General features: G+C 61.9%; 101 protein-coding genes (2 of these 101 cut by a window edge). 43 read left to right on the top strand and 58 right to left on the bottom strand.

Annotation, left to right across the window (positions count from 1 at the left end):
* From AC3IR3_RS00730 to AC3IR3_RS00710, 5 genes are all read right to left on the bottom strand, one after another.
* Positions 1-349: the 5' end (the start) of a class I SAM-dependent methyltransferase gene (locus tag AC3IR3_RS00730; RefSeq protein ID WP_489195159.1), read on the bottom strand. It extends 524 nt beyond the left edge of the window; 349 of the gene's 873 nt are visible here — the first part of the coding sequence; the start codon lies at positions 347-349; its stop codon lies off the left edge, out of view.
* Between the two features lie 2 nt (positions 350-351).
* Positions 352-1,515 (bottom strand): M23 family metallopeptidase, encoded by a 1,164-nt coding sequence (locus AC3IR3_RS00725; RefSeq protein ID WP_489195158.1) that lies wholly within the window; start codon positions 1,513-1,515, stop codon positions 352-354.
* On the bottom strand, positions 1,515-1,925 hold the full coding sequence (locus AC3IR3_RS00720) for an SRPBCC family protein (RefSeq protein WP_489195157.1): 411 nt from the start codon (positions 1,923-1,925) through the stop codon (positions 1,515-1,517). The genes AC3IR3_RS00725 and AC3IR3_RS00720 overlap by 1 nt, the downstream gene beginning before the upstream one ends.
* 24 nt (positions 1,926-1,949) lie before the next feature.
* Positions 1,950-2,963, bottom strand: a complete 1,014-nt coding sequence (locus AC3IR3_RS00715) for a hypothetical protein (protein ID WP_489195156.1) — start codon at positions 2,961-2,963, stop codon at positions 1,950-1,952.
* 64 nt (positions 2,964-3,027) lie between these two features.
* Positions 3,028-3,489 carry a GNAT family N-acetyltransferase gene (locus AC3IR3_RS00710; RefSeq protein WP_489195155.1) on the bottom strand — a complete coding sequence of 154 codons (462 nt, stop codon included), beginning with the start codon at positions 3,487-3,489 and terminating at the stop codon, positions 3,028-3,030.
* Positions 3,490-3,714: 225 nt separating this feature from the next.
* Between AC3IR3_RS00710 and AC3IR3_RS00705 the strand changes: the two genes are divergently transcribed.
* From AC3IR3_RS00705 to AC3IR3_RS00695, 3 genes are all read left to right on the top strand, one after another.
* Positions 3,715-6,147 carry a TonB-dependent receptor plug domain-containing protein gene (locus tag AC3IR3_RS00705; RefSeq protein ID WP_489195154.1) on the top strand — a complete coding sequence of 811 codons (2,433 nt, stop codon included), beginning with the start codon at positions 3,715-3,717 and terminating at the stop codon, positions 6,145-6,147.
* A gap of 120 nt (positions 6,148-6,267) precedes the next feature.
* Positions 6,268-7,848 carry a flavin monoamine oxidase family protein gene (locus tag AC3IR3_RS00700; protein WP_489195153.1) on the top strand — a complete coding sequence of 527 codons (1,581 nt, stop codon included), beginning with the start codon at positions 6,268-6,270 and terminating at the stop codon, positions 7,846-7,848.
* A 5-nt stretch (positions 7,849-7,853) separates the two neighbouring features.
* Positions 7,854-8,297, top strand: a complete 444-nt coding sequence (locus tag AC3IR3_RS00695) for a c-type cytochrome (protein ID WP_489195152.1) — start codon at positions 7,854-7,856, stop codon at positions 8,295-8,297.
* Positions 8,298-8,337: 40 nt separating this feature from the next.
* Here the strand turns inward: AC3IR3_RS00695 and AC3IR3_RS00690 are convergent, their stop codons facing one another.
* Positions 8,338-9,183 carry a MipA/OmpV family protein gene (locus tag AC3IR3_RS00690; RefSeq protein ID WP_489195151.1) on the bottom strand — a complete coding sequence of 282 codons (846 nt, stop codon included), beginning with the start codon at positions 9,181-9,183 and terminating at the stop codon, positions 8,338-8,340.
* 36 nt (positions 9,184-9,219) lie between these two features.
* On the bottom strand, positions 9,220-9,876 hold the full coding sequence (locus AC3IR3_RS00685; RefSeq protein ID WP_489195150.1) for a DUF3313 domain-containing protein: 657 nt from the start codon (positions 9,874-9,876) through the stop codon (positions 9,220-9,222).
* A gap of 145 nt (positions 9,877-10,021) precedes the next feature.
* Between AC3IR3_RS00685 and AC3IR3_RS00680 the strand changes: the two genes are divergently transcribed.
* Both AC3IR3_RS00680 and AC3IR3_RS00675 read left to right on the top strand, forming a co-directional pair.
* On the top strand, positions 10,022-10,639 hold the full coding sequence (locus tag AC3IR3_RS00680) for a TetR/AcrR family transcriptional regulator (protein ID WP_489195149.1): 618 nt from the start codon (positions 10,022-10,024) through the stop codon (positions 10,637-10,639).
* Positions 10,640-10,652: 13 nt separating this feature from the next.
* Positions 10,653-11,216: a hypothetical protein gene (locus tag AC3IR3_RS00675; protein WP_489195148.1), complete on the top strand. Its 564-nt coding sequence runs from the start codon at positions 10,653-10,655 to the stop codon at positions 11,214-11,216.
* Positions 11,217-11,303: 87 nt separating this feature from the next.
* Here the strand turns inward: AC3IR3_RS00675 and AC3IR3_RS00670 are convergent, their stop codons facing one another.
* The 3 genes from AC3IR3_RS00670 to AC3IR3_RS00660 all read right to left on the bottom strand — a co-directional run bounded on the left by AC3IR3_RS00670 (position 11,304) and on the right by AC3IR3_RS00660 (position 13,761).
* Positions 11,304-11,444, bottom strand: coding sequence for a hypothetical protein (locus AC3IR3_RS00670; RefSeq protein ID WP_489195147.1), 141 nt, complete (start codon positions 11,442-11,444; stop codon positions 11,304-11,306).
* A 183-nt stretch (positions 11,445-11,627) separates the two neighbouring features.
* Positions 11,628-12,929: an MBL fold metallo-hydrolase gene (locus tag AC3IR3_RS00665; RefSeq protein ID WP_489195146.1), complete on the bottom strand. Its 1,302-nt coding sequence runs from the start codon at positions 12,927-12,929 to the stop codon at positions 11,628-11,630.
* A 190-nt stretch (positions 12,930-13,119) separates the two neighbouring features.
* Entirely contained in the window at positions 13,120-13,761 is a 642-nt protein-coding gene (locus AC3IR3_RS00660; RefSeq protein ID WP_489195145.1) for a YceI family protein, read from the bottom strand.
* Positions 13,762-14,020: 259 nt separating this feature from the next.
* Between AC3IR3_RS00660 and AC3IR3_RS00655 the strand changes: the two genes are divergently transcribed.
* Positions 14,021-14,899 (top strand): winged helix-turn-helix domain-containing protein, encoded by an 879-nt coding sequence (locus AC3IR3_RS00655; protein WP_489195144.1) that lies wholly within the window; start codon positions 14,021-14,023, stop codon positions 14,897-14,899.
* Between the two features lie 149 nt (positions 14,900-15,048).
* Here AC3IR3_RS00655 and AC3IR3_RS00650 read toward each other — a convergent pair whose 3' ends face one another.
* A complete protein-coding gene (locus AC3IR3_RS00650) occupies positions 15,049-15,930 on the bottom strand; it encodes a LysR family transcriptional regulator (protein ID WP_489195143.1) in 882 nt (293 codons plus the stop codon).
* Between the two features lie 182 nt (positions 15,931-16,112).
* Here AC3IR3_RS00650 and AC3IR3_RS00645 point away from each other — a divergent pair, with 182 nt between their 5' ends.
* The 3 genes from AC3IR3_RS00645 (at position 16,113) to AC3IR3_RS00635 (ending at position 20,759) form a co-directional block, all read left to right on the top strand.
* Complete coding sequence (locus AC3IR3_RS00645) at positions 16,113-18,404, top strand: S9 family peptidase (RefSeq protein ID WP_489195142.1); 2,292 nt, start codon at positions 16,113-16,115, stop codon at positions 18,402-18,404.
* Between the two features lie 344 nt (positions 18,405-18,748).
* Complete coding sequence (locus AC3IR3_RS00640) at positions 18,749-19,333, top strand: TetR/AcrR family transcriptional regulator (RefSeq protein WP_489195141.1); 585 nt, start codon at positions 18,749-18,751, stop codon at positions 19,331-19,333.
* Positions 19,317-20,759, top strand: a complete 1,443-nt coding sequence (locus tag AC3IR3_RS00635; RefSeq protein ID WP_489195140.1) for a nitrilase-related carbon-nitrogen hydrolase — start codon at positions 19,317-19,319, stop codon at positions 20,757-20,759. The genes AC3IR3_RS00640 and AC3IR3_RS00635 overlap by 17 nt, the downstream gene beginning before the upstream one ends.
* On the opposite strand, the gene AC3IR3_RS00630 is transcribed toward AC3IR3_RS00635, so the two are convergent.
* Complete coding sequence (locus AC3IR3_RS00630) at positions 20,743-21,720, bottom strand: AraC family transcriptional regulator (RefSeq protein WP_489195139.1); 978 nt, start codon at positions 21,718-21,720, stop codon at positions 20,743-20,745. The genes AC3IR3_RS00635 and AC3IR3_RS00630 overlap by 17 nt on opposite strands.
* A 111-nt stretch (positions 21,721-21,831) precedes the next feature.
* Here AC3IR3_RS00630 and AC3IR3_RS00625 point away from each other — a divergent pair, with 111 nt between their 5' ends.
* Positions 21,832-23,031 (top strand): MFS transporter, encoded by a 1,200-nt coding sequence (locus AC3IR3_RS00625; protein WP_489195138.1) that lies wholly within the window; start codon positions 21,832-21,834, stop codon positions 23,029-23,031.
* Positions 23,032-23,562: 531 nt separating this feature from the next.
* Here AC3IR3_RS00625 and AC3IR3_RS00620 read toward each other — a convergent pair.
* Positions 23,563-23,973 carry a hypothetical protein gene (locus tag AC3IR3_RS00620; RefSeq protein ID WP_489195137.1) on the bottom strand — a complete coding sequence of 137 codons (411 nt, stop codon included), beginning with the start codon at positions 23,971-23,973 and terminating at the stop codon, positions 23,563-23,565.
* Between the two features lie 10 nt (positions 23,974-23,983).
* Positions 23,984-28,717 carry an RHS repeat-associated core domain-containing protein gene (locus AC3IR3_RS00615; RefSeq protein ID WP_489195136.1) on the bottom strand — a complete coding sequence of 1,578 codons (4,734 nt, stop codon included), beginning with the start codon at positions 28,715-28,717 and terminating at the stop codon, positions 23,984-23,986.
* Positions 28,718-29,274: 557 nt separating this feature from the next.
* Between AC3IR3_RS00615 and AC3IR3_RS00610 the strand changes: the two genes are divergently transcribed.
* Complete coding sequence (locus AC3IR3_RS00610) at positions 29,275-29,655, top strand: UDP-N-acetylglucosamine-peptide N-acetylglucosaminyltransferase (RefSeq protein WP_489195135.1); 381 nt, start codon at positions 29,275-29,277, stop codon at positions 29,653-29,655.
* Between the two features lie 75 nt (positions 29,656-29,730).
* The gene (locus tag AC3IR3_RS00605; RefSeq protein ID WP_489195134.1) at positions 29,731-30,369 is read left to right on the top strand and encodes a class I SAM-dependent methyltransferase; all 639 of its coding nucleotides are present in this window, start codon (positions 29,731-29,733) and stop codon (positions 30,367-30,369) included.
* A 390-nt stretch (positions 30,370-30,759) separates the two neighbouring features.
* On the opposite strand, the gene AC3IR3_RS00600 is transcribed toward AC3IR3_RS00605, so the two are convergent.
* Positions 30,760-31,635 carry a LysR family transcriptional regulator gene (locus AC3IR3_RS00600; protein WP_489196990.1) on the bottom strand — a complete coding sequence of 292 codons (876 nt, stop codon included), beginning with the start codon at positions 31,633-31,635 and terminating at the stop codon, positions 30,760-30,762.
* Positions 31,636-31,767: 132 nt separating this feature from the next.
* Here AC3IR3_RS00600 and AC3IR3_RS00595 point away from each other — a divergent pair, with 132 nt between their 5' ends.
* Positions 31,768-32,643, top strand: coding sequence for an aldo/keto reductase family oxidoreductase (locus tag AC3IR3_RS00595; protein ID WP_489195133.1), 876 nt, complete (start codon positions 31,768-31,770; stop codon positions 32,641-32,643).
* A 63-nt stretch (positions 32,644-32,706) separates the two neighbouring features.
* Here AC3IR3_RS00595 and AC3IR3_RS00590 read toward each other — a convergent pair whose 3' ends face one another.
* Positions 32,707-33,159: a nuclear transport factor 2 family protein gene (locus AC3IR3_RS00590; protein WP_489195132.1), complete on the bottom strand. Its 453-nt coding sequence runs from the start codon at positions 33,157-33,159 to the stop codon at positions 32,707-32,709.
* Positions 33,160-33,499: 340 nt separating this feature from the next.
* Entirely contained in the window at positions 33,500-34,552 is a 1,053-nt protein-coding gene (locus AC3IR3_RS00585) for an NAD(P)-dependent alcohol dehydrogenase (protein ID WP_489195131.1), read from the bottom strand.
* A 163-nt stretch (positions 34,553-34,715) separates the two neighbouring features.
* Between AC3IR3_RS00585 and AC3IR3_RS00580 the strand changes: the two genes are divergently transcribed.
* Positions 34,716-35,639, top strand: a complete 924-nt coding sequence (locus AC3IR3_RS00580; RefSeq protein ID WP_489195130.1) for an AraC family transcriptional regulator — start codon at positions 34,716-34,718, stop codon at positions 35,637-35,639.
* A 131-nt stretch (positions 35,640-35,770) separates the two neighbouring features.
* Positions 35,771-36,259: an ankyrin repeat domain-containing protein gene (locus tag AC3IR3_RS00575; protein WP_489195129.1), complete on the top strand. Its 489-nt coding sequence runs from the start codon at positions 35,771-35,773 to the stop codon at positions 36,257-36,259.
* 37 nt (positions 36,260-36,296) lie between these two features.
* On the opposite strand, the gene AC3IR3_RS00570 is transcribed toward AC3IR3_RS00575, so the two are convergent.
* Both AC3IR3_RS00570 and AC3IR3_RS00565 read right to left on the bottom strand, forming a co-directional pair.
* Positions 36,297-36,827, bottom strand: coding sequence for an anthrone oxygenase family protein (locus AC3IR3_RS00570; protein WP_489195128.1), 531 nt, complete (start codon positions 36,825-36,827; stop codon positions 36,297-36,299).
* A gap of 43 nt (positions 36,828-36,870) precedes the next feature.
* Complete coding sequence (locus tag AC3IR3_RS00565; protein WP_489195127.1) at positions 36,871-37,626, bottom strand: DeoR/GlpR family DNA-binding transcription regulator; 756 nt, start codon at positions 37,624-37,626, stop codon at positions 36,871-36,873.
* Positions 37,627-37,706: 80 nt separating this feature from the next.
* Between AC3IR3_RS00565 and AC3IR3_RS00560 the strand changes: the two genes are divergently transcribed.
* Both AC3IR3_RS00560 and fabV read left to right on the top strand, forming a co-directional pair.
* Positions 37,707-38,339, top strand: coding sequence for an NUDIX domain-containing protein (locus AC3IR3_RS00560; protein ID WP_489195126.1), 633 nt, complete (start codon positions 37,707-37,709; stop codon positions 38,337-38,339).
* Positions 38,340-38,370: 31 nt separating this feature from the next.
* Complete coding sequence (gene fabV, locus AC3IR3_RS00555) at positions 38,371-39,576, top strand: enoyl-ACP reductase FabV (RefSeq protein WP_489195125.1); 1,206 nt, start codon at positions 38,371-38,373, stop codon at positions 39,574-39,576.
* A gap of 228 nt (positions 39,577-39,804) precedes the next feature.
* On the opposite strand, the gene AC3IR3_RS00550 is transcribed toward fabV, so the two are convergent.
* Positions 39,805-40,074, bottom strand: a complete 270-nt coding sequence (locus tag AC3IR3_RS00550) for a metal/formaldehyde-sensitive transcriptional repressor (RefSeq protein ID WP_489195124.1) — start codon at positions 40,072-40,074, stop codon at positions 39,805-39,807.
* A 56-nt stretch (positions 40,075-40,130) separates the two neighbouring features.
* Here AC3IR3_RS00550 and dmeF point away from each other — a divergent pair, with 56 nt between their 5' ends.
* The gene (gene dmeF, locus AC3IR3_RS00545) at positions 40,131-41,069 is read left to right on the top strand and encodes a CDF family Co(II)/Ni(II) efflux transporter DmeF (RefSeq protein WP_489195123.1); all 939 of its coding nucleotides are present in this window, start codon (positions 40,131-40,133) and stop codon (positions 41,067-41,069) included.
* 3 nt (positions 41,070-41,072) lie between these two features.
* On the opposite strand, the gene pbpC is transcribed toward dmeF, so the two are convergent.
* The 3 genes from pbpC to AC3IR3_RS00530 form a co-directional block, all read right to left on the bottom strand.
* Entirely contained in the window at positions 41,073-43,454 is a 2,382-nt protein-coding gene (gene pbpC, locus AC3IR3_RS00540; RefSeq protein WP_489195122.1) for a penicillin-binding protein 1C, read from the bottom strand.
* Between the two features lie 48 nt (positions 43,455-43,502).
* Complete coding sequence (locus AC3IR3_RS00535) at positions 43,503-49,565, bottom strand: alpha-2-macroglobulin (RefSeq protein ID WP_489195121.1); 6,063 nt, start codon at positions 49,563-49,565, stop codon at positions 43,503-43,505.
* A gap of 150 nt (positions 49,566-49,715) precedes the next feature.
* Positions 49,716-50,900 (bottom strand): GAF domain-containing sensor histidine kinase, encoded by a 1,185-nt coding sequence (locus tag AC3IR3_RS00530; RefSeq protein WP_489195120.1) that lies wholly within the window; start codon positions 50,898-50,900, stop codon positions 49,716-49,718.
* 168 nt (positions 50,901-51,068) lie between these two features.
* Between AC3IR3_RS00530 and AC3IR3_RS00525 the strand changes: the two genes are divergently transcribed.
* The 5 genes from AC3IR3_RS00525 (at position 51,069) to AC3IR3_RS00505 (ending at position 55,375) form a co-directional block, all read left to right on the top strand.
* Positions 51,069-52,097, top strand: a complete 1,029-nt coding sequence (locus AC3IR3_RS00525; RefSeq protein ID WP_489195119.1) for a sensor histidine kinase — start codon at positions 51,069-51,071, stop codon at positions 52,095-52,097.
* 221 nt (positions 52,098-52,318) lie between these two features.
* Entirely contained in the window at positions 52,319-52,735 is a 417-nt protein-coding gene (locus tag AC3IR3_RS00520; protein WP_489195118.1) for a YciI family protein, read from the top strand.
* A gap of 27 nt (positions 52,736-52,762) precedes the next feature.
* The gene (locus tag AC3IR3_RS00515; protein WP_489195117.1) at positions 52,763-53,203 is read left to right on the top strand and encodes a VOC family protein; all 441 of its coding nucleotides are present in this window, start codon (positions 52,763-52,765) and stop codon (positions 53,201-53,203) included.
* 10 nt (positions 53,204-53,213) lie between these two features.
* Complete coding sequence (locus AC3IR3_RS00510) at positions 53,214-53,984, top strand: YciI family protein (RefSeq protein ID WP_489195116.1); 771 nt, start codon at positions 53,214-53,216, stop codon at positions 53,982-53,984.
* A gap of 119 nt (positions 53,985-54,103) precedes the next feature.
* A complete protein-coding gene (locus tag AC3IR3_RS00505; RefSeq protein ID WP_489195115.1) occupies positions 54,104-55,375 on the top strand; it encodes an RNA polymerase sigma factor in 1,272 nt (423 codons plus the stop codon).
* A gap of 78 nt (positions 55,376-55,453) precedes the next feature.
* Here the strand turns inward: AC3IR3_RS00505 and AC3IR3_RS00500 are convergent, their stop codons facing one another.
* Genes AC3IR3_RS00500 through modA form a run of 6 tightly spaced genes read right to left on the bottom strand, consistent with a single transcriptional unit; the run spans position 55,454 to position 60,256 of the window.
* Positions 55,454-55,933, bottom strand: a complete 480-nt coding sequence (locus tag AC3IR3_RS00500) for a T6SS immunity protein Tdi1 domain-containing protein (RefSeq protein WP_489195114.1) — start codon at positions 55,931-55,933, stop codon at positions 55,454-55,456.
* 26 nt (positions 55,934-55,959) lie between these two features.
* Positions 55,960-57,120 (bottom strand): serine hydrolase domain-containing protein, encoded by a 1,161-nt coding sequence (locus tag AC3IR3_RS00495; protein WP_489195113.1) that lies wholly within the window; start codon positions 57,118-57,120, stop codon positions 55,960-55,962.
* A 17-nt stretch (positions 57,121-57,137) separates the two neighbouring features.
* The gene (locus AC3IR3_RS00490; RefSeq protein ID WP_489195112.1) at positions 57,138-58,118 is read right to left on the bottom strand and encodes a lysylphosphatidylglycerol synthase transmembrane domain-containing protein; all 981 of its coding nucleotides are present in this window, start codon (positions 58,116-58,118) and stop codon (positions 57,138-57,140) included.
* Positions 58,115-58,837, bottom strand: a complete 723-nt coding sequence (locus AC3IR3_RS00485) for a sulfate/molybdate ABC transporter ATP-binding protein (RefSeq protein WP_489195111.1) — start codon at positions 58,835-58,837, stop codon at positions 58,115-58,117. Before AC3IR3_RS00485 ends, AC3IR3_RS00490 begins: the two co-directional genes overlap by 4 nt.
* Positions 58,834-59,514 (bottom strand): molybdate ABC transporter permease subunit, encoded by a 681-nt coding sequence (gene modB, locus AC3IR3_RS00480; RefSeq protein ID WP_489195110.1) that lies wholly within the window; start codon positions 59,512-59,514, stop codon positions 58,834-58,836. Before modB ends, AC3IR3_RS00485 begins: the two co-directional genes overlap by 4 nt.
* Positions 59,515-59,521: 7 nt before the next feature.
* The gene (modA, locus tag AC3IR3_RS00475; protein ID WP_489196989.1) at positions 59,522-60,256 is read right to left on the bottom strand and encodes a molybdate ABC transporter substrate-binding protein; all 735 of its coding nucleotides are present in this window, start codon (positions 60,254-60,256) and stop codon (positions 59,522-59,524) included.
* A gap of 235 nt (positions 60,257-60,491) precedes the next feature.
* On the opposite strand from modA, the gene AC3IR3_RS00470 reads away from it, so the two are divergent.
* Together AC3IR3_RS00470 and AC3IR3_RS00465 are read left to right on the top strand one after the other, a co-directional pair.
* Complete coding sequence (locus tag AC3IR3_RS00470) at positions 60,492-60,920, top strand: DUF2946 domain-containing protein (protein ID WP_489195109.1); 429 nt, start codon at positions 60,492-60,494, stop codon at positions 60,918-60,920.
* A 41-nt stretch (positions 60,921-60,961) separates the two neighbouring features.
* Positions 60,962-63,241 carry a TonB-dependent receptor gene (locus tag AC3IR3_RS00465; protein WP_489195108.1) on the top strand — a complete coding sequence of 760 codons (2,280 nt, stop codon included), beginning with the start codon at positions 60,962-60,964 and terminating at the stop codon, positions 63,239-63,241.
* A 54-nt stretch (positions 63,242-63,295) separates the two neighbouring features.
* Here the strand turns inward: AC3IR3_RS00465 and AC3IR3_RS00460 are convergent, their stop codons facing one another.
* Positions 63,296-64,126 carry a PhzF family phenazine biosynthesis protein gene (locus AC3IR3_RS00460; protein ID WP_489195107.1) on the bottom strand — a complete coding sequence of 277 codons (831 nt, stop codon included), beginning with the start codon at positions 64,124-64,126 and terminating at the stop codon, positions 63,296-63,298.
* Between the two features lie 292 nt (positions 64,127-64,418).
* Between AC3IR3_RS00460 and AC3IR3_RS00455 the strand changes: the two genes are divergently transcribed.
* The 6 genes from AC3IR3_RS00455 (at position 64,419) to AC3IR3_RS00430 (ending at position 74,517) form a co-directional block, all read left to right on the top strand.
* The gene (locus AC3IR3_RS00455) at positions 64,419-66,581 is read left to right on the top strand and encodes a glycoside hydrolase family 3 N-terminal domain-containing protein (RefSeq protein WP_489196988.1); all 2,163 of its coding nucleotides are present in this window, start codon (positions 64,419-64,421) and stop codon (positions 66,579-66,581) included.
* A gap of 132 nt (positions 66,582-66,713) precedes the next feature.
* Positions 66,714-67,499 (top strand): 3-hydroxybutyrate dehydrogenase, encoded by a 786-nt coding sequence (locus tag AC3IR3_RS00450; RefSeq protein ID WP_489195106.1) that lies wholly within the window; start codon positions 66,714-66,716, stop codon positions 67,497-67,499.
* Between the two features lie 92 nt (positions 67,500-67,591).
* Positions 67,592-69,253 (top strand): alpha/beta fold hydrolase, encoded by a 1,662-nt coding sequence (locus AC3IR3_RS00445; protein WP_489195105.1) that lies wholly within the window; start codon positions 67,592-67,594, stop codon positions 69,251-69,253.
* Between the two features lie 30 nt (positions 69,254-69,283).
* Positions 69,284-70,993, top strand: a complete 1,710-nt coding sequence (locus tag AC3IR3_RS00440; RefSeq protein ID WP_489195104.1) for an alpha/beta hydrolase — start codon at positions 69,284-69,286, stop codon at positions 70,991-70,993.
* A 269-nt stretch (positions 70,994-71,262) separates the two neighbouring features.
* A complete protein-coding gene (locus AC3IR3_RS00435) occupies positions 71,263-72,741 on the top strand; it encodes an alpha/beta fold hydrolase (RefSeq protein ID WP_489195103.1) in 1,479 nt (492 codons plus the stop codon).
* Positions 72,742-72,852: 111 nt separating this feature from the next.
* A complete protein-coding gene (locus AC3IR3_RS00430) occupies positions 72,853-74,517 on the top strand; it encodes an alpha/beta hydrolase (protein ID WP_489195102.1) in 1,665 nt (554 codons plus the stop codon).
* Positions 74,518-74,560: 43 nt separating this feature from the next.
* Here the strand turns inward: AC3IR3_RS00430 and AC3IR3_RS00425 are convergent, their stop codons facing one another.
* The 3 genes from AC3IR3_RS00425 to AC3IR3_RS00415 form a co-directional block, all read right to left on the bottom strand.
* On the bottom strand, positions 74,561-75,754 hold the full coding sequence (locus AC3IR3_RS00425) for an OprO/OprP family phosphate-selective porin (protein WP_489195101.1): 1,194 nt from the start codon (positions 75,752-75,754) through the stop codon (positions 74,561-74,563).
* A gap of 98 nt (positions 75,755-75,852) precedes the next feature.
* The gene (locus AC3IR3_RS00420) at positions 75,853-77,001 is read right to left on the bottom strand and encodes an MFS transporter (protein WP_489195100.1); all 1,149 of its coding nucleotides are present in this window, start codon (positions 76,999-77,001) and stop codon (positions 75,853-75,855) included.
* An 80-nt stretch (positions 77,002-77,081) separates the two neighbouring features.
* Complete coding sequence (locus tag AC3IR3_RS00415; protein WP_489195099.1) at positions 77,082-78,266, bottom strand: serine hydrolase domain-containing protein; 1,185 nt, start codon at positions 78,264-78,266, stop codon at positions 77,082-77,084.
* A 111-nt stretch (positions 78,267-78,377) separates the two neighbouring features.
* Between AC3IR3_RS00415 and AC3IR3_RS00410 the strand changes: the two genes are divergently transcribed.
* The gene (locus AC3IR3_RS00410; protein ID WP_489195098.1) at positions 78,378-79,283 is read left to right on the top strand and encodes a LysR family transcriptional regulator; all 906 of its coding nucleotides are present in this window, start codon (positions 78,378-78,380) and stop codon (positions 79,281-79,283) included.
* A 77-nt stretch (positions 79,284-79,360) separates the two neighbouring features.
* Here AC3IR3_RS00410 and glnA read toward each other — a convergent pair whose 3' ends face one another.
* The 9 genes from glnA to cyoA form a co-directional block, all read right to left on the bottom strand.
* Positions 79,361-80,773 carry a type I glutamate--ammonia ligase gene (glnA, locus tag AC3IR3_RS00405; RefSeq protein ID WP_489195097.1) on the bottom strand — a complete coding sequence of 471 codons (1,413 nt, stop codon included), beginning with the start codon at positions 80,771-80,773 and terminating at the stop codon, positions 79,361-79,363.
* A 307-nt stretch (positions 80,774-81,080) separates the two neighbouring features.
* Complete coding sequence (locus tag AC3IR3_RS00400) at positions 81,081-81,374, bottom strand: SURF1 family cytochrome oxidase biogenesis protein (RefSeq protein ID WP_489195096.1); 294 nt, start codon at positions 81,372-81,374, stop codon at positions 81,081-81,083.
* Between the two features lie 153 nt (positions 81,375-81,527).
* Positions 81,528-81,920, bottom strand: coding sequence for a hypothetical protein (locus AC3IR3_RS00395; protein WP_489195095.1), 393 nt, complete (start codon positions 81,918-81,920; stop codon positions 81,528-81,530).
* Between the two features lie 3 nt (positions 81,921-81,923).
* Positions 81,924-82,856, bottom strand: coding sequence for an RHS repeat-associated core domain-containing protein (locus tag AC3IR3_RS00390; RefSeq protein ID WP_489195094.1), 933 nt, complete (start codon positions 82,854-82,856; stop codon positions 81,924-81,926).
* 150 nt (positions 82,857-83,006) lie between these two features.
* Positions 83,007-83,798 carry an SURF1 family protein gene (locus AC3IR3_RS00385; RefSeq protein WP_489195093.1) on the bottom strand — a complete coding sequence of 264 codons (792 nt, stop codon included), beginning with the start codon at positions 83,796-83,798 and terminating at the stop codon, positions 83,007-83,009.
* The gene (gene cyoD, locus AC3IR3_RS00380; RefSeq protein ID WP_489195092.1) at positions 83,795-84,202 is read right to left on the bottom strand and encodes a cytochrome o ubiquinol oxidase subunit IV; all 408 of its coding nucleotides are present in this window, start codon (positions 84,200-84,202) and stop codon (positions 83,795-83,797) included. Before cyoD ends, AC3IR3_RS00385 begins: the two co-directional genes overlap by 4 nt.
* The gene (gene cyoC / locus AC3IR3_RS00375; protein ID WP_489195090.1) at positions 84,199-84,837 is read right to left on the bottom strand and encodes a cytochrome o ubiquinol oxidase subunit III; all 639 of its coding nucleotides are present in this window, start codon (positions 84,835-84,837) and stop codon (positions 84,199-84,201) included. Before cyoC ends, cyoD begins: the two co-directional genes overlap by 4 nt.
* Complete coding sequence (gene cyoB, locus AC3IR3_RS00370) at positions 84,830-86,824, bottom strand: cytochrome o ubiquinol oxidase subunit I (RefSeq protein ID WP_489195088.1); 1,995 nt, start codon at positions 86,822-86,824, stop codon at positions 84,830-84,832. Before cyoB ends, cyoC begins: the two co-directional genes overlap by 8 nt.
* Positions 86,825-86,866: 42 nt before the next feature.
* Positions 86,867-87,934 carry a ubiquinol oxidase subunit II gene (gene cyoA, locus AC3IR3_RS00365; RefSeq protein ID WP_489195086.1) on the bottom strand — a complete coding sequence of 356 codons (1,068 nt, stop codon included), beginning with the start codon at positions 87,932-87,934 and terminating at the stop codon, positions 86,867-86,869.
* A 145-nt stretch (positions 87,935-88,079) separates the two neighbouring features.
* Between cyoA and AC3IR3_RS00360 the strand changes: the two genes are divergently transcribed.
* From AC3IR3_RS00360 to AC3IR3_RS00350, 3 genes are all read left to right on the top strand, one after another.
* On the top strand, positions 88,080-89,417 hold the full coding sequence (locus AC3IR3_RS00360; protein ID WP_489195085.1) for an MFS transporter: 1,338 nt from the start codon (positions 88,080-88,082) through the stop codon (positions 89,415-89,417).
* A 257-nt stretch (positions 89,418-89,674) separates the two neighbouring features.
* Entirely contained in the window at positions 89,675-90,469 is a 795-nt protein-coding gene (locus AC3IR3_RS00355) for an undecaprenyl-diphosphate phosphatase (protein WP_489195083.1), read from the top strand.
* A gap of 6 nt (positions 90,470-90,475) precedes the next feature.
* A complete protein-coding gene (locus AC3IR3_RS00350; RefSeq protein ID WP_489195081.1) occupies positions 90,476-92,032 on the top strand; it encodes a winged helix-turn-helix domain-containing protein in 1,557 nt (518 codons plus the stop codon).
* Here AC3IR3_RS00350 and AC3IR3_RS00345 read toward each other — a convergent pair.
* Complete coding sequence (locus AC3IR3_RS00345) at positions 92,016-93,122, bottom strand: serine hydrolase domain-containing protein (protein WP_489195079.1); 1,107 nt, start codon at positions 93,120-93,122, stop codon at positions 92,016-92,018. The genes AC3IR3_RS00350 and AC3IR3_RS00345 overlap by 17 nt on opposite strands.
* A gap of 227 nt (positions 93,123-93,349) precedes the next feature.
* Positions 93,350-94,324, bottom strand: coding sequence for a LysR family transcriptional regulator (locus AC3IR3_RS00340; protein WP_489195077.1), 975 nt, complete (start codon positions 94,322-94,324; stop codon positions 93,350-93,352).
* A 149-nt stretch (positions 94,325-94,473) separates the two neighbouring features.
* Here AC3IR3_RS00340 and AC3IR3_RS00335 point away from each other — a divergent pair, with 149 nt between their 5' ends.
* The 6 genes from AC3IR3_RS00335 to AC3IR3_RS00310 all read left to right on the top strand — a co-directional run bounded on the left by AC3IR3_RS00335 (position 94,474) and on the right by AC3IR3_RS00310 (position 103,176).
* Complete coding sequence (locus tag AC3IR3_RS00335) at positions 94,474-95,682, top strand: efflux RND transporter periplasmic adaptor subunit (protein WP_489195075.1); 1,209 nt, start codon at positions 94,474-94,476, stop codon at positions 95,680-95,682.
* A gap of 3 nt (positions 95,683-95,685) precedes the next feature.
* Entirely contained in the window at positions 95,686-98,880 is a 3,195-nt protein-coding gene (locus AC3IR3_RS00330; protein ID WP_489195073.1) for an efflux RND transporter permease subunit, read from the top strand.
* A 1-nt stretch (position 98,881) separates the two neighbouring features.
* Positions 98,882-100,315 (top strand): efflux transporter outer membrane subunit, encoded by a 1,434-nt coding sequence (locus AC3IR3_RS00325; protein ID WP_489195071.1) that lies wholly within the window; start codon positions 98,882-98,884, stop codon positions 100,313-100,315.
* A complete protein-coding gene (locus AC3IR3_RS00320; RefSeq protein WP_489195070.1) occupies positions 100,312-101,091 on the top strand; it encodes an SDR family NAD(P)-dependent oxidoreductase in 780 nt (259 codons plus the stop codon). The genes AC3IR3_RS00325 and AC3IR3_RS00320 overlap by 4 nt, the downstream gene beginning before the upstream one ends.
* 106 nt (positions 101,092-101,197) lie before the next feature.
* Complete coding sequence (locus AC3IR3_RS00315) at positions 101,198-102,148, top strand: fimbrial protein (RefSeq protein ID WP_489195068.1); 951 nt, start codon at positions 101,198-101,200, stop codon at positions 102,146-102,148.
* Between the two features lie 86 nt (positions 102,149-102,234).
* Positions 102,235-103,176 carry a fimbrial protein gene (locus AC3IR3_RS00310; protein WP_489195066.1) on the top strand — a complete coding sequence of 314 codons (942 nt, stop codon included), beginning with the start codon at positions 102,235-102,237 and terminating at the stop codon, positions 103,174-103,176.
* 17 nt (positions 103,177-103,193) lie between these two features.
* Here AC3IR3_RS00310 and AC3IR3_RS00305 read toward each other — a convergent pair whose 3' ends face one another.
* From AC3IR3_RS00305 to AC3IR3_RS00260, 10 genes are all read right to left on the bottom strand, one after another.
* The gene (locus AC3IR3_RS00305) at positions 103,194-104,357 is read right to left on the bottom strand and encodes an AI-2E family transporter (RefSeq protein ID WP_489195064.1); all 1,164 of its coding nucleotides are present in this window, start codon (positions 104,355-104,357) and stop codon (positions 103,194-103,196) included.
* A complete protein-coding gene (locus AC3IR3_RS00300; RefSeq protein WP_489195062.1) occupies positions 104,354-104,602 on the bottom strand; it encodes a hypothetical protein in 249 nt (82 codons plus the stop codon). Before AC3IR3_RS00300 ends, AC3IR3_RS00305 begins: the two co-directional genes overlap by 4 nt.
* A 52-nt stretch (positions 104,603-104,654) precedes the next feature.
* A complete protein-coding gene (locus tag AC3IR3_RS00295; protein ID WP_489195060.1) occupies positions 104,655-105,137 on the bottom strand; it encodes an ABC transporter ATP-binding protein in 483 nt (160 codons plus the stop codon).
* Between the two features lie 35 nt (positions 105,138-105,172).
* A complete protein-coding gene (locus AC3IR3_RS00290) occupies positions 105,173-105,562 on the bottom strand; it encodes an ElaB/YgaM/YqjD family protein (RefSeq protein ID WP_243649194.1) in 390 nt (129 codons plus the stop codon).
* Between the two features lie 157 nt (positions 105,563-105,719).
* A complete protein-coding gene (locus AC3IR3_RS00285) occupies positions 105,720-105,878 on the bottom strand; it encodes a DUF1328 domain-containing protein (protein WP_183422027.1) in 159 nt (52 codons plus the stop codon).
* 158 nt (positions 105,879-106,036) lie between these two features.
* Entirely contained in the window at positions 106,037-106,660 is a 624-nt protein-coding gene (locus tag AC3IR3_RS00280; protein WP_489195057.1) for a YbhB/YbcL family Raf kinase inhibitor-like protein, read from the bottom strand.
* An 11-nt stretch (positions 106,661-106,671) separates the two neighbouring features.
* Positions 106,672-107,760 (bottom strand): PQQ-dependent sugar dehydrogenase, encoded by a 1,089-nt coding sequence (locus AC3IR3_RS00275; protein WP_489195055.1) that lies wholly within the window; start codon positions 107,758-107,760, stop codon positions 106,672-106,674.
* A 108-nt stretch (positions 107,761-107,868) separates the two neighbouring features.
* Complete coding sequence (locus AC3IR3_RS00270) at positions 107,869-108,879, bottom strand: YheT family hydrolase (protein WP_132142752.1); 1,011 nt, start codon at positions 108,877-108,879, stop codon at positions 107,869-107,871.
* Positions 108,876-109,676: a lysophospholipid acyltransferase family protein gene (locus tag AC3IR3_RS00265; protein ID WP_489195054.1), complete on the bottom strand. Its 801-nt coding sequence runs from the start codon at positions 109,674-109,676 to the stop codon at positions 108,876-108,878. The genes AC3IR3_RS00270 and AC3IR3_RS00265 overlap by 4 nt, the downstream gene beginning before the upstream one ends.
* Positions 109,677-109,782: 106 nt before the next feature.
* Positions 109,783-110,244, bottom strand: a complete 462-nt coding sequence (locus tag AC3IR3_RS00260) for an Lrp/AsnC family transcriptional regulator (RefSeq protein WP_489195052.1) — start codon at positions 110,242-110,244, stop codon at positions 109,783-109,785.
* 152 nt (positions 110,245-110,396) lie between these two features.
* Here AC3IR3_RS00260 and phhA point away from each other — a divergent pair, with 152 nt between their 5' ends.
* Together phhA and AC3IR3_RS00250 are read left to right on the top strand one after the other, a co-directional pair.
* On the top strand, positions 110,397-111,284 hold the full coding sequence (gene phhA, locus AC3IR3_RS00255; protein WP_489195050.1) for a phenylalanine 4-monooxygenase: 888 nt from the start codon (positions 110,397-110,399) through the stop codon (positions 111,282-111,284).
* Between the two features lie 73 nt (positions 111,285-111,357).
* Positions 111,358-111,603 (top strand): hypothetical protein, encoded by a 246-nt coding sequence (locus AC3IR3_RS00250; RefSeq protein WP_132142760.1) that lies wholly within the window; start codon positions 111,358-111,360, stop codon positions 111,601-111,603.
* Between the two features lie 944 nt (positions 111,604-112,547).
* On the opposite strand, the gene AC3IR3_RS00245 is transcribed toward AC3IR3_RS00250, so the two are convergent.
* The 4 genes from AC3IR3_RS00245 to AC3IR3_RS00230 all read right to left on the bottom strand — a co-directional run.
* Positions 112,548-113,255 carry an SGNH/GDSL hydrolase family protein gene (locus tag AC3IR3_RS00245; protein ID WP_489195048.1) on the bottom strand — a complete coding sequence of 236 codons (708 nt, stop codon included), beginning with the start codon at positions 113,253-113,255 and terminating at the stop codon, positions 112,548-112,550.
* A 30-nt stretch (positions 113,256-113,285) separates the two neighbouring features.
* The gene (locus tag AC3IR3_RS00240; RefSeq protein WP_489195046.1) at positions 113,286-113,972 is read right to left on the bottom strand and encodes an RES family NAD+ phosphorylase; all 687 of its coding nucleotides are present in this window, start codon (positions 113,970-113,972) and stop codon (positions 113,286-113,288) included.
* Complete coding sequence (locus tag AC3IR3_RS00235; protein ID WP_489195044.1) at positions 113,969-114,373, bottom strand: MbcA/ParS/Xre antitoxin family protein; 405 nt, start codon at positions 114,371-114,373, stop codon at positions 113,969-113,971. The genes AC3IR3_RS00240 and AC3IR3_RS00235 overlap by 4 nt, the downstream gene beginning before the upstream one ends.
* 108 nt (positions 114,374-114,481) lie before the next feature.
* On the bottom strand, positions 114,482-115,343 hold the final stretch of the coding sequence (locus AC3IR3_RS00230) for a DUF885 domain-containing protein (RefSeq protein WP_489195042.1). Its footprint extends 878 nt past the window's final position; only the last 862 of its 1,740 coding nucleotides appear in the window; its start codon lies beyond the right edge, outside the window; the stop codon is at positions 114,482-114,484.

The raw sequence follows: 115,343 nt of genomic DNA, 5'->3' as shown, positions 1-115,343 counted from the left end.
GCTCGTCGATCTGCAGGATGCCGCTGATCAACGCGTCGAGATAGTCGTAACTGTCGCCACTATGCCGGTCGTCCGTACCTGCCGCGATGGCCCATTCGCGCCATCGCGACGCACCCTGCCCGCGCTGGATATCCTGACGGATGCTCTCGTAAAGCCTGCGATCGGCCGCTTCGAGACGGGCGCACAAAACCCCGATCCGGCCACGGAGTTCCGTATCCTCCGGCAGTTCGCCGGCGAGATAGGTTTCAAGACGATCGAGTACATCGCCGCGCTCGCGTAGCCGACCGGGTTCCAACAGCGAATCGTCCCGCTCCAGCGCGTCGATAAACGCATGCGCGGCACTCGTCATCCCTAGTTCTTCGGAAACCGGATCACGACGTCATTCAACGGAAGCTGATCATGACGTAGCTGCGGCTTACCGCTTTTCCATGCATCGCCCATTCCGAATAGCTGCGCTTCGGTTTCCGGCCCATAGAAGTCGAAACTTTCGAAGACATACGGAACACCTTCCGAGCCTTCGAACGTCGCCGCGTTCGCCAGCTGGAAATGCAGATGGGGTGCCGCAGAATTTCCCGATTGCCCCAGATGCGCGAGGACTTGCCCCTTGCTCACGCGATCGCCTGCTTTGACCTTCACGCTTCCGCGCTGGAGATGGGCGTAGTCCGCAAAGGTATCCGGACCGATTTTCAGGACGACATAATTACCGAACAATCCGTTGGCCGTCAGGGATGCGGGTTCGGGCTGCGCGGTGAGCGGCGCATGTTCTTCTTCACCGTCACGCGCGCCGACGACGGTGCCGTCGGCAACGGCGACGACATCGGCCCCGTAGCCGATCCAGTCGGCATATACGGTCTTCTGCACATCGGTAACGCCCTTGCGGAACGCGCGCCCAGATCCGTCCACGCCCACCAGATCCAGCGCGTACCGCTGCGGAATGGTCAGGCTGCCGTTCACCGCCACGAGACTGCCCCAGTGATGCGATCCGGATGCGCCGGGTCCTTCATGCGCAAGCCATTGTCCGCCGCGAAGCGGGGCGCCAATCGTCAGCACCTTGTTTTCACTGACCGGTACCCGGACCCCATCGAGAATGGCAACACCGTTCTTGTCGGTTCCGAATTCGACGCGATGACGCAAGACTTTCGGTACGGCCGCACCTTGCGGCAACGTAATCCATAGATAAATCACGCCACGCTTACCGGGAGGAATGGATGCCGACGCACCCTCGGCCGGCGCGGGCCGGATTAAACCGGATACCGCAGCCTGATCCAGCTTGAGCAACGGTTGCGTTGCGTCGTCGCCGAAGACCAGCACCGTCGAAGGCTTCAACGGACCTGTATCGCCATAGAAGTTGGTTATGTGCAGCTCGTAGGCAAGATGTGTTGCGCCGTCGCTACCCACGAACGGGCTGGGTGCAAAAGGCACCCTTGCTTCGACGGGAGCCAATGCTTCCTGGGCGAAAGCCAGGCCGGGCAACGACGACATGCATACGACGAGTGCGGCAATCAATCGGATCACTAGCGAGCATCCTCTGCGAGAACTTTCAGGGAACGGAGTACATCGGGGAAATCCGTGGTAACCATCGGGCCGAACTCGCTGGCTGCATGACCGGTCACCTCCGTGGCATACGTGATCCGGGTATGTCCGGATGGAAGGCTTTCGATCCTGTGATACACGACGACACGCGTGCCATCGATGGACGTTTCGTCCGTAAAGCCCTTGTTCTCGGTCACTTCCAGCAACGTACTCTGGAAGGCATCTTCACCGGGCGGTTTCATCGTGAAGCGTGTGCCTTTCGCAAACGGACCATGGATATCGATGCTTTCGATGCCCGCATTCCATATCTTCCATCCGGGCACATCGGAAAACAGCGCCCATATCCGTGCTGGCGATACCGTCGTCTCGATGCTTTCTTCGTGAGTCCACATAAGTTTCCCCGATGAGTAGTCGCGCTAGTTCTGCGATGGATTGCAGGATTTTTCACATGCGAACCAGGCCGTACCGCTCGAATAGTCGAGTGTCATTGCGAAATGCATGAAAACATTGGCGCCCACCGCCCCTTGTACGGGCTCGTCCGTGTACGAAGACATGTGGCCATCGGCTGTCGAAAATGCTGCATCGGGACGCTCGGTGAACCAGACAGGCCCGATGGTCCAGCCGGCAATCTGCACTTTGGGAACTTCGATCAGCCTTGCGCTGAACTTGCCGATCAGCTCATCGCCATCGGTTACAACCCGCCAATCGGGATGAAGGCGCCGCCAGCTGTCGATCACGCCGGTGGTGACGTAACTGGTTACACCCGTGCCACGGATCGTCTTCGTACCACTCGCCTCAGCGCCGGCCTTGGTCGGCCTGGCCGTCGCCCCCGTATCCAGAAGCATCTGCAGCGGACGACCGTCGACCAGCAACGTGATGCGGGCCATGCCGGTCGCGATTCGCCCCTGTGCATTACGAAGTAAGCCGAGGTCCGCTTTATGACTATTCCGGGTCGCCGCAGGTCGCCAGTCCGTCGGCTCCAGCCAGAGTTGTTGTCGCGGGTAATCGAACGTCCAGGTGTATCTGGGAAGATAGCCCGCTCCAAGCTGTCCGTCTTCGCCATCAATACTTCCGCCGCCCTTCGTTACCAACGCCACGGCTCCGCACGGCGTGCCCGGAACGACCGGCAAGCCTTTTCCCGATACGAAGGGGATGGGCCCGAGGACGTCCGCGCGTTCATCGCCGATAGCGCAGGACGTCACCGGCAGCTTCAACCTCTGCGCGGCCTTTCCCTCAATGACGTAGAAGCCGCTTCCGCCGCCACCGCCCGTATCGACAATGAGCCTCAGATCTTTGCCGTCCGGCATTTTCGGCACGGCGTAGAAATGTCCCGCCTCATACACCGTCGGCATCAGTACGCGTTGTTGCGCGTGAACACCGCCGATGGACATTGCCATGACGAGCAGGGTCACGGGGACGAATCGGACCATTCCCTTTCCTTAGATGGGCTATCGCTAACGATATTCTGGCATCGCCCCCGTACGGCGAACAGGGTCATCCGTCGTGGCTGTAGACGATGAAACCCAAATGCTTTGCGACCGAATCGTACAGGCGGCGACCGGCCAGGTTCGTCTCGTGCGTCTGCCAGTAGACGCGCGAGATACCCGCTGCTTTCGCTTCGCCGTATACGCCCTCGATCAGCGATCGTCCGATGCCCCGACCGCGTTCCGATTCCACGGTGAAGAGGTCCTGCAGGTAGCACGTCAGTTCCAGCCGCGTGGTGCTGCGGTGGAACAGGTAATGCGTGATGCCCAGCAACTTGCCGTCCGCTTCCGCGACGAGCGCAAAGACCGGTTCGGCCGGATCGAAAAATCTTTGCCACGTGGCCTGCGTGATGTCGGACGGCAACGCGGTTGCGTCGTGCCGGCCATAAAACGCGTTGTAGCCATCCCATAGCGGCTTCCAGGCCGGGTAGTCGTCTTGCTGGATCGCACGTACGAGAACGGCTGGCGGCATGGCGGCGGGGCTCTGGGTTTGGGATGCCGAGTCTAGCTGGCGTCGTCATTTTTACGGTTTGACCACCTTTTTATGACAAGCTGTTGACGCAGTGCAGCATGTGACATAGCCTGAGTTTGTCTCAGACATTTACCGCAAAATGCTGCGACGCAGGATCACAAAGGGGAGGGAGCAACACTCATGAGAGGAATCGACTTGGCGTAACTGTCCGATTGGGGAGACACAATGAAAGACCGACTTTTGCGATGTCCGCTGGCAGCCGCACTACTGCCCTTGCTAGGCACTAGCCTCGCCCTTGCCGCTACCGTGGCCTGGGCCGACGACACCGTCGATCCCGCAACGCCCCAAAATGCCAGACAGCTCCAGCAAGTTGTCGTTACCGGCACCCGGTCCACCAACCGCACCGAAGCCGAATCACTTGCACCCATCGACGTACTGACCCCCGCGGATCTCACCGCCAGCGGCAGCACCGACCTCGCCAGCGCGCTAAGTACCCTGTTGCCCTCGCTGGATTTCCCACGCCCCGCCATCAACGATGGCAATGACGCCATCCGTCCCGCCACGCTGCGCGGCCTGTCGCCCGACCAGGTGCTGGTGCTGGTGGATGGCAAGCGATATCACACCACCAGTCTGGTCAACTACAACTCGTCCGTCGGGCGCGGTTCGGCGCCTGTCGACCTCAACTCCATCCCGATCGCCGCAATCGACCACATCGAAGTACTTCGCGATGGCGCCGCCGCGCAGTACGGTTCCGACGCTATCGCCGGCGTCATCAATGTGGTGCTCAAACACGGTGGCGGCCCCGGAACCAACAGCATCACCGCCACGGGCGGCGTCATGGACAAGGGCGACGGTGCGCAGAACGGCATACAGGGCTCGGTCGGCATTCCGCTGAGCGGTCCCGAGGGCAGCGCACCCGGCTGGGTGCGGCTGGCATGGAACTACCAGAACGCGATGAACACCAATCGCGCCGAAAACAAAGATGTTTCCACCACCATTGCGGGGGCGCCCAATCCCAGCGGCATTCCCTACGAACGCTACGGCGATCCGGCGGTGAAGACATATCAGATGCTGCTTAACTTCGGCTACAACCTGACGCCGAATATCGAGCTGTACGGTTATCTCAACGCAAGCAAACGCGACGTAACGTCCAACGGTTACTACCGCGCTTACAACTCGGCACGCAACGTCCCGCAGATCTATCCCAACGGCTTCCTGCCGCAGATCATCAACCATAGCAACGACATTGCCGCCGTGGTTGGCGTAAAGGGCAAGACCGATGGCGGCTGGCGCTGGGATCTATCGGCCGATTACGGCGAGAACAACCTGGGGTTCGATATCCAGAACAGCGTCAACACCAATCTGTACAACACGCTGGGTTACTCGCCGACGTATTTCAATGCCGGTACGTTCCGTAACAAGCAGGGTGTGGTCAACCTCGACTTGAGCAAGGATTTCAACTGGGGCTTCCTACCCAATCCGGTCACGGTGGCTTTCGGCGGGGAATATCGCAAAGAGAAATACGTGATCGATTCGGGCGATCCGGATTCGTATTTCTTCGATCCCAATACGCTCATCCCAGGGACCACCACACCGTATGCCGGTGGCTCGCAGGTATATCCGGGCCTCACGCCCAGCGTTGCCGGAAATTTCGGCCGGCATAGCGAAGCGGCTTACGTGGATCTGGAAACCGATCTCACCAGCAAGCTTTCCGCCGGTGTGGCCGCCCGTTACGAAAACTACAGCGATGCCGGCTCGACCCGTTCGGGCAAGATCTCCGCGCGCTATCAGTTCACCGATACGTTCGCCTTGCGCGGCACTGTATCCAATGGCTTCCGTGCACCTTCCCTGGCCCAGCAGAACTACGAATCGGTAGTGACCCTGATCCAGAACGGCCAGCTCGCACAGATCGGCACGTTCCGCACGTCCGATCCGGCCGCCATCGCACTGGGCGCGAAACCGCTGAAACCGGAGAAATCGACCAACTACGGTCTGGGCGCGGTGTGGCAGCCGCTCGACAATTTCAGCGCGACGCTGGACCTGTACCAGATTCGTATCTGGAATCAGATCCTCTATTCCGATCAGATTGCCGTCGATCCGACGCCCACCAGTCAGGTCACCGGCGCGCAGTTCTTCGTCAACGGCGCAACTTCGCGTACCCGGGGCGCAGACCTGCTCACCAGCTACCGGCTGGACTTCAATGACTACGGCAAGCTCAATCTGACCTTCGGCGGCAACTACAACAAGACGAAGGTTCTCGCCGTTTCGACGCCTGCATTCGGTCGCGCCAGCCAGGGTCTGCTCACCGACGCGACGCCGCACACGAAGTACGTGTTCGGCGCCGACTGGTTGTTCCACGACGTCAATCTGCACGGCAACCTGACGCGTTACGGCTCGGTCACCCGCCGTGGCGATTTGCAGGACGGCAGTCAGGATCAGACGTTCTCGGCCCGATGGCTGCTGGATCTTGCCGCGAGCTACAACCTCAAGGACTGGACGTTCACCGTGGGTGCCGACAACGTCACCAACCAGTACCCGACCAAGGCTGCGCTCAACAACGTTTACGAAGACCGTGCGGACGGTCTGCAGTATTCCGCGTTGTCGCCGTTCGGTTTCAACGGCCGTTATATGTACGGCAGGGTTACGTTCCGCTTCTGATCGCTTCGCTCGCAGCGTCGCCGTTCCTGCCTGGGCCGGAGCGGTGGCGTTGCCATCGAGAACGGGCGCTCTTCGACTTTCCAGAGGTGATCGATGCAAGACGGTGGTAGCAATTATTCAATGAAGCGCCGTGATCTGCTGCGCATGATCGGCCTCACCGCCGGCAGCGCGGCCATGTATCAGGCGATGAGCAGCCTGGGATTCGCCGCGGAATCCAAATTTAAACACACGCCGGGATTACAGGGCGCACCGAAAGGTGCGTCGGTACTGATTCTTGGGGCGGGGATCGCCGGCATGGTGGCGGCGTACGAATTGCGGCAGGCCGGCTATAAGGTGCAGGTGCTGGAATACAACCATCGGCCGGGCGGCCGTAACTGGTCGCTGCGCGGTGGCGATTCGTTTACCGAGATGGGCGGCCTCACCCAGCATTGCCGTTTCGACGACGGACTTTACGTCAATCCGGGCCCCTGGCGCCTCCCTTATCATCACCATGGCATCCTGAGTTATTGCAAGAAACTCGGCGTGCCACTCGAGTCCTACGTGCAGGTCAACTACAACGCGTATCTGCACAGCGCGAATGCGTTCGGCGGAAAGCCGCAACGCTACCGCACGATCAACGCCGACTATCGCGGACACGTCGCGGAGTTGCTGGCCAAGACCACGCAAGGCGGCAAGCTCGATGCGCCGGTAAGCAAGGAAGACCAGGAACTGTTGCTGGAATCGCTACGCGAATGGGGCGCGCTGGATAAGAACTTCGCCTATGAGCGCGGCACGACCAGCAGCAATCGTCGCGGCTTCGATAAAGACCCTGGCGGCGGCCTGTCCGCACGCCCTGTTCCGTCCACACCGCTAGGTCTGAAGGATGTGCTCGGCTCGCGTCTGTGGTCGAACCTTTCCGCAGGTGAAATCTACGAGTTCCAGACCGCTTTGTTTCAGCCAGTGGGCGGTATGGGTCGTATCGGCGAGGCCTTCGGCCGCGAATTGAAAGAATTGATTCGATACAACGCCAGGGTTACCGCGATCCAGCAGGACGAACACGGTGTCAGCGTCGCTTACGAGGACACGAACTCGCCGGGTCAGACGCTCAACGCGCGGGCCGACTGGTGCCTGTGCACGATCCCGCTTTCCGTTCTGGCCCAGCTTCCGATGAACGTGAGCCAGCCCATGACGGATGCCATCAATGCCGTGCCATACGCGGCATCGGTCAAAGTCGGCCTGCAGTTCAAACGGCGTTTCTGGGAAGAAGACGAGCATATCTTCGGCGGCATCACCTATACCGATCTGCCGATCAGCAATATCAGCTATCCGAGCACGGGCTTTCACAGCAGCGGCAAGGGCGTACTGCTTGGCGCTTATATCTGGGGACTCAATGCGTATGAGTTCACCGCGATGACACCCGAACAGCGCGTGCGCAAGGCAGTGGAATACGGCAGCCAGATCCATCCGCAGTACAAGGAAGAATTCGAACATGGCGTCGCCGTGGGATGGCATCGCTCGCCGTTCACCATGGGCTGCTTCGGCGTGTGGTCGGAAGAAGCCCGTGCCCAGCACTACGACAACCTGTGCAAGGTCGACGGCCGGATCGCTCTGGCCGGCGAGCACGCGTCCTATCTGCCTGCCTGGCAGGAAGGGGCCGTGACCTCCGCACTCGATGCCATCGGCCGCATTCACCAGCGCGCCATGTCGGGAGCCACGGGATGAACAACATGACGACGAAACGCCCGTGGGCACGCATGCTGTGCGGCACGGTCCTGCTGGGTTGCGCGACATCGCTGTATGCGCAGTCATCAGACAATAAGTACTACACGCCCGGAAACCTGGGCTCGGCCAATGGCGAAGCGATCTTCCAAAGTATCTGCCAGGGTTGCCACATGCACGACGCCAAAGGTGCGCAGGGCGCGGGAACCTATCCGGCATTGACCGGAAATCCCCGTCTGATTTCGCCGCAGTACATGGCCGCGGTCATTCTCAACGGACGCCGCGACATGCCGTCGTTCGCGATGGGTGGCGGCGACGGGGATCGCTTCCTCGACGACACCAAACTCACCGATGCGCAGATTGCCGAAGTGATCAATTACGTGCGAACGCATTTCGGCAATCCGTATACCGACCGCATAAGCACGGCCGACGTCGCATCCATGCATCGTTGAGGAACGAGCAGCCCGGAATGTGCGGTTCCGTGCTCTGGCCTCAGAAAATGTGAATGTACCCCAGCACGAGGCGTGACTGGGTCGACGTGTCGACGAGTGGGCTTCGGGTTATCGCGCTGCCGAGACGTTCGGCGGCCGCATCGACGAATACCGAATCGCGCGGCGCAAAATGCCACGCTGCTCGCATGCCGGCTTCGACATTGACGGTCGCGCCGGGACGATAGGCCGGGCGACCCGGACGCGCTTCCTCCGGCCGGACGCCGAAGTAGTAGTTCGTATATTTGCCGTCGAGGCTGATGGCCGCGAGCCTTGGCGTCATCTGGAAGCGGCCGTAGTTGAACGTTCGCTCCATGGTCAGGCTGACCGTCGTTGCCTTGCTATAACCAGACACGTCGCCTGTCCATTCGGCGATGACGTTCACCCATGGCGATCGCCATGTGGCGGACCCACCCATCCAGAGTTTGTCGCGCCGCGGCGCCATGCCGGCGAGAACGGGCGAGTCCGATGCGCGATATCCATCCCGGGACAGCCGCGCCGTGAAGGCAAAAGCGATGGGACCCTTGGGCGGAAGCATGAAACTGGCGGCCGGACCGTACACGCTGACCCATTTGCTGTTGTAGATAAGCAACGGAATAACCCAACGCTGCGGACTGAATTGACGGTACGGCTTCTGGATGGCGATGGCGCTCACGCCCCATCCCCAACGCACGGCTTGCGTCCCGGTGGCATCGTCGGCCCTGGCCACGCGAGCGGGGATCATTGCCAACGCCAGCAACATCGCCAGCGTCGGCAGCGGCTGTTGGATTCTCGTTGTCAGTGGCAGTTCCGACAACGGTGTCCCGTCCCGTTGCATGGCGACGGGTGGCATTCGGGGGGCGATGTCCATGGGACCGGATCGATGCGCGAGCACGGTGTTCACGTATCAGTCGAGCCTTGCCACCAGATCTTCCGCCCCTTTCCGGATGCCGGTTTTCGAAGCGGTCAACGCGCCGATACTGGATTTGACGTTCATGGCATTCGGATACTGCTTCGCGACATAAGCGGCCAGCAGCTGGTTCGTCGTCGAATCGTAGATTTCGACGGCATAGCTGACCGAGCCGCCCATCAAGCCCTCCTTGCCGCGTATGGACTGAACCACGTTGTACGGGCCGCCACCGAGATCGAACTTCGTAAAGGTACCCAGGAACTGCTTGGTCGGCTTTGCGCCGGTGAGCGTGAGCTCGATGCGGAGGCTAGCTGGGCCCGCACGGTGCGTCATGCCGAACCTACCCTGCAATGCCTCGCTGAACTGTGCGCGCATATATTCGGCGAGGACGCGTTTGTCGTCCTCGGACATATTTTCGAACTGGTTGTCCTGGCCGTGGTAGATGGCCACCGGGTCGACGACGGCGCTGCCGTACCTGCTCCAGTCCGTCGTGGAGGTGTATTCGTACGGAATGCGTCCCGACGGGTTACTGCTTGGCTGCAGCCTTGTCGAGGATGCAAGTTCCGAATAAGGGATCGGCCGTGTGGTGGCGCAGCCCCCAAGCCATAGCGACGTGGCGGCCAGCACCACGGTGTACATAATTGAGCGGTTCATTGTGCTGTCCTTGGGACCGGAAACGTTGGGCGGGGCTGGTACAATGACGGCTTAACAAAACCGTACAGTACGGTACATTATTGATATCGCGCTTTTGGCTTGTCAAGCAAAAGCGTACAACCCGGTTCATTTACGAGAGGTAGGGATGAAAGTTCGGACAGACACCAAGCGGGCGTCTATCGTGGAAACGGCCGCGGAACTCTTTCTGGAGCTCGGTTACGAGCGGACATCCATGAACGAACTGGCCAAGCGGCTTGGCGGGTCGAAAACGACTCTGTATGGCTACTTCGAATCCAAGGAGCAGCTTTTCGAGGCCGTCGTCCGGACATTCGCTACCGGTCACCTGGCCGATGCGGCGCACGGCATGCAGGTGAACCATGCCGATGTGACCGAGCTTCAGGCGACGTTGCTTCGTTTTGCCGAACGCATGCTCCGGGTGGTGACCGACGACGCACGCGCCATGGCCTGCTATCGCATGGTGCTTGCGGAGGCGGGTCGTTCCAACGTCGGGCAGATGTTCTACGAAGCCGGTCCGAGCGAGGCGGTGTCGACGGTGGCCGAAGTGTTGGGCGCCGCGATGAAGCAAGGCATCCTTGCCAAGCACGATGCACTCGTCCGCGCGCATCAGTTGCTGGCACTGATTACCGCCGAGGTTCAGCAACGACTTTACGAACGGGAGCCCTCGCCCCTGGAACGTCCGGCTATTCGACGCATGGTCAAACGCGCGATCGATATGTTTCTTGGCGGCGCACTGCCGCGGTAAGGTGCGCCGACTTATGACGGGAAGCAACCAGCATATGATCGTCGACGGACAGCTCGATAGCGTCGAAGGCAATCTCGTCCGCGGACGATTGGGCGAGTCCGCCCGACTGTATCGCTTACGTATCGACGGCCGTTGGTATTTCTGTACGGCCAGCCGTTTCGCCAGCAGCAAAGAGGCCGGGACGGTATTGCGCCATGCCCGGTTGCCGGCGCGAGTAACGGTGGCTACCCATGTCTCGCGCGGTCGCGGCGGCCTGTACTGGCTCTATATCCACGACACGGGCGACGCGCTGGAACCGGCCACGTTCAAGCGCGCGGGGATATCCCTGCTGTTTATTCTGCTTGCAGCGTTGCTGGGGCTTGCATTGTTTTTCGGCTGGCCCTGGATCAACCGGTTGCCAACATTTGTTTTCGCCGTTCTGTTGCCGGTAACGCTCGTGCTGATGATTGCGACACTTGCCAGCATGGTGTTCGCGGCGTTCGGAATGGCGGATATCGTCAGCCTTCTTCGACCGCGTCGTGTGCGCGCCTATCGCGCCTACCTGAATTTGCGGAAGGCGCTAACCCATGCCAATTGAGCCGGTCAGCATCAGCGTAACGATTGCCAGAGTGCGGGATCGCACCGTGGGCGTCGAGGGTGGGACAAGCACGGGAGATGCTCCGTCCTACGTTACCACCCGGTACTTCAACGAAATCGAGATCGACGTAAGCGAGTCCGCGACACCTCTGGCCCGCTGGCCCGCTGGCCCGACCACCTGTTTCTCCAGAACGGCGATCGCATCGTAGCCGCCGGTCACCATGAGCAAGGAAAATTCCAGGTACTGGCCCTGTGCAACTTGACGGACGGCTCGAACTACCTGTTCAGCGGCTCGCTGTCGCGGCGACGAAAACTCAGGCGCATGTTGGCTCCGCTCTTGCGCAACGGCACGGCGGAGCATTGGTTGTCTGCTTGAAAAGAGGTGGCTTCGGAAAACGGACACATAGAGGCCTCACAAGGCGCCGCTTCTCTTGTCCGGGTAGTGCAGCCTGATCGATTCGGACAGGTCGCCGGCATCGCCGCTTCGGCCATGCACGCCGACGATACGATCGACCGCGAGCTTCTGTTGTGCGATCAATCCGGCCAGTTCTTTGCCGCCCTCGAAGGCAGGAGGAATCGGACCCACTTCAGGCAGATAGAAAAGATCGCCCTGAAAAAGAGTTCGCGCCTGCAGTGCATAGCCCACCAGCATGGTGGATGCGTGTGTGCTGGCGAGTGGGTAAACCATGACCTTGACATAACCCAGATCCAGTTCGCGGGCGCGGGTGATTTCCTGTAGATGCAGATCTACCTTGTCGCCGAACTGACGACGGAGCGCCATCCCGGCCCGAGCACCGGCAAGCACCTGCGCGCCGTCACCGGCATAGACCGGCAACCCCGCCACATGATCCCCGTGGACGTGCGACACGACGACATAGGCTATCGGCTTGCCGGGTGCGGTTCGCTGGATCAGCGCCTTGACCTGTCTGGCTTCTTCGATACCGACCGGAGCATCGAACACGGCAATGGATTGCTCGCCCACGACGAAGCCGGTGTGGTATCCCGACGGTGTGCCGTCGACCCGCCAGGCGCCGTGGCCAAGATCGGTGGCACGCAATGCGCCGCGGGACTGCTTTTCCACGTAGCCATCGGGCAACTGAAAAGCAGCGGGCGGGATCGTGGCCAACGGTCGGGCTGAAACGGCCGTCCAGTCCGCAATACGCTGTCCATTACGGAAGCGTTGCACGTGAGACGGCTGGCTCAGCTTCTCTTGAACCCGATAATCGGCATAGGTGTAGCGGTCCTTGTCCACTTCCGCGGCAACGACTTGTGCGTGCAGAAGTTCGATCGTGAGTTTGACGGCGCGTTTGGCATCGTCTTCATATGTCACTGTCACGCCGTCCGCGCCGCTGCTGGCTACCGCTTCGCGAGCTATGGCGTCGTTGAGTAACAGGGCGGGCGACAGGAGCAACAGATCCGCGCCGTCGATCCTGGCCCGATCCGCCGGGTCGCGGAGAATCTCAATGCCTTCGCGCCAGTGCATCGGATCCACGGTGGCTTCGCCATCGCGCGAACCAATGGTGAGAAAACGAAATTCAATGTTGCCGGGGTAGTGCGTGTCGGTCTTTAGCCGGTAGTGCCCGTCGTTGGACCAAAGCACAGATTGCTGCGCACCGATCTGCGCTACCGCCGTGCCGGGATCGCGTGCTTGCTCGGGCGAATAGCGCGTACCGCGCATCTCTAGTTCAACAGCGACCGTGCGGGGTGGAAGCACCAGCTGGTCCGTCGCGCGCTTCAGAATCGATGGCGCGGAGAGAGTCTCCGAAGCAGGGGCCAGTCCCGGCATATACGCGCCGATGAGACAACTCGTTAACACAAACGCCATAACGCGCATAGGTAATTTCTCTATAAGAGGGTGTCACGGATTCCGATCGCTGCACGCGTGGAAACGACAATGGCCGTGGCTATTTCTTTGTCGCCGTCCTGGCGTCCGCAGCCGCTTCCTCGGCTTCTGCTTTCAGATACGCCGCATAACCCTTTGCTTCGTTGGCCTGGCAGGTAATGTGGATCGTGACCTCGTCGCTGACCTGAGGGACGAACTTGCCCAGGCCGAAATCCGAGCGCTTCAGCGTGGTCGTCGCTTCAAAACCGACGGCGGGCAAGTTGAGCCTCGGATTCGTTCCAATCTTGTTGATGGTGACGTCGAGCGTCACTGGCCTGGTTACGCCACGCACGCTGAAGTTGCCCGTGACCTTGAGTCGATCCGGCATCGAGGTTTTCTCTACCCTGGTGCTTTCGAAGGTCGCGGTCGGATACCTCGCCAGATCGAAGAACGCGGCCGAGCGAAGATTCTCGTCCAGATCGGGCACGCCGCTGCTCACGTTGGCCAGCTGGACCGTGGCCTTCACGAACGCCCTGGCCGGATCGGCCGGGTCGAATTCCAGCGTGCCCTCGACCCGGCTGAACTGCGCGGTCGGATACGAGAAGCCCAGATGGCCCCACCGAATGGTCCCCTCCGCATGGTTGGATTCCAACGTGTAGGTCGTGGCGCAGAGCGAGAAGGATGCAAGGGCGAACACGGCGGCGAAAGCAGAGCGGCGGATCATGCGGCGAACTCCGGTGATGGATAAGGACGTCCGGAAGCACTGTGCTCATTTGCCCACGGGAAGTCCTGAAATCGCTCTGAATCGGCCTGAAGACTTCTGAATCGCTCATCGCGGATCGTGGTTGTTGTCGTCCGGGAACGTTGATGCGAAGATCGGCGAGCCATGCGTTTATGGCGATAACTTATTGAGTTATATGCCGTCTGAAAGGGAACGCCCAGCCAGGGCAACGCTACGCATCGGCGATTGGACCGTCCATCCGATGGCCGACAAGATGTCGCGCGGGGAAGAAACCATTCGGCTGGAAACCCGCACCATGCGGCTCCTGCTATGCCTGGCCGACAAGGCCGGCGAAGTGGTCAGCATCGACGACTTGCTGAGCGAGGTCTGGACGGGCGTTATCGTCACACCCGACTCGGTCTATCAGGCGGTGACTTCGCTGCGCCGCCTTCTGGGAGACGATTCCAGGAAACCGACCTATATCGCAACGGTACCGCGACGCGGATATCGCCTGATCGCGCCCGTCGACGCGCAAGCGGATGAATCCGTTACGCACGCCGACGCACCGGCCGTCCTCGTCGGAACATCCATGCCGCCGCGTGATGGCGTATCGGGAATGGGTATGCGCCCTCCGATGCGTATCGCACTGATCGCCGGAGCCGTTCTGCTTCTGGGCGCCCTTGCCACTTCGTATCTGTTCCTCCGCGACCGCTCCTCCGCCCAGGCCGTTGCCTCGACCGAGGTGGCGCGGAGTTCAAAGTCGATTGCCGTACTGCCCTTTCTCGATCTGACCGATGCCATGAACGAAGAGCCCTTTGCCGATGGCATGACGGAGGAGCTGATCGACAAGCTGAGCAAATATCCAGGCCTGCACGTATCGGCGCCGACTTCTTCGTTCTATTACAAGGACAAGCAGGTGCCGGTGGCCGACATCGCCAGATCGCTCGGCGTGATCTATGTGCTCGATGGAAGCGTGCGTAAATCCGGCAGCACCATGCGCGTCTCGGCGCGACTGGTTCGTGCCGGCGACGGTTTCGTGGTTTGGTCTGAAACCTATGATCGCCCCTTGGGCGATAAGCTGAAGGTGCAGGACGAGATTGCCAATGAAGCCGCCAAAGCGCTGAAGCCGTCCATCGAATGACGATCCCCGGCATACGGCAATGTTCCCTACCCTGAAGCAATGACTTTGCCTGCTTGAAAGGCACCGTAGTCATTCGAATCCGCACCCGGCACTCAGGGATCGCGATTGAAAGCACTCCTATAAAAGAATCGTCCGCGTTGTCGACCGTTTTATCGGTTACGCATTCTGGCGGCCGCGCAAAAATGTGCCGCTACGGGTGAAAGGGCTTGTCGTGGGTACGCCAGAAGCAACTCGGCACGCTCCGGGATGTCCGGCAGCGCCTTGAAGACAACGCCGCCCGGCAGCACGGCCCTGGCCGAATCGGGTGCGATCGTAATACCCAGACCCGCTTTGACCAGACTGATGACGGATGGCCAGGAACTCGCCTCATGAACGATATGAGGTGAGAAGCCAGCTTCGATGCACAGGCTCGTGATGGTGTCGTGCAGACTGGGCGCCACGTGCCGCGGAAACAGAATGAAGGGCTCAGCCGCCAGCGAGGTAAGCGTTACGCGCTTTTTCTTCGCTAGTGCATGCCCCGCTGGCACCGCCAGCACAAAGCGCTCCCGCGACAACAATTCGACATCGACACCAACGTGTTGAAACGGCGCGCGAACGATCGCGATGTCCAGGTCGCCATTGACCAGTGCCGCACCGATGTCGAGTGCATCGCGATCATCCAGCCGCAGTACGACATGAGGATGTCTGGCGCGAAAACGTTGGACGATTCCCGGAAGTACGCCGAATGCGGATGACGCACCGAATCCGACGCGCAGCAGACCGGCCTCCCCTTCGGCCACGCGCTGCACGAAGGCTACGACTTCGGCTCGCTTGGCGAGCAACGCCCGTGCCTGTTCCAACAGATGCGTGCCGGCTGGCGTCAGCGTGACGCGACGACTCGAGCGCACCAGCAGCTGGGTTCCCAGCTCCATTTCCAGTTTGCGGATCTGCTGACTGAAAGGCGGCTGAGCCATGCGGACGCGCTCCGCCGCCCGGCTGAAGTGCAGCTCCTCGGCTACCGCAACGAATAACTGCAATTGGCGGAACTCCACGATCCATACTCCCTGAGTATCGATAGATACTCGAGGATATATTGGTACTACATGATGGGTCCACCTAGAATGATTCGCATATCGGACGATATCAGGCTGCGTATCGGTGACGTGTGCGATGCCCACGCCGGTCGACGTGCACCGGTGCGTCGACCGTCACACTTATGCCGTCGGGATTCCTTATGAAGCCTCTACTGTTCGCCAGTTTTTGGATGGCGTTTCTTGGCGCGGTGTCGCCGCCTGCACTCGCCGACACCGGTCCGGTCTCAAGCGCTTCCGCCATCGGCAATAGCGCCGACAAAGACAAAGCACTACAGGCACGCCTCGACTTCGCCGAACAGCACTATCGCTACCCCGAGCGGATCAAGGACACGTTGGTCAGTCCCCAGTGGCTTCGCGACAGCGACCGCTTCGTGTACTGGTCGGCAACAGGGTCGCATCCCGATACCTGGGTGATGGTGGATGCGCGCACTGGTACGGACGAACCGTTGATCGATGGTGCCGATCTGCACGCGCAGTTGAATCGCATCGCCGGAAAGCAGATGGCGGCGCCGAGCAATCCCCCTTATGCAATATCGCCTGACCAGCAACAGATCGTCTTCCGGCATCTGAATCGCGCTTATGCGCTGACTCTCTCCAGCCGACGCGTCACGGCGCTCGCACCGACCGATCCGCTTGCCCTGGCGCTGTCGCCCGATAGCGTCGCTTCCTCTGACCGGAAGGCCTTCGCGATACAACGAGAGACAGGATTCGCTGTAGTGAACGCCGATGGCCATGCGCTTGTCGAGCGCACCGGCCAGGAAAACCATGAATGGCAGATTCCCCCAAAAGCCTGGTCGCCGGATAGCCGAGTGTTGATGGCCTGGCGCAACGACAGTCGCGCCGTGCACAAAATACCGATCGTCGACTACTCCAGCGCCATCGAGAAGGTAGCGATGGTGCCGTACGCCAAATCAGGAACACCTCTTGTTCGTCAGGAGCTCTATGCCGTCGATCCGGCAACCGGGCGAGTCGCACGAATGTCGATGCCCGATGGTGAAACCTACAACTGGTTAGCCGGATGGCGTCCAGACGGCAGCGAAGCCTTGCTGCTCCAACTATCGCGCGACGGCAAACGGCTGGACCTGTCGGCGGTCGATCCTCGTAGTGGCAAGACTCGCCTTGTGTTGCACGAAGAACGGCCGCAAAGTTTTGTGGGCGCGCTCGACTTCGCCACGGAAGGCTGGGCGATGCAGGTGACCCCGCTGGATGACAATCGGCATTTCCTGTGGATATCGGAACGCGACGGCTGGCGCCACGTTTATTTATACGACTACAACGGCAAGCTCATACGTCAGGTCACCCGCGGAAACTTTCCGGTGCATCGGGTGATCGGGCTGACACCGGACAAGCAGGCCGTTCTGGTGGTTGCTTCCGCCGACAAGAGCGCTCCCTATGATCGCCTGCTGTATCGGGCGGCCCTGGATGGAAGCGCCATGGAACGGTTGACGCCAGACCCAGGCATCCATCGCATTATTCCATCGCCATCGATGCGCTATTACATCGATGGCCATGCCACGCGTACGCAGCCGCGGGTATGGGATGTGAACGCCGTCGACGGCAAGATGTCATTTCGCTATGCGAAGGCGGATGCCAGTGCTTTGGCGAAAATCCACTATGCGCCGCCCGAAGGCATCACCGTACTTGCCGCCGACGGCGTGACACCGTTGTATGGCGTGCTGTACAAACCGTGGAACTTCGATCCGCGCAAACGCTATCCGGTCATCGATTGCATCTATGCCGGTCCGTTCATCACGGTAGTGCCCTGGTCTTACGCGGGATCGGGCGAAGCCAGCCCTAATGCCGCCGCCGCACTGGCTCAGCTGGGTTACATCACATTGGTGCTCGATGCGCGCGGCACACCGGGGCGCGGCAAAGCCTTTCAGGACGTGAATTACGGCCGGGTGGGTCAAACGGAAATCCCCGATCACGTCGCAGCATTGCGACAGGCGGCGGCAACCCGGCCTTATATGGATATGGACAAGGTCGGCATCTATGGCTATTCCTGGGGTGGCTATTTCGCGCTGCGCGGCATGCTTACCGCACCGGATTTTTTCAAAGCTGGTTACGCGGGGGCACCCGGCGCGCTGGACGAAGATGCGTTGGTCAACGAACCCAATCTCGGGCTCCCGGGCGTAAATCCGGAAGCTTATAAAGCCGGCTCCAACGAACTGATCGCCCACCGCCTTCATGGCGCGCTTCGCATCATGCACGGCACCAGCGATATCGACGCGTCGCTATCGTCCACGATGCGAATGGCCGATGCCCTTATCCGTGCGGACAAACGATTCGAGTTGTTGATCATGCCAGGCCAACCGCACAACGCTGTCGACCCCGCACGCCGGTATGCCAACGACGACGCGAGGATGTTCTTCCTCAGAACGCTACCGCCGCCCCCTCAAGACGGCCCCGATATACCTTCAGCGAGCGAGTAGAGAAGCTCGCGGTGACAGTTCTTGAATGCGAGAGCGGGGTGCTAACCCGATAGCGATCCCCTTGTAGGAGCGCTCTTTGAGCGCGAAAACCGACGCAGCGTAGAAACGGACGCTCACATTCGCCAGCCCCGATCCATGGGCTAGCGTTGCAACGCGTGGCATCGTCGCTCCGTCGGCTATCGCGCTCAAGAGCGCTCTCACAGGGAATCCGGGACGCCGGGGCGGAGGTGGCAAGCGAATCATTCACCGATGTCCTCACCCGCAAACAACGCGCGCTACTGGCGATTCAGCAATCGAAGCCCGGGGGATTGCATCGCCTCGGCCTTCAAGTATACGCTGTATACATGACTCGTCTGTCCACAGCCGAAAAGATCCTCCGGGTAGCGCACAGGCTATTCGACCGCAAGGGCGCGGAAGCCGTGACCATGCGCCGCGTAGCCGATGCGGTAGGCATTACGCCGATGGCGATCTATCGTCATTTTCCTACCCGCGAAGCGCTACTGAAGAGGCTTTCCGACGATAGCTTCAACGCGGTCGCACACGAGTGGGAAGCGCGCCGCGACCATAGCCCCGATGTGCTTACGCGGCTGACGGCGCTGGTGGAACCGTATCTCGATTACGCGCTGGCGCATCCGCATCTTTTCGACCACGCTTTTTCTGTGCGTCGCGACGATGCGCGGCGCTATCCCGAGGATTTTCGAGCTGGCCTTTCACCCACCTTCAACGTCGCGCTCGACGCGGTCATCGAAGGCATGGCCCAGGGCGTGCTGAAACAAGACGACCCCTACGACGTCACGATGGCTTTATGGGCGCAACAACATGGCCTGATCGCACTCTATCGCGCCGAACGCTTCAGTTTCGACGAAGCGCAGTTTCGCGCCTTCTACGCACAATCGCTGGGGAGGTTGATCGATGGCATCAAAGCATGATGGTTTCGCACGGCCTGCCTGGTGTATAGCGACGGCATTGGCGGCGCTGGGCTGGTGGTTCGGCAGTGGGCTGCAACCGATATGGTGGCTGACCTGGCTCGCGCCGCTACCGGTGTTGTGGCTTGCCCCTCGGGTTCGTGCACCCTGGGCGGCGCTGGCAGCTCTTGTGGCGTTTGCGGTCGGCGGTCTCAATCAGTGGGCTTATCTGCACACGTATATCGGGTTGCCTCTGCCGATCATCGTGTACGCCATCGGCATGCCCAGTCTCGCACTGACGTTATGCGTTCTGCTATTCCGGCGATTGCTGCTGCGTAGCCACATCGTGGCGGCGACACTGGCTATGCCGACGGCATGGGTTGCCGTCGAATACGTCAACAGCCTGCTTTCGCCGCATGGCACGTTCGGCAGCGTCGGCTACACGCAGATGGATGCCCTTCCCATGCTTCAGGTTGCCGCCGTCACGGGCATCTGGGGCATCGGCTTCCTGGTGCTTTTGTTGCCAACCGCCATCGCCGTGCAAGCGGCGCCGCAAGCCACGAAACGCGGCCGCATTGCGGTCGCTGCGATAGCCGTAATGTCGATCGTCGTTACCGTCGCCTGCGGCAGCTGGCGATTGCACACGCCGCCTTTGACGACGCTGCGCATCGGATTGGTATCGCTGGAAAAACCGATCCGACCCTCCTTGAACGATACGGATGGCCAGACGCTGGCGACGCGCTACGTCGACGCCATCGACCGCCTCGCGAACGCGGGTGCCCGGATAGCGGTGATTCCGGAAACATCCTTCGCCACGACCGATGCGACCATCCCGACGTTCGCGGCACTGGCGACGAAGCACGATATGACCGTGGGCGTTGGCATCGATTTCAAGGGCGATCCGCGCGCCGAACGGAACATGCTGACGGTATTCCAGCCCAGCGCCATCTCGCCAGTCACATACGACAAGCATCATCTGATACCCGGGTTCGAACACCAGTACACGCCGGGTGACAGCTATACCTTGCTTGCCGGCACGCCACGCATCGGATTGGCAATTTGCAAGGATATGGATTTCCACGATATCGGCCGCGCCTATGCGTTACGCGATGCGCAATTGCTGCTCGTACCCGCGTGGGATTTCAGCATTGACGGCTGGCTTCATAGCCGTATGGCGATCATGCGTGGCGTGGAAAGCGGTTTCGCCATCGCACGTGTGGCCCGGTCCGGCCGCCTTACGCTGAGCGACGATCGCGGTCGCGTGGTGGCGGAGGCTTCCAGCGAAAAGCACGACGCCTTACTGGTGGGCGATCTGCCCCTGCGCGAAACGCACACGCTGTATGCGCGATGGGGCGACTGGTTCGTCTGGCTCGACCTGATCGCCCTGGTGGCATGGCTGGTACTGGCCTTAAAGCGCCAGAGTCCGCCAAGGACTAGTCCGCCGCGTTAGCCTGAGTACGCAATGCGCCGGGCGGCTGACCCACGATGCGCTTGAAGGCGCGGCTGAAAGCGGCCAGCGAGCCATAGCCCAACCGGAACGCAACGGTTTCGATCGATTGCCGGTCGTGACCGATCCACTGCGTTGCCAGACGCATGCGCAACTCCGTCAGATAGCGAACGGGAGTCATGCCGGTCACGGCAAGGAAGCGCTCCGCGAACACGGAGCGGGAACTATCCATTTCCGCTGCAAGCTCCGCGACGGTCCAGTTTCTCCCCGGATCGCGATGCAACGCGAGGATGACTTTGCCCAGTCGGGGATCGCGCAACGCTTGCACCCAGCCGGTGGCATCGCCGCAGCCGCACTCCACCCATCCGCGCACGATGAAAGCGGACACCACGTCGGCGAGCCGGGCAAGGATGCCGGCGAAGCCCGCGCGCCTGACCTGCGATTCGCGTTCCATCGCATCGAGCATCGCGCGGAGCTCGGGATAGCGATCCAGAAGCGTGCCGACCAGCATCACTTCGGGCATGGAGGCCACGAGCAGTTGCATGCCGCCCAGATCGAATTCCATGCAGCCGCTGAAGATCAGCGCTCCGCTGCTGCATGAGGCCGCGTTGTCCGTGTTTGACCTGACGGCGCGAACGGTGGCGCAGAGATCGGTCGTCTCGAACACCGCGATGTCCTGGCAGGAAACCTCCGGGGACGAGAGAAGCGCGTGCGCTCCGCTATGCGGCAACAACGCGGCGTCGCCCGTTTCCAGGCGATGAAGCGCACCGCTGGCACTCCGCAGAAACACCGGGCCGCGGCCGATGAAGTGAAATTGCGCGCGCCCCGGCACGGTGCCGAAACCAAGGCCGAACGGTGGCGCCATCTCGATCCGCTTGTACTGCACGCCAACCAGTCGCATCCCCAGGAGCAGCTCGCTGGCCAGGTCGTAGGTGTCGGAAGGCTGGGACAGGGGCGTGGCCATGGGCTCGGACGAATAATCAATTATTGCGGAGTCCACATCATAGACCGTCCGGCAGCCGCCTTCTACTCTGCCGTTCCCCGACGCAAACGCTTTAGATATGGAAGCCCACAAATGAATGCATGTGTGCAAGACGCCGTGAATCCAGCAGAGGAAAAGCCCGCCTGGGGCGCCGTTTTCTCCTTGTCGCTTGGCGTCTTCGGGCTGGTTACGGCGGAGTTCTTGCCGGCCAGCCTGCTGACGCCGATGGCGTCGAGCCTGGGCGTCACCGAAGGTATGGCGGGCCAGACGGTAACCGCGACGGCCGTCGTCGCCATGGTGACCAGTCTGTTGATCGCCACGGCGACGCGAAAGATCGACCGGCGATGGGTGTTGCTGGCTTTCTCCGTGCTGCTGATCGCCTCGAATCTGCTGGTCGCTTTCGCCCCGAACCTGTGGGCCATTCTGGCTGGCCGCGTGCTGCTTGGCGTTGCGATCGGCGGGTTCTGGACGATGTCCGCGGCAACGGCCATGCGTCTCGTGCCGGAGGCATTGGTGCCCCGGGCGCTGTCGATCATGTTCAGCGGCGTGTCGCTAGCCACCATTGCCGCCGCGCCGCTTGGCAGCTACCTCGACGGCATCGTCGGCTGGCGCAACGTCTTCCTGCTGGCGGTCATTCTTGGTGTGCTGGCCCTGGTGTTGCAGCTTCTGACTCTTCCCAGGATGGCGCCCAATGGCGCGACACGCCTGGGCACGTTGATCGAAGTGCTGCGGCGTCCCGGCATGGGCCGGGGCATGATCGCCTGCACCCTGGTGTTCACGGGTCACTTTGCCTTCTTCACCTATCTGCGTCCCTTTCTCGAAGGCGTGACGGGTGTCGGCGTGACCGGTGTTTCGGCCATCCTGCTCGGGTTCGGCGTGGCGAACTTCCTCGGCACCTCGCTAGCCGGTCTGCTGCTGGAACGAAGCTTGCGCCTGACATTGATGGTCATGCCGTTGGCGATGGCCCTCATCGGGTTCTGCCTGGTCGCGATGGGGCGGATTCCCGTTGCGCACGCGGTGCTGGTGTCGCTGTGGGGCATGGCGTTCGGCGCGGTGCCCGTGGCCTGGTCCACCTGGATTACACGGACTATTCCCGATGAGGCGGAAAGCGGTGGCGGCTTGTTTGTCGCAGCGGTGCAATTCGCCATCTCCATGGGTGCGGCTGCCGGTGGCGTCCTGTTCGACATGAGTGGCGCGAAGGGCGTATTCGGAGGCAGCGCGCTGGTTCTTTTCGCCGCGGCCCTGATCATCTCGCTGAAATTCAGCACCCGGCCGGCGCTTGCTACGTCATGAATGAGGCAAACGCGATCTATTGGGTCAAGGACTTCGCTATCGGCGCGTACTTTAGCGATCCCGTGGGTGAAGGGTAATATAGTAACGCTTGCCAACTTTACTGCTTGAAAATCCACCTCGCTGTCCGGCCGATAGGCGATATCGAGGTGTTGCGGATTGATCCAGGTCATTGCCACGGCTTCAAGCACAGGAAACGCAGCCTTTGTATGGGAAAAACTGGCGATCAGCTGATAATCGTCGCGTCCCTTCTGCACGGGCGTAACTTGGGTGGAGACCCAAGCGTTACCCGGGCCGCCTTGCTGGATGGTTTCGGCGTGCGACGTCCATCCTGCGATGTCGAATCCGCTTTCCAGATAACTGCCTGATCGGAGTAGCACCCCGTTAAAAGGGACAACAGCATGATCGCTGCCGCTGCGCAGAGAATTAGGCGGCCAACTGTCGCGCAACCCTTATTCGTACGATTCGCATTACCGCCCTGAGTCGCGACAGAGTACCCATTCCGTTGGAATCGTAGCCATGGGTGATATCTCTCTATTTGTCCCGTGGGTGAACGGTAATGGTGACGCCTGTCGATTTGACCGCCTGAAAATTCACCTCGCTATCCGGCCGATAGGCGATATCGATGTGTTCCGAGTTGATCCAAATCATCGTCACAGGGTCAGGCGTGACTTCCGGGTACGTTTTAGGGGTAAAAGCAGCGATAAGTTGCTGGTGATCGTTTCCGTTCTGCGCGAGCGTAACGCGGATAAAGACCGCCGCATTACCCGGTCCGCCTTGCTGAATGGTTTCGGCGTGCGCCGTCCATGTTCCATCCTGTGACTTCGCGTCCGCTTTCCAGACAACCGCCTGATCGGGGCCGCAACCCGTTAATAGGGACGACAGCGTGATCGCTGCCGCTGCACAGAGAAGTAGCCGGCCAACTGTCGCGCAACCCTTCTTCATACGATTTACATTACCGCCCTGGGACGCGACAGAGCGTCCCGTTCTGTTGGTCATTGTAGCCATGGGTGATGTTCCTGACATTGACTGCTGGAATGTTCGAATACTTAAGGTCCATCTTGTAGCGACCGTCATAGCTCGACCTGTGCTTACCGTAGTCATCTGCACCTTCGAGCGCTTGCTTGAGCGTCCACCCGGCAGCACTCAAGTACACCCCGAATACGTAGTTGGCGTATTCGGTGGAGCCGTTGTAGAGAACCTGAGCGTCCAACCGTGCGCCACGTCGGAAGTCAATTAGGATGCTGGCATTCAAAACCGCACCACCAGCGTTCCCGTATCCATACGGATTGTGTGCCTCGCTGACACTAGAAACCAGCTTACCTTTCCGTTCGTATTCCTGTGGAGTCGGGGCCGTGCCAGCGGGGTCACAATCCCTGCAAAGGCCGAACGGATCGGTGTAGCCCATCGGATTGCCATTCACGTAGGCATACGTGGACGGCCCTGCCGTCGGGCCAAGGGGATCGCTCTGTTGGTAGCGTCCGGTCGCCGCGTCGTAGTACCGATGCAGGTTGTAGCTCTGTCCCGTCTCCACGTCGTAGTACTGCCCAGGGAAACGCAGATTCATGGTCAACCCCGTCGGTGAACTCGGTAAAACCTCACCGAACGGATTTCCCGAGAAGGCCCAGGCCCATTCCGGCGAACCCGAAGCGTTGGTAACCGCGCGCGGCGTACCCAGGTGATCCGCCCCGATGTAATGGATGGCAGCCGATGTACCGCTGCCATCGACTATCGCAAGCGGCACATCGTCCATCCACACGTAGGTTCGGTTTGATGTGCCGTACTCGCCAAGCAGATCGCGCGCCTCGTTGTACACAAAACGCTGGGTACCCATCGCTTCTTTGGCTACGCGCTCGCCATTGGCGTTGTAGGTATAACGTCCGACCGTATCGCTATTGCGCTGGGCGACCGTGAGATCGGCGCGACCGCTGTATCCAAAACCGAAGGTTTCGCCCGCCTGAGCAATGCCAGATACACCGCCTTCCGCGTCATACGTGCGAGAAGCGCTACCGATGCTCGTCAGGCGATGGGATCCAGCCTCATAACCATAAGCGCCAACAGCTTGGCCTGTACCTGTTTTGCTCAGTCGGTCGCCAGTCCTGTTGTACGAATAGGCTTCGATCGAGGCGCCAGCCGGATCAGTGACCGAAACGAGCCTGTCGAGGGAATCATAGACGTAGCGTTCCAAGTCGCTTCCATTGGCCGCATCCTTCATGCTGACGATGTTACCCATCGCATCGCGCGAAAAGTGCAGGTTGATGGAGGCGCCCTGAACGTCGTTGGGGCGGTAGTTGAGGTCGTAGGTCCGTGTCACGGTCTGACCGTTTCCAAGACGATAGCTCGTGACTGGCCCCATCGGCAGGTACGTAACGCTATCCACGATAGTCGTGGTCCGTCCGCCGACGCTGACGACAACGGAGTTAACACGCCCCTGAGCGTTCCTCGAATAGGTCAGTATCGAACCGTCGGGCGTAGTGATTGAGGCGACCCGGTCGCCCTTCGTATAGCCGTACGCAACCGTGTCCGTCGACGTTCCCTGTACCTGCGTCTTCCGGGTGATGTTGCCGTGCGCGTCGTAGCAGTAGGTCGTGGTGACTGCTGCTTCAACCCGTCGGGTCAGGCGGCCGACTGGGAACGAGCCGACGCATCCGGTGGTGGCACCTGCCTCATCGTAGTGCCACGCGATGTTGTCGCTCGCATTCGGAAAAGTGGCCGCTATCGGCCTACCCAGGGCGTCATACGCATAGGATGCCTGGATGCCTCGAGCATCCGTACGTAGTATGGTCTGTCCGTTTTCATCCACTGTCATCGTGGATGTGCCGGCATCGGGCGTGCTGACCGCGGTGGGATCGCCGAAACCGTTGCGTTCGTAGTTGGTGACGAGCCCCTCCGGATCGCTGCTGGCAACGATCACATCGGCAACGTCGTATTGCGTCACCGTCTGAGCATCCTTCGTACCGGCAGCGGTGCCGCCGGCGTCGTCGACCGTACTAATTAGCCTGCTCAACGCATCGTAACCGAACCTCCGTTCGACGGATCGACCGTTGCTGCTGTGGAACAGCTGCCCCATGGGGTCGTAGCTGTCCGCGAACGTGGCGTTGAACACCGTGTGGTTGAGACCATCCACGACCGAGGTCAATTGACCGCGTGCATCGAACGTTCGCCCAAGGCTGCGCTTCAAGATCAAACTTCCGTCGGAAGTATCTTCCTTGAGACGGTTGCCTGCGACATCGAGGGTGTAGTGCACGGCTGTCACGGCGTCACCAGCGTCGGTCATGCGATGCGCCGCGTCATAGGCGAATGCCACATAGACCTGATCGGCATCCTGTACTGCTGTCGGCATGCCGGTACCGTCTTTGTAAAAATTCGTAGTTGCATCCGCTGACGAATTGCTCCCGTCCGCGTTCGCGCGAATCGTGCGCGTCAGCAACCATCCACGCGAGTAATACGTGAAGTCGGTGACCACACCATTCGGGTCGATACTACGCAACAACCAACCGTTCTTGTCGTAAGAAGCAAAGAGGGTTGTCTGGGCCGCCGCATTAGTTACCGATTTCAGGTCGCCACGGGACCAGGATGCCCCGTCCGCCATGTAATAAGCGTAGGTTGTGGTCTGCGCGATGTCCTTTCGCGGTCCGGTTTCTGTAAGCAGCAGGCCAATCAGAGGGCATGCCGTCGTGTCCACAATGTCGCAATAGGTGTAGGACCAACGGCGAACGCCCGTCGGGACGGTGCCCTGAGGCTGGCAAATATAGCCCGCAGCGGCTTGCGCCTGCGGGTCGATCTCACAACGAGCAAGCATTTGCCCCCGCGAGTTATATGCCCAGCCTGTAGACCGAGCCAGCGCGCCATTCTTGTCCTGAACTTTGCTCGTCAGGGGTTGGCGCAAAGCCGAATCCCAGGTCACGACGGTGCGACGCTCGTCGGAAGTACCAACGGCTTCGACCCACTGATGGATCAAGCCGTAGGCATCGTAGGACGTCTGCGATTGCACGCCGTTGAAGTCGGTCATGGTGCCCGGAAAGCCATTAGCGTCGTAGGTGCGCGCTTTCCATGGCTGCCCACAGTCCGAACCACAGGGTTTATCGAGGGAGGCGACGCGCTTCACACCGCCTTGCTCGCTGAACCCGATCGTCACCGTGGTCCCTAGCGGATAGGTAACGGATGAGGTGCCGTCTGTGTTGTAGGCCACGCGCGTGGTACCCACGTTACCGGCGAACGTGGAGGCTATGGCTCGCCCAAGGTTATCGTAGGAGATGCTTTCGTAGCGGTTGCCACGCTCGTCGAGAATGCCGGTGATCGACTGTTGCATGCTCGAGTCCGCATACGGGGGCTCACCCGTGCCATAGGCTCTGATCCGTGAGCCATCGTATCGGACCGACGACAGAACGTTGTGCTTCGTGTCCCAGACGTAGGACAGGAATTTCCCGTCTGGCAACCGAATCTGGTCGACATTCCCGTAGCGATCATAAGTGAACTTCAGCTGCCGCCCATGCAGGTCCGTCACCGTGTAGACCAGGCCGGTGAAGCTCGACGTGGCGGCATCGGTATAAGTCAGGTCGATGCCTTGCCCATCTTGACCCCGTACGGAGAGAAGCTTTCCTTGCTTGTTGTAGGTCTCCGTCTGACGTGTGCCGCCAATGAAGACCGAATAACCGGTCAGCGCGCCTTGTGCATCTCGCGTCTCAGTGAGCACGTCGACAGGCAGCGCCGCAACCCACGTACCGTTGGCCGCAGTGAACGGCTCCTGTTTCCCATCAGGGCGCAGCAGGACAATGCTGGTGACTGGATTGCCAACGAACTGAAGCGACCGGTCGAACGAATGCCGCCAGCGGAAGCCCATGTTCGCGGGTGCCACGGCACCGCTGCTATTGTAGAAACGCCGGAAGGTCAGATACGGACCGGCGGAATAGTCTTCTTCCTGCAGGAAGTAATTGCCCGTCGATACATCGATCGGCTCACCGACAATGCCCGTGCCGAACTGTTCGGCACACGAGCTGCCATCGGCATTGCCCTTGGCGCCGCCTCCGCTGCCGTTGCCGCTCTTGGAAGTACCCAGACCACCGTCGCAGATAAGTCCACTTCCGAGGTTCTTGGTCGCCGGACCGCCATACCGGTCGGCGTGGATCGTACCGCCCGAACAACCGGATGCCGGCGCGGTCCACGGTCCGTCGAAGCTGGCGGCATCGGCGGAAACGTTGAGGGTCGCAGTGATCTGGCAAGGTGAACCACCAGCGCTACTACCTTTTCCCTGGAGTGTGCCGTCGACCAAGGTGAGCGTGTTTCCGGAAAGCGTGCCCGTGACGCTCCATAGATACCACGCGTTCTCATCGGTTTGCGGAATGGTCTTGCGTGTTCCGCTCACGTTACCGCTCGCATCCTGCTGGAGCTCGAAAACCTCCGCCCATGCGCCTGCTGTCGAATCGCTGGGCGCGGTCAGGTTTCCGCGCCACGTTCCGGAAACGACGACAGTAACGTCGTTTATCGTCGTCGTAGACTGGTGTTGAGGCGTGTTAATCAACTTATGTGTCGTCGCGGCACCGAGAGGTATGACCTGCGCCGCTGCAAGTGGGATCATCGACCAATATAAAAAGAACGCCAGCACCGTCGAGATGATCGCGCGTCGGGTATGAGTGAAATAGCGCCGAACCGCGCGGCTGTCCGGACGAAACACCCGAAGACTATCCATCGTCTATCCCCTAAGATCATGTGATGACTGCCGACAATCTAAAACCGGGAATCTGGAAGCTAGGGGACCATCCAGGATAGTGATGTCAGATACCACCTACTCGTCGTGTAGGCACTCACCTACAAATGACCGAACTGTGAACTGACGCACATTCACTACCTGGATGCAGCTAATGCAAGAATCGAACTACGCAAATGCGTGCCCAAATCGCTGACGAAGACGTATGAAAACACATCCCTATTCAGTGGCTCGACAAGCCCACGAAGCACGACTATGCAGTGGTCGATTCCTATCTCATCCTGAATATTCGATGCGGCCACAGTCATCATATTTATGAAAGTATTTCGGTGCGCACACTTGTGCGAATTCGCAGTCAAGCACCTACTGCGCACACCAATCCTGTCCCTGTTCGGCGTTAGCAATTCCCACGTCGATCGCGAGAAGATCATCCAGGGCGGGAGGCTATTTCCGGCCTTGTTGGTACGTGACAGCAAGAGCAGAAAGCTCATCCTCGCTGATGGCTGCCATTACCACCTTCGCCCCCTTTGGGAAAGGCTATGGAAGAAGAAACAACCAGCGTGACGGCGGCAGCCAGGGCGCTTGTGAATCAGGCATGGTCCAGCCCGACGAGCTACGAACCTTTGCAGACAGCTCGTACCTTGCTTGAGGACTCACTAAAGGTCGATAAAGACAATGTGGTTGTTCTGACGTGTCTTGGTGCCGTGCTCTGCGATCTCCACCTGCACCCGGAAGCACGGGTAGTTCTGGAGCGAGCCGTGCGGTTAAGGTCAACCGATCGAAATACATTTTTCAATCTTTTCGTTGCGCCGATCGATTCCACGACCCGGAAAAATGCGCGCGCCGTACTCGATCGAGGTACGCATCTCGATCGCGACGACGCCACCTGGGAGGCGTATTTCGATGCACAAGCGCGGTAGTTCATCGCGGTCGAGTGTCTCTATCCGATACCGGTGTAGTGTCAAATCCCTGGAAAGCTGGCGTCCGCCATCTCAATGCTCGACGAAATCGGGAACCATGATCGCCGGATACGGATACGCGGGGAGTACCTCAGCCTCATGAAAGTGCCTGAAAGCGGAATGCCCGAGGAAGAGTACTGGGCACGGTTCTTCGATGTCGAAGGCGCGATGGATGCCTTCCTCGCCGGCGAGCGTGCCGTCAATCAAGCCGTGGAATTCGGCTGCGGCTACGGCACCTTCACCGTAGCGCTCGCGCGCCGGGCGAATGGCCACGTGACCGCGCTGGATATCGAGCCGGAGATGGTCGCGGCCACCCAGGGCAAGGCTGTACTGAACGGCGTGTCCAATATCCATGCGCGGCAGCGCGACTTCATCGCAGGTGGCACCGGACTGGCAGCGGCGAGTCAGACCGATGCGCTGGTTTTCAACATTCTGCACCTCGAGCGGCCTCTCGCGCTTTTGCAGGAGGTGCATCGCGTCCTTCAGCCAGGCGGACAGATTTCGCTTATGCACTGGCGAACCGACGTGCCGACACCCCGAGGCCCGCCCCTGTCGATTCGACCGACACCCAGCCAGTGTGAGCGGTGGCTTGTCGAGACCGGCTTTTTACACGTTCATTCCGTCGACCTGGCGAAGAGCTGTCCCTACCACTACGGGCTAATCGCCACCCGGTAGGCGAGACGGCACGCTCATACGGTACGGGGCGCGAACAGGAATGGCGACCCCGTTACACTGCGGGCAGCCAACGGGATGCTACGGGGTGGAAGCCTCTACGCAGGACGGGAGAAGCCGGCAACTCCTGTCTATATTCACCCGCGAAGCGCAGTACTTATCTATGCGCCAACTCGAAGGGTCTCCTATGCGCGTCACTCGTACCGCCTTGTTGATAGCGACGGTCGTCGCAGCCTGGGTCGCGCAACCCGCTCGAGCTCAGGTCGCCGATGCGTGACCCGCCGATCGGTACAAGCAAGTCGACATGACCTTTTCGCAGTGGCCCGGTAAGACCACGCCCGGCTGCACGGTGGGTAAGGCGATTGTCACCCCGGGTGTCACGTTGGGCCGCGATCAGCGCGACCGGATGAACTCGACAAATGCCCGTAACGGGGCAGGCACATGGCGGCGTCCGGGGTAGTAGAGAAACGGACCGGTAAACGTCTGCCACCACGGCTCCAGCACGGGCTCGAGCGCGCCACTGTCGAGGTGCGGGCGCAACCAGTCCTCGAACAAATGGATCACGCCCAGACCACCCACGGCGGCTTCGACGGCAAGATCCACTGCGGCACCCAGGCGGACCAACAGCGGACCGGTGGGATCGACGCGCACGATTTCGCCGTCGCGCTCGAACTCCCACGTGGGAATCGCGCCGCTGGCAAACTGCCCGCGCAGGCAGGCGTGACCCAGCAGGTCGCGCGGGTGGTCCGGTCGACCTCTTGCATTGAGATAGTCGGGTGACGCGGCGGTCGCGAAACGCTGAAAGCGCGGGCCGATAGGCAACGCAATCATGTCCAGTTCAAGCCGCTCGTCATAGCGGATACCGGCATCGCACCCCGCCGCCAGCATGTCGACAAAGCTGTCCTCGACGATCACGTCCAGCCTGATCTCCGGATAAGCCTTGAGGAAGGGCGTGACGATCGAAGGAAGAACGAGACGGGCGACGGTGGCGGGCACGTTGAGGCGGAGCGTTCCCGTCGGCCGGTCCCGGAAACTATTGACGACGTCCAGTGCCGCTTCCACTTCGCTGAGCGCCGGTACGAGTCGTTCGGCCAGGCGAGCTCCGGCCTCTGTCGGCAGGACACTGCGAGTCGTACGGTTGAGTAGCCGGACGCCCAGACGGGTTTCCAGGCGCCGCACGGCTTCACTCAGACTCGAGGCGGACGTGCCACTTGCGCGGGCTCCTTCACGGAAGCCCTTCGCCTGCACCACCGCCAGGAACGCGAAGATGTCCTGTAGATCCGTTGCCATTGTTCGGTATTCCGCACAACCCGTACCGATTTCACCAGATTATCGTCCAGCCGGTTAGTGCCTATATTCCTGTCGTATCCACATTCGATCAGCACTTTTCCTGGAGGCAACATGACCAACATGACGAAATCGGGGACTTTTTCCCTGGGCGACCACAAGGTGACCCGGCTGGGCTACGGCGCCATGCAGTTGGCGGGCCCCGGCGTGTTCGGACCGCCGAAGGATCGCGATGCCGCGATTGCGGTACTTCGCGAGGCGGTGGCCTCCGGCGTGGATCACATCGACACCAGCGACTTTTACGGGCCTCACATCACCAACCAGTTGATCCGCGAAGCACTGCATCCCTATGCGAAGAACCTGACGATCGTGACCAAGGTAGGCGCTACGCGCGGAGCCGACGCGTCATGGAATGCGGCACAGAGTCCCACGGAGCTGACACGTGGGGTGCATGACAATCTCCGCAATCTTGGCCTCGATGTGCTGGACGTCGTGAACCTGCGTGTCATGGGGGATGTCCACGCGCCCAGCGAAGGATCGATCGAAGAGCAGTTCACGGCGTTGGCGGAGCTGCAGCGGCAGGGGCTGATACGGCACCTGGGCCTGAGCAACGCGACCTCGGCGCAGGTGGCGGAAGCACAGCGCATCGCCAACGTGGTTTGTGTGCAGAACCACTACAACCTCGTACATCGCGAGGACGACGCGCTCATCGACGAGCTTGCCCGGAAGGCTATCGCCTATGTTCCCTTCTTTCCGCTCGGTGGCTTTACGCCGCTCCAGTCCGAGACCTTGTCCTCTGTCGCGCAACGACTCGGCGCGACGCCGATGCAGGTCGCCCTTGCATGGCTGCTCGCACGCGCACCCAACATGCTTCTTATCCCGGGCACGTCGTCGCTCAAGCATCTGAAGGAAAATCTGGCGGCAGCCGATCTCGTGCTTGCGGAAGATGTTCTCGCCGAACTGGAAGAGATCGGACGGAAACGCGGCTGAGACGCGAACTCCTGAAGGCCTCCGCGATCGCGGCGCCATGTCCGCGCGCCTCGATCGCAGCCGTTACTTTTTAGCGGGCAATCGCGAGGCATGACTGGCCACCAGGACCCAGCCGCCCGGTTTGCGCACGTAAGTGTCGGTGAACTGGAAATCCAGCGCATAAGGCTGGCCTTCGCTTTTGCCCTCCACCCGCGTGATGCCGGTGACCACGGCGGCATCGCCATACAGCCGCACTTTCGAATCGCGGTTGCGGAACACGTCGTATTTCGTGCCGCCGCGCAGGTCGGCGACCTCGTCTGCTCGCGTGGTGACCTTGCCGGTGGAGCTGGTCAGCGTGAACGTCGGGTCCAGATGCCGCTCCAGCCAGTCCGCGTCTTCATGCTCGAAAGCCACGCAGATATCGCGTTCGGCCTGCAAGATTTTCTGCACGTCCTCTTTCTCCGAGGACATGGCCGGCGCACTGACGAGCAGTAGCATCGGCAACAACAGCGAAAACAGAGCATCGGCGGTGCGCATGAGCTTCTCCTGCATGAGGCGTCAATTTACCGTATGCGATGCGTGGAAGGCCGGGTCAGAACGCAATTTTTCCTTTCAACGAAGGGTTGCCCGATACATCGCATCTACGCACTTGAGCACCGCGCTGCGACGTGAAACGATCATGCGGGTGAACGGCAGATCCGCCGCGGAGCAGCAGATGACACGGCGCATCGAGCGCGCGATGGCGCTGCTTCGTCGTGGCGACCTCAGCGTCACCGACGTCTGTTTCACCGTCGGCTGCGCGTCGCTGGGCACCTTCACGACAGGGTTCACCGAAGCGGCAGGCGACCGTCGGGTCGCCTGCCGCTTCGCCGTTCCGTCAGGCTGCGATCGTCGCCATATCGATGACGAAGCGGTACTTCACGTCGTTCTTGATCAGGCGGTCGTAAGCTTCATTGACCTGATCGATCCGCACCATTTCGATGTCCGAAACGATGTTGTGCTCGGCGCAGAAATCGATCATTTCCTGGGTTTCGGCCATGCCGCCGATCGCCGAGCCGGAGAGCTTCTTGCGGCCGAAGATGAAGGCCACACCCGTGAGCGGCGGGTCCAGTTCGGTAAGCACGCCGACCAGCACCATGCTCGCCTCACGCTTAAGCAGCGACATGTAGGGATTGAGGTCGTGCGAGACCGGTACGGTGTTGAGCAGGAAGTCGAAGCTGCCGGCATGACTGGCCATAGCGGCCGGATCGGTGGACAGCAGAACCTCGTCGGCGCCGAGGCGCTGCGCGTCCGCGGCCTTGCTCATCGACGTGGTGATCATCACGACGCGCGCGCCGAGTGCCTTGGCGAACTTCACGCCCATATGGCCAAGGCCACCGAGGCCGATCACACCGACCTTCTGGCCGGGGCCTACTTTCCAGTGGCGCAGCGGCGAATACGTGGTGATACCCGCGCAGAGCAGCGGCGCCACGGCCTTGAGATCCATGCTCGCGGGAATGCTGACCACGAAGCGCTCGGCGGCAACGATGGTTTCGGAATAACCGCCGAAGGTGAGCTGATCGCTGCCGCGCTCTTTGCTGTTGTATGTCCAGGTCGCGCCCTGCTCGCAATACTGCTCGAGCGATTCCTTACAGGAAGAACATTCGCGGCAGGAATCGACCATGCAGCCGACGCCGGCGAAATCGCCGACCTTGAGCTTGGTCACTTTGGAGCCCACCCGCGTCACCCGGCCCACGATCTCGTGACCCGGCACCATCGGGAACAGTGCACCGCCCCAATCGTCGCGGCTCTGGTGAAGGTCGGAGTGGCAGATACCGCTGTAAAGAATCTGGATCTCGACGTCGTCATCGCCCGGCTCGCGGCGCTCGAACGTAAACGGGACCAGTGGGGAAGTGGGGTTATGGGCTGCGTAACCGCGAACAGTGGTCATGGGACATATCTCTGGGGGTGGACTGACCCGAAAAGTCTGGGACCTGGGGGCTGGCATATGTATCCAGATCCTGCCGATTTATTGCCCGATCCTGCAAATCTCAGCGCAAGGGACACCGGAAGACAGGCATACTGCCCGGCAGGCCCTACTTCGATGCATCGCTATGGATTCTCACCACTCCGACATGCCCATGGTCGCTATGTCGGCCGAACTCAGCAGCATCATCGCTCGCTTTGCGCCGGCCGATGGCGATCACGCGACGGCCATGCCACTGTTGACCCTGCACAGGTATTCGCAGATCGGCGATCTGTCCTGTGGCATGAGCCGGCCGTCCCTGATCATCGCCGCGCAGGGTGCCAAACGCATTATTGCCGCTGGCGAAGACTACGATTACGACGTCCGGCACTGCCTTATCTCCTCGATCGACCTGCCGGTGATGTCCCGGATTACCGATGCCAGCGTCACGCAGCCGTATCTGTGCATGGCCATGTCGCTCGATCTGAAGCAGGTCGCCGCGCTGATGGCGGACATGGGTCGGCCACGCTCCGAGTCGTCCCCCATCGGCCGAACGATCGCTGTTGGCAAGCTATCCCATCGTTTGCTCGATTCTGCACTCCGGCTGGCGCGCCTTCTCGATCATCCCGACGAGATCCACGTACTGGCGCCGCTGCTCGAGCGGGAAATCCTGTTTCTGCTGCTGAGCGGGGAGCACGGCAGGCGCCTGGGACAAATGGCCGCCGGCGAGAGCGGAGGCAGCAAGGTCGCGCGCGCGATCGACTGGCTGAAAAACCATTACGACAAGCCGTTGAGCATCGACGCGCTGTCGCAGCAACTCAACATGAGCGTCTCGTCGCTGCATCACCATTTCAAGGACGTCACCTCGATGAGTCCGCTTCAGTACCAGAAACAGCTACGACTGCACGAAGCGCGTCGCATGCTGCTCGGTAGCGATGGCGATGTCGGTACGGTGGCTTCGCGCGTGGGTTATGACAGCGCCTCGCAGTTCAGCCGCGAATACAGCCGTCTGTTCGGGGCGCCGCCGTTGCGGGATATCTCGCGGATTCGCGCGACCACTTCCGCCCGCTAGTCGATCGCACTCATCGCCGTCGCGTTTAACCGCTGGCCATTCGACTCGCTCCGGCCGTCTCAAAGCGTTTTAGCCAGTCGTTGTACGATTCGCCGAATCGATCCGGACGATCGTCGTTGGAAACGTTGTTTATGAAGAACCCGAACGTATGCAGGCTGGTCGTTGCACTGATGCTCGCCGTGGCTTCTGTCCCGGTATGGGCAAGTGGCCTGGGGGCGCTGGACAAGAAACTTTACACGGCCGCGCTCAATCAGGATGTCGCGGCCGTGAACACGTTGCTGAGCCAGGGTGCCAAACCCACGCCCAAGGATGCCGGCCGTGAAATGACGCCTTTCCAGGGCGCTATTTATGTCAAGAATGCCACTATCGTCCAGGCGATGATCAAGGCTGGCGCCGACGTCAATGACCCCGATCCGTTCGGTAACGGCGGGCAGACTTTCCTGATGTTCGCCATTCAGTGGGGCGACGAAAATCTTGAGGTGGTCAAGGCCCTGATCGCCGCCAAGGCCGACGTCAATGCCGTACGCAAGAGCACGGCCCAGACGCCACTTTCCGATGCGATACAACAGAACGCCCCGGCGGTCGTCGCTGTCCTGAAGGCAGCGGGCGCGACAAAGTAAAGCCTGACGATAGGCGCGGTCGAACGCTTCACTCGTATCAGACGTTACTTCGATGCTTAGTTGCCGCGTTGAAGGTGGCGGAAAAAACCAGTGCGCGCACGGAAGCGACAAAGCCCACCAGGATCAAAGTCACACGGAACCAGTCCCAGACGATCCAACGCCGCGCCAGTTGAATCGACTCGGCATCGGTGGCGGCAATCTTGCCTGTCGCCGTCCCGTACAGCTGATTGATCATGGGCCAGAACACCGTAGGCGTAATGGCCCAGACAACGACAAAACTGATCACGCCCAGCCACAGCCAGAAACGTGGCTGGGCCGGCGCCCTCCAACCGCTGATCAGAGCACCGATCATGCCGAACACAATCAGGGCCGAGAGGGGCTGGAAGAAATCGCCGGGATTCACAGGGTAACGCGAGCCGTAAGGCAGGAGCACGAACGATGCCGGAGGCGTCGCACCCCACGCACCCGCCAGCACGAGCAGGTCGAATAGCTTGGCACCCAACCCGATTGCCTCGCCGAACACCCATACCCAAAGAAAGAACTGCATCACGCGTAGTCGTGTGAACATTGGCTCCCCCCCACGAAGTCGGTTGTCGTGCGCAAGCCGCAGCTCAGGCCCGAAGGACGGCTATCCCCATGTCCGTAAAGTGAGCGATCGAGGCTTCGGACGTCCCGGACTCTACTACCAGCGTACTGGCTGCGGAGACTTCCCCAATGACGAAAGCCGAGGCGACGTTGATCTTTTCCGCCGAGGCAGGCACGACGACCTCGGCGGCTCGCGCCGCCAGTGCGCGTTTGACATAGGCTTCTTCGAGATCGCTGGTACTCAATCCGGCCGTCGGATGCACTCCCGTGACGCCCATGAAATACACATCGGCCCGGATGCTGCCGATGGCCTCGATGGTGGCCGCGCCAACGGCCACCATCGAATGTCTGAAGAGCCGGCCGCCGATCAGGATGACCTCGATGCCCGGGTGATCTATCAGCTCGACGGCGATGCTCGGACTGTGGGTCACGATGGTGGCCTGGAGTGTCCTGGGTAAGTGCCGGACCAGTTGCACACAAGTCGTACCGCCGTCCACGATCACTACCTGGCCGGGAAGAACGAGGCCAGCGGCCTTACGGGCAATGGCCGATTTGCCGTCCGTGCTGATCCCTTGCCTTTGCGAGAAGTCCACGGCCGCCGGGGACGATGGCAGCGCGCCTCCATGCACACGCTGCAATTTGCCTTCCGCTGCCAGCTCCCTCAGGTCGCGACGAACGGTGTCCTCGGACACGCCGAACTCTTCGCTCAGGGCCTTGGCCAGTACCTGGCCATCCCTTTGCAGGGTGGCGAGGATGGCCTGTTTGCGATGGGTGGTCAGCATGGGTTTGCACGAAATCCATTGACATTGCACGAAATTGCACGATACGGTTCCGACCCGTGTTTGTCTATAGCGAGCGAGCCATGAGTGAAGTCGACGGGCGTGTCCGGGTCATCGAAAGCAAGGTGCTATCGGACGACTGGTCCCTGCTGAAAAAGACGGTGTTCGACCTGCGAAGGGCCGATGGCACCTGGCAGCGCCAGCAGCGGGAAACCTACGATCGCGGCAATGGCGCCACCCTGCTGCTGTATCAGTCTTCGCGGCGCCGGGTCGTTCTTACGCGCCAGTTTCGCCTCCCCGCCTATGTCACCGGCCACCACGGCATGCTGATAGAAGCGCCCGCGGGACTGCTCGACATGGCCACTCCCGAAGAGCGGATCCGAGCGGAAGTGGAGGAGGAAACGGGCTATCGGGTGGGAACGGTCAGGCGTGTCTTCGAGGCGTTCATGAGTCCGGGATCGGTCACCGAAAAATTGTTCTTCTTCGTCGCCGAATACGATGCCGCCTCGAAGATCGGCGAAGGCGGTGGCCTTGAGGCCGAAGGCGAGGACATCGAGGTGCTCGAACTTCCGTTCGACGAGGCCATGGCAATGATCGGAACGGGTGAAATCGAGGACGGTAAAACCATCATGTTGCTGCAGTACGCCGCGCTTCATTTGTTCGCACCCGCCGACAAAACGTCCCTGGAGGCAGCATTTGATGCCCACGCCGATTAGAATTCGGGGTCTTGTCGCGTAGGAGCGTTTCGTGATCATCCATCCCAAGGTTCGTGGCTTCATCTGCATCACCGCGCATCCCACCGGCTGCGAGAAAAACGTGCTGGAGCAAATCGGCATCACCAAGGCCAGCGGCGACGCGGCTTCGGGCCCCAAGCGCGTACTGGTGATCGGTGCCTCCACGGGCTATGGGCTGGCATCGCGGATCACGGCAGCCTTCGGGTATGGCGCGGCGACGCTGGGCGTGTTCTTCGAGAAACCCTCCAGCGAGACCAAGACCGGCACGGCCGGTTGGTATAACTCCGCCGCTTTCGACAAGTTCGCCAAGAAGGCCGGCCTGTACAGCAAGTCGATCAACGGCGACGCGTTCTCGCACGAGACCCGCGCCCGTGCGATCGAGCTGATCCAGCAGGAGATGGATGGCCCCATCGACCTCGTCGTCTACTCGTTGGCATCGCCGGTGCGCAAACTGCCGGATTCCGGTGAAGTCGTTCGTTCCTCGCTGAAGACGATCGGCGAAACATTCACCGCGTCCTCGGTCGATACCAATCGCGACACGGTCGTCCAGGTGTCGGTCGAGCCAGCGACGGAGCAGGAGATCAAGGACACCGTCACCGTGATGGGCGGCGAGGACTGGGCCCTGTGGATCGAAGCGCTGAGCAAGGCCGGCGTGCTGGCCGAACATGCCAGGACCGTTGCTTACAGCTACGTGGGTACGGAAATCACCTGGCCGATCTACTGGCACGGCACGCTGGGCAAAGCCAAACAGCACCTGGACAACACCGCGCAGGCATTGCGCACGCGTTACGCCGCGCAGGGACTGGACGCCTATGTCGGCGTGATGAAGTCGGTGGTGACCCAGGCCAGCGCGGCTATTCCGGTCATTCCGCTTTACGTATCCATGGTGTTCCGCATCATGAAAGAGAAAGGCATCCACGAAGGCACCATCGAGCAGATCAACCGCCTGTTCCATGACGCTCTGTATCGTCAGGACGGCGCGGCGCCGAAGACCGACGACGAAGGCCGCCTGCGCCTGGACGACTGGGAGCTGCGCGACGACGTGCAGGAAGCCTGCAAGGCCATGTGGCCGACGGTGAACACAGAAAATCTGTCGCAGCTGACCGACTACGCCGGTTACAAGTCCGACTTCCTGCGCCTGTTCGGTTTCGCTCGCAGCGATGTGGATTACGACGTGGAAGTCGAACCGAATGCGCACTTCGACGTTGTCGAGCTCTGAGGCACGGCGGAATTAACTAGCATCCGGCCCCATCACCGTCGTCCCTGCGCAGGCAGGGACCCAGGGCGGCAACGCGCGCCCTGGCCATGACGTGCAGGATCACGCTCTCGAAGCGCGAACAGTCGCTGACGCAAAATCCCGTCGCACCGCCCTGGACCCCTGCCTGCGCAGGGACGACGGTGAGGGGGTGTCGAACGTTATCGCCCCCTTCGGGATACGAGCGATCGATTACTTCAGATAGCTCTTCAGCACAGCCAGAACAGGCTCCAGCTCGCTGAGCTGCTGCGGATTGCCGCTATCGGCGACATGCGACACCAGATGTCCCTCCATGATCTGCAGGATCAGGCCGTTGACGGCTCCCCGCACGGCGGCGAGTTGCTGCAACACGGCGCCACACTCTCCATCGCCCTCGATGGCCCGTTCGACGGAGGCCATCTGACCGGCGATCCGGCGGACTCTCGAGATGAGCTTTTTGCGGTCTCCGTGAATATGCGACATGGCAGCCCCACCTTCGGTCATATACTATGGGGGAGTATATAACGGAGTGACCAGCCATGCCCGCCCTCGACGTGTCGCCCTACACCCACAGCCATCACTTCAACGAGGTGAACGCGCACGCCGAACGCAACACCAGGCGCGTCGTGCTGATCACCGCGGTCATGATGGTGGTGGAGATCGTCGGCGGTTATCTTCTGAACTCCATGGCGTTGCTGGCCGACGGCTGGCACATGAGTTCCCATGCGCTGGCGATGGGGTTATCGCTGATGGCGTACGTGCTGGCGCGACGCTACGCAACCGATCGTCGTTTTGCTTTTGGCACCTGGAAAATAGAAATTCTCGGCGGCTTCAGCAGTGCCATGCTGCTCGCCGTCGTCGCGGCGCTGATGATGTATCAGTCCATCGAGCGCCTGTTCGTACCCAGCGCCATCTACTACAACGAAGCCATCGTCATCGCCACCATCGGCCTTGGCGTGAATCTTCTGTGCGCATGGCTGTTGAAGGACGACCATCACCACGATCATGGACATGGACATGACCACGGCCACGCTGATCATGGCGGTCACCACCACCATGACGTAAACCTCCGGTCGGCCTATATCCACGTCATCGCCGACGCGGCGACGTCGGTGCTTGCGATCGTCGCGCTTATCGGCGGTAAGTTCTACGGCGCCTCGTGGCTGGACCCCGCGATGGGCATCGTGGGTTCGATCCTGGTCGCCCGCTGGGCATTCTCGCTACTGCGCGAGTCGGGAAAAATACTTCTCGATGCCGAAATGGATCATCCGGTCGTGCAGGAGGTGCGCGATGTCATCGACGAACAGTTCCCGGAAGCGGCTATCAGCGACCTGCACGTATGGCGGGTGGGACGAGGTAGTTACGCGTGCATCCTCGGACTGGTATCGAGCACGCCGGTATCCGCGGAAGATGTCCGCCGACAGCTGGCCATTCATGAGGAACTGGCGCACGTGACGGTCGAAGTGGCCAAGCCCTAAACGCTACAAATCCGCAGCAATCGACAGCGGTCGCGAATCGCTGCGGCCCTGATCGTCGACAACGCGAACCACGAACTTGCCGGTGCGCTCCGGCTGCCACATCAGCGACTGGCCGGTCGGCGCGCTGCCCAGGTAGGCATTGTCGACGAACCAGTAAAGCTGGCGGCTACTTGCGTCCGTGGTCGCGGTGAACGCGATGCGTTCCTCGCCGATACGCGACGCGCGCATGGTGTATGTGGTGCCGCGCACCGGTGACGTGATGCGTGGAGGATCGCCGGCGGTTTGCGCACCGCCCTGACAGTCCGGCAATGGCGGCGGCGTACGGCGCGCCATGCCCGCCTGCGCGAAGACGCGTTGCAGATCCGATGGCCAGTATTCGTAGACTTCGGTGCGGGTATGCGCCGGGTCGAAAGGCGGACACGCGGGCTTGCCTGTCGCCGTGTCGATAACCACCGGCCTGTGCACGGTGCTTACCTTGATCGGCGATTTTCCTGGTATGAACCAGGTCGTGCCCAGCTGCGGACACCATGCGTTGGGCAGGTCGCCGCTGGCGAGGCAGATGGAAATGCGACGCAGATTGGCGGGATTTCGCCGTATGGGCTCGGCGAGTCCGGGGCGTTCCGCGCGCAAGGCGTCGGCGATGCGAAAGAAAAGCGGGGCCGCCGCCTCGACGCCGACGAAGGCGGGATTGCCGCTGCCGTCGAAGTTGCCGATCCAGATCACGAGTACGTAAGGTCCGAAGCTGCCTGCGGTCCACGCGTCGCGGAAACTCCACGATGTGCCGGTTTTCCAGTAGATGGGCAGGCGCGACGACTGTGCGGCGATGGCATCGTCGGGCCGTGGATTCTGCCGGAGCATGTCCATGGTCATGAAGGTCGCTTCGTCGCTAAGCACCCGGGTACCCGAGGTCTGCGGCTCGTTCGCGAGCATGCGCAACGGCTTCAGACTGCCGCGATTGGCCAGCATGGCGTAAAGGCCGCCCAGCTCCTGCATCGTCACTTCGCCGCCGCCAAGGACCAGCGCGAGACCGTAGTGCGATTCGCTCGCCATGCGGCTGACGCCGGCATCGCGAAGGAACTGGTACAGATTCGGACTGGCCAGACGCGACGCGACATAGACCGCGGGAATATTGCGGCTGCGGATCAGTGCCTGCGTCGCCGTTACCGGCCCCAGGAAATGACCGTCGAAGTTTTCCGGCGTGTAGGGACCGAACGCGGTCGGCACATCGCGCAGCACGGTCTGCGGATGCAGAACGCCCTGATCGAAACCCAACGCATAGATGAAAGGTTTCAGCGTCGATCCCGGCGAACGTTTGGCCAGCGTACCGTTGACCTGCCCTGCGATGGAAGAATCGAAATAGTCGGCCGATCCCACCATGGCCTTTACACCCATATCCCGCGTATCGATCAGCAGTGCGGCGGCGTTGCGGATGCCCCGGTCGCCGGCGTGTTCCACATACTGGCGCACCTGACGTTCGAGGCTGTGTTGCAGACGCAGGTCCAGCGTCGTCGTGACACGCATGTCGCCGCCGCCCTCCAGGCGCCGCGCGGCAAGTATCTGCTCGACGAAGTGAGGTGCTTCGAAGGGCAGGCGCGAAAGGGAACGCAGACGCAGCGGCAAATCGAAAAGTGGCTGCGCGGATTTGTCTTCCGGATGGCGTGAAACCCAGCGAGCGAACAGGCGATTGCGCGATGCCGCCAGCCATTGGTCGATCACGGCGTCGCCGGATGTCGCGTCGGCCTGCAGCCGGCGCGATGGGTCCTGCGGAATGACCGCAAGAGTCAGTGCTTCGGGAAGGCTGAGCCGATCCGGCGATTTGCCGAAGTACGCGAGGCTCGCCGCACCGACGCCTTCCACATTGCGGCCGTACGGCGCGTCGTTGAGATACGCCTCCAGGATGTCGCGTTTGGAGTAATAAAGCTCCAGCTGTACCGCGCGCGCGATCTGCACGATCTTGCCGCGCGGACTCCGCGTGTCCAGCTTCCACAACAAGCGGGCGAGCTGCATCGTGATCGTCGAGCCGCCCTGCGGATGACCGCCCCGCACATAGGTCACCCACGCGCCGCGCAGCAGCCCAAAGGCATTGAAACCGGGGTGCCAGTAGAACCAGCGATCCTCGTGCAGCAAAACGCCATCGGTGACGGCGGGCGAAATGTCCCGGAGCGGCACCCACAACCGATACCGCTGATCGCTCGCCAGCGTCAGACGCAGCAGCCGGCCATCGGCATCATAGACGGCCGTGGACGACGGCAACCACGATCTCAGCGGATCGTGCGGCCACACGCGGAAACCGACGGGAATGGCGACGATGAGGAGCACCGCCACCAGCGCGTTATGCCATCGGACCCGGCGCAGGCGTTGAATGAACTGTCGAAGCGAGATCATGACGAGGACGACCGGCGGCGCGTCGCACGATGCGACGCGTCGCTCGCGTTACTGCTTGCGCTCCACGTTGAGGTACGTGCCGCCGATCGACCGTGCCTGGATGCTCCGGTCGTACAGCGACTCGCCGAACGCCGGCGGCACGATGAATCGACCGGCGTTGGTCGCCTTGATCCGGTAGATGAATTCCTGGACATCGTGTGTCGCGTACCCGTAGATCACCACGCGATCCTCGCGTACGTCGGCGTAATTGGGCGTCCAGGTGGAACCCGGCTGACCGATAGGCGAACGCCAGGCGGGTGTTTCGTCGGCTTCCGACGAATCGGCATTTTCGCTATCCGACGCGTCCGCGGACGAATCGCTGGCGACCGGTGTTTCGTCGGCAACGGGAGGCGGCGTGATAACCGGTTCGAAGCCACCCGGCAGGAGGTCGGTAATCGCGACGTTCAGCACCTCGCTATCGCCCGTGGCGCGGATGCGCAAATGGACGTCGATTTCCTGACCGACGGTGACCTTGTCCAGCGGCTTGCCGTTCGTGTCGGTGTAATCGCGCACGACTTCGATGCCCTGCTTGATCGGCTTCGTCGGCGAGGCGCGGTCGTAACCGGTCTGTGCCACGCCATACCACGCAGTGGTGTCGGCATCGTTGACCAGGCGCAGACGCGCCGCGGAACCGGACCAGTGACCCTGCTGCGTGACGCCGACAGGTGCGGCAATGGGCTTCAGCGTTCCGTTGGCCGCCACTTCGTTGATCGCAAGCTTCGACACATCGCCGCCCGTCTCGGTCGCCCATGCGTCGAGCGCAAGGATGATCATGCCGGACGACAAGGTGTTGTAGCGACCCTTGCCGAGCGGAGCGAGGAGGTTCTTCATGGCCTGCGGCGGCAGCGTCTTCGCCCGGTCGGGGAAGTGTTTAGCCAGCAGGTAAAGCGTTGTGGCGTCGCGAATGACCGGATCGTAGTACTCGTCGTAGCTGTAATCTTCATCCGTTGCAGAGCGCACCAACCGCTTCTGCAAACCAGCGATCAACGTCGTCGCCTGCGGATCCTGATGCAGCAGCTTGTACGACGACGCCAGCCAGCCGGCCGCGAGATCGTCGCGCCATTCTTTCGGAGCCACCTCGTCGAGACGACGCTGTACGGATGCCAGATCGTTGGTGGTGACGTTGCCCTGGCGCGTCAGCAGATAGATCGCATAGGCACGTTCGCGCAATGCGTCCAGGTTGTCGCCGGTATCGTCCGCCGCAATCTGGTGCAACGCGCCGTTCGCCGCCTCGAGCATGTCCTGCGGTACGGCCACGCCGCGGTCGCGGGCTTCGATGAGGTAATGCGTCGCATAGTCGGTAACGAATACGTCGGTGTCGGGTGTCGCCGTCCACAGACCGAAACCGCCCTGCCCGTTCTGGCGCGCATGCAGCGTGTCGAACAGGTTCGCGATCGGGTCGCCTGCCGGACCGGCTCCATCGACGGCCAGCGCCGGCTTCACGTGACCGAACTCGGGCCGCTTACCCAGCACCAGCGCAGGCAGTGCGCTGGAAATGACCTGCTCCGTGCAGTAGTGCTGGAAGTCGACAAGGTAGGCCGCCAGGCCGCGCGCCAGCACCACGGGAACCGTGGAGAACGAGACATCGCGGCGCGCATAGGCGTCGTACATCGAACGCAGATCGCTCACGTCGGTTTTGCCGTGGGCGTCGACGCTGCCGAAAGCCAGCTCTGAGCGCAGCGGCGAGGCCGGTCGCACCGAAAGATCGATGCTCTGTTTCGCACTCTTGTCGCCATAGCTGGCGGTGAAAGTGAAGTTGCCGGATCCCAGCGTGTCGGTGGCGCGAACGCGGAATATCGCAACGCCCTCGCGCATTTCGCCAAGGCTCAGTTTCTGTGACGCATCGCCGACGATCTGCAACTGCGGACCGGTTTTCAGCTGGATGTTGACCGGAACTTCCTTACCGCCAAGCCCCGTCAGGTTGTTGGCCACGCCGACACTTACTTCGACCTCGTCGCCCGGCGCGACCGTGGTCGGCACGTTCGGCGACAGGACGAAGTCGCCGCGTACCGTGGTCGATCCTTCGAACGTTCCGATCTTATCGGGCGACACACTGATGGCCATGACCCGCAGCTTGCCGTTGAAATAGTCGGGCACGCGGTAGGTCAGGTCCTTGCTGCCGTCGACATCGACGATGCCGGACCAGTAAGCCACCGGCTTGTCGCGCTTGCGCTTGAACGGATTGAGCTGGCGACCGATACCGCCGTCGGCATCGCCACCGGGCGCGGCCATCGACATCACCTTCTCGATATCGGGAATGATGAGGTCGAGGATCTGCGAGGTGCCCACTTCGAGCATGCGCTTGCGGAAGAAGTAGTCGAGCGGATCGCCGAGCTTGTAGCGCGCGACCTGCAGGATGCCTTCATCCACCGCGAACACCACCATGCGGGTCGGCGTCGGCGCGGTGAGATGGAAGGTCACTTCGTCGCCGGGTTTCACCAGCGCGGGCGACTCGACCGAGATACCGTTCCGACGCGCGTCGCGATCCACCGAGAACGGCACGACGCCGAAGCTCAACGGGCTCATGAAGATTTCGTCGGACGACGGATCGCGGATGTACTGAACGTTGATGTAGCCATTGCCTTCGAAGTCGGCAGGCACGGCGATATGCTGGACCGAGCTGGTCGAGTCGGCATGGAACCAGGCGTGCGCGTAGACCTTGTCGCGTTCGATGGTGATCAGACCGCTGCCCGCATACGGCGCCCGGACCGCGATATCCACCGTTTCACCCGGAGCGTAGTCCTTCTTCGAAAGCGTTAGCTGCAGCTCGGCGTTACGTTCCAGCGAGCGCGAGACGTTGCCTTCGCCGGCGACCGAGTACGCAACACGATTGACCTCCTTGCCCGCGGCGTTCTTCACGACCAGCGCGAAGTTGCCGGGCTTGTCGGTCGGCAGCGTGACATCGAGTCCCGCGGCGGGAATCGTCAGGTCCGTTTCGTTGACCGTGGTTTCGCGTGCTTTGGATTCGTATTTGAAGACGCCCGAGTCCTGCTTCGTCAGCACCGACACGTAGCGCGTCTCGACGATGGCCTGTTTCAGGCCCTTGAGGTCGATCTTCTTCGCTTTCGGATCGATGGCGATCAGGTTGACGATGCGCTTCGCATCGCGCGTCACGTAGTCGAGATTGTCGACGGCGCGATAACCCACGAGCCAATCGTTCGACGACACCATGCCCTGCGTGGCCGCGGCAACGCCACGCCCACCCTCGGCCTCGTAGGCCTTGGCGAGGAAGTAGAGCTGATAGGTGGCGTCGGCATACTTCGTCAGGTCGAGCTTGAATTCCGCATGGCCCTTATCGTCGGTCTTCGCGTCTTCCAGCGATTCCTCGAAGCCTTCCTTCGCGCGACGGATGTCGTAGAAATGATAGTCGCGATAAGTGCGGAACGCAGGGAATGCCGGGCGCAGCGTCAACGAACCTTCGACGCGCCTGTCGGCGGCCGGGGTGCCGAACAGGTTCTGCACATCGACCACGGCTTTCAGATCGGCGGGATGGACCCAACCTTCGGTTACCTGATCGGAGAGCCGTGCCACGACCTTCATGCGGTCGGGCTGGAACTCCTTCACCTGCACGGTGGTGCTGCCGATCTGTGCACCGGCTTTACCGTCCTTGGCGATGTACAGATTCACCGTCCAGTTGCCGGTGGGCGCGGTTTCGGCCGGGGTATAGCTGAGTTCGGCGAAACCCGACGCATCCATGGCCACCGGCTGCTGACGCACTTCGGTACCGCGCGGATCGACGATACCGGCCACCAGCGGCATACCGGCGACGCTGCGCGTCCAGGTGGATGCACGCACGATCATGCCGATATGGAACAGGTCGCCCGGACGATAGATGCCGCGGTCGGAGAACAGGTACGCGGAAAGCTGACCCTGGCTGCGCGCGTTGGGTTCGCCGCCAATATCGAAGCGGGAGTAATCCAGCACACGGTCGTACGCGCCGATGGGCAGGAAGGACAAATCCTCGCCCTGGCGAACCACGTACATCTCAGGCGTCTTTTCCTGATCGAAACCCTTCAGGCTGGCGAAGTGCACCATGCCATCGGCCCCCGTGGTCTGCGTGAACAGCGTGCTGCCGTTCTTCGCGATGACCGTTACCGTGGCACCCGCTACCGGCGAACCGGTACGAATGGACTGAACGAAGACATCCTGGCTTCCGTCGATCGACCGCTTGGCGAGCACGCCCAGATCGGTAATGACGACAAGCCGGTCGTCCGTCGGCCACCCGGATGCCGAAGAATCGCTTTCTCCGCCTTCGTTTTCGCTTTCGCTATCGCCTTCCGCATTGCTGTCGGCCTGCGAATTGTCGTCGATCGAGGCAGCCGCCTCCTCCGGCGTCCCGCCTGCCTGCTGCGCAGCCAGTGCACGCGCTGCCTTTTCTTTCTCGGCGGCGGCTTTCTTCTCCGCCTTTTCGTCGTAGCCCGTCAGGCGCAGCAGGAACACACCGCGCTTGCCCGACGCCAGATACTTGCCGAGATCGACGCCCTCGTAATGAGCCTTGCCCGGATCGTCCGCCGGGAACGGAATCTTCTGCACGAAACGGTCGACGATATGGTCCGACGTCAGGCCATACATATGCGGCCGGGTCGTGCTGCCGCCATTCAACGAAACGAGATGCTGCAACTGATCGGGCTGGACGCGGCCAATCTCGAGCGTCATGCCCGGCATGTTGCGGGACACGACGGAGATACGCTTCGAACCGCTCATCGACAGCAGCGAGCCGTCGGCCATGAAGCGAAGCAGCTTGGGATAGTCGGGCACGGTAAGCGTTTCGGCGCGCGGCTTGGCCATGATGTAGCCGCCGAACGATGCCAGGCCCTTGTCGACGCGAACGTAGATCCGCTGCCCCGGCTTGGCCTGGTAGCGGAAGCTCTGCATCTGCGCGTACGCGTTCTCGGTCGGAACGACGTCGAGCTTCAGCGGCGTGGCCTTGCGCAGCAGGTCTTCGCCGATCTCGCTCGTCGACCAGGCATAGGGCGTGTCGCGATTCTCGCCCGATCCCTTGGGACCGTCCTGCGGAAGAATCCAGCCGTGGATACGTTTGGCCAGCTCGTTGTCGCTGACCGCTCCGGTCACGTTGAGTACCAGCACCTGTTCGGGCTCGAATCGTGCGTTGTCGACCAGCGTGGCGGAGATCTCGTCGATACCGAGGCTATACAGACCCGGCACGTGGACCGACGTTTCGATGTCCTTGCCGGTACCGTCGCCGCCGCGCGCACTGCGCGCGCCCGAATCGACCAGCAGGCCCACGGAGCCGTCGTCGCGCGGCAGCTCCAGTGGCTGGGAGTGGACGAAGGCGTTGAGCCGGCGCTCGTCATAGGTGACGCTGAACTTCAGGTCGCCCGCCGGCTTCTTGTCTTTGTCGAGCATCCGGACATGCACGCGCTTTTCGAACTGCGCCGCGTCGACCGGGTAATTGAAAGCGACCTGGACGATGGTTTTCTTCATCGTCGGGTTTTCGGGGTCCTGGTAAAACTCGCCGTGCCGGATGCTTGCCACGAACGGGGCGGTGTCGAAGGTGAAGTGATCGTCGGCCAGCAGCAGCGCCGGTGCGAAGACCTTCGCCTTATCGAACGAGACTTCGACATGACGGCCTACCGGCCAGTCTTCGGCGGGCACGAACTTCAGCGTCCGGTCGTTCTCCCAGGTCCACTGACCGGCGAGCTTCGGATTCATCACGATGCCGTCGGTGACGGGCTTCTGCAGGCTCTCGATGCGCGCAGCCGAACCGGAGAACCGGACGAACAACGGATGGATGACGACAGGCGTCTGGTCGTAGGCGCTGGGCGCGGGCGCCGGCGCACTGAACGTGATCCGGTTCGGCTCGGGTGCCTTCGGCCGGTTCTGATACCAGTGCCAGCCGAACCAGCCGCCGACGATCAGCACGAAGGCCGCGGCGACGATGCCGGAAACGCGTAGCGGATGACGCCGTACCTCGTTCCCCGCAGCGGGTACCCAGGCCGGAGCGTTCCACGACATCTGGCCGAAAACCGGGCGAAGCACTCGCGCCAGCAACCAGAGGAGACCGCGCATGAAGCGCACGGGAAGCAGGGCGATAAAGCGCAGCAGATCCATAATCCGTTTCGATCCTTGCCAGTTGTTTTGATGCTCCTACGTCGCCCGACGGACTGACCGCGAGCGAGACATAAGAAACACATTCCCCATGAAAGCCTGCCAGTACACCATGGCCGGGTAACGGCGGGATTCTGACATAGCCAGGGCAGTTCAGTTCATCGGGCTGCCCGGCAACCGGAAGGTAAAGGAGGTCTGCTTCATATCGGACGAGCCGACGAGCGTGCCACCGTGCGCTCGGGCAATCTCGGAAGCAATGTACAGACCCAGGCCCAGACCCGGCTTGGGTTGGCCGGAACCCACACGAGAGAACGGCTGGAAAATCCGCGCCATCGTGTGGGACGGAATCGGCTGGCCACCATTGGATACGGTCAGGTGAAACCCTCCCTGCATCGATCCGGCTTCGACGACCACGGGCAGTTCGCGATCGCCATGCGTCATCGCGTTGTTGAGCAGATTGGCAAGCAACTGCGCTACGCGTCGCGGATCGCAGGTAACCGGACGATCGATGGCGATGCGAACGTCGAGCGCACGTGCCGGGTGGGTGGTACGAACCTCTTCGATTACCTGCCGCATATCGTCCGCGAGGCTGTCGCAAGCCCGCAGCGCAAGCGGAATGCCCCCGCCCAGACGGCCACGGGCAAAATCCAGAACGTTGTCGATGAGGTCCGACATGCGATCGCAACTGCGGCGCATGAGGCCAACCGTACGACGCATGCGCGCATCCAGGGGCATCGCTTCCAGCGACTCCGCACCCAGCCGGATCGCATGCAACGGACTGCGCAGGTCGTGTCCCACCACGGCGATGAACTGCTCGCGCAAGGTCGCCACGGCATGGGCATCGGCAAGTGCACTGTCGCTGGCCTCCAGACGGTCTTCCAGGTCCAGTTGGGAACCGACCAGTTGGGCCAGCAAGGTAAGGGTCTTCAGGATATTCGGATCGTCGAGCGGAGTCGGCCGCGGATCGAGCGCGCACAGCGTGCCGAAGAAACGGCCGTCCGCGCGAATGATGGGAATTGAGACGTAGCTCTCGAATCCGTACATCTTCGGTGTCGGGTGACCGGCGAACTGGGGCGTCGCGCTCGCGTGACCGAAGATGACCGGTTGGTGGTGCTGGCGTATCTCGTTGCAGATCGTGGACTCGAGCCCGAGCTCGCCGCCCGGCTTCAGCCCGAAATCGACGTCATCCCGAACGGCGCAGGCCACCCAGGAGCGATCGGTGACGCGAGCCACGGCGGCAAAACGCATACCTGTCGTATGTGTAACGACTTCGAGAATCGTCGGCACAGCGGCTATGCGCGCAATCGCTTCGATGTCCCGCGCTATTCCCGGCTCCATGACCCTGGATTCACCCCGTTTCGATGGGCGCCAGCATACCGGTTTAGTGGACCGTGTCACGGTCCCGCAACGATCGCGTTATTCGTCGTGCACGGGCCACGTAGGGGCGCTAGGATAGTGCTCCGGCGCTCGCTACGGATGCGGGGGCGGCCCTGGAAGGGTGAATCGATGACCGAAGATGCCGCCAGTCCCGTACTGCGTGCCGCTGAAATGGGCGATCGCGAATTCCGCGAACTGGCCGATTTCGCGCCGGTAATGATCTGGCGGTCCGGGCTGGACAAACTGTGCGACTGGTTCAACCGTTCCTGGCTGGAATTCACCGGACGGTCCATGGAATCCGAACTCGGTTTCGGCTGGGCGGAAGGAGTCCATCCCGACGACCTGGAACGCTGCATCGAAATCTATACCAACGCGTTCGACGCACGTCAGCCGTTCTCGATGGAGTATCGCCTGCACCGTGCCGATGGGGAATTCGTCTGGCTGCTGGACAACGGCGCGCCTTTTTATCGCGACGGCGAGTTCGCCGGCTACATGGGTAGTTGCGTGGACGTGACGGGTCACCGCGAGGCGCAACGTGCGCAACGCATCCTGATCAACGAACTGAACCACCGGGTGAAGAACACCCTGGCCATCGTCCAGGCGATGGCAAACCAGACGTTCCATGGCGAACGCACGACGGCGGAATCGCTGGCCATTTTCGATGCGCGCGTCCGCGCGCTGGCCAGCGCACACGACCTGTTGGTATCGAAAGCGTGGAACGACGTGCCGTTGCGCCGGATTATCGAGTCGGCCGTCGCGCCCCACGACCCTGGCAACGATCGTATTTTCGCCGACGGACCGAACCTGATGCTCCGTCCCGAAACCGCCGTCTCCGTCGCTATGGCGGTCCATGAGCTGTTCACCAACGCGGCGAAATACGGTGCGCTTTCCAACAACGCGGGAACGGTCACGATGCTCTGGACCATCGACGACGCCCAGAATCCTCCCCGCCTGACCGTGAACTGGAAAGAGCATGGCGGCCCCGTCGTCGTCACGCCGGCCCAACGCGGCTTCGGTACGCGATTCATCGAGCGTGTCCTGGCCGGTCAGGTCGGCGGCACCGCTGTCGTCACCTTCGCGATCGACGGCCTCGAATGCACGTTCGAGGCCCCCATCCGTACCGGGCGCCAGGATCGAAGCGAACGCCGTCGCGCCTGAGTGCGCGCCATTCACCCACGTTGGCGCATCATCTCGTCCGGCGAGGGAAGCCGCACGCCGCTCTATCGATGCAATCCATTGATATAGATGACAAAGACAAGCCAGGCTATCAGGGCGAAAAATATTTCGATGCGATATGTCGATTCCGGTCGCCGTTGTTCGACGTCATCACAAGAGCGCGGGATTCCCCCGCTCGCGCAGCCCTATAAGGAGATACAAACATGCGTTTCATGGTGATAGTCAAAGCCAATGCGGACTCGGAAGCCGGCGTGATGCCGAGCCAGGATTTGCTGACCCGGATGGGTCACTACAACGAAGAACTGGTCAAGGCGGGTGTCCTGCTGGCCGCCGACGGCCTGCACCCCACGTCTCGCGGCGCCCGGGTGCGCTTTACCGGCAACCGTCGCGACGTCATCGATGGGCCCTTCACCGAAACCAAGGAACTGATCGCTGGCTTCTGGATGATCCAGGTCAGGTCGCTCGCCGAGGCCATTGAGTGGGTGAAGCGCGTACCGATGGAGGATTCGGAAATCGAAATCCGCCAGGTCTTCGAAGCGGAAGACTTCGGCGTCGAATTCACGCCCGAGGCCCGCGAGCAGGAAGAACGTATCCGCGCCCATCTCACCGCCAAGCACTAATCCCCCCACGTCAAGGATTCCCCGATCATGAAACTTCAGCCCTATCTGATCTTCAACGGTAATTGCGAAGAAGCATTCAAGTTCTATGAAAAGGCGTTGGGCGGGAAGATCGCGATGATCTCGCGATTCAAGGAGATGCCGGCTTCGGAGCCCAAAAGCGACGACGGCTGCGCCCCCGGAGAGATTCCGGCGAACTGGGGCGACAAGCTGATGCACGTCCGGCTGGAAATCGGCGATCAGGTGCTGATGGGTTCGGACAGCCATCCCGCCTTTCCGTACACCGGCATCCATGGATGCAATCTCGCTATCGGCTACGACGACGTGACCGAAGCCGAACGCGCGTTCAAGATCCTGAGCGAAGGCGGCCAGGTCACGATGCCTTTCCAGCCAACATTCTGGGCCAAGGGTTTCGGCATGTGTACCGACAAGTTCGGCGCGCCGTGGATGGTCAACGGCCCGATGGCCTGAAGGAGGCGTCATGCGATTCCTGATCGTCCGTAAAGCGGACAACGACACCGAAGCAGGCATGCCGCCCAGCCAGGAATTGCTGGACGAGATGGCGCAATACATCGATACGCTCGCCGCGGAAGGCCGTCTGCACACAGGCGAAGGACTGAAGCCCAGTTCCCAGGGCGTCCGGGTCACCTTCGCGAACGGCCAGGCGACGGTCGTCGACGGGCCGTTCGCGGAAACCAAGGAACTGGTGGCGGGCCTCAGCATCATCGAAGCGGACTCCATGGACGATGCCGTGGATTGGGTGCGCGACTGGCCCGTTATCGACGGCCATGGCGAGGTCTGCCTCGATATCCGTTCGATGGGTTGCCCTGGCGGTCTTCCGGGGTTCTCGAATCCCGATAATGACGACGAGGCGACGAAACCCCGCTTCGCCGTGCTGCTGAAGTCCGATGACGATGCCGAACGCGACGTCGATCCGGGCCCGGCGGTGCTCGGCGCGATGGCCGCTGGCATCCAGGCGGGTATCGAAGCCGGGTTTCTGCTTGCCGGCGAAGGCCTGCGTTCGAGCGCCAGCGCGAAGCGCGTACGGTTCAGCGGCGGCAAACCCGAGGTCATCGACGGACCGTTCGCCGAGGTGAAGGAGCTGGTCGCCGGCTACTGGATTCTGCGCATGGCCTCCATCGACGATGTCATCGAATGGGTGAAGGGTTATCCGTTCCCGAACCGGCATTCGGCGCGGGTGGAAATCCGTCAGCTTTACGAGGTCTCCGAGCTGGTATCGGCGGCGACCTGACTGGCTTGTTGTATCGGTTTGTGCAGGAACGCTCTTGAGCGCTCCTGCAACGTAAACGCATGGATATTGCCGCACCGTGCCTTGCGCAACCGGTGGAGGCGGTGGTGTGATCGGTGGCTATGACCGCTACCGACACCCACCGTGCCATCGATGCGATCTGGAAGATCGAATCGCCGCGTCTTATCGCCGGCATTGCCCGCCTCGTACGCGATGTCGGGTTAGCCGAGGAGCTGGCGCAGGATGCGCTGGTCGCCGCGCTGGAAAACTGGCCCAAAGCCGGCGTGCCGGACAATCCCGGCGCGTGGCTGATGGCCACCGCGAAGCATCGCGCGATCGACCGCATCCGCCGCGAGCGCATGGCCGGCCGCAAGGTCGAAGCCTTCGCGTACGACGTGGAAACGCTGGCCGAATCCGAGAACGACGCGCTGATCGACTCGATCGACGACGACATAGGCGACGACCTGCTGCGCCTGATCTTCGTTGCCTGCCATCCCGTGCTTTCGCTCGACGCGCAACTGGCGCTGACACTGCGTCTGCTGGGCGGCCTGACGACGGACGAGATTGCCCGGGCGTTCCTCGTGCCCGAATCGACGATCGCCCAGCGGATCGTGCGCGCCAAGCGGACCCTGGCCGATGCGGGCGTGCCGTTCGAAGTGCCTCGTGGCGACGAATTGCAGGCGCGGCTCGCCTCCGTACTCAAGGTCGTCTATCTCATCTTCAACGAAGGCTATACCGCGACCGCGGGCAGCGACTGGATGCGCCCCACCCTGTGCGAGGACGCACTGCGCCTTGGCCGTGTGCTGGTCGGGCTGATGCCGCACGAGCCTGAAGTACACGGCCTGGTCGCCCTGCTGGAAATTCAGGCATCGCGCGCCGGTGCGCGACTGGGACCCACCGGCGAACCGATCCTGCTCCTCGACCAGGATCGCGCACGCTGGGACCGGCTGCTGATCCATCGCGGCCTGGCGGCGCTGGAGCTGGCCGAACGGCTGCGCGATGCGCGCGGCCCGTATACGTTGCAGGCCGCCATCGCGGCATGTCACGCGCGTGCGCTGGCCGCCGAACAGACGGACTGGACGCGTATCGCGTCCCTCTATGCCGAACTGATGGCGTTGAACCCGTCGCCCATCGTGGAACTGAATCGCGCCGTGGCCGTGTCGATGGCCGCCGGTCCGGACGCGGGACTCGCCATCGTCGACACGTTGCTGGACGAGCCTTCGCTCAAGAACTACCACCTGCTGCCCAGCGTACGCGGCGACTTCCTGTTCCGGCTGGGTCGCCTGGACGAAGCCCGGCAGGAATTCGAAAGGGCCGGCAGCCTCGCGCGCAATGCACGCGAACAGACATTGCTGGCGGCGCGGGCGGAAGCGTGTTCGCCCGGCGCGACGTAAATATCGCGTCGGTCTATGTCCGCGACCCGGACGAAAACCCGATCGAGATATCGAACTACCGGACGGTCTGACGATGCCTCAGTGGCGGACTTCGAACTCGACGTCCGTTCCGTCCGACAGACCCTGAATCGCTTCGATCAGTTCGCCGGTTTCGCTGAAGTGCTCGATGGCGGGTACGGGCCGCATGTTGTGGGGCTCGTAGACGCCATCGGCGAACACCGGCAGCGTGACATAGGTGTAACACTCGCCGGGACTCAGAACCTTGCCCTCGTCGCGCAGTGCTTCGATCAGCAGCGGCAGCAGCCAGTCGTCCTGTACGTCCTTGCCGCGCAGCAGTTCGTTGAATTCCGGCACGGTCTCCGCGACCTTGTCGTTCTCGCCGGTGCCCGTATTGAGCCAGTACACGCCGCCCTCGTCCGCCTCGTAGAACATATCGCCCAGGGCCGTGAACAGCAGCGGTGTAAACGCGACGCCAACGCGCCATTCCCAGGCCTTCGCAAGGGCTTCGATAGCCTCGGCGTCGGGCTTGCAGATGAGATCGTCCCAGGTGAGGGCCATGGCGGGTTCCTGCGTTCGTCGGGCGTCTATTTTACTCCGCCGTCCACGGCGGCGGTAACCGCGTCGATGAAGGCCTGGCGGGCGCGCGTCTGCGCGCTGTCCGTGGCCACCGGCCATGCGGCCAGCTGCACGATCGCCAGGTGTCGCGAAGGATCGAGATAAAGAACCTGTCCGAAAATACCCAGGCCCGCGTAACGCCCGCCGTCGAAGGTCCACCACTGATAACCGTAGCCCCGGCCCGGCGCACCGATGTCGGCATGCTTGCGCGTGGCATCGGCCAGCCAGCCATCCGCCAGCACCGGCTTGCCGTTCGCGATACCGCCATCGAGAAGGAACTGCCCCATGCGGGCATAGTCGGACAGCGTGGCCGAGACACCCGAACCGCCTGCCTCGGTGCCGTCGACAGGGTCTTTCAGCCAGATGGCATCCTGCGCCATGCCGTACGGTTTCCAGATTTTTTCCGACAGGTACGCGGCCAGCGTGCGTCCGGTGGCCCGCGTTACCAGGATGCCGATCAGGTCCGTCTCGCCCGTTTTGTAAACCCAATGGGTGCCCGGTTTCGATTCCGACGGCAGCTTCGCCATATAGGAAACGAGGAGGGGCGTGCCAGGAACGCGCGCGCCTTCGTACATCTGCGCGACGTCCGAATTCGGGTCCACATAGTCCTCGTTCCAACGGACGCCCGACGTCATCGTCAGAAGCTGGCGCACGGTCACGTCGCGGTATCCGCTGTCCGACAGCGCGGGGATGTATCGGGTCACCGGATCGTCGAGGTTGTGGATGCTGCCGTCGCGCAGCGCCGCACCCACCAGCGTGGATGTGAACGACTTCGCGACCGAAAAGGAGGTCCAGCGCTGGGTCGGGCCGAAACCGAGACCGTAGCGCTCGAGCCGGACCTTGCCGTCCTGGAGCACCATGATCCCCGCCACGTGGTGGTCGGACATATAGGTATCTAGCGTGGTTCCGTCGTTCCAGCGCGGCAGCAATGGCGTGCCCGCCGGCAGCGCGTGCACGTTCGTGCCATGCGCGATCCGATTGCTGGCGTACTGCGTTTCCATGGCGCGGAAGTGGATTTCGCGCTGGCCCTGGTTCCAGAACAGGACGTCGGTGCGACGAGCCGATGGCGTCGTCGCGCAGGCAACGCATAGACCGAGCGCCGCGATGCGGAAAAGTCGATAGAGGCGCATGGTTTTTCCTGGATAGTTCAGCGACTGGGAACAGCCGCGGCGTCCCTGCGCAACAGGGCGCGACGCCGGATCTCGAACGCCACCAGCGCCAGCGACGAAAGAAAGAACGGAACCAGGCCGTAGATCACCCGATAGGCCAGCAGCGCCGCGAGTACCTGGGGCCGCGCCTGCTCGGGAAATGCCACGAGCGTCAACGCTTCGAATGCGCCGATGCCGCCCGGTGCGTTGCTGACGATGCCAGCGATGACCGCACCCATGTAGATCGGAATGAAGTCGACGAAATCGCCGGCGATTTCCGGCGGCAACAAAAGATACATGGCGGCAATCGCGCCGCTCATCTCCACGACGCCGATCGCGATCTGCGCACCGGCGGATCGGGCGGAGGGTACGGGCGTCGAGAATTTTCCGATGCGCAGGTCGGTATGTTTGCCCGATAGCCACATCAGCAACGCACCGAAGGCCGCGATCAGGGCAACGCCCGGCCAGCGTCCCCAGCCGTTGGTGATCGACGGTTCGAGCATCAATGCAATGCACGTTATCGCGGCGAAACCCATGGCGACGCTGAAGCCGACCAGGCCGACGATGCGCGCTACGTCGGGAGCGGTGACGCCACGCGTGGCCAGAAGACGATAACGCAGCGCCGTACCCGTGATCGCGTGGAATCCGAGCGCGTTGCAGACCGCGTGCGACGTGGCGCCGGAGAACAACGCCATTCGCGTGGAAATCTGTCCCGGTACGACGGTGCGAACGGCGAACAGGTCGTAGGCGGCGAGCGCGGCCCAGCTGACCAGCGTCGCCGCGACGGAGCCGACGACGTGCCAGCGCGGCGTACGTTCCAGCGCCGCCAGCACGTCGTGCCAGGCCATCTTCGAAATGTACTTGTTCAGCACCCACGCGGCGCCGGCCACCACGAGGATCGCGAGTACGTAGTGCACCGATTTGCCCAGCCAGGCCTTGTGGGGTTGGGCGTTGTCCGGAGGACGGGTGGTGCGGTTCACTGGGATTCGATGTCCGTGCGCAGGGGACCCGCGTCGCGTGCCGGGGGTCGCGCATCTTCCCACAACCGGCCATCCCTGATTTCGATGGTGTGACCGTCGAGCGCCTCCACGTCGTCCGGATCGTGGGTGATGACCAGCAACTGGAGGTCCAGCCGCGCCTGTAGTTCGCGCAGTTCGCGGCGCATACGGCCGCGCAGGGCCGGATCGAGCGCGGCGAAAGGCTCGTCGAGCAGGACGATACCCGGCTCGCTGGCCAGCGCGCGTGCCAGCGCGACGCGCTGGCGCTGGCCACCGGAAATGCGCGCGGGATAACTGTCGGCGATGCCGCGCAGTTCGAAGGTATCGAGCCAGTGCGCGACGGCCCGGCTGCGCTCGCGACGCGACGGATTCAGGAGACCGCTCGTCAACCCGAAGCCGATGTTCTGTGCCACGGTCAGGTGCGGAAACAACGCATAGTCCTGAAACAGGTAGGCGACCTGACGATGTCGTGGCGCGAGGTCGACCCCTGTCGAGGCATCGAACAGCACGCAATTCCGCACTCGGATATGGCCCGCGTCGGGCGTGAGCAAGCCGGCGATAGCGCGCAGCGTGAGGCTCTTGCCCGCGCCGGACGGACCGAAAAGCACGATGCGCCTGCTGTCCGACGCGAACGCGACATCGAGCGTGAAGCGCCGATCGTCCGCCGAGAGTTCTTTCACGATCGCGACATCGACCGTCATGAGCGATGCCTCCGGATATTCGCCCGATCGGGCGACAGCCAACCGGCAAGCAACAACGCAATCACGCAGGTGACCGACGTCACGAGGACCATCGTACCGGCGGTCGCGTCGTCGCCGGCCTGTACCGCCGCGTAGATCGCCACGGAAAGCGTCTGCGTACGGCCCGGAAGATTGCCGGCGATCATCAGGGTCGCGCCGAACTCGCCGAGCGCACGCGCGAAGGCGAGCAGCGCACCGGCGGTGATACCGCGCGCAGCCAGCGGCAGCGACACGCGAAAGAACACCGCCAGTTCGCGCAGGCCGAGTACGCGCGCGGCATCCTCTAATTGCGGGTCGACGTTCTCGAACGCGGCGCGTGCCGCCTTCTGCACCAGCGGGAACGCCACCAGCGTCGATGCGATCACCGCACCCTGCCAGGTAAAAACCAGCTGAATGCCGACGCGATCCAGCCATTCGCCGAACACCCCGCGACGACCCAGCAGCACGAGCAGGTAATAGCCGAGAACGGTCGGCGGAAGCACCAGCGGAAGGGTGAGGATCGAGTCGACCACTTCGCGAACGGGCGAACGCCAGCGAGACAGGCCGAACGCAACCGCCACACCCAGGACGAGATTGATCGCCGTCGCCCATAGCGCCACCTTCAACGAGAGCGCGAGCGGTATCCAGATCGCGCTCACGGGGATCTCAAGGCGCGAGGAAACCGAAGGTTCTCAGGATCGACTGACCGTCGGGCGACAGTACGAAATCCTCGAACGCTTTCGCTTCGCCGGCCTGTTTCGAACCGGCGACCATGGCAACGGGATAGCTGATGGGTTTAGGTGTCGGCACGATGGCGGCCACGGTCACCTTGTCCTTCATGATCGCGGCGTCGGTGGCGAAGACGAAGCCGGCTTCGACCTCGCCGCGCGCGACATAGTCGAGGCTCTGGCGTACGTTCTGCGCCAGCACGCCCTTCGCCGAGACGGCGTCCCAAAGGCCGGATGCCTCGAGCGCCGCGCGGGTATAGCGGCCCACGGGTACCGACGCGGGATCGCCATAGGCCACGCGATGCACATCCGCGCGCTTCAGGTCGGTGGGCGACGAGATCGCCGTCTTGCTGCCGGCCGGCACGATCAGTACGAGACGGTTCGTCGCGAAATTTTTCCGCGTTGCCGCATCGACTGCCTTTGCTTCCACCGCCTTGTCCATCGCCGTCTGGTCGGCCGAGGCGAACACGTCCGCTGGCGCACCGCTGGCAATCTGGCGCAGCAGCACGTCGGATGCAGCGAAATTCAGTACGACGTGCGTGCCGGGATGCTTCGCTTCATAGGCTTTGCCGACGGCCTGAAAGGCGTCGGTGAGGCTGGATGCAGCGGACACGACAAGGTCGGCGGCGGATGCCGCGGCGACGCCGGCAAGCAAGGCGGCGGCGAGGGCAATACGCGGGAAGATTCGGCGCATGATCCGTGGCTCCGATGGCGAATGAGCGCCATAGTGGTCGGTGCGGTGCGGGGGGTCAATGTGGGGCGGGAAGGAGAGGAAGGGTCGACGAAAGCTCCTTCACCGTCGCCCCTGCGCAGGCAGGGGCCTAGTGCGGTGCGGTGAGTTTTCGCGATCACGCCCGACCATGCTCTGAAGACGCGGCCGTTTGTCGCAGCCCCAACGCGACGCCCGCGTGCGATCATCCCTGGACCCCGGTCCGGGGTTCAGTTTTCAGGGGATGCGCGTGCATCGTGGCGTAACGCAAAGCCGGTTCATGGCGTGGATGGCGATGTTCGCCATCTGGCTGTCGATCCTGGCGCCGGTGGCCTCCAGGGCCATGCCGGCGGCGTCCGCCTTCCCCGAGCTCGGCGCATGGTGCGAAGGCCGTGCCGGTCTGGTCGACCATGCTCAACCCGACGGCCACGACATCGGCCACATGGATGCCTGCGGTTACTGCACGCTACTGGCCCAGAATCCCACGATCGGCACGGTTGCCTTCGTCGCCCACCTGCTTCCCCTCCCTGGCTTCGTCGCCGCCACGCTGCCGGTTAAACACGGCATCGATGCGCCGCTCGTCCTTCATGCACCGCCACGTGGTCCACCGCGTTTCGCGAACGTCTGATCCTCCCGATCCCCTCGTTCTCCGAAAACCGGATAGTTCACATGTCGATTCGTTCCCTGTACGAAGGCGGCCCACTGGCCGTCGCCATCGCGTGCGCATTCGCGCTGCCGGCTTATGCCGACGAGCCGCAGCGCGCGCAGACCCTTAAGGAAATACGCGTTTCCGCCACCGGCGACGCACCCGCCGTCGATCCCAACATGCCCGCCGTCGTCGAAAGCGTGACGGCCGCGAAGCTCGACCGGCTGAACATCGTCAACGCCGAAGACGCACTGAAGTACATGCCGGCTTTCGGCATCCGCAAACGTTTCATCGGCGACGAGAACGCGACGTTCTCCGTACGCGGCACCAGCAACCAGCAAAGCGCCCGTGGCCTGGTCTATCTCGACGGTTTGCTGCTCAGCAACCTGCTCGGAAATACCTGGGGAACCCCGCCACGCTGGTCGATGGCGTTTCCGGACAACCTCGCGCGTGTCGACGTCATCTACGGCGCTTACTCGGCGCTCTATCCCGGTAACTCCATCGGCGCGACGGTCGTGATGACGACGCGTATGCCAACGAAGCTGGAGATGACCGCCGAAGTACAGGGGTTCACCCAGAACGTCGATACCTACGGCGTGAATCGCGACTTCGGTGGCAGCCGGCAGGCCGCGACGCTGGGCGATCGCATCGGCAATCTGTCCTTCCTGATCGGCGTGGCGCATCTGCAAGCCAACGGACAGCCGCTGGTCTATGCGACGCAGAACCTTTCGTCGCGCCCCGGCACCGTCAATCCGGTCACCGGCGCCATCGCCGACACGGGGGCGAACGGCCTCCCGCGCCAGGTGCTCGGCGTCAACAGCGAGGGCCAGGAAGCAACGAGCCAGGACGAAGCCCGGATCAAGCTTGCCTACGATTTCACACCGACCCTGCAGGGCGGCCTGACGATGGGTTACTGGAATCAGGACCTCTCGCATCGCACGGAGAGCTTCCTGCGCGACGCTTCGGGACGTCCGGTCTACAGCGGCACGGTGAGTATCGAGGGCCGGCAGTACACGTTGCCCGCGAGCTTCTTTGCTCCAAGCACGCGACAGAGCCGAAATTATCTCTATGGCGCATCGCTCGGCACGCATAACGAGACGGGCTGGAACGTCGAGGCCAACGCCTCGTACTTCGACATGGACCGCAACCGCGATCGCGTGGCTTCGTCCGTCACGGACAATGGCGCGGGACAGCTCACGGCAGGCGACGGCAGCCGCTGGCGGACCTTCGATCTGCGCGCCAGTTACCGGCCCGAATCCCTCGCGCCCAACAGTCACTGGGTGAGCTTCGGCTATCACTACGATGGCTACGCGCTGAAGAACGAGGTATCGGCTCTCACCCAGTGGCGCAGCGGTGGCGCTACCGCCGACCAGGGCGGCAACGGCGGCAGCACGCAGACCCAGGCCGTTTACATTCAGGACGCCTGGCAGCTCACCGATCGCTGGCAACTCACGACCGGCGCACGTTTCGAGCAGTGGCGCGCCTTCGACGGTACGCGCGCCACGGCAACGGCGTCGACGAACTATCCACAGCGCAAGGAAACGCACACGTCGCCCAAGGCGTCGCTGTCATGGCAGGCGGCGGACAACCTCGTACTGCGGCTTTCGGCGGCGCGGGCCTACCGCTTCCCCACGGTGAGCGAACTCTTCCAGGGTACGTTCAACGGCATTTCGCTCGTCAACAACGATCCGAACCTGAAGCCGGAAAACGATCTGTCGCGCGAACTGACGGCCGAGTGGTATCACCCCAACAGCGTGACGCGTTTTTCGCTCTATCGCAGCGATACGCGCAATACGCTGTTCAGTCAGACCGACACAACCGTGTTCCCCAACGTGACCAATGTCCAGAATGTGGGACTCGTACGCACACGCGGCGCCGAAGCCAGCTACGACGGCCAGGGCGTGTGGTGGGACCGGCTGGATCTTTCCGCCAACGCGGCGTATACGCAGGCCACGACGGTGCGCAACGAGCGCAATCCGGCATCGGTGGGCAAGCAGTTCTATCGCATTCCGCGCTGGCGAGCGAACCTGGTCGCGACGCTGCATACCTCGGAACGCACCATGCTGACGCTGGCGGGCCGGTATTCCGGGCGCCAGTACAACACGCTGGACCATAGCGACATCGACCCGAATACGTTCGGCGGCGCCAGTGCGTTCCTTACCTGGGATGCGAAGCTGGTTTACCGGCCCACCGATCATCTCGACCTGGGCGTTGGCGTCGACAACCTCACTGACCGTCGTTACTACGTCTATTACCCCTACCCGTCGCGCACGGTGATGGTCGAAGCGAAGTACAGACTGTGAATGGATAAGGGAGCGCGGCGGGCCCGCGCTCCCTTATCGGCATCGAACCGGGCGTTACAGACTGACGCTACCGTCGATGCACGTTACCGCCGATCCGCCGACCCAGAGGTCGCCATCGATGCTTTCGACGTAGACGCGGCCAGCGCGGCCAAGTGCCGTGCCCTGCGCCGCCACGTAGCGGGGCGGCAGACGGCCGCTTCCGATCAGCCACTGTGCGATACCCGCATTCAGGCTGCCGGTTACCGGGTCCTCGGGCATGCCGTCGCCGGGAATGAAGGCGCGGACCTCCACATCGGCGTCGCCGTTCCTCCACGGTGCGACGACACCCACTTTCATGCCGGCGAGGATGTGTCGATCGGGTTTCGCCGCCAGTACATCCTCGCGATCCTCCAGCAGGACGGCCAGCCAGCCCGGGCCGTTATCGACCCAGGTCGCGGCAACGACACGATCGCGGCCGATAGCCAATCCACGGCATATGCGTTCGATGGTTTCTTCGTCGAGTGGGCCGTCGCGCCGCAGCGGCGGCGCCGCGAAGGCCAGACGCTCACCGTCGAGCCGAATCCGGATGGACCCGATGCCACATTCCTGCACGACGTGTTTCGCCTTCGGACGCCCGCCCGCTTCCAGCCACGCACGACACGATCCCAGTGTGGGATGGCCCGCGAACGGCAGTTCGCCGGTCGTCGTGAAGATGCGCACGCGATAGTCAGCATCGGGCAGCGTCGGTCGGAGCAGGAAGGTCGTTTCGCTGAGATTCGTCCACCGCGCGAACGCGGCCATCTGTTCGTCCGACAGGCCGTTGGCGTCGAGCACGACGGCAAGGGGGTTGCCCTGGGTGGGCGTCGACGTGAAGACGTCGAGCTGTTTGAAGGGAAAGGTGGTCATGGGAGAAGTCGGCTCGCGGCGAGTACGCGCTGGAAGATACCAGCATGTCCCGCTGGTATCAGGCATTGCGAGACCGGGGGAATGACCCTTGCGCGACTGACCGGTCCAGGGGGCATATCCTGAGTCTCGCAATCCGTTGTACCCTTTGCGCCGCAACGACGTAATCGTTTTCACGTAACGCACGTTACATGGCCCGGAGACGGGTCGATACCGGTATGCTTCGCGGCCTGTTCCCCCGCTGCGGTCGTGACGTGCCGCTGTGTTCCCCCTGCTGCAAGAGTGTTCGCCCATGATTCGTGATCCCCGCATCGAAGACCTGATCGCCCGCATGACCGTCGAAGAGAAGGTCGGCCAGTTGGGCGTGTTCGCCGATGCCGTCCGCCCGTTCGCGCCGGACGTGAATCCGGAAGTGAACGCCCGTGGCGCGAGCGAAGTGCTGGACCAGATCCGCGCGGGCCTCGTCGGCGCGCTGTTCAACGGCGTGGGGGCGCTGGAAGGTCGCGAGGCACAGCGTGTTGCCATCGAGGAAAGTCGCCTGGGCATTCCGCTGATCCTTGGCGCCGATGTGATCCACGGCATGCGCACCGTGTTTCCGATTCCGCTCGGCGAAGCCGCCAGCTTCGAACCGGACCTGGCCGAGCGCACCGCGCGGGTCACCGCGGTCGAAGCCACCGCGGCGGGCATCCACTGGACCTACGCTCCCGCCGTCGACATCGCGCGCGACCAGCGTTGGGGTCGCGGTGCGGAAGGTTCGGGCGAGGACGTCGTGCTGGGCAGTGCCTTCGCCGCGGCTCGCGTCCGTGGTTTCCAGGGCACCGACCTGACGGCGACCGATTCGCTGCTGTCCACGCCCAAGCATTTCGCCGCCTACGGCGCGGTGGCCGGCGGCATGGAATACAACAGCGTCGATATCTCCGAGCAGACCTTGCGCGACGTGCACCTGCCACCCTTCAAGGCGGCGCTCCACGCGGGCGCGCTGACGATCATGAGCGCCTTCAACGACATCAACGGCGTGCCTGCGTCGGCCAGTCGCGAACTGATGACGGACATCCTGCGCGGCGAATGGGCGTTCGAAGGCTTCGTCGTCTCCGATTACACGGCCGATTTCGAACTGGTCGCACACGGCTACGCCGCCGACGAACGCGACGCCGCGCGCCTGGCGTTTATCGCAGGCGTGGACATGAGCATGCAGAGCGGCCTGTATGCCGCGCATCTTCCAGACCTGATCGAGAAAGGCGAAGTCTCGATGGAGATGCTCGACGAAAGCGTTCGTCGCGTGCTCTCGGTGAAATCCGCGATCGGCTTGTTCGACAATCCGTACCGTTCGCTCGATCCCGTGCGCGAAGCCGACGATTCGCTGCGCGAAGCCCACGGCGAACTGGCACGCGATGCGGCACGACGCTCCATCGTGATGCTGAAGAACGACGGCGTGCTTCCGTTGCGCAAGACGGGGCAGCGCGTGGCGTTGATCGGGCCGTTCGGCGCGGACCAGGACAACCTCGAAGGCTGCTGGACCCTGTTTGGCGACAAGACGCGTCACGTCGATATCGCCAGCGGTCTGCGCGCCGTACTGCCGGAACTGGTGGTGGTGGAAGGCTCGGGTATCGAGGAACCCATCGAGGGCGGCATCGAAGCCGCAGTCGCCGCGGCGAGGGCCGCCGATGTCGTGCTTCTGGCCGTCGGCGAACCGCAGAATTATTCGGGCGAGGCGCAATCGCGCGCACAGATTATCGTACCGCCCGCGCAGCAGCAGCTGATCGAAGCCGTGGCCGCTACCGGCACGCCTGTCGTCATCCTGCTGAAGAACGGACGTGCGCTCGCTCTTACCGGCGCGGTCCGTCATGCAAACGCCATTCTCGTTACGTGGTTCCTCGGCAGCCAGACGGGCCCCGCGATCGCCGATGTCGTGTTCGGCGACTACAACCCGGCAGGCCGCCTGCCCGTCAGCTTCCCGCAGGACGCGGGGCAGCAGCCGTTCTTCTACAACCACCTGCGCACCGGCCGTCCCGAGCTTGCCGACCAGCCACCTGCGTTCAAGTCGCGCTGGCGCGAGATCACGCATGAAGCGCTGTATCCGTTCGGACACGGCCTCAGCTACACGACGTTCGAGTACACCGCGCCGAAGGTCAGTGCCGCGAGTATCGGCTGGGACGATACCCTTATCGTCAGCACCACCGTCACCAACACCGGCAAGGTAGCCGGTGAAGAAGTCGTCCAGCTCTACGTACACGACCGCGTCGCCAGTCGCGTGCGCCCGATCAAGGAACTGAAGGGCTTCCGCAAGATTCACCTCGCACCCGGCGCGTCGGTCGAAGTCAGCTTCGAGCTGACCCGCACCGATGTCGCGTTCACCCAGCGCGATGGCACGTTCACCGCCGAACCCGGCGCGTTCGACGTCTGGATCGCGGGATCGTCGGAAGGCGGCGAAGCAGCGGAGTTCACGCTGCGCGGTTGATTGGGCACTCTTGTTGTAGGAGCCCGCTTGCGGGCTCCTACAAAAGAACGACCAGGGCATACCGACCTTTGGGCAATGGGGGCACCCTGCATGCAGGCGCATAATCGGCGGCAGTCCCGACGGAGCTTCGCCATGCATGATCTGACCGACAAAGTTGCCCTCGTTACCGGTGCCGCCAGCGGTATCGGCCGCGAAATTGCACGCGCCTACGCGCGCGCCGGCGCGAGAGTCGTCGTCGCCGATATCAACGAAGACGCAGCGCGCGCCACCGCGAAGTCGATGATCGCCGAAGGCGGTCAGGCGATGGGTATCGCCATGGATGTCTCCAACGAGACGCAGGTCGATGCCGGATTCGCCAGCATCGCGTCGGCATGGGGGCCCGTCGATGTTCTGGTAAGCAATGCCGGCGTGCAGATCATCTCGCCGCTGGTCGACTTCGCGTTCGCCGACTGGAAACGCATGCTTGCAATCCATCTCGATGGCGCATTCCTCACGACACGCGCCGCGATGCGCCAGATGATCCCGACGGGACGCGGCGGTTCCATCATCCTCATGGGGTCGGCGCATTCGCATGTCGCGTCGAAATTCAAAGCCCCGTATGTCACCGCAAAACACGGCCTCCTTGGCCTCGCACGCACGGTAGCGAAGGAAGGCGCTGAGCACGGCATTCGCTCCAATGTGATCTGTCCCGGCTTCGTACGCACGCCGCTGGTGGAAAAACAGATTCCCGAACAAGCGAAGGAACTCGGCATCACGGAAGAGGAAGTGATCCGCAACGTGATGTTGAAGGACACGGTCGATGGCGAGTTCACCACGGTGAAAGACATCGCGGACGTCGCGCTATTCCTGGCTGCATTTGGTTCGAACGCGCTGACAGGCCAGTCCATTACCGTGAGCCACGGCTGGTACATGAGCTAGCCATCGGCTGAACGTCAGCGAGGCTGACGCCTTACTTTCCTCCGCCAGCATCGTCGCTAACGTGGCTTCCTTTCAAGTGAAGGGGAGTCATCGTGAAAATACATGGACTGGCCAACGTTTCCGTGGCCGCATTGCTTGCGTGGCATACGCCGCTTGCCGCCACGTCGTCGGATGTCGAGTCGACACCGCGCTTTCCCGCCGTACCTGCAACTACCGTCACCTGGGGCATATGTAGCGAAAGTCTCGTCGGCGCGGACGCGCTGTCGCTTGGCGACCGCCTGCGCTGTGGACAGATGGAGGTTCCGCTCGATCATCACCGTCCCGAGACCGGAACGCTTACCGTCGCCCTGGTCCAGGTTAAGGCGCGAAACCTTGCCGAGCGTCGCGGCACATTGTTCGTTAATCCAGGTGGCCCCGGAGGATCGCCCATGTGGTTCGTTCCGCTGATGGCGCAACTGATGAACGAGGTAACCGCCGACGATGTCGTTCATGACCTGAAAATACGGCTTGCGGACGAATTCGACCTCGTCGGTGTCGTGCCGCGTGGACTACCGGGCGGCACGACGTTCCAATGCTCGTCGGCGAACGACGAAATCGTCTACAACGATCCGTTGGCCGACACAGGCGCGGCCAACGTCCAGGCGATTGATCGCGCCGCCCGCGCTTTTGCGGCGGCATGCCGTAACAACCCGTTCTATCCGTATATCTCGACCGAACAGACCGTCTACGATCTCGACCTTGTGCGCCGGTCGCTTGGCGAGCCGAAGCTCAACTACTACGGCATATCGTATGGGGCATGGCTCGGCGCGTGGTACGGCGCCACGTATCCCGAGCATGTCGACCGCATGCTTCTGGATTCCAGCATGGACTGGACCACGACCATGGAAGGCAATCTCCTGGCTGTGCCGCCCATGAGACACGAATATTTTCTCAGGCGGGTTGCAAATCCCGCTGCAAGATCGCCATCGACATACGGCCTTGGAAGCGACCCGGCGGCCATCGCGGGTCTCGTGAATCAACTGGTTCCGCTCGTACGCAAGGTCTGGGCAAATGACTACCGTATGCCCGAAAGCCTGCTCGCCGCGACGGCTGCGTCTGACTGGTTGCGCGCGACGCCCGCCATGACCGAGCCGGAAATGAAGGACCGCATAAATATCCACGTCTTCAGCACGACGCCTGAGGCGAACAGGCAAGCGAAGGCCGAGGCATTACGAGTGCTGCCCGATATCTTCGAGCCTGCACCCACGGTCGGGCCATTGCGTTTGCCGATCTGGGAGTCCGTCTACCAGGCCGTTATGTGCAACGACACGGAGACGGCTCGGGACAGTGCATTCTGGCAAACGAAAATTACCGAGTACGCAACGTTGTATCCGAGTTCGAGCGGCGAACATCTTTTCTATCCCTGCGCGTTCTGGGGCGGTCCGAACGCCGTACGTCCCCCGCTGCCACGTCTGAACAACGCGGGAAAAATCCTCATGGTGCATTCCGAGTTCGATGTCTCCACACCGCTGAGCGGCGCGATGCGCGCGTTCACCGCTACTGCGAACGCGCGATTGATTATTGCCAGGGACATAGACAAGCATGGTGTCTTCGGCAGCACCGGTTCCACATGCGTCGAAGCGGCCGCTGCGCGCTTTCTTCTCGACAGTGTGGTGCCTGCCAGAACACTAACGGAATGCTACACGCTACCGGTACCGATATTCCCGGTACACCGTCGCGACGTAACAGCGCGCGACACGCACGGTGGGCAATGAACGATGACCACGGCAAATACACTAATTTCGATGAGTCTCGTTCTCGCATGGCTCGTTGCCGTTCCGGCCACTGGCAGCGAAATCCAGCCGCCCGTCTTCAACACACCTAACGTGCCGGTGGTGCCGATCCAGTGGGGCGAATGCAGTAGCGATCACGTAGGCCCCGGCGCCAGTCTGCTCGGCGAACGCGTGCGCTGCGGGCAATTGACAGCTCCCCTGGATCACCATAATCCAGCAACGGGCACCATCGATCTCGCCTTGATCCGCGTGCAGGCCGAAAAACCGGACGAACGCCGGGGCGCATTGTTCTTCAATCCAGGTGGTCCGGGCATCAATCCCATGGAGGTTGCCCCGCTGATATCGCTGCTATGGACGGAGGCGAAATCGGACAGCGACATTCATGGCACAAAGAAGCGTCTCAGCGAAACGTACGACCTGATCGGCATTGTGCCCCGTGGCCTGCGCGGAGGAACGACATTCCACTGCTCTGCCCCCGAGGATTTCACCATGTTCAACGATATCCTTCTCGATCGCAGCGAACGCAATATCGCCGCCGTGGATAACGCGTCGCGTCGCTTCGCGCACGCATGCCGTTCCCATCCGTTCTATACGTACATAAATACGGAGCAGACGGTCTACGACATGGACCTGGTGCGTCGATCGCTCGGCGAGCCCACGCTCAACTACTACGGCACCTCGTATGGTACGTGGCTGGGGACCTGGTATGGCATGACCTATCCACAGCATGTCGGGCGCATGCTCCTGGATTCAAGCATGGACTGGACGGCCACCATAAAGGACAATTTCCTTGCAGGACCGCCCGCATTTCAGCGTCGCTTCGATCGACTTGTCGCCCGCCCCGCCGCACGGCAATCCACAATGTTCGGGCTTGGCGCGACGCCACAGGAAGTAACCGACCAGCTAAGCGGACTGTTGCCACGGGTACGCATGGCATGGGCAGATAAGTTCAGGTCACCCGAGAGCATGCTCGCCGCTGTGGCCACATCAACCTGGCTACGAGCCAAGCCCGATCTCACCAAAGCCGAACTGCGTTTTCTTATCGCCAACCACGAATTCAGCGCGGACCCGGCAGTGTCCCTCGCCGCACGGGCAGAGGCGAGACGCATTGTTCCAGCGTATTTTCGCAAAGCATTCTCCCTGAGATCGCTTCGACTTTCCCCCGTTGTCTCCGTCGCCGTTGCTGTTCGCTGCAACGATACGGAAACCGAAAATGATGCCGCTTACTGGCAATCCCTTGCGCTGGATTTCTCGCAGAGATACCCCGCAGCCGGCGGCAACGATCTCTTCTACTCATGTGCCTTCTGGGGAGGGCCAAGTACGGTGCGCCCACCTATGGAACGATTGAGGGCAGCGGGCAAAGTGCTGATGGTCCACGCGGAACACGACCCGACCACGCCTCTCGAAGGTGCCGAACGATCGTTCGCGACGCTACCGGACGCCCGAATGATCGTCGCCAGAGGTATCGAGACACATGGTGTCTTCGGCAACACGCATGCCGCCTGCATCGACGCGACGGTAGGACGTTTCCTGCTCGATGGCGTACTGCCGTTGGAACGCCGTACGGACTGTGCGATATCCACGGAAGCACCGCAACCGACGGATCATTTTCGCGATGCGGGCAAAGCACAGGAGCTTCAGGAACATCTCGGGCGGATGTTCGCGCAACGCCCGCTAGAAGGCGACCTCGGGGTCGTTCCGGACGGCGATGGGACGCCATGAAGGGTCCTTTCGCAAACGTTCGAAAGTTTGCGGGTTTCGCCATGATTACGGCACTTTCAGGGCATGCGCCGCTTTTTTTGCGGACGACAGGCGATAGATTGCCGCCTCGCCTTCCGGAGATTGCCGCCACTCCCATCCGGTGGGGTGAATGCAGCGCCGATCTTGTCGGCACCCGCGATATGTCGATGCTGCCATTGGCCGGGTTGTGATGATCCAGGGGAGCGGTCAACTGTCCGCATCGGAGACGCTCGCCAAGCAGAAGGCCGCGCTTGCGCATCCGCGCTGAAAACGAACACGAGCGACGCGGTGCGTTGTTCTTCAATCCCGGTGGACCGGGTGCGAATCCGATGACTTATCTTCCGCTGATATCGCTGCTGTGGGAGAAAGCAAAGGTCGACAGTCCTGTGCACGAAACCAAGAAGCAGCTTAGCCGGACCTACGACCTGATCGGCGTCGTTCCCCGCGGCCTGCCCGGAGGAACGACATTCCGGTGTTCGGCGCCCGAAGATTTCACGATGTTCAACGACATCCTTCTCGATCGCAGCCTGCGCAATATCGAGGCGATCGACGAAGCATCGCTAAGCGTAGCGCAGGCATGTCGTTCGAATCCGTACTACCAGTTTATCAACACCGAACAGACCATTTACGACCTCGAGCTGGTTCGCCAGTCGCTCGGTGAACCAGCTCTCAACTACTACGGCGTCTCCTACGGCACATGGCTAGGGGTCTGGTACGGCATGACCTATCCCCAACACGTGGGTCGGATGCTGCTGGACTCGAGCATGGACTGGACGTCGAACATAACCGACAACTTCCTGCTGGGACCACCCGCCTCGCAACGTCGCTTCGATTACCTGATAGCAGGGCCGGCATCGTCGCAGCCGAACATCTACGGGCTCGGATCGACGCCTGAAGCCGTTAACGCTCATCTGAGCAACCTGACTCAAGCGGTCCGCATTGCATGGACGTCGCAGTTCCGCTTTCCGGCAAGCATGCTCGCCGCGGTTGTCACATCCAGGTGGTTGCGCGAAAACCCGGATCTGGACAGCACGACGTTGCAAGCGATGGTGGACGGCCATTCATTCAGCCCGGATCTTGCCATCACGGCGCTTGCCCGCGCCGAAGCGAAACGCGTCATCCCGGATTACGTTCGCACACCATTCTCCCGCAGGTTGCTACTGCTTTCTCCGGAGGTATCCGTATCGCTCGCGGTGCGTTGCAACGACACGGTCGCCGTGGAGGATCCAGCTTACTGGCGGGCCTACGCTCTGATGTTCTCTATGCAGTATCCGGCCGCCAGCGGAAACGACCTGTTTTATCCATGTGCATTCTGGGGTGGACCGAGTGCGGTACGTCCTTCGATCGAGCGACTGGAGCGTGCCGGACAGATACTGATGCTGCATTCGGAATACGACGCCGTGACCCCACTCAGGGGAGCCTTGCAATCCACGACGACGCTATCCAACGCGCGGATAGTGATTGCCATGGGAGCGGCGGCGCACGGCGTTTTCGGCAGCACGGCGTCGGCCTGTGTGGAAGCTGCTGCCGGTCGCTTCCTGCTCGACGGTGTATTACCGGAGCAACGGCGCACCGAATGTCCCATATCCGCACCGGCGTCGCCGGCAAGCCACTTTCGCGATGCAGGCAAATCGCTGGAAATACAACAGCAACTGGGACGGCTGTTCGCAAAAAATCCCTTTGCCGGAATACTCGGCGAGGCAGCAACGGAAGATGAGGCATCGCCGTGAGTTCCGGCCGTCGCGCTGACGGAAAAGACTGACGCACCAAGATGATTGTGCCTACTCACTTCCTATCAGTCGCTGTCTAAGCTGCCGTGCTTTACTCACACGGAAATCAACATGAAAAGGAATCGATTCATCGTCGGTGGTCTCGCCGCTTTGCTACTGCAACAGGCGGCTTTCGCTTCGCCGCCCAACCAGGGCGTCGCCGACATTGAGTGGGAAAGTTGCGGCAGCGCCATAAACGACGACACGGCTCTGAATCTCGGCAGCCGTGTGCAATGTGGCACGTTGTCTGGGCCAATCGACCATCTCCGTCCTGAGTTGGGACAGACCGAGCTAGGCCTTGTACGCATCACAGCCGAGAAACCGGCCATGCGCGAAGGCACTATTTTCTTCAGCCCGGGCGGACCGGGTCAGAGCCCCGTGGCTTTCCTTCCGGAGATCGTCGAGTACTGGGGGCTTATCGAACCCGACGACGTTATCCATGGCGATAAGAAACGCCTCGCCGAGCGATACGACTTCGTTGGCGTCGTTCCGCGCGGCCTCCCGGGTACCCAGCTATTCAATTGCTCGCCGGAGCCGGGTCCATACAATGTTCTGGCGTCCGATCTCAGTGCCGGCAATCTCCACGCCGCCGATCAGGCCGCACGCGATCTTGGCTTCCAGTGCTCGCGAGATCCCTTCCATTGGTATATCAACTCGGAGCAGGCGGTATACGACATGGATCTCGTGCGGCGGTCGCTGAATGAGCCGAAGCTAAACTTCTACGGCGTTTCCTACGGCACGTGGCTGGGCTCATGGTATGGCGCGATGCTTCCCGGGAATGTCGGGCGCATGCTTCTCGATTCCAGCATGGATTTCACCGGCAGTTTCGACGATGCCGTTCTCGCGGCCGCCCAGGAAAAACACCGGAGATTCCTGCGTCTCGCCGTAAAGCCCGCGATCGCACAACCCCATCTCTATGGCCTGGGTAACAACGAGGAGGCGATCGTCGAGCGGTTTGGCAACCTGCCACAGCGTGCCCGTGCGGAGTGGGCGACGAGAGTAACCTCACCCGAGGCACTCGCCGCCGCACTTACCATGGCAGAGTGGGTTCGCGCCGAACCGTTGATGGCGAAAGCTGCTTTCACGATGCGCGTGGAAGCACACACGTTCAGCCCGGTGAGGGGTATCAACATAGCCATAAAGTCGTTCGCCAACGAGCTTGTTCACATGTACTACGGCGATAATCCCGAGGCGGCACCACTTACCTCGCCGGAAGGCCTGTCGGTATATATGGCCGTGCGCTGCAACGACACGGCCAGCAGGACCGAGCCGGATTACTGGAATGGCGTGGCTCGCGAGAACGCGCAACGCTATCCCGGTGGCAGCGGCAACGAAGCGTTCAATCTGTGTGGCTATTGGGGTACGCGGGTCACACGCCGGCCTTCAATGGAGCCGCTGCATTCCGCAGGAAAGATTCTCATGATTCAAGCGGAGCACGATGTATTTACCCCGCTAACGAACGCCACGAAGGCGCTGAACGTCTATAACAACGCACACATGGTCATTGCCCGCAACATGAGTGGTCACGGAATTTTCGGGCAATCCGATACACCGTGCGTCGAAAAGGCGGCGGGACGGTATCTCCTCACCGGTCAGGTTCCGGCGGACAAGCTTTCCGGATGCGATTTCGTTCGCGAAGGTGCCGGGGAACGCTCCGGGCGCTCGGCTTTCAGCAACCCGGAAAGAGCACGCGTCTTGCGCACCTATCTCCGGCGCAATCTCGGAAACTCCCTCTGAGCTTGCCGACCGGATGGGACATTCTCCGTCCCATCCGGTCACTTCAGAACATGACCTGCGCCCGAACCTCGACGACGTTCGGATCGATACGTAGATCGCGTCTGTCGCTGGTTGCGCGAACGTAGTTACCCTGCAATTTCAGATAACGATTGACGTACCAGTTGGCCCCGAACGTCCAGTCGCGCTCCGTGCCGCCCAGAATAGGGCCATCGTCCAGATCGAGTTCGCTGTAGCGCACCGCGAGTTCTACAGCACCCCATCGGCTTTTCGGTTTTACATCGGCGACGTTGCCGCCGCTATACCCCCGCGATTCGCCCGTGAGTATCCAGCTACCGAACGCGTAGTATCCGCTTGCGTGGTAAGCAGGACGCGCATCGTCGAGATTCACTTTTGCCGTCAGGTATTCGCCCTGAAGCGAATACGGTCCACGGATCCACAACGCTTCGAATCCACGACGATCGACATAGTCGGTCGGTGTGAGCGCGCCCGAGTCGATCAACCGCTGATCTACGAGACCCGCTTCCGGTCGCGCGCGCAAGCGTGACGTCGGTGGGTGATACACGCCGCGGCCGTCGGTAGTGCCTTCGGGCTCTTCGCGCGAAGCGGACACCCCGAGGTGAAGCACATCGCCCGGCTTGTTGAACGGTACCCACGCCGCGCGACCCGCGATCATGCGCCCATCTGCATCGCCTTGCAGGTCGCCGCCGGAGTAGTAACCGACGTTCAACACGTAGTGCGGGCGCTGCAACGCCCAGTCGACGCCGATGCGCCGACCGGCATAAATCGCCTGAACCGGAAGCGCGGTTTCGAGGAAGGTCGTCGAGCCGGTACCCGTCACACCTTCGAAACCTACCGGCGTCTTGTCGTAGCCGAAACGAATCGCGCCCGCGTCGGTTCCGAACAACGCCTTGGTCTGCACGCGCATATAGACGTCCAGCCAGGTCTTCGCCTGAAGATCGAAAACGGCGGTGGCATCGTAGACATCCTTCTTGCGGACGTAAAAGCCGAATTCCTTGCGGCGATTCGTCTGACTGTCCTCGAACGTGCCCCCGTCGTGAGAGAAGCGGTCGATGTCGTACTGATACTTCACGGCAAGACCGAGATCGGTACCGTCCGCGAAAACATAGTGCGTAGGCCAGTTGTTGCCGAAGCTGTACGGCGTACTGTCGCCATCGGCCGCAACGGCGGCGACTGGCGCGAGCAAAGAAAGCAGGAGCACCGGAAGGCGCTTGGTCATTATGAGTCCCCGGAGGCGAGCGGCGGCACGCCCGCTTGTGTATACCGCAACTTATAACGACCGGACTGTGATGTTCTTGAGGATTGGTGCGATTGCCGTTACGTAGTCCCTTCCCCTGCCGGGAAACCGTGACGCCTGGCCTTGCTGGCGATCGCGAGCGCCATGGCGAGGAGGACGACGGGTACCCACGGCAGGAAAGCCGCTCCCCGCACATCCAGCACGACGCCGCCTACAACGCTGCCCGCCGCAATCGCGATGTTCCAAACCGTGACGATCAGGGACTGGGCGACGTCGGCCGCGTCGCCGGCCGCCTGTGCCGAGGCGGTCTGGAACAGTGTCGCGGCCCCTCCGAACGCCAGTCCCCATGAGGCAACCGCGACGCAGACCACCGGAACGCTGCTGCCCCAAGCGCCAAGCGCGACGGCGGCGAGCATGAAGACCGCGGTGCTGACCAGGATCAGGACGCGCAGCCACCGGTCGATCAGCGCACCCACGATCCAGATGCCGAGTAGCGACGCGCCTCCGAACAACAGCAGGATACGATCCAGCCGGCTCTCGCTGTTCGACTGCTGTAAAAGCGGGGCGAGATAGGTATAGAGGACGTTGTGAGCCAGAACGAAAAAGAGCAGCGCCAGAAGCACGGATCTCAACCCTGGTAACGCGAGAACGGAGCGAATGCTCAGTTGCCGTTCCGCGAGCTGGCCGGGGAAGTCGGCGACCGACCAGCGCATCCATACCAGCAGTCCGAGTGCCATGACGGACACGATACCGAAGGTGCAGCGCCATCCCACGATGGCCCCAAGCCACGCCCCCGCCGGCAGCCCAAGGGAAAGCGCCAGCGGCGTGCCCACCATGGCGACGGCAATGGCCCTGCCCCGAAGTTCCGCCGACACCATGCGACTCGCCTGCCCGGCGATCAATGCCCAGAGCACGCCTGCGCTTACGCCCGCGAAGAACCGTGCCACCAGCGTGACAGCGTAATTACCCGACACCGCCGTCACGAGGTTGACCACGGCGAAGCCTCCCACCGCCAGCATCAACAGCGGTCGCCGGCGCCAGCTTCGTGTTGCCGCGACGAGCGGAATGGCTGTCAGCAACGACCCCATGGCGTAGGTTGTCACCAGTTGTCCCACCAGTGCCGGCGAGACCGCCAGGCCAGCGCCCATCTGAGTGAGCAAGCCGGCGGGCAGCGCTTCCGTAAGAATGGTGATGAACCCCGCCGTAGCCAGTGCGAGAAGTGCGGACAACGGCCAACGCCCGACTTCCGAAGGCGAGGCAGAGCTTGAGTCGCCGCGTGAGAAGGCGGCGAGTTCCGCGTCACACCCGCTCACAGCGTCGCTCCGTCATCGAGCGAGGCATAAACGGCATCGCGAAGATCGCCGACGAACTGCCCGGACATACCCTCGTAGAGGGTGTTGGTGAATGCCACCACGGTCAGCGAACGCGCCGGGTCGACGAACCATGAGTGCCCGTAAGCGCCACCCCAGCGCCATGTGCCCGGCGCTTCGGGCGTGGCGGCCGCCATCGCGTCGTGCAGCACCGAAAAGCCCAGTCCGAAACCGTAACCAGGCGCATCGGGCGGTCCCGCGTCACCCGTCTGGTTACGGCCCATCTCGGCCACGAACGAAGCGGGAAGTACCGGATCGCCGCCCTGTCGAAGCGCTTCGAGCAAACGCAGCAGATCGGGTGCGCTGCCGACCATGCCTGCGCCACCGGACGGAAAAGCACTGGCATCGAAGGCACGTTTTGGCGAGTAACGAATGCCGACCGCCCCTTCGAACGGGGTAACCACTTCGCCTTCGCTCAAGATATGAGGTCCGGAGGTGTCGCCTGCGTAGGCAACGGCCAGCCTTGCGGAATCCACGGCATGGAAATCCGTATCGGACATGCCGACCGGTTCCGTGACCCACCGACGAACGGCGCTATCCAGAGACTCCCCGCTTACCTTCTCGATCACGCCGCCCAGAACGTCGATGGCAAGCGAGTAGCACCAGGACGTGCCCGGCATATAAAGCAGCGGCACGCTCGCTATGCGACGCAGGTTTTCCGTCAGATCGAAGTCAACCTCGTCCATGCCATCGGATACCTGCGCCCGCGCGTAAGGGCCATCCTCCGACGCCTCCAGAAACCGGTATCCGAGGCCTGCGGTGTGGGTAAGCAACTGGCGGATCGTGATATCCGGCACGCTGCCATCGGGCAGGCGCGGGCGGAAGTCGGGCAGCCAGCGGTGCACCGTGTCGTCGAGGCCCATGCGCCCTTGCGCAATCAACGCCATGACGGTCGTCGATGCGATCGGTTTACTGATCGACGCCAGCCGGAACAAAGTATCCGTCCGCATCGGACGCCGCGCTTCGCGGTCCGCAAAACCGTCCGCGCTTTCATGGACGATCCGGCCGTGATGCGCGACAAGAACGACCGCACCGACCAGCCGCTTTTCGTCGAGGGCACACTGGATCGCGCGGTCGACCGGCGGAAGCCTTTCGAGGCGAGCGATAGAGGGGAATGAAGACATGCGGCCGCCTTAGTGGGTGAGGAAACCCAAGATAGGCACTGCCATATTCCGGAATAAGTAGGCTAAGGTTCCCTCATACACGGACATTGTTGTCCGCAATGGCCTTCCCTTTTGGATAACTTCAGCAGCTTCAAGGTGTTCGTCCGCGTCGCGGAAGCACGCAGTTTCGTGGCCGCGGGGCGCGCGCTGGGCGTGTCGGCTTCCGCCGTGGGGAAAAGCATCTCGCGCCTGGAAGATCGGCTCGGCGTCCGACTGTTTCATCGCAGCACGCGCAGCCTCGCACTGACTGCGGAAGGTCAGTATCTGTTGGAACGGTGCCGACGCATTTTCGCGGATGTCGAAGATATCGAGACCGAGCTGTACCAGACCGTCCGCGTCCCGCGCGGCCGGCTTCGCGTCAGTCTTCCGCTCGTGAGCGGGCTGGTGCTGCCCGTGCTGGCCGACTTCATGCGTGCTTATCCGGACATCCAGCTAGACCTGGATTTCAGCGACCGGCTGGTGGATGTAATCGAGGAGGGATTCGACGCGGTCGTACGAACGGGAAAGCCCGCCGATTCGAGACTTGCCGCGCGCCATCTCGGCTCGTTCCGACTCGTGCTGGTGGGCTCGCCGGATTACTTCAGTCGCTATGGCACGCCGGTGCAGCCATCGGAACTGGCTAACCATGTATGTCTGCACTACCGGTTTCCCACGACCGGCAGGCTCGAGGTGTGGCCCTTGCGTGGCGAAGCGGGCATGCCGGAGCCGCAAATTCCGGTCTCGATGGTCTGCAACAACATCGAGACGCGTCTGTGTTTCGCGATGCGTGGTCTCGGCATGGCGTGCCTGCCGGATTTCTCCGTTCGGGATGCCCTGTCCAACGGAACGCTGCGCACCGTTCTGGATGCGCACATGGACCGGGTCGTCCCGCTCCATGTGCTCTGGCCATCCGGCCGGCATCTCTCGCCAAGGCTTCGCGTGTTTATCGATTTCTTCAGCGAGCGCGTGCTGGCGCCGTCACTTGCTCAGTCGTTGTAGGGACGCTCGCGAGGGCTCTTACAACAAAAAAAACGGGCGCCTGGGCGCCCGTTTTTACTCGTACACGCAAAGCGGAATCAGAGTGCGTAGTACATCTGGAACTCGAGCGGATGCGTGCTGGCCCGGTAACGGGTCACTTCCTGCATCTTCAACGCGATGTAGCCGTCGATGAAGTCGTCGGTGAAGACGCCGCCGGCCTTCAGGAAGTCGCGATCCTTGTCGAGCGAGACCAGCGCTTCGTCGAGGCTGGCGCAGACCTGCGGGATGTTCTTCTCTTCTTCCGGCGGAAGATCGTAGAGATCCTTGTCGGCCGGCGCACCCGGGTCGATCTTGTTAATGATGCCGTCCAGACCGGCCATCATCAGCACGGTGAAGGTCAGGTAGCCCGACTGCATCGGGTCCGGGAAGCGGATTTCGATGCGGCGGCCCTTCGGGCTGGAGACATACGGAATGCGGCAGCTGGCCGAACGGTTGCGCGCCGAGTAGGCGAGCATGACCGGCGCTTCATAGCCTGGAACCAGACGCTTGTAGCTGTTCGTCGTGGAGTTGGCGAACGCGTTGATGGCCTTGGCATGCTTGAAGATGCCGCCGATGTACCACAGCGCGATCTGCGACAGGCCACCGTAGAGGTCGCCCGCGAAGAGGTTCTCGCCGTTCTTCGACAGCGACTGGTGCACATGCATGCCCGAGCCGTTGTCGCCGACGATCGGCTTCGGCATGAAGGTGACCGTCTTGCCGTTCTGGTGGGCGACGTTCTTGATGACGTACTTCATCGTCATCAGTTCGTCGGCCTTCTTCACCAGCGTATTGAAGCGCGTGCCGATTTCGCACTGGCCCGCGTTGGCGACTTCATGGTGATGCACTTCGACAACCTGGCCCAGCGACTCGAGAACCTTGCACATGTCGGCACGCAGGTCGCCCAGGGTATCGACCGGACTGACGGGGAAATAGCCGCCCTTCACGCCCGGACGGTGGCCGGTGTTCTGGCCGTCGTACTTATAGCGCGAGGACCATGCGGCTTCTTCTGAGCTGATTTCGTAGAACACGCGGCCCATGTCGTTCTGCCAGCGAACCGAATCGAAGATGAAGAATTCCGGTTCCGGGCCGAAGAACGCCGTGTCGGCGATGCCGGTCGACTTCAGGAAGGCTTCGGCGCGCTTCGCGATGGAACGCGGATCGCGGCCGTAGGCCTGCATGGTGCTGGGTTCGAGCACGTCGCAATGCAGGATCAGCTGCTTGTGGGCGCTGAACGGATCGAGGTGTGCCGTATCCGGGTCCGGCATGAGGACCATGTCCGACTCGTTGATACCCTTCCAGCCCGCGATGGACGAGCCGTCGAACATCTTGCCGTCTTCGAACGTGGATTCGTCGATGGCGTGGGAGGGGAACGTGACGTGGTGATGCTTGCCGAGGATGTCGGCGAATCGCAGGTCGACGAACTCGATTTCTTCGTCCTGGATCAGGTTCAGCACTTTCGCGACGGCGGACATAAAACAAACCTCGAGTGGATGGCGGAGTGCATTTAGCAAGGCGTGTGCCAAGCGGGGAGGCCAGCAGGATCAAGCCTTTGCAGCATAGCCGGAGGTTTGGGGCGTGGCTACATGCGCCAATCTGGTGCAATTAAGGCATTGAATGCACCATGGCGAACCCGCCCAACCCCCATTGCAGGAGCCTGCTTGCGGGCAAAAGCCAACGGAGCGAAGAAGAAGGACACTCATCTTCGCGAGCCCGATGGCCTGGCTGCGGATGTCACGCACATCTTCACCGCTCCGTTGGCTTTCGCCCGCAGGCGCGTTCCTACAGAAAGCGGCGGTTGGTGCGGCGCAGGCGGCGCTCGTCGCGACCGACATACCCGATGCCGCCGGCCACCATCAGCGCAAGCGCGAACCAGGTGATGGCGTAGACGAGGTGATTGTCGGGGAAGCGGATCACAGTCAGGCCGCCGACCCGGGCGATGCGCGGATCGGATAAACCGGATAGTTCGGCGTCGATGAAGAAAGGAGCGACCCTGGACAGACGCCGCGTTTCGGCGATGGCCCGCACGTCGCGCGAGTACCAGTGTTCCCGCGCGGGATCGTTTTTCTGAAGCATCGCGCCATGAGGTTCGCTTCTTTCATGTTTGCCGCGTCGTCGCACATCATGGTGCTGGATATTGCGGGCCGAATACTTCCCGCCACTTCTGCCGGCGAGACCACTGATAGTTGTCATCATTGTAGGCAATGGCTTCAACTGTCGTCGAGTCAATCAATTCGTCTGAAAAACACCATAGGGACCATTTACCGATTCGTAATAGTTTCCCTCAATGTGTTTCAAAAACATCAGATAAGTAGAACCCACGGCACAACAAACTGGATCATCCTCGGCAATAGGACCGTCGAAAATCAGCGATGCGTTTTCGATGAGGATACCCTTTAAGGTCTTCAATACCTTGAGCGATGCGCAGCTACTCATCTGCAGACATTGCGTCGTCGATACAGATGAAACCCGGGCGATCACTACCACGTCTGACTCGGTGACTTTTTGTACGAGGGGAAGCTCCTTGACCTGGTTGCTCCAGCAGTTGCTAGCGAAAAAAAACAACGCCGTAGCTAATACCATCGCGAAACAACGTTTCAACAGACCTAATCTAAAAACCATGGGTTATTCCCTATGCGATGGTTCCAGTGCACGCTTGCCACTTCCGGGAATTTCACTACGAATCTTGTTTTCGTCGTCAACCGCGTTCCCAGTTGCTGTACCCAACAGATGCGGTATCGCATGACCAACTAATTCATGTCCGAGGATGTCTTCCGGCCCGTCGCGAAGCGCGGCGCCCGACACTGTCTTAAGGGAAGTGTTCGCATTTCCAGAAATCGTGACCTTCTGATCGCCACCCGTCCGCTTCCCTATGGTGACACCCCCTCCTGCATGAGCATCAACGCTCTTCGTCTCTTTTGATTTTGGGTCTACGTAAGTCTGACCAATGGAAACGGAAATCGTGTCCTTGGATGCAATTGCGGCCTTCAAGTCGGTACCGTAGGTTTCGGAGAGATTCGCCTTCCCCTCTGCGACGCCCGTTACTGTCAGGTTCCCATCTTTGTCGACCCCAAAACCTCCGGCTGCTCTCGCATTAACATAGTTGAGCAATTTGACTTCTTCATTTGCCAGATGAACGACCGTTCCTGTCGGGTCAGTGTATTTTGTCGGATTGTTGTTCCCATAACTGTATCGATTGAAGTTAAATAGGTCGCCCTCCTTGAGCGCAACCGGATCGGGACCGATAAACCTCGCCGCGCTCGCGTCGTAATAACGCGCCTGCATATAAACAAATCCCGTGTCCGGATCATCGACGTGGCCGGTATAGCCCGGCCCACTCTCCGATGGCCCCATTACCTTGCCGCCGTACGGCGCGTAATCGAATGTCCTCGTAATATTTCCGGCACCACCGGTCTCCGCGAGCGGTGTCCCCTGCGGATCGGTGTAGTAGTAAGTCACGACCTCCGCCTGTTGGGCATGCACGGCATAGCTGAAGAGCAGCACGATCAAACAGCCGTACGAGCCACGCCTATTACGTTTCCCTTCATTGACGTCCATTGCCCCATCCTTCCCCTTGGCCGATTGGCCGAATATACCGAATGCAGGGAGGTGGAGGTTAGCGGACTCACTTCGAACGCAGTAATAGGGCTATCTGACAAGCAATTCGCTTGGTCAATATCCAACCGTCGAATCCCAACGCGATCTATGTCAACCCGTCAGTCCCGCGAATCCAGACTTTGCTTGGCGAAGCCTAAGTTCCTCTCGCCCTAAGTAGGCGAATCCAAATGCCACCATCAACGCCAGCGCGAACCAGGTGATGGCGTAGACGAGGTGATTGTCGGGGAAGCGGATGACGGTCAGGCCACCGACGGGAGCGATGCGGGGATCGGGCAGGCCGGAGGCTTCGGCGTCGACGAAGAAAGGAGCGACACCGGAGAGATGCCGCGTTTCGGCGATGGCTTGCACATCGCGCGAGTACCAGTGTTCCCGCGCGGGATCGTTTTTCTGAAGCATCGCGCCGTGAGGTTCGCTGATACGCAGCAGACCGGTGATCGTCACTTCGCCTTCGGGGCCGGGAGCGCAGGTGAGTTTGCCTCCGCACCAGTCGGGTGTCGCGAAACCGCGATTGATCAGCACGACCGTGCCGTCGCCGGTACGAAGCGGCGTGAGTATCCAGAAGCCGCTGCCCAGTTCGGTACTGGCACGCACGCGCGTCTGCAAAGCGTGGAGGAAGGTGCCGGTGACGCGAACGTGCCGATATTCGTCGCCTGCCACGGTAATCGAGGGCCAGCGATCGGCGCCGGGAACGGCAACCGCCGGCGCATGCACGCGTCGGTCGACCCGGGCGATCAGGTCGTGCTTCCAGCCCAGACGGTAAATCTGCCAGATGCCGAGGGCGGTGAAGCCCGCGAACAACAGCAAGCCGACGAAACCGAGAATGGCCAGCGCGACAGGGCCGCGCGGCCCGCGCGAGGCCTCGTCGGATACGTCGTGGTTCAAGGCATGTCTTTCATGCTTGCCGCGTCGTCGTGCATCATGCCGGGCATCATGTTGTCGTTGAGGTGATACATCACCCAGATCGAACCGGTCAGCGTGATGACGACGAGTACCAGCGTGAAGATCAGCGCCAGCATGTTCCAGCCGCCTTCCGACCGCGCGTTCATGTGCAGGAAGTAGATCATGTGCACCACGATCTGCACGGCGGCGAGTCCGAGGACAACGAATGCCGTGGTGCTCGTGCTGGCGAAGACATGGCCCATGACGACCCAGAACGGAATCGCCGTCAGGATCACGGCGAGCACGAAGCCCGTCATGTATCCCTTGAAGGTGCTGTGGCTCGCGCCCTCGTCGTGGCCATGATCGTCATGGCCGTGCTGTGCGTGTGCGTCGGTGTGGGTGCTCACTTCAGCACTCCCGTCAGGTAAACGAAGCTGAAGACGCCGACCCAGACCACGTCCAGGAAGTGCCAGAACATCGAAAGACACATCAGGCGACGGCGGTTGTCCGGAATGAGGCCCTTCTTGCCTACCTGCACCATCAGCGTGATCAGCCAGACGATGCCGAAGGTGACGTGCAGCCCGTGCGTACCGACCAGGGTGAAGAACGACGACAGGAACGCGCTGCGCCCCGGACCCGCGCCTTCGCCGATCAGGTGCGAGAACTCGTAAAGCTCGATGCCGAGGAACGCGGCGCCGAACAGGCCCGTGATCGCCAGCCACATCAGCGTCGGACCCTTGCGGTTGCGCTGCATCTCCAGCACGGCGAAGCCATACGTGATCGACGAGAGCAGCAGCATCGACGTGTTGATCGCGACCAGGGGCAGCTCGAACAGATCGGCGCCCGAAGGACCGCCCGCGTAGCTACGGCCCAGCACGCCGTACACGGCGAACAGGGTGGCGAAGATGAGGCAGTCGCTCATCAGGTAGAGCCAGAAACCGAGCAGCGTCCCGTTTTCGGGATGGTGATCCTCGGTCATGTAGAACGACAGTTCTTCCGGCATGGCCGCGTCGTTGGCGGCGAGGGCGTGTGTATCAGACATGGGCGGCCAACAGCTCCGTACGCGCTGCCTCCTCGCGGGCGACATCGGCCGCAGGGATGTAGTAGTCGCGCTTGTAATTGAACGTATGGACGATGGCGGTGGCGATCAGCGCGACGAAGGCGACGATCACCAGCGGCCACATATGCCAGATCAGGGCGAAACCGAGAACGAAGCTGATCCCCGCCAGGACGATGCCTGCCCACGTGTTCTTCGGCATGTGGATCGGGAGAAACCCGTCCAGCGGCCGGCTATGCCCACGCTGCTTCATCTGGTACCACGCGTCGCCATCGTGAATGATCGGCGTGAAGGCGAAGTTGTACGACGGCGGCGGCGAGGACGTCGACCATTCCAGCGTACGGCCACCCCATGGATCGCCCGTGTAATCGCGCAGTTCGTCGCGACGACGGTAGCTGACGATCAGCTGGATGATGAAGCTGGCGATACCGATCGCGATCAGCACGGCACCGAAGGCCGCGATCTGGAACCAGATCTGCAGCGACGGATCCTCGAAGTGGCTCATGCGGCGCGTGACGCCCATGAAGCCCAGCACGTACAACGGCATGAACGCGAAGTAGAAACCGATCAGCCAGAACCAGAACGAGCACTTGCCCCAGAACGGATCGAGCTTGTAACCGAAGGCCTTGGGGAACCAGTAGGTGATGCCGGCCATCAGGCCGAACAGCACGCCGCCGATGATCACGTTATGGAAATGCGCGATAAGGAACAGGCTGTTGTGCAGGACGAAGTCGGCTGGCGGAACGGCAAGCATCACACCGGTCATGCCGCCGATGACGAAGGTCACCATGAAGCCCAGCGTCCAGAGCATCGGCACGTCGAACGTGATGCGGCCGCGGTACATCGTGAACAGCCAGTTGAATATCTTCGCACCCGTCGGGATCGAGATGATCATCGTCGTGATGCCGAAGAACGAGTTCACGCTGGCGCCCGAGCCCATCGTGAAGAAGTGGTGCAGCCACACGAGGTAGGAGAGCACGGTGATGACGACGGTCGCGTAAACCATCGACGCATAACCGAACAGGCGCTTCTTGCTGAAGGTCGACACCACTTCGGAGAACACACCGAACACCGGCAGTATCAGGATGTAGACCTCGGGGTGACCCCAGATCCAGATCAGGTTCACGTACATCATGGCGTTGCCGCCGAATTCCGTCGTGAAGAAGTTGGTACCGGCGTAACGGTCGAGCGCCAACAGCACCAGCACCGCGGTCAGGACCGGGAACGCGGCCACGATCAGCACGTTGGTGCACAGGGACGTCCAGGTGAAGATCGGCATCTTCATCAGGGTCATGCCCGGCGCGCGCATCTTCACGATGGTCGCGATCAGGTTGATGCCCGACAACGTCGTTCCGACACCCGCTATCTGTAGCGACCAGATGTAGTAATCCACGCCTACGTCGGGACTTTGCGCGATACCGGAAAGCGGCGGATACGCCAGCCAGCCCGTACGCGCGAACTCGCCCACGAACAGCGACATCATCACCAGCACGGCGCCGGCGGTGGTCATCCAGAAGCTGAAGTTATTGAGGAATGGAAACGCCACGTCGCGAGCGCCGATCTGCAACGGCACCACGAAGTTCATCAGGCCCGTGACCAGCGGCATGGCGACGAAGAAGATCATGATCACGCCGTGCGCCGTGAAGATCTGGTCGTAATGGTGCGGCGGGAGATAACCGACCGAATCGCCGAACGAGATGGCCTGCTGGATGCGCATCATGATGGCGTCGGAGAAACCGCGCAGCAGCATCACGATGCCGAGGATCATGTACATGATCCCGATCTTCTTGTGGTCGATGCTGGTGAACCATTCGTGCCACAGATAGCCCCAGGCACGCTTGTACGTGATGAAGCCCAGCAGGGCCGCGCCGCCCAGGGCGACCGCGATGAAGGTCGCCAGCAGGATCGGTTCGTGGAACGGAACCGCCTCCCACGTAAGACGACCGAATATCAGCTTGGTGAGATCAGGCATGGTGATAACCGGGTACTAAGACATAAGTTGTCCGGCGGGCCGTCACAGGGGACGGCCAGTCGGCGAAACGGGAGTGCCGGCGACATCCTTGCCCGTGCACAGGGCGCCGACATAGGTCTTCGTGGCGGTGTCGGCCAGACCAAGCCGGACGCGCGTCGCCGCATCGAGCGAGGTCACGTTGTACGTGCCGACGATGCCGGAGCCGCCGCGTTCATCGATGGCCATCATGTCGCTGACGCACATGCGATTGGCTTCGACGCAGCGATTCAGGATGGCCTTGTAGAGGCCATTGGCCACGCTGCCGTAATGGCGCACCGGCTCTTTCTCGCTGGGCTGTTCGAGCTTCAGATACTCGTCGCGGCTGAGTGTCTCGGTACTGGATTTCGCCTCGGCGACCCACTTTGTGAATTCGTCTTCACTTACGCCGAGGAACTTGAAGCGCATACCCGAGAAGCCCGCACCGCTGTAGTTCGCGGAGAAGCCTTCATATGTGCCCGGCTTGTTCATCACCGCGTAAAGCTTGGTTTCCATGCCCGGCATGGCGTAGATCTGACCGGCCAGCGAGGGGATGAAGAACGAGTTCATCACAGTGGAAGCCGTGATCTTGAACTGGATCGGCCGATCGATGGGTGCGGCAATCTCGTTGACCGTTGCGATGCCCTGTTCCGGGTAAAGGAACAGCCATTTCCAGTCCAGCGCGACGACTTCGACCACGAGGGGCTTGGTGCCGGCGGGCACTTCGCGCCCTTCGGACAACCGGTCGAGGGGGCGGAACGGGTCGAGTTTATGCGTGCTGACCCACGTCACCGCGCCAAGAGCGATGATGATGACGAGCGGAGCGGACCAGATAAGCAGCTCGAGCACCGTGGAATGGTGCCATTCGGGATCGTAGTCGGCGTTTTTGTTGGAAGCCCGGTATTTCCAGGCGAACAGCAGGGTGAGTGCAATCACCGGAACGATGATGATGAGCATCAGCACCGTGGAAACAATGATCAGGTTGCGTTGCTGAACAGCAATGTCGCCGGCGGGTGAAAGCAGGACGGCGTTGCAGCCCGAGAGGAGGAGGGCAACGAACGGGATCAGTAGTCCGCGCAGAGTCTTAATGGACATCGCCTGACGACATAACCGTGGGAAGGGGAGAAAACTACGCCTATCGCACTGTCCAGAGAATAGGACATTTTGTCTCATGGCATCGTGACGCAGCCGGTGCGATGCTATGCGTTACTGGCAACTACTCACGAAACGGGGCAAGTCGATGTCGAGCATTCCACACGACGGCAACGGACCTTCCGCAAGCGCCGCGGAACGCGACCTCCGCAACCTTCACGCGGACCATGCCGCGGTAGCTCCCGGCGAAATCGCCGTCGGCGTCGTCATTGGCCGCGCTTCGGAGTATTTCGACTTCTTCGTTTACGGCATCGCTTCGGTGCTGGTGTTTCCGGCGGTTTTCTTCCCGTTCCTGACCCCGCTGGACGGTACGCTGCTGTCGTTCACGATCTTCTCGTTCGCGTTTATCGCCCGCCCCTTCGGCACGACCTTGTTCATGTCCATCCAGCGCCGGTGGAGTCGCGGAACCAAGCTGACCGGGGCGCTGTTCCTGCTGGGAACGTCGACGGTCGGTATCGCATTCCTGCCCAGTTACGCCACGGCCGGCATCACGACCATCATTCTTCTTTCGTTGCTGCGATTCCTGCAGGGTATTGCCCTGGGTGGATCGTGGGACGGTCTGCCCTCGCTGCTGGCGCTGAACGCGCCGCGCGGACGCCGTGGCTGGTACGCCATGCTGGGCCAGCTCGGCGCACCGATCGGGTTCTTTATCGCCGGCGCCCTCTTCCTGTTCCTCTGGCTCGAATTGTCGAAAGAGGATTTCCTCGGCTGGGGCTGGCGCTATCCCTTCTTCGTGGCCTTCGCGATCAACGTCGTCGCGCTGTTCGCCCGCCTGCGCCTCGTGGTAACCGAGGAATACACCCAGTTGCTCGAAGAGCGCGAACTTGAGCCGATCGGCATTCGCGAAATGTTACGCACGCAGGGTTACAACCTTTTCATCGGCGCGTTCGCGGCGCTGGCCAGCTACGCGTTGTTTCATCTGGTCACGATCTTCCCGCTTTCGTGGATCGCGCTGCATTCGCAGCAGTCCATACCCAGCGTCCTGATCGTGGAGATGTGCGGTGCGGTCGTCGGCATCCTCGGTACCGTCGCATCGGGTTGGATCGCCGATCGCATCGGCCGCCGCACCACGCTGGCCGTGCTCGCCTGCCTCATCGGCCTGTTCGCTCTGTTCGCGCCGTGGCTGCTCGATGGCGGCAAGGTCGCCCAGGACACTTTCATCATCGTGGGTTTCGCGCTGCTCGGCGTGTCGTACGGTCAGTCCGCGGGCACCGTGACGGCCAACTTCGAGAAGCGCTTCCGTTACACGGGTGCGGCGTTGACGTCGGATATCGCATGGTTGATCGGCGCGGCCTTCGCGCCGCTGGTGGCGCTGAGCCTGTCGTCGCGGTTCGGGTTGGCCGCGGTCAGCGTTTATTTGCTGTCGGGTGCAGCTTGTACATTGGTGGCGTTGCGGATCAATAAGGTCATTGAGTCGCGGGATTAGCCCTTAAAAGCGCAAACGACCGATGAGGCGACAACCAATCTCATCGTGCTGGGCTCCTGCCTGCGCAGGAGCGACGAAGAGGTAATTTCCGACGCTCCGGAATCACTCCCTCCCCTCACCGTCGTCCCTGCGCAGGCAGGGACCCCGTGCGATGCAGCCGGTTTTCGCGACTACACCCACTCAGCTCTTCGGCGAATGTGCGGCTTTCCCCAGCATGGCACTAAGCTATGCCGCTCGCACCCCAAGGACCCTGCGCCGTGCCCGATTTCCTGAATGCCCTGCTCCTCGGCGTCATCGAGGGGATCACCGAATTCCTGCCCATTTCCAGCACCGGCCATCTGCTGATCGCGGAACGCTGGCTGGGCGCGCGGTCGGACCTGTTCAATGTCGTCATTCAGGCCGGCGCGATTCTCGCGGTCACCTTCATCTACTGGGGCCGGATCTGGGATCTGCTGGTCAACTGGCGCCGGCCGGAGAACCGCGACTACCTGCTGAAGTTGATCGTCGCCTTCCTCATCACGTCGGCCCTCGGCTTCATCGTGGTGAAAATGGGCTTCAAGCTGCCCGAGACGGTGACTCCGATCGCCTGGGCCCTGGTCATCGGCGGTATCTGGATGCTCGCGGCCGAACGTCTGGCAGCCAGGCAGGTGGACCGCAGCGAAGTGACCTGGCGCGTCGCCATCCTGGTCGGCTTTGCGCAGATCGTGGCCGGCATTTTCCCGGGTACGTCACGGTCGGCCGCCACCATCTTCACGGCGATGCTCGCAGGCACCAGCAATCGTGCGGCGGCGACCGAGTTCGCCTTCCTCGTCGGCATCCCGACGATGTACGCCGCCAGCGCCTACGAGCTCTTCAAGCAGTACCGCCTGGGCGGCGCCGTGCAGGAAGACTGGACCGCGCTGGGCATCGCCTTCGTCGTATCGACGATTACCGCCTTCGTCGCGGTGAAGTGGCTGCTGGGCTATATCCGGTCGCACCGGTTCACGCCGTTCGCGATCTACCGCATCGTGCTGGGTATCGCACTGCTGCTGTTCCTGCCCGTCGGCGGCTGATCGACCATGGCAGGCGATCGCTACCGTCTGCTGGATCTTCTCGTCGATATCCCCGGGCAACGGGTCGAGCGCGATGGTCACGTCCTCGACGTCGGCGGTCTCAGCTTTCAGTTGCTGGCCTGTTTGCTCGCCCAGGGCCAGCGGGTAGTCAGCTTCGACGAACTGATCGGGCAGGTCTGGTCGCCCGCCGTGGTGAACGAGGAAACCGTCACCCAGCGCGTCCGTCTGCTCCGTCAGTCGCTGGGCGACGACGCACGGCGGCCTCGCTACATACGATCGGTACGGGGGCAGGGTTACCAGCTTGGGGCGGCGCCCGTGCCCGCCGAAGACCCGGCTCGTGTCCGGGCCCACATGCCGTGGCCCGCCGTACTGGCGGCCATCGTGCTGGTGCTGGGGACCGGGCTTGCCTGGCATGTCGTCCGGACGCCACGCGACGCTCCCCGGACCGCGGCACAGGAACTGCTGGACCGCGCCGCGTGGTACGCCAGCATGGGCCAGCGCGATAACGACGAACGGGCGATTGCCTTGTACGAGCGGGCGCTCGTCGACGCTCCCGACGATAGCCGCGCCCTGTTGGGCCTGAGTCGCCGGTATAGCGCGCGTACCTGTCTATACAACGCCGGCTATGCATGGGCTGGACGAGCCCAGACGCTCGCCGAGCGAGTACTGCGCGCCTCTCCGAACGATCCACAGGCATGGTCGGCAGTCGGCTATGCCCGCGACTGCGAGGGCGACCTGCCCGGCGCCATTGCCGGTTACGAGCGCGCCGTATTGCTCGACCCGACCGATGACGCCAGCCGTGCCTCGGCGGCCTATCTGTATCAGGAACAGGGCAGGCTCGCCGACGCATTGCGCGCGAATCTGGACATGCGCGGCGATCCGTCGAAAGTGCGTTTTCGCGACATTGCCGTGGCGCGCGAGCTGGAACTGATGGGATTCACCGATGCCGCCGAGGGCCGCTTCCGGCGCAGCTTCCTGCTCACGCCCGACAACGTCTTCGCCAATATCGGCTGGCCGTCCTTCCTGTTCGTGCATGGCCGTGTGGATGAAGCCCGGACCGCCGTCGCGGAAGCACAGGCGCATGGCACCAAGCGGGCGGAACTGGCGCAGCTGACGGGCGAACTGGCGCTGGTGCGCGGCGATCGCGCGGCGGCGACCGTCGCCTTCACCGAAGCGAAAGCCCTGCGTCCCGATGCGGGTATGCCGGCAACACTGGCTGCGCTTTATGCCGAAACGCCGCCGTCGCCCGAATGGATCGACGAGCGGATTGCACAGGTGCGGGCGCGACTGGTCGACAACGCATGGCCGCCTGCCCGGCTTGAACTGGCGGTGCTTGCCGTCGCTCGCGGCGACCGCCGCACCGCTATCGCAGCGATTCAGGGGGCGGTGGACGCCGGCTATCGCGATGCCGCGTACCTGCGGACAACGCCACTGCTGACAAACCTGCACGGCGAGGCCGGTTTCGAGGCGGCGCTCGCCGCCATCGAACGCCGCGTGACCGCGGAGCGCCAGCGCGTGCTGGACGCTCCGTGGTGCCCGCCGGTGCTTAAGGCAACGCTTTGAGGACGATGTCCCGCAAGATGCCCTGCGACTGCGGATGCGCATAGCTCTGGTTGTAAGCCTTGCTCGTGACGACCGCGACCAGCTGGCGTTCGGGCAGCACGAAAACATAGTTGCCGCCGTTCCCGCTCATCGCCCAGACCGGCGTATCGACACCATGGACCGGAAACTGGAAGCGCCACCAGAAATAGCCGTAATCCGCATCGTCCCGAGCCTGTGCGTGGGGCGTCAGCATCGCGTCGACCCACGCCTTCGGAAGCACCTGCGTGTCCTGCCAACGGCCGCCGTTCGCCACCATCTGGCCCAGCTTCGCCAGGTCGCGCGAGCGATACCGCGTACCGCCGCCACCCATGCCGATGCCTTCGGGCGAGGTGTTCCACTTGACGCTGACGATCCCTAACGGCTTCTCCAGTACCTCGGCGGCAAAGGCGGACAACGGCTTCTTGGCCGCGCGCTCGACCACGGCGCCGGCGACGAAGGCGCCAGCCGTGCAATAAGAGAACGAGCGGCCGTGCGGGCTGTCCTTAGGCTTCGTCATCCACGGCGCGAACCCCTTGATGGGTAGTCCCAACGCGAAGTCGAGCCAACGCTCGGTGACATACATGCGCTCTTCGTTGCCACTGGAGAACTGGTTTTCGTCGTCGCATTCCCAGAGCGAACTCATGGTCAGCAGGTCTTCCAGCGTAAACGCCTGCTTGCGCGGGTCGGGATTGGCCGGGTGGATATCGGGGAAGAAGGCGTAGAGAGGCGCCTGGACGCTGGGGATCAGTCCCTTCGCGATGGCCGCACCCACCAGCATGGCGGTGACGCTCTTGCTGGCCGAACGGATGTCGTTGAGCAGCTCGGGGTTGCCGTCGTTGAAATAGTGCTCGTAGACGATCCGGCCGTGGTCGACCACGACCACGCTGGTGATCTTCTTGTACGTGCCGTCGGCGATGCGATCTTCCAGACCCGCCAGCACGTCGGCGTGCCATCCGAGTTTTGCCGCGTCGGCAACGGCCCACCCGTCGTCACGTTTTTCCGGTGGATGGTAGGTGCCGGCGAGGGTGGGCAAGGCAAGACAGGCGGCGAAAGCCGCGATAGCGAAGCGCATGGCGAGGGTCTCCCTGGGGTAAGGGAAACGAGTGGGCCACCGTGCCGTCTGAAGTGCCTGACATGCGAATGAAGAATTCTGAAGACCGGCAGGAATGCCGGTGCCTCACCGTCGCCCCCGCGCAGGCAGGGGCCCCGGGCGATCACGCATGGAAAAGCGTGGTGCGGACGATGAGGGTGACACTTAGACGCCATGCCTTTGTAGAAGTGCGTCGGGCGACGAATACCTCAGGCCACCATCTCCAGCTTCTGCATAGCGGCCGTTGCCGCCTTCTTGGCCGCATCCTTCGCCAGCACGCACGCCGGCGTGCTCGTGCGCTGGAACAGCTCGCTGGTCCACTCGATGAAGGCCTGCACGCGGGCCGACAGGTGACGCTTCTGCGGGTAAACGATCCACAGCGGCGAGCCGGTGGAAATCGTGTCCTGCATGACGATCTGCAGCATGCCCTTGTCCAGTGCGCAGGCCGCGAGACAATGCGGTACCTGGATGACGCCCAGACCAGCTATCGCGGCCTGGATCACCGATTCGCCGTCGTTGATGAGCATATGCGCCTCGACGTCGACACCGACGCGGCCACCCGGCGTGTCGAACTGCCACTGATAGGGCTTGCCCGTGGTCGGATAGACGAAGTTCACGCAGCGATGCTGCTTCAGGTCTTCGATCGTCGTGGGCGCCCCGTGCTTGGCCAGATAGGCCGGCGAGGCGCACAGCACGTTGCTGAAATGACCGATCTTGCGGGCGATCAGGCTGGAATCCTCCAGCTCGCCCATGCGGATAGCGCAGTCGAACCCTTCTTCGTTCAGGTCGAACGGGAAGTCGCACATGGTCATTTCGAGCCGGATATCGGGGAATTTTTCCTCGAAATCGGCCAGATTGGGGATCAAGGCGGCACGACCCACGGCCGACGATGCGGCGATCCTTAATTTGCCCGCCGGCTTGGTCCGGGCATAGCCCAGGGCCTCCGTCGCCTCGGTCAAATCTGTAAGTATCTCCTTGCAACGTGCATAGAACGCGGCGCCATCGTCGGTTAAACGCAAGGCCCGGGTGGATCGGAAGAACAGGCGGGCACCCAGCCCTTCCTCCAGGCGTGAAATAGCCCGGCTGACCCCCGACGGGGTCATTTCCAGATGCTGTGCCGCCGAGGAAAAGCTCTTGGCCTCGACGACGCGGACGAAAACGCTGATCGCGGAAAAATCTTCCATTGCGGCGGCTCCGGTAGTCGGTTGAATGGGCATTCGTGACTGAGCGTCACAGGCGGAGTGATTCTAAACCTGTTTTTAGCTTCCTGGGCAAGGACTAGATTGCGCGCCTTAGCCGGCGCGCCGGTATAACTTGCATCAGGGACGCCCCCATGAAGAAGAAAATCCTGTTCGGTTCCACGGCGCTGGCCGTCGCCATCGCCTCGGCGATCTGGCTTACGGGCGGCCCCGCACCCATCCATGCGGCCGAGCCGATGCCGGCTCCGGAAGTCACCGTCGCCCAGGTATTGCTGCGCCCGGTGGACGACGCCAACGCATTTACCGGCCGCATCCAGGCCGTCGATACCATCCAGATCCGTCCGCGTGTGGGCGGATATGTCGACTCGGTGCATTTCCGCGAAGGCGCCCTGGTCAAGAAAGGCCAGTTGCTCTTCACGATCGACCCGCGCCCGTTCCAGGCCGAAGCGAACCGTCTGAGCGCCAACCTCAATCAGGCACGCTCGGAACTCAACCTCGCCGAAGCCAATGCCGCACGCGGCCGCAAGCTGGTCGAACAGCGCGCCGTGTCGCGCGAAGAAGCCGACCGTCTCGACACCGCCGCACAGAGCGCGAAGGCACAGGTCGCCTCCACGGGCGCGGCACTCGATGCCGCCAAGCTCAATCTCGGCTTCACCGAAGTCCGCGCACCCGTCGACGGCCGCGTCAGCAATGCGCTGGTCACCCCGGGCAACCTCGTGACCAGCACCGACGTGCTGACCAGCGTCGTCAGCGTCGACCCGATGTACGTGTACTTCGACGTGGACGAGCAGACCTTCCTGAAACTGGATCGCCTGCGCCGCACGAACGGCCGTGCGCCGGAAGTGGCGATGGGTCTGGCCGACGAGTCGGGCTATCCGCACACCGGCAAGATCGACTTCATCGACAACCAGCTGCGCACCGGCGCCGGCACCATCCGTTTGCGTGCCGTATTCCCGAACGCCGATTCGGCCTATACGCCGGGCCTGTTCGCACGCGTGGAACTGCGTAGCGGCGAACGCCAGCCCCGCGCACTGATCGACGACCGCGCGGTCGGCACCGACCTGGGTACCAAGTTCGTCTACATCCTCGGCAAGGATCGCAAGATCGAATACCGCCGCGTGACGACGGGTGCGCTGGTCGATGGCCTGCGCGTGGTCGACAACGGTCTGAGTGCCGAGGACGTCGTCGTGGTGAACGGTCTGCAGCACGTTCGTCCGGGTGTCGAAGTGAATGCCAAACGCGTCGCCATGGCGACCCGCGGTAGCGAAGCCACCGCGAAGCAGGTTGCCGGCGTACCCAGCGGCGATGCCGCGAGCGTCGCCGCGCTCAATGCGCAGGACTGATCCATGAAAATCGCTCAATACTTCGTCGACCGCCCGATTCTCGCGGGCGTGCTGTCGGTGCTGTTCCTGATCGCCGGCGGTGTCGCGGTGTTCAAATTGCCGATCAGCGAATACCCGGAAGTGGTGCCGCCGACGGTTGTCGTGCGTGCCAACTATCCGGGCGCGAACCCGAAGATCATCGCCGAAACCATCGCCACGCCGCTTGAGGCACAGATCAACGGCGTCGAAGGCATGCTGTACACCTCGTCGCAGGCGACGAGCGACGGCGCGATGACGCTTACCGTGACCTTCGCGCTCGGCACCGATCTGGACAATGCCCAGGTGCAAGTCCAGAACCGCGTGTCGCAGGCATTGCCGCGTCTTCCCGAGGAAGTGCAACGACTCGGCGTGACCACGCAGAAAAGCTCGCCCGACCTGACCATGGTCGTGCATCTGACCTCACCCTCGCATCGTTACGACATGCTCTATCTGTCGAACTACGCGCGCCTGCACATCAAGGATCAGCTCGCCCGCCTGGACGGCGTCGGCGATGTGCAGCTGTTCGGCGCGGGTGAGTACAGCATGCGCGTATGGATGAACCCGGAGAAGCTCGCCGTACGCGACCTGACCACCGGCGACGTCCTGAAAGCTATCCGCGAACAGAACATCGAAGTGGCGGCCGGTGCGCTGAACGCGCCTCCGGGCCCGAATACGTCCGCGTTCCAGGTCAATATCAACACGCGTGGCCGACTGGTGACCGAGGACGACTTCCTCAACATCATCGTGCGCAGCGACGCGAGTGGCTCGGTAACGCATCTGCGCGATGTGGCGCGCGTCGAACTGGGTTCCAGCAGCTACGCGCTGCGCAGCCTGCTCAACAATCAGGAAGCGGTAGCGATTCCGATCTTCCAGCGTCCCGGCTCCAATGCGATCCAGATCTCCGATGAAGTCCGCGCAACCATGGCGGAACTGAAGAAGGAATTCCCGCAGGGCGTCGATTACAGCATCGTCTACGATCCGACCGTATTCGTGCGCGGCTCGATCGATGCCGTAGTGCACACGCTGTTCGAAGCGATCGTCCTCGTCGTGCTCGTCGTGATCCTGTTCCTGCAGACCTGGCGCGCGTCGATCATCCCGCTGGTGGCCGTCCCCGTCTCGCTGATCGGTACGTTCGCCGTGATGTACGTCGTGGGCTTCTCGCTCAACGCCCTGTCGCTGTTCGGACTGGTGTTGGCGATCGGTATCGTGGTGGATGACGCCATCGTCGTCGTCGAGAACGTCGAACGACACATCGAACACGGGCTGTCGCCGAAAGAAGCGACCCGGCTGGCGATGACGGAAGTGACCGGTCCCATCGTCGCCACCGCACTCGTCCTGTGCGCGGTCTTCGTCCCCACCGCCTTCATCAGCGGCCTGACCGGCCAGTTCTATCGCCAGTTCGCGCTGACCATCGCTATTTCCACGGTCATCTCCGCGTTCAATTCGCTGACCCTGAGCCCTGCCCTCGCCGCGCTGCTGCTGAAAGACCGCAGTGCGCCCAAGGACAAGCTGAGCATCCTCATCGACCGCGGCTTTGGCTGGCTGTTCCGTCCGTTCAACCGCATGTTCGAGCGTGGTTCGCACGGTTACGTCAGTGCGGTGCAGAAGATCCTGCGTTTCAGCGCGATCGCACTGGTGCTGTACGCCGGCCTGATCGGTCTGGCATGGCTCGGTTTCGCGAAAGTGCCGATGGGCTTCGTACCGCCGCAGGACAAGCAGTACCTGGTGTCGTTCGCGCAGTTGCCCGATGCCTCGTCGCTGGATCGCACCGAAGACGTGATCCGGCGGATGAGCGATATCGCCCTGAAGCAGCCGGGTGTCGAAGGCGCGGTGGCGTTCCCGGGCCTGTCGATCAATGGCTTCACCAACAGCACCAACTCCGGCATCGTGTTCGTGACGCTGAAGCCGTTCGATGAACGCCGTAGCGAAGCGCTTTCGGCGGGTGGCATCGCGGGCGCGCTGAACCAGAAATTCGCGTCGATCCAGGATGCGTACATCGCGATCTTCCCGCCACCGCCCGTCAACGGCCTCGGCACGATCGGCGGCTTCCGCATGCAGATCGAAGATCGCGCGGGTCTTGGCTTCGAGGAGCTGTACAAGCAGACGCAGGGCATCGTACAGGCGAGTGCGACCACGCCGGGTCTGGCGGGTCTGTTCACCAGCTACCAGGTCAGCGTGCCGCAGATCGACGCGGACGTGGATCGCGAGAAGGCGAAATCGGAAGGTATCGATCTCGGCGACGTGTTCCAGACCATGCAGGCGTTCCTTGGCTCGCTCTACGTCAACGACTTCAACCGCTTCGGCCGCACCTATCAGGTGAACATGTCCGCCGAACCGTCGTTCCGTCACGAGGCAAGCGACATCCTCGGCCTGAAGACGCGCAACGCGGCGGGCGACCTGGTTCCCCTGGGTTCGTTCATCACGGTGCGCCAGTCGAACGGTCCGGACCGCGTGATGCATTACAACGGCTATCCGACGGCTGAAATCAACGGCGGTGCCGCACCGGGCTTCAGCACCGGCCAGGCCCAGGCTGCCATGGAAAAACTCGTCGCCGAAAAGCTGCCCAATGGCATAACCTACGAGTGGACCGAGCTGACCTACCAGCAGATCCTCGCGGGCAATACCGCGGTGCTGGTGTTCCCCTTGTGCGTGCTGCTGGTGTTCCTGGTGCTGGCGTCGCTGTATGAAAGCCTGAGCCTGCCGCTCGCGGTCATCCTGATCGTGCCGATGGTGCTGCTGTCCGCGATCTTCGGCGTGTGGATTACCGGTGGCGACAACAACATCTTCACCCAGATCGGTCTGATCGTTCTCGTAGGCCTGGCGTGCAAGAACGCCATCCTGATCGTCGAGTTCGCCCGCGAAGCGGAGATCCATGGCATGAGCCGCATCGATGCGGTGCTGGAAGCGGCCCGCCTGCGTCTTCGCCCGATCCTGATGACCTCGTTCGCTTTCATCATGGGCGTGGTCCCGCTGGTTATCTCGCATGGTGCGGGTGCGGAAATGCGTCACGCGATGGGTGTGGCGGTGTTCGCCGGCATGCTTGGCGTCACCTTCTTCGGCCTGATCTTCACCCCGTTGTTCTATGTGCTGATCCGCACGATGAACGAGCGTATGGAGGCGCGCCGCAACGCACGTCGCGAACGCCTCGGTCTCAATACGCCGGCGCTCGAGGAGCATTGATATGAAACTGGCACTCCGTAGCACCGCGCTGTTCGCGGCACTCGTCCTCGCCGGCTGCGCAAGCGTCGGCCCGGATTACAAGGCACCGGTGGAAGCACCGGTGACGCTCCAGGGCGTCGACAAGACGCAGCAAAACGACGCCACCTTTCAGGCGCGCTGGTGGGAGCAGTTCAACGATCCCACACTGAATGCACTGATCGTACGGGCCGCGAAGAACAGTCCCGATCTGAAAATCGCCGTCGCGCGTCTGAACGAAGCGCGTGCGCTGCTGGGTACCGCGAAGTCTCAGCAGATTCCGGACATCGAAACACAGGCGGCGTATAGCCGCAGCCGCCAGCAGCAACCCGGGTTCGGCACCCAGCGGCAGACGGTGACCAGTTATCAGGCCGGTTTCGACGCATCGTGGGAACTGGACCTGTTCGGCGGTATTCGCCGTTCGGTCGAGGCCGCCGGCGCGGATGCCGCCGCGAGCGCCGCTTCGTTGCAGGACGCGCAGGTCACGTTGTTCGCCGAAGTGGCGCGCAATTACTTCGACCTGCGTGGCACACAGCTTCGCCTGGAGGTCAGCCGCCGCGATATCGAAAACCAAAGACAGTCGTTGAAGATCATCGAAGCTCGCTCTGAAGTAGGCACCGGTTCGGATCAGGACGTCGCAAGCGCGAAGGCGCGCCTTGCAGCCGTCGAGGCACAGCTTCCGTTGCTGGAAACCCAGGCACAGGCGGACTCGTTCCGCATTGCGGTGCTGCTCGGCGAACGGCCGGGCGAACTCGGCGTCGATCTCTCGGCGGCGACCTTCCGTCCGATCGATGTCAGCCTGCCCATCGGTGGCGCGGACGATGTGCTTTCGCGTCGCCCGGATATCCGTGTGGCAGAGCGCGAACTGGCAGCAGCCAATGCACGGATCGGCGTGGCCAAGGCCGACTACTTCCCGCATGTTTCGCTGGGCGGCTTCATCGGATTCCTTGCCGGTCGCAGTAATGACTTCGGTGGCCCGGCGACGCGGGCCTGGTCCATCGCACCGAGTATTTCGTGGTCCGGCCTGAACGTGCAGCGCGTGCGATCGGGCGTGAAGGCCAGCGAGGCACGGGCCGACGCCGCACTGGCGAACTATCAGCGCACGGTGCTTCAAGCGCTGGAGGATGTCGACAACTCGCTGGTGTCGTTCAACCAGCAGCGTACGCGGGTCGAGAAGCTGATCGAACAGGCGACGCAAAGCGAACGCGCAGCCTCCCTGGCGAAGATACGTTACGAAGCCGGCGCGACCGACTATCTCGAACTGCTGGATGCCGAACGGACGCAGTTGACCGCGGAAGACCAGCTGGCGGAAGCCGAAGCGGGCATCAATGTCCGCGCCGTGGCGTTGTACAAAGCGCTGGGCGGCGGCTGGGAAGCGTGCGCCGACGCACGCTGCACGCAGGTGGCGGCGACGCCATGAGCACGCGCAGTGCGGATGTCCGGCCGTTTCCCGCAACGCGCATGCGCACACGCGCCGTCGCCGTCGAACCGCCACTGGCCCAGCGCGTCGCGCTGGTGACCGGTGCCAATCGCGGGCTGGGCCGTGAGGTATCGCGCCAGCTCGCGGCGCTGGGCGTGACGGTCGTCATGGGATCGCGCGATCTGGCACGGGGCGAACGGGCGGCACGACTCGTTCGCGAGGAAGGCGGCGATGTCGTGCCGCTACGGCTGGACATCACCGCACAGCGCGATATCGACGACGCGGTGGCGACCATCGGTGCGCGCTACGGGCGCCTGGACATCCTGATCAACAACGCCGGCGGTTATTACAACTACGGCGAACGCGCATCGACCGTCGACATCGACGAGGTACGCGCCGCCCTCGACACGAACCTGCTCGGCGCGTGGCGACTGTGCGAAGCTGCCGCGCCGCTGATGCGGCGCCATGGCTATGGTCGCATCGTCAATGTGTCGAGCGGTTGCGCATCGGACGTGGAATGCGGCGATATGTGTCCGGCCTATCGCGTGTCGAAGGCAGCGCTGAACGTATACACGCGCATCCTCGCCGAGGAGCTGTCGGGCAGCGGCATTGTCGTCAACGCGGTTTGCCCCGGCTGGACAGCCACCGACATGGGTGGCAGCGGCGGGCGGCCGGTTCGCGCCAGCGCCGATGGTGTCGTATGGGCTGCTACGTTGCCGGATCGGGAAGCGGCGAACGGCGTGTTTTTTCGGGACCGGGAGCGTATCAAGTGGTAGTCCGGCACACGTAATTATTGTCGGATTTTCACGAATTGTCTGAGAGTAAAACGCTGATGTGGCGTTTACGCTTGTCTTTTTCCGAAGAGAGAAAGGGCAGCAAGCGATGGCGATTCGAATGTTCGTCGGTTTATGTGTCGCCCTCGGACTGATCATCCAGGCTGGCGTGGCAAAGGCTTCGTGCAGCGGATATCCCTCGCAGGGGGCCGCTCAGATCGCTTCGTTCGGCACGGTCGTTCCGAATCCGTCGCTTCGTCCCGGAGACGTCATCGCACGGGTCGAGACCGTACCGGCGTACACATCGCCGAACATGTACTGCAAGAGCCCCACGTACCACGGCTCGCTCGTACGTTATCCCACACCGAGCGCGATCGGCGATGGCGTCTACGAGACGGACGTGCGGGGTGTCGGCATCCGCATCTCCGGCTACCACAATACAAATAATCATCCCGGTTATTCCCGGTATCCGTTCTTCGAGAGCAAGCCTGGATACTGCTGTCGGGTGTGGTATCAGCAGATGCGCTTCAAGGTCGAGCTCGTCAAGACCGGCGACATTGTTACAAGTACCCTTGGCGGGGGCACGATCGCCACTGCAGGTGTCGACTCCAACAAGCAGGTCTGGGTCGATCTTCCGCCCACGCGCATCGAAGGCTATGTTCCGACCTGTTCCTTCGGCAGTGGAAACCTCGTCCTTCCGATCGGCAATGTCGACATCGCAAAAGTCGAAAGCGTCGGATACAGCCAGTGGGCAGAAGCAAACCTTTTATCCGGCGGCTGCCAGTACGTCGGCAAGGTCGCCATGACCTTCCATGGCACGGCCGATGGCACCGATCGCACATTGTTCGCTGCCATCGGGGGGGCCGCCGGTGTGGGCATCGAACTACGCAGCGCCAATCCAGATTCGGCCGCGGATCCGTCCGGCAACACCGCCATCGTATTCACGCCAAGGCCTGCCGGTCAGGTATACGCGTTCCGCGCACGCTACCGGCGTAATGGCCTTCCACTAAAGATGGGCGCGGGCAATGCAAACATTACTGTAAAAGTTGCTTACGACTAGAAAGTCACGTTTTTCCGATTTGTCTTAGAGCAGTCACCGCGTGTTGTCGGTAACGTGATGTTTTTCGAGAATCACGGACGAGCACGATGACTTCATGGAAGGCTACCGCCACATTCGCTGGCGTTGCCGTGGCAATGCTTGCAATACCTTTAGCGGCGCGAGCTTCGTGCAACTCCTATCCCGTGCAGGCACAGTCGCAACGGGTATCGTTCATAACACAAACGCCATCCATGGGGCTCGCCGTGGGGCAGGTCATAGCGGAAGCGGTGTCCTCTCCCGGGTATACGGCCAAAGAATGGTGCCGGTTCTCAACTTTCTACCTCCGATCCGTCACCTACGCCTCACCAGCACCGGGAGGAAGCAAAATCTTCGCGACCAATGTTCCCGGTGTTGGCATCCGGGTGCTTTTTAGTAATGAGAATAGTTCCTGGGGCGAAATTCCAAGCTCAACTTACAAGCCAGGTGCGTACTGGGCGGTATACAAGAACGCGTTCTTTAAAGTGCAGCTGATCAAGACCGGTGACATTAGCAGTGGCACAATCGCCGGTGGCATCGTCGGTAATGGTGGCCTCGATGGTGTCACTCAGTTCAGCGTCACGCTTCCTCCCGTGCGCATCGAGGCGCCGGTACCGACCTGTTCGTTTACGTCGCACAATCTTGGCTTCGCATTACGCAATGTCGATATCGCCGACATCGAGCGGGTCGGATACAGCGACTGGGTCCCCGCGAATCTTGTCTCCGGTGGCTGCCAGTACGTCAACACGGTCTCGATGACGTTCCAGGGCGCTTATGGCAGCAGCGACCCCACACTCTTCACCGCGGCGGGCGGCTCCGGAGGTGTCGGCATCGAGCTTCGCAGCGCCAATCCGGATGCAGCGGCCGATCCTACCGGCACGAGATCCATCGTATTCGTTCCACGTCCCGCAGGCGGTCTCTATGAATTCCGCGCGCGCTATCGACGCAACGGCCTTCCATTGAAGATAGGTCCCGGCAACGCGAACATCACGGTAAAGGTTGCTTACGACTAATCTGCCGACCCACCGGATCAACGCTGGATCATATGCGCGAACCACGTCCATCCGCGCAGCTTGGCGGTGATGAGTTTGGTGCATGTCAGCATCGGCACGGCGAGCAGTGCGCCCGGAATGCCCCATAGCCATCCCCAGATCAACAGCCATAGCAGGATGGCAACGGGCGACAAGCGCATGCGCCGACCTTGCAGCATCGGCGTGATCAGGTTGCCTTCGACGGCGGTAATACCGGCGAATGTCAGAGCGGGCAACAAGGCAGGCCCGAGTTCCTGAAAATGCAGGGTGCCGACGATCGCGAGAATCGTCGTGGTCGTGATGGCACCAACGTAGGGAATGAAGTTGGCGACCATTGCCACGGTGCCCCACAGCAGCGGATCGGGCACGTTGTACGCCCAGAGCATGCATGCGGTTATCAGACCCAGGCCAATGTTGATCGAGGCTGTCAGCAGCAGATAGCTCGACACTTCTTCCTGAATGCTGCGCACGATCGAGACCGTATGTCGCTTGTGCGCGAACGTCGGCGATATCTCGACGGCACGCCGCAGTATCTCGTCTCCGTATACCAGGAAGAAGAACACCAGCAGCGCGACGGTGAGAACGCTGGCGAGTACCTTGGGTGCCGAGGAAACGACGTCCCATGCGGTGAACGACATCGCCGGGTTACCGGGTGCCACGACGCGCGCCGCCGATCCGCTGACGAGGTTCTGCGTTGCCCTGCTCGCGGCTTCGAGCTGCTGGGTCATCGGCTTGATCTTGGGCGCGAACGTGCGTATCGCCTCGGGCGCCTGATGGAACCAGTTCATCGCGGGCGTCGCGATCATGCCGATGCCGCTCGCCAGCGCACCGCCCAGCGCGAACATGACGACCCACGCAGCCAACCAGCGCGGTATGCGGAAACGTGCCGCTGTGGCGACGATCGGATTGAGCGCCAATCCGATGAATGCAGCGAGCACCAAGGGAATCAGCAACGATTTTCCGATGGTGACGGTAAATACCATCGCCAGGAGAATCATGCCGGTAAGGGATATGCGAATCGCCTGCAGATGGCGGGAAATGCGGCGCGTGCTTCGGCTGCTTCCACGCACGCGACGCGACGGTGCCGAGATAGTGGCAATAGCAATACCGGGAGCCGCGGTTGACGGAAGAGGTGTGGGCAGCGGACTGTGGGTATCGCTCATGGATCGGTGTCACCCGCCCCATTGAAAATGCTGCCGGCTGCCAGCGAAACGACCTGACCGATAACGCTGGACGCACCACCCGTGATCAGGCCGCTGACACCGGGCACGGCAAGCGGATTGACGTTGACGTTGCTGAGCAGGAAACCCGCGCCGGCCGCCATGCCCATGACCGTCAGCGGATACTCGTAGCCCTTCGCGATGAGGGCGGCGGCGGGTTCCGTGGTTTCGATGCGTGCGGCAGCCATACGGGCTCGTGCTTCCCCGACCGCTGCCATGCTGCTGAAAATACCCATTGCCTCAACCCCCTTCGCTTTCGCCTTCCGCACGGCCCTGCTTTACCGCGTCTTTCGCCAGCGTGGCCAGTTCGGCTCGCGTCGCGGGAAGAGTAAGCCAGTGCATGCAGCGGCGGAATACCCGTATGGCGACGACCAGCAGGACCAGCTGTAGTAATGCCAGCACGGTAAGCGCCCACGCCCACGAACCGAACCATTGCGCCAGCCCCCAACCGGCCAGCGCCAGCAGGGTGAACCCCAGCGCCACCGCGAACACGATGGCCGCCAGACCCATGAACAGCATGAGCACGATGCCGTGACGCGCCAGGCCGATTTCTGCCCGAAGCAGTCCCAGTTGCGCCGAAAAAAGATGCTTCAGTCCGGCACCGAGTCGCGTCAGATCGTCGACCCACTCCGGACGCTTGAGCCTGGAACCGGCCGCGGGACCGGTGCCTTCGGCACCGAAACCCGGATCGTTGGTATTTCCGTCGGGACCGTCTTCGAGCATGCCCTTCCCCTGGACCTTAGGCCCGCATCGATAAATCAGCTACGCAGGATGCGGCCGGCGAGCCAGCCAGCCACGAGCGCGATGGCCACCGACTGTACCGGCTTTTCGCGCACGTATTCGCGTGCCGTATCGAGCCAGTCGTTCGCGTGGTCCAGGGCATCGCCGTAGGCTTCCTGGCCGCGCAGCTTTACTTCTTCGGCTTTTTCCGCGGCGCGGGTGGCGCCGTGTGCCGCCTTGTCGGTCGCATGGTGCAAACCCGTTTCTACCTTGTCCGCGGCCCGGTCGACGGCGTCTTTCGTATGCTCGACCGCTTCGGACGTTGCCTGTTTCACGCGCTCGGCGCGAGCTTCGATGCGCTCGGCGGCCGTAATGGAGTTGGCGGCGGCGTTCGCTGCATTGGCGGCGGATTCGACGGGCTTATTCATAACGCGATTCTCCGGTGGAGGGTTTGACAGCTTATGGGTTTCGAGGTGACGCGGAAGTAACTGCGCAGTGCCGACAGTTGCGCGGCGGACGATCCGGGAGACTCGCCCGCCGCGCATCGTTCAAGGGCACGCCGGCGAACCGCGGCCCAACCGGACATCACACACTTCGACCGCGGAAGAACGAAATGATGGCAAGGATAAGGAACACCACGAACAGAATCTTGGCGATACCGGCGGCTGTGCCGGCGATGCCGCCAAAGCCAAGTACGGCAGCAATGATCGCAATGACGAGGAACACGAGGGCGTAATGCAGCATGACGGTTCTCCGAAAGGGTGCCGGTTCGCCTGACGAAAAATGTCGCGAGGCGCCCCGTCATTTAGTACCGCGCGCTGCGCATTTGATGTGAATGCGCAGACGCACGGCGATCACCGCTTTTGGAACGTTCAGGCTGTCGACGTCACTTCACTTCGCCGTCACGCCTTGACCTTCGGATTGAGACTGTAAGTACCCGTGATGACCGCCTGGTCGACGACATGACCTTCGATCGCCGACCGAAGCTCGGCCAGGGAAAAGCCCTTTTCCAGCGGAACGGTGGCGACATCCAGCGCGTAAACGTGGAAGTGATAGTGGTGAACGATGGAGTCGTTCCACGGCGGACAGGGACCGTCGTAACCATGGTAATGGCCTTCCATATCCTTATCGCCCTTGAACCATCCCGTGTAGTCGTTCAGTCCCTGCACGGAACCGGGCGGTCCCACCGGATCTTTCTTGCCGCGCGGAACGATGCCTTCGCCGCACGCACCGTCACCCAGTTCACGGCATTCCTCCGGAATATTGGCCATGAGCCAGTGCACGAATTCTCCGCGCTTAAGCGCAGCCGGTACGGTACGTCCTTCGACGTTGACGTCGTCGGGTTTCGTGGGCACGTCGGTGTCGATGCATGCAATGACGAACGAGCGCGCCGTCGTCGGTACTTCCGTCCACGCCAGATGCGGCGTCGCGTTGTCCGACGGAAGCACGGGGCTGCCGAGGGTCATGAGCGCATAGCGCGCCGGAATGGCCTTGCCGTTCGGGAAACTGTCGCTGTGTACCTGCATGGGTGTGCTCCTTACTTCGAATACGTCACGCGATAAATCGCGCCATTCAGATCGTCGCTGACAAGCAGGCTGCCGTCGGCCAGCGGCTGAACGTCGGCGGGCCGTCCGGACACTTTTTCGTCCTTGAGGAACCCGTCGATCAGCGGCTCGTAGCTCACGACTTTGTTGGCATTGAGACGCGCGACCATCACGCGATAACCCGATTTCTGTGTGCGGTTCCACGAGCCGTGCAACGCGATGATCAACGCGCCGCGATATGAGGCCGGAAACATGGTTCCTTCATAGAAGCGCAGGCCCAGCGAGGCGACATGCGGACCCAGCTTATAGACTGGCGGGGTGTAATCCTTGCAGGACTTACCCTTGCCGAACTCCGGATCGAGCGTATCGCCCTGGTGGCAATAGGGAAAACCAAAGTGTTCGCCAGTCTTGGTGATGTGATTGAGTTCGTCGCTGGGCATGTCGTCGCCCATTTCGTCGCGCCCGTTGTCGGTGAACCATAGCGACTTGTCGCTCGGCCGCCAGGTGAAGCCGACCGTGTTGCGGATACCGTGTGCCACGTCTTCGATACCCGTGCCGTCCGGATTCATACGGGTGAGCTTCGCAAAGCCGTCGCGATCGCAGATGTTGCACGGCGCACCGATGGGCACATAGAGCTTATTGTCCGGACCGAACGCGATGAAGCGCCAGCCGTGGTGCGTTTCGGTGGGTAGCTTGTCGTAGATGATTTCAGGCTGGGGCGGCGCGTCGAGATGATTCTCGATGTCGCGCAAGACGACGATCTTGCTCACCGCCGATACGTAAAGATCGCCATTGTGGAACGCCACGCCGACGGGTAGCTGAAGCCCCGTCGCGATCGTTCGCACCTTGACGGCCGTGCCGTCGCCATGGGTGTCGGTCAGCGCATAAACCCTGCCCACGTCGCGCGATCCGACGAAGACGGTCCCTTTCGCGCCAACGGCCATTTCGCGGGCATTGGGTACCTGATCGGTGAAGACCGTGATCTTGAATCCGGGGGGCAGTTTCAGCGTGTCCAGCGGAGGCGTCGCCGCGAAAGCGGGGCTCGCGAGCAGGCCGAGGGCAAGCGTCAGGACAAGGCGCATGGGTCGTGCTCCGTGTGGGGGGAAACGGAAGCGTACTTCACGGCGACGACGTCGGCATGGCCCTTCCATCGTTTCCCGCTTATGAGATTAGGTGCCCGGACGCGAAGGTCAGGTATGCGCGGCCGCGACGGCCGCGAAACGGGCTGCGATATAGTCATCGGTGAAGCTGGTCATGCCGAAATCACGGATAAAACCGCAGTGGCCGCCGTAGTCGGCGATGTCCAGTTCGATATTGGACGGCAGGCGCAGCTGCTCGAATGCGGCAACCGGAATGACCGGGTCGTCGCGGGAGGTGAGGATCGTGGCCGGCACTTTCATGTCCTGCAGCCGGTCGCCGGCTACCGAATAACCGTCGAGATACGCTTCCAGCGAACCGAAATCGGTGTGACGCAGCACGAGCGAACGGGTCAGTTCGCTCATGCTCTGCCTCAGTTCGGTCAACTCGAAGTATTCGCGGGTGGGAAACGCTTCCTGCTTCAGCCGCAGCGAACGACGCCACTTGTTCATGAAGTAAGCGCGATAAATCCATGGCGCCGATTCTTCGAGCGAGAGCAGGCCTTCGGCCGGATCGATGATCGGGCACACCGCCAGCACGTAGGAAAGCGGGATGTCGTGCGCGGTCGCGTGCATGGCGGCCCGCAGTGCAAAGTTTCCGCCCAGCGAGAATCCGGCCAGCGCCATCGGCCGCGCGGGGTACATGCGCGCGATTTCGCGCAGCGCGATCACGACCTCGTCGATGCGGCACGAATGGAACAATGCCTCGTTCAGCGCATGGCTTTCGCCGTGGTCGCGGAAATTGAGGCGGAAGATGTCCCAGCCTTCCTCCAGAAGCCGGCTTCCGGTCTGGAGAACATAGGTGGAATCGACGCTGCCTTCCCAGCCATGGAAGAGTACGGCCAGGCCTTTGGACGGTTCGCCGGTACGCTGGGCGGTGAATTTACCGCTCAGACGATCGCCGTTACCGACATCCACCAGTACGTCTTCGGCGCCCTCGCGTACCTGCTGCGCACGACGCGGCAGCAGTTGGCGACGCACACCGCTGGACGAGAGCATGGTCTGCAGGTGACCGCTGCGCAGCGGCCACGACGGGCGGAAATCGGTGCCGCTGGGTAGGCTCATGCCGATGTATCGGATTCCAGGGCGGCGGCGATGCGCTCACGCGAGCTCTCGGCCATGCGGCGACGGGCATCGGGCGAGGCCGGTACCGGCTCGAGGAAATGCACTTCCGCATCCAGCGGCGCCTCGCCCAGCAGGCGGATGATGTTCGCCAGGAAGCTTTCGCCTTCGCGGAAACCGATATCGATCAGACGATGGCCATCGCGCGCGAAACGCAGCGCGACGGGCTGAACCGGCACCTCGGCATCGAGGGCGGCCTGGAAGATGCGGGCATGGAAGACGCGCAGCACGCCGTTATGGCCGGTGCCGCCTTCGGGAAAAACAGCGACCGACCGGCCGGCCCGAAGACGCTCGACCATGACCGACATGACCGAGGTCAGCGAATGATTATTACCGCGACGGTGGAAAATGGTGCCACCCCGCGCAGCCATCCAGCCGACCAGCGGCCAGTTCGCGATCTCGGCCTTGGCGACGAAACAGGCGGCGCGCTGAGTGTGCATCAGCTCGATGTCCAGCCATGAGGTGTGGTTGGCGACGAACAAGACGGGATCGGCCAGCGGCGTGCCATAGCGACGGCTGCGGAAACCGAAGATGCGCAGCAACCCGGTCGACCAGAAGCGGATCGTGCGGTGGGCAAACGGTTCGCGACCGTTGCGCATCACGCCGCCAGCCCAACTCAGGATCAGGGCGCAAATCAGAACGCCGAACACGATATGCAGCAACAGCAACGGCACCCGCCACAGATAACGCAGCGGACGCAGTCGGTCGCGGGACGGCAGGGTGTCGGAGGCGGCTTCCATCAAGCGTACAAGAGTAACGATGCCTGCGCTTCGTCGCTAGGGGAAGTAAGGAATTTCTTAAGACGCATGGCGATAGCCCGTGCTATCCGGCTGGCGAAAATCATGCTCAAGCGGCTCCGAGCGGAAGATTTCCGGATTCCTTGACGGTACGAAGGACAAAACTCGTGTTGACGTCGGCAACGCCCGCTGCGTTCAGCAACTTGTCGAGAAGGAAACGGGAGAAGCCCTCCAGATCAGCCACATAGACATGCAGCAGGTAGTCCATGTCGCCGGTCAGGGCATGGCATGCGACCACCTCGTCCCAGTCCTGGACGCGAACGACGAACCCCTCGATGGAGCCGCCGTCGTGCTTGGCCAGTTGCACCCTGACGAAAGCCTGCAGGCCCAGACCCACTGCCTGCGGGTTGACCCGGGCGCCATATCCGCCGATGACGCCATCGGATTCCAGGCGCTGGACGCGGCGCAGGCAGGCCGACGCCGACAGATTGACCACCTGGGCCAGGTCCGAATTGGTCATGCGCCCATCGTTCTGAAGGGCCGCCAGAATGCGGAGGTCGATACGATCCATGGCATGGTCTTGCATGATTGTTGTTCACCTCCCCGCTCATACGCACGACTATTGCACACAGTCACCCTTTCGATGCAACAAAGCAAGCTTCTTGCGCAGCAATGCGACTACGCTTGTGTCCTACCGCAAGAACAGTCGTTAAGGAGGCTTCCATGGACACCCCTCGTCGCGTCGAACATCAACAGACCGATCGCGGTTACGTGCCTGTGTATGCCACGGGGACCGTGGAGCAACCGTGGTCGAGCTACTCGAAAACCGATCATGAGGTCTGGGACACGCTGTACCGCCGCCAGCGCGAACTGCTGCCCGGCTATGCCTGCCAGGAATTTCTCGATGGCGTGGCGCGTTTCGGCCTGGGCGATGGCGGTATTCCGCGTTTCGACGATCTGAACCGGGTACTCCGCGCGGCCACGGGCTGGGAAGTGGTTGCCGTGGAAGGCCTGCTACCCGACGAAGTCTTCTTCGATCACCTGGCGCACCGCCGTTTCCCGGTCAGTTGGTGGATCCGCAAGCCCGACCAGCTCGATTACCTTGCCGAGCCCGATCTGTTCCACGATCTGTTCGGTCACGTACCGCTGCTGCTGAATCCCGTTTTCGCCGACTACATGGAAGCCTACGGCAAGGGCGGCATGAAGGCGTACGCCATCGGGCCGGACGCCCTCATGAACCTGACGCGGCTTTACTGGTACACCGTCGAATTCGGCCTGATCCGGACGGATGCGGGCATGCGGATCTACGGCGCAGGCATCGTCAGCTCCAAGGGCGAGTCGATCTATTCGATCGATTCGCCGTCGCCGAACCGCATCGGGTTCGATCTGGAGCGCGTCATGAGTACGCGCTACCGCATCGATACTTATCAGCAGACCTACTTCGTCATCGACAGTTTCGAGCAGCTGTTCGACGCTACGCGTCCGGATTTCACGCCCATCTACAACCGCCTGGCGGACCGGGCTACCGCCGCGGCCGGCGATATCCTGACTACGGATCGCGTTTTCACCCGGGGCACCCGTGAGGGCTGGGCAACGAACGCCGACAACTGAATCTGATCTCAACGGCGGCCTAACAAGCCGCCTCGTAGGATGAGCCCACCTCCCCTCTCATCCCGAGATTACCGTGGTCGTCTTCGACATCCCCTACGAATCCGTTGGTCCCGGTCTCTGGCTGCTGCAGAAGAACGAGTCGGAGTATGGGGAATTCTGTTCACGGGACGACGCGCTCGAATGCGCCGTTACCGAGGCTCGCCGCCTCGAAGCCGCCACGCAGACCTCGTCGGTGGTGGTGTTGAACATCGAAGGCATCGACGGTGTCTGGCGCGCTTTCGATACGTCGATCAAGCCGTACGCGGGTAAGACTGCGTAAAACCCCCAGCACGATGCATCGCTTCCTGTAGGAGCCCGCTTGCGGACGAAAGCCAACAGGACGAAGAAGACGGATGCTCACCTCCGCGAGCCCGATCTACGGGCTGCGGATGCAACCCACATCTTCACTGCTCCGTTGGCTTTCGCTCGCAAGCGAGCTCCTACAGGAGTTCGCTTTTTCGTGTCTGGAAAAAACAAAAACCCCGGCAGCCAGGGGATGAGCTGCCGGGGTTACATCGGGTCCGAATCTAGCAGGGGAACTAGCGGGACCCGGGGCAACCGGCTAATGAAAGCTCCCGGTTACCAACAGGTCGCCCTCGCGGCGATCACTAACTTAGATGGGGTCGTCGTCCGAAAGTTCAACGCGCATATCGAATATCGCAAGCGCATGCAAAAAGTTTCAGGCGATACAAAAAATGAACCCCGGCATCCAGGGGAGGAAATGCCGGGGTTGCGTCGGATCCAGGCTAGCAGGGGAACTAGCGGGACCCGGGACAACCGGTAACAAAAAACGCCGATTGCCAACAGGTCGCTGTCGCAGCGATCGAATACTTAGATGAGGCACGGGGGACGAAGTTCAACGACGCGCTATGTTGCTTGATGGCATTCGTTCAGGATTGCGCCCATGTCGACTACACCGACATGCTTTCGAATTGCGTACATGGCTCGCAAGCGAACGCAATCTAAATATTTCTTAAGAAATTTCTCATTCACTACGACGACATTGCACACGTCCACGTTCCATGGCTCGTACGCAAGTCCAGGGTACGGACAAAAATAAACCCCGGCATCCAGGGGAGGAAATACCGGGGTCGCGTCGGGTTCGGGCTAGCAGGGGAACTAGCGGAACCCGGGACAACCGATTAATAACAAACCACGGTTGCCAGCAGGTCGCTTCGCAGCGATCGAGTACTTAGATAGTCCCTCGACCGTGAAGTTCCCGTATCACCGACCCGTCGTATTTGGCATTCGTTTAATTTCGGCCGATTTTGCATGCTGTTCGAGCCATGGCTCCACCGTCGCGGTCCATAGTGCATATCCTTTCGAGTTCATATGGAGACCGTCCGCGATGAAGAGTTCCGGTCGGGGTTCGCCTTGTCCGTCGACCATGCCCGGAACGATGTCGAGGAAAGAGACGTCCTTCTGTCTGGACGCCCATTCGCGAATAAGTTCGTTCGACTTCAATATCTTGTCGAGCAATGCCCGCCGCGAAACGCTTGGCTTGATCGAAATGAAAGCGATGGGAACCTGAGGTTGATCCTTGCGAACGCGCGCCACGAAGTCCGCGAAGTCGTCGCGTACCTGCTCGGGCGAGTCGCCGTCCATCAGATCGTTGTCTCCGGCATACATAACGATGGCGTTGGGGCGACAGGGAGTCACGATCCGCGCGGCAAACGCCGTGGAATCATCGATATCCGAACCGCCGAAGCCACGGTTGATCACGCGGAATGCCGGGAAATCGGCAGAGAGGCTGGTCCACATGCGGATCGACGAACTGCCGACAAACAAAACGGCACCGGGGACGGGCGGTTGTGCCCGATCCTGCGTTTCGAACGCACGGATGTCGGGTTCCCAACGGCTGTGATCGGGGCCCTTGGCAAAGGCGGGTACGGTCAGGACCAGGGCCGCGAAGAGAAGCGCGATTCGTTTCATCGGTTACCTTTCGTAAGAGATGGCATGTCGTTATTTACCCCGATCCACGGCCTGCACCTTCAACACCGCCGAAATCCGCGTGCCATCCCATCGATAGATAAGGTGCTCGGCCTGGACGCAAGGCGATATCAGGTCGGGATAAAACGCGGCGATGCATTCGCCGCCGGCGTGACGCACGCTGTCGTAGACGATGCCATTGGAACCCGCGGCACGCAGTTCGCGCGCAAGTGCGGCGCTACGCACATAGCTGTCCGGATCGTGCGCTTCGATCCAGCCGCCGCGCATGTCGTGCAAACGGCCTCCGATGGCCATGGTGTAGCAACGCATCTCGGTATCGGTCGGCGGTTCGTGGGTTGCGGCGAGGAAGTTCTGCCGGTGAAACACCGTTTCCTCGATCGCCGTGGCAAGGCTGTGCGCGGCGTAGAACACCCCCCAGTGGCCGTCCGAGAAACGACTGCCTTCGGGATTAATATGAGCGAACGCGGCCATGATCGGCGTGGTGCCCTGTCCCGACACGCGACGTTCGGGCGGCACCAGGCGGAGCGCGCCCATTTCTTCGCGCAGGCGCGGATTGGTCATCGATTCGACGGCAAGTACCGCATCGATGTCGGCGGGATTGGCGATGCGATCGAATACTCCTACCGGCGGAAAGCGGCTGGGAACGATGCGCCAGGCGTGGCTCCAGCGAATGCGCCGGACCGGTGGCAACTCGCTCATCCGTTCCAGCCGCGTTGGGCATCCAGGTACTGACGCACGACGTAGAGATCGGCCACGTTGCCGGAAAGCATGCGTTCCAGCGCGGATTGTCCGCCGAAAAGTGCCGCGTCGTTCGGCTTGCGGACCCAGGCGTCGGCCTGTTCGTGGTCGGGGAAGAGTATCTGCAAGTCCTTATAGATACCGAGCAGGTAGCTGATGCGTTCGATCACATCGCGCGACGGCGTGCCGTCCTGCTGGCGCTTCCACTTGTAGAACGTCGACTCGGGCGGATCGCCCAGCAGCGTTCGCTGCTCAGCGACCCGAAGGTCCCAACGCTCCGCCAGCGCGAAGAACGCCCGGAGCGCGGGTCCGCCGAGTTCAGCAATGGCGGGAAGGGTTTCACCGTGGACGACTGCGTGCATCGCGAGGTTTCCCTGTGAAGTTATGACGAATCATACTCCACAGAGAAAGTTCGTGTGTGAACCGTATCCTAGGTCCTCGAGCTGTTTCGTTCCGTGTCCGGGCTCACGCTACCGGCGGGAAACGATCCAGGCGTCGACGTGTTTCTCCAGCACCGGCAACGGTACGGATCCGAGCGCCAGCACGGTGTCGTGGAACGCCCGCAGGTCGAATTTCTCGCCCAGCTGGCTCTCGGCTCGCTGGCGCAGTTCGAGGATCTTCAGATAGCCCAGCTCATAGGAAAGCGCCTGACCCGGCCAGCTGATATAGCGATCGACCTCATTGGCGATCTCGCGCTGGCTCAGGGCCGTGTTCGATGCGAGATAGTCGATAGCCTGCTGGCGCGTCCAGCCAAAATGATGGATGCCCGTGTCCACGACGAGCCGGCAGGCGCGCCACATCTGGTACGTCAGGTAGCCGAAACGTTCGTAGGGGGTGTGGTAAATCCCCATCTCCTTGCCCAGGTACTCGCTGTACAGCGCCCAGCCCTCGCCATAGGCAGAAATATAGCCATCGCGACGGAAGGCCGGCAAACCCGTCTGCTCGTTGCTGAGCGACAGTTGCAGCGCATGGCCTGGCATGGACTCGTGCAGCGTGAGGGCGGGCATGTTGAACAGCGGTCGCGACGGCAGATCGTAGGTGTTGACCAGATAGACGTCCGGACCGCCGCGACCCGAGGTGTAATACGGCGCGATGTCCGCCGGCACGGGCTCGATGGCAAAGCGCTGGCGCGGCAGCAGACCGAAGTAGTGGCCCAGCTTGGCATCGACCTGCTTGGCGACCCAGGCCGTACGCATCAGTAGCTCGTCCGGCGTTTTCGCGTAGAACTGGGGATCGCTGCGAAGGAACGCGAGAAAGTCGGGGAAGCTGCCCTTGAAGCCGGTTTCGGCCATGGTGGACAGCATCTCGGCGTGGATCTTCGCGACCTCGCGC

The organism is Luteibacter sp. GL_149, from assembly GCF_057834065.1.
This window is presented reverse-complemented; position numbering and strand designations above follow the sequence as displayed.

What these genes read in the sequence shown, in the direction of transcription:
- AC3IR3_RS00720 (WP_489195157.1), bottom strand. Translation starts at nt 1,925, where the DNA reads ATGTGGACTCACGAAGAAAGCATCGAGACGACGGTATCGCCAGCACGG.
- AC3IR3_RS00715 (WP_489195156.1), bottom strand. Translation starts at nt 2,963, where the DNA reads ATGGTCCGATTCGTCCCCGTGACCCTGCTCGTCATGGCAATGTCCATC.
- AC3IR3_RS00710 (WP_489195155.1), bottom strand. Translation starts at nt 3,489, where the DNA reads ATGCCGCCAGCCGTTCTCGTACGTGCGATCCAGCAAGACGACTACCCG.
- AC3IR3_RS00705 (WP_489195154.1), top strand. Translation starts at nt 3,715, where the DNA reads ATGAAAGACCGACTTTTGCGATGTCCGCTGGCAGCCGCACTACTGCCC.
- AC3IR3_RS00700 (WP_489195153.1), top strand. Translation starts at nt 6,268, where the DNA reads ATGAAGCGCCGTGATCTGCTGCGCATGATCGGCCTCACCGCCGGCAGC.
- AC3IR3_RS00695 (WP_489195152.1), top strand. Translation starts at nt 7,854, where the DNA reads ATGACGACGAAACGCCCGTGGGCACGCATGCTGTGCGGCACGGTCCTG.
- AC3IR3_RS00690 (WP_489195151.1), bottom strand. Translation starts at nt 9,183, where the DNA reads ATGGACATCGCCCCCCGAATGCCACCCGTCGCCATGCAACGGGACGGG.
- AC3IR3_RS00685 (WP_489195150.1), bottom strand. Translation starts at nt 9,876, where the DNA reads ATGAACCGCTCAATTATGTACACCGTGGTGCTGGCCGCCACGTCGCTA.
- AC3IR3_RS00680 (WP_489195149.1), top strand. Translation starts at nt 10,022, where the DNA reads ATGAAAGTTCGGACAGACACCAAGCGGGCGTCTATCGTGGAAACGGCC.
- AC3IR3_RS00675 (WP_489195148.1), top strand. Translation starts at nt 10,653, where the DNA reads ATGACGGGAAGCAACCAGCATATGATCGTCGACGGACAGCTCGATAGC.
- AC3IR3_RS00660 (WP_489195145.1), bottom strand. Translation starts at nt 13,761, where the DNA reads ATGATCCGCCGCTCTGCTTTCGCCGCCGTGTTCGCCCTTGCATCCTTC.
- AC3IR3_RS00655 (WP_489195144.1), top strand. Translation starts at nt 14,021, where the DNA reads ATGGCCGACAAGATGTCGCGCGGGGAAGAAACCATTCGGCTGGAAACC.
- AC3IR3_RS00645 (WP_489195142.1), top strand. Translation starts at nt 16,113, where the DNA reads ATGAAGCCTCTACTGTTCGCCAGTTTTTGGATGGCGTTTCTTGGCGCG.
- AC3IR3_RS00640 (WP_489195141.1), top strand. Translation starts at nt 18,749, where the DNA reads ATGACTCGTCTGTCCACAGCCGAAAAGATCCTCCGGGTAGCGCACAGG.
- AC3IR3_RS00635 (WP_489195140.1), top strand. Translation starts at nt 19,317, where the DNA reads ATGGCATCAAAGCATGATGGTTTCGCACGGCCTGCCTGGTGTATAGCG.
- AC3IR3_RS00630 (WP_489195139.1), bottom strand. Translation starts at nt 21,720, where the DNA reads ATGGCCACGCCCCTGTCCCAGCCTTCCGACACCTACGACCTGGCCAGC.
- AC3IR3_RS00625 (WP_489195138.1), top strand. Translation starts at nt 21,832, where the DNA reads ATGAATGCATGTGTGCAAGACGCCGTGAATCCAGCAGAGGAAAAGCCC.
- AC3IR3_RS00620 (WP_489195137.1), bottom strand. Translation starts at nt 23,973, where the DNA reads ATGAAGAAGGGTTGCGCGACAGTTGGCCGGCTACTTCTCTGTGCAGCG.
- AC3IR3_RS00615 (WP_489195136.1), bottom strand. Translation starts at nt 28,717, where the DNA reads ATGGATAGTCTTCGGGTGTTTCGTCCGGACAGCCGCGCGGTTCGGCGC.
- AC3IR3_RS00610 (WP_489195135.1), top strand. Translation starts at nt 29,275, where the DNA reads ATGGAAGAAGAAACAACCAGCGTGACGGCGGCAGCCAGGGCGCTTGTG.
- AC3IR3_RS00605 (WP_489195134.1), top strand. Translation starts at nt 29,731, where the DNA reads ATGCTCGACGAAATCGGGAACCATGATCGCCGGATACGGATACGCGGG.
- AC3IR3_RS00595 (WP_489195133.1), top strand. Translation starts at nt 31,768, where the DNA reads ATGACCAACATGACGAAATCGGGGACTTTTTCCCTGGGCGACCACAAG.
- AC3IR3_RS00590 (WP_489195132.1), bottom strand. Translation starts at nt 33,159, where the DNA reads ATGCGCACCGCCGATGCTCTGTTTTCGCTGTTGTTGCCGATGCTACTG.
- AC3IR3_RS00585 (WP_489195131.1), bottom strand. Translation starts at nt 34,552, where the DNA reads ATGACCACTGTTCGCGGTTACGCAGCCCATAACCCCACTTCCCCACTG.
- AC3IR3_RS00580 (WP_489195130.1), top strand. Translation starts at nt 34,716, where the DNA reads ATGGATTCTCACCACTCCGACATGCCCATGGTCGCTATGTCGGCCGAA.
- AC3IR3_RS00575 (WP_489195129.1), top strand. Translation starts at nt 35,771, where the DNA reads ATGAAGAACCCGAACGTATGCAGGCTGGTCGTTGCACTGATGCTCGCC.
- AC3IR3_RS00570 (WP_489195128.1), bottom strand. Translation starts at nt 36,827, where the DNA reads ATGTTCACACGACTACGCGTGATGCAGTTCTTTCTTTGGGTATGGGTG.
- AC3IR3_RS00565 (WP_489195127.1), bottom strand. Translation starts at nt 37,626, where the DNA reads ATGCTGACCACCCATCGCAAACAGGCCATCCTCGCCACCCTGCAAAGG.
- AC3IR3_RS00560 (WP_489195126.1), top strand. Translation starts at nt 37,707, where the DNA reads ATGAGTGAAGTCGACGGGCGTGTCCGGGTCATCGAAAGCAAGGTGCTA.
- AC3IR3_RS00550 (WP_489195124.1), bottom strand. Translation starts at nt 40,074, where the DNA reads ATGTCGCATATTCACGGAGACCGCAAAAAGCTCATCTCGAGAGTCCGC.
- dmeF (WP_489195123.1), top strand. Translation starts at nt 40,131, where the DNA reads ATGCCCGCCCTCGACGTGTCGCCCTACACCCACAGCCATCACTTCAAC.
- pbpC (WP_489195122.1), bottom strand. Translation starts at nt 43,454, where the DNA reads ATGATCTCGCTTCGACAGTTCATTCAACGCCTGCGCCGGGTCCGATGG.
- AC3IR3_RS00535 (WP_489195121.1), bottom strand. Translation starts at nt 49,565, where the DNA reads ATGGATCTGCTGCGCTTTATCGCCCTGCTTCCCGTGCGCTTCATGCGC.
- AC3IR3_RS00530 (WP_489195120.1), bottom strand. Translation starts at nt 50,900, where the DNA reads ATGGAGCCGGGAATAGCGCGGGACATCGAAGCGATTGCGCGCATAGCC.
- AC3IR3_RS00525 (WP_489195119.1), top strand. Translation starts at nt 51,069, where the DNA reads ATGACCGAAGATGCCGCCAGTCCCGTACTGCGTGCCGCTGAAATGGGC.
- AC3IR3_RS00520 (WP_489195118.1), top strand. Translation starts at nt 52,319, where the DNA reads ATGCGTTTCATGGTGATAGTCAAAGCCAATGCGGACTCGGAAGCCGGC.
- AC3IR3_RS00515 (WP_489195117.1), top strand. Translation starts at nt 52,763, where the DNA reads ATGAAACTTCAGCCCTATCTGATCTTCAACGGTAATTGCGAAGAAGCA.
- AC3IR3_RS00510 (WP_489195116.1), top strand. Translation starts at nt 53,214, where the DNA reads ATGCGATTCCTGATCGTCCGTAAAGCGGACAACGACACCGAAGCAGGC.
- AC3IR3_RS00505 (WP_489195115.1), top strand. Translation starts at nt 54,104, where the DNA reads ATGACCGCTACCGACACCCACCGTGCCATCGATGCGATCTGGAAGATC.
- AC3IR3_RS00500 (WP_489195114.1), bottom strand. Translation starts at nt 55,933, where the DNA reads ATGGCCCTCACCTGGGACGATCTCATCTGCAAGCCCGACGCCGAGGCT.
- AC3IR3_RS00495 (WP_489195113.1), bottom strand. Translation starts at nt 57,120, where the DNA reads ATGCGCCTCTATCGACTTTTCCGCATCGCGGCGCTCGGTCTATGCGTT.
- AC3IR3_RS00485 (WP_489195111.1), bottom strand. Translation starts at nt 58,837, where the DNA reads ATGACGGTCGATGTCGCGATCGTGAAAGAACTCTCGGCGGACGATCGG.
- AC3IR3_RS00465 (WP_489195108.1), top strand. Translation starts at nt 60,962, where the DNA reads ATGTCGATTCGTTCCCTGTACGAAGGCGGCCCACTGGCCGTCGCCATC.
- AC3IR3_RS00460 (WP_489195107.1), bottom strand. Translation starts at nt 64,126, where the DNA reads ATGACCACCTTTCCCTTCAAACAGCTCGACGTCTTCACGTCGACGCCC.
- AC3IR3_RS00450 (WP_489195106.1), top strand. Translation starts at nt 66,714, where the DNA reads ATGCATGATCTGACCGACAAAGTTGCCCTCGTTACCGGTGCCGCCAGC.
- AC3IR3_RS00440 (WP_489195104.1), top strand. Translation starts at nt 69,284, where the DNA reads ATGAGTCTCGTTCTCGCATGGCTCGTTGCCGTTCCGGCCACTGGCAGC.
- AC3IR3_RS00430 (WP_489195102.1), top strand. Translation starts at nt 72,853, where the DNA reads ATGAAAAGGAATCGATTCATCGTCGGTGGTCTCGCCGCTTTGCTACTG.
- AC3IR3_RS00425 (WP_489195101.1), bottom strand. Translation starts at nt 75,754, where the DNA reads ATGACCAAGCGCCTTCCGGTGCTCCTGCTTTCTTTGCTCGCGCCAGTC.
- AC3IR3_RS00415 (WP_489195099.1), bottom strand. Translation starts at nt 78,266, where the DNA reads ATGTCTTCATTCCCCTCTATCGCTCGCCTCGAAAGGCTTCCGCCGGTC.
- glnA (WP_489195097.1), bottom strand. Translation starts at nt 80,773, where the DNA reads ATGTCCGCCGTCGCGAAAGTGCTGAACCTGATCCAGGACGAAGAAATC.
- AC3IR3_RS00400 (WP_489195096.1), bottom strand. Translation starts at nt 81,374, where the DNA reads ATGCTTCAGAAAAACGATCCCGCGCGGGAACACTGGTACTCGCGCGAC.
- AC3IR3_RS00395 (WP_489195095.1), bottom strand. Translation starts at nt 81,920, where the DNA reads ATGGTTTTTAGATTAGGTCTGTTGAAACGTTGTTTCGCGATGGTATTA.
- AC3IR3_RS00390 (WP_489195094.1), bottom strand. Translation starts at nt 82,856, where the DNA reads ATGGACGTCAATGAAGGGAAACGTAATAGGCGTGGCTCGTACGGCTGT.
- cyoC (WP_489195090.1), bottom strand. Translation starts at nt 84,837, where the DNA reads ATGTCTGATACACACGCCCTCGCCGCCAACGACGCGGCCATGCCGGAA.
- cyoB (WP_489195088.1), bottom strand. Translation starts at nt 86,824, where the DNA reads ATGCCTGATCTCACCAAGCTGATATTCGGTCGTCTTACGTGGGAGGCG.
- cyoA (WP_489195086.1), bottom strand. Translation starts at nt 87,934, where the DNA reads ATGTCCATTAAGACTCTGCGCGGACTACTGATCCCGTTCGTTGCCCTC.
- AC3IR3_RS00360 (WP_489195085.1), top strand. Translation starts at nt 88,080, where the DNA reads ATGTCGAGCATTCCACACGACGGCAACGGACCTTCCGCAAGCGCCGCG.
- AC3IR3_RS00350 (WP_489195081.1), top strand. Translation starts at nt 90,476, where the DNA reads ATGGCAGGCGATCGCTACCGTCTGCTGGATCTTCTCGTCGATATCCCC.
- AC3IR3_RS00345 (WP_489195079.1), bottom strand. Translation starts at nt 93,122, where the DNA reads ATGCGCTTCGCTATCGCGGCTTTCGCCGCCTGTCTTGCCTTGCCCACC.
- AC3IR3_RS00340 (WP_489195077.1), bottom strand. Translation starts at nt 94,324, where the DNA reads ATGGAAGATTTTTCCGCGATCAGCGTTTTCGTCCGCGTCGTCGAGGCC.
- AC3IR3_RS00335 (WP_489195075.1), top strand. Translation starts at nt 94,474, where the DNA reads ATGAAGAAGAAAATCCTGTTCGGTTCCACGGCGCTGGCCGTCGCCATC.
- AC3IR3_RS00330 (WP_489195073.1), top strand. Translation starts at nt 95,686, where the DNA reads ATGAAAATCGCTCAATACTTCGTCGACCGCCCGATTCTCGCGGGCGTG.
- AC3IR3_RS00325 (WP_489195071.1), top strand. Translation starts at nt 98,882, where the DNA reads ATGAAACTGGCACTCCGTAGCACCGCGCTGTTCGCGGCACTCGTCCTC.
- AC3IR3_RS00320 (WP_489195070.1), top strand. Translation starts at nt 100,312, where the DNA reads ATGAGCACGCGCAGTGCGGATGTCCGGCCGTTTCCCGCAACGCGCATG.
- AC3IR3_RS00315 (WP_489195068.1), top strand. Translation starts at nt 101,198, where the DNA reads ATGGCGATTCGAATGTTCGTCGGTTTATGTGTCGCCCTCGGACTGATC.
- AC3IR3_RS00310 (WP_489195066.1), top strand. Translation starts at nt 102,235, where the DNA reads ATGACTTCATGGAAGGCTACCGCCACATTCGCTGGCGTTGCCGTGGCA.
- AC3IR3_RS00305 (WP_489195064.1), bottom strand. Translation starts at nt 104,357, where the DNA reads ATGAGCGATACCCACAGTCCGCTGCCCACACCTCTTCCGTCAACCGCG.
- AC3IR3_RS00300 (WP_489195062.1), bottom strand. Translation starts at nt 104,602, where the DNA reads ATGGCTGCCGCACGCATCGAAACCACGGAACCCGCCGCCGCCCTCATC.
- AC3IR3_RS00295 (WP_489195060.1), bottom strand. Translation starts at nt 105,137, where the DNA reads ATGCTCGAAGACGGTCCCGACGGAAATACCAACGATCCGGGTTTCGGT.
- AC3IR3_RS00290 (WP_243649194.1), bottom strand. Translation starts at nt 105,562, where the DNA reads ATGAATAAGCCCGTCGAATCCGCCGCCAATGCAGCGAACGCCGCCGCC.
- AC3IR3_RS00285 (WP_183422027.1), bottom strand. Translation starts at nt 105,878, where the DNA reads ATGCTGCATTACGCCCTCGTGTTCCTCGTCATTGCGATCATTGCTGCC.
- AC3IR3_RS00280 (WP_489195057.1), bottom strand. Translation starts at nt 106,660, where the DNA reads ATGCAGGTACACAGCGACAGTTTCCCGAACGGCAAGGCCATTCCGGCG.
- AC3IR3_RS00275 (WP_489195055.1), bottom strand. Translation starts at nt 107,760, where the DNA reads ATGCGCCTTGTCCTGACGCTTGCCCTCGGCCTGCTCGCGAGCCCCGCT.
- AC3IR3_RS00270 (WP_132142752.1), bottom strand. Translation starts at nt 108,879, where the DNA reads ATGAGCCTACCCAGCGGCACCGATTTCCGCCCGTCGTGGCCGCTGCGC.
- AC3IR3_RS00265 (WP_489195054.1), bottom strand. Translation starts at nt 109,676, where the DNA reads ATGGAAGCCGCCTCCGACACCCTGCCGTCCCGCGACCGACTGCGTCCG.
- AC3IR3_RS00260 (WP_489195052.1), bottom strand. Translation starts at nt 110,244, where the DNA reads ATGGATCGTATCGACCTCCGCATTCTGGCGGCCCTTCAGAACGATGGG.
- phhA (WP_489195050.1), top strand. Translation starts at nt 110,397, where the DNA reads ATGGACACCCCTCGTCGCGTCGAACATCAACAGACCGATCGCGGTTAC.
- AC3IR3_RS00245 (WP_489195048.1), bottom strand. Translation starts at nt 113,255, where the DNA reads ATGAAACGAATCGCGCTTCTCTTCGCGGCCCTGGTCCTGACCGTACCC.
- AC3IR3_RS00240 (WP_489195046.1), bottom strand. Translation starts at nt 113,972, where the DNA reads ATGAGCGAGTTGCCACCGGTCCGGCGCATTCGCTGGAGCCACGCCTGG.
- AC3IR3_RS00235 (WP_489195044.1), bottom strand. Translation starts at nt 114,373, where the DNA reads ATGCACGCAGTCGTCCACGGTGAAACCCTTCCCGCCATTGCTGAACTC.